The sequence below is a fragment of the Microbacterium sp. Z6_144 genome (genome assembly GCF_057197625.1).
This window is the reverse complement of sequence record NZ_JBXVPT010000001.1, coordinates 281,296-393,923: the sequence shown is the minus strand read 5'-3', so window position 1 is coordinate 393,923 and position 112,628 is coordinate 281,296. Positions and strand designations below refer to the sequence as shown.

At 68.7% G+C, this 112,628-nt stretch carries 105 protein-coding genes and 3 tRNA genes (2 of these 108 only partly in view); 49 read left to right on the top strand and 59 right to left on the bottom strand.

Annotated elements, in window-relative coordinates; all coding sequences use genetic code 11:
• The 9 genes in view from AC2DGY_RS01860 to AC2DGY_RS01820 are tightly spaced (at most 11 nt apart) and all read left to right on the top strand, a layout consistent with a single transcriptional unit that may run on beyond the window.
• A protein-coding gene (locus AC2DGY_RS01860) for a hypothetical protein (RefSeq protein WP_484507999.1) crosses the window boundary here: on the top strand, positions 1-1,110 show its 3' portion. 366 nt of this gene lie to the left of the window's left edge; 1,110 of the gene's 1,476 nt are visible here — the last part of the coding sequence; its start codon lies beyond the left edge, outside the window; the stop codon is at positions 1,108-1,110.
• Positions 1,107-2,606, top strand: coding sequence for an SCO6880 family protein (locus AC2DGY_RS01855; RefSeq protein ID WP_484507998.1), 1,500 nt, complete (start codon positions 1,107-1,109; stop codon positions 2,604-2,606). The genes AC2DGY_RS01860 and AC2DGY_RS01855 overlap by 4 nt, the downstream gene beginning before the upstream one ends.
• Complete coding sequence (locus AC2DGY_RS01850) at positions 2,606-4,204, top strand: hypothetical protein (RefSeq protein WP_484507997.1); 1,599 nt, start codon at positions 2,606-2,608, stop codon at positions 4,202-4,204. Before AC2DGY_RS01855 ends, AC2DGY_RS01850 begins: the two co-directional genes overlap by 1 nt.
• Positions 4,201-5,499 carry a MinD/ParA family ATP-binding protein gene (locus tag AC2DGY_RS01845; protein ID WP_484507996.1) on the top strand — a complete coding sequence of 433 codons (1,299 nt, stop codon included), beginning with the start codon at positions 4,201-4,203 and terminating at the stop codon, positions 5,497-5,499. Before AC2DGY_RS01850 ends, AC2DGY_RS01845 begins: the two co-directional genes overlap by 4 nt.
• Before the next feature lie 11 nt (positions 5,500-5,510).
• A complete protein-coding gene (locus AC2DGY_RS01840; protein ID WP_484507995.1) occupies positions 5,511-5,990 on the top strand; it encodes a hypothetical protein in 480 nt (159 codons plus the stop codon).
• Positions 5,990-7,777 carry a type IV secretory system conjugative DNA transfer family protein gene (locus tag AC2DGY_RS01835; RefSeq protein WP_484507994.1) on the top strand — a complete coding sequence of 596 codons (1,788 nt, stop codon included), beginning with the start codon at positions 5,990-5,992 and terminating at the stop codon, positions 7,775-7,777. Before AC2DGY_RS01840 ends, AC2DGY_RS01835 begins: the two co-directional genes overlap by 1 nt.
• A complete protein-coding gene (locus tag AC2DGY_RS01830) occupies positions 7,774-8,166 on the top strand; it encodes a hypothetical protein (protein WP_484507993.1) in 393 nt (130 codons plus the stop codon). The genes AC2DGY_RS01835 and AC2DGY_RS01830 overlap by 4 nt, the downstream gene beginning before the upstream one ends.
• Entirely contained in the window at positions 8,163-8,690 is a 528-nt protein-coding gene (locus AC2DGY_RS01825) for a hypothetical protein (RefSeq protein WP_484507992.1), read from the top strand. Before AC2DGY_RS01830 ends, AC2DGY_RS01825 begins: the two co-directional genes overlap by 4 nt.
• Complete coding sequence (locus AC2DGY_RS01820; RefSeq protein ID WP_484507991.1) at positions 8,687-9,130, top strand: single-stranded DNA-binding protein; 444 nt, start codon at positions 8,687-8,689, stop codon at positions 9,128-9,130. Before AC2DGY_RS01825 ends, AC2DGY_RS01820 begins: the two co-directional genes overlap by 4 nt.
• 245 nt (positions 9,131-9,375) lie before the next feature.
• Here AC2DGY_RS01820 and AC2DGY_RS01815 read toward each other — a convergent pair whose 3' ends face one another.
• On the bottom strand, positions 9,376-9,783 hold the full coding sequence (locus tag AC2DGY_RS01815) for a hypothetical protein (protein WP_484507990.1): 408 nt from the start codon (positions 9,781-9,783) through the stop codon (positions 9,376-9,378).
• A 271-nt stretch (positions 9,784-10,054) separates the two neighbouring features.
• Positions 10,055-10,249 (bottom strand): hypothetical protein, encoded by a 195-nt coding sequence (locus tag AC2DGY_RS01810; protein ID WP_484507989.1) that lies wholly within the window; start codon positions 10,247-10,249, stop codon positions 10,055-10,057.
• A gap of 431 nt (positions 10,250-10,680) precedes the next feature.
• On the opposite strand from AC2DGY_RS01810, the gene AC2DGY_RS01805 reads away from it, so the two are divergent.
• A complete protein-coding gene (locus AC2DGY_RS01805; protein WP_484507988.1) occupies positions 10,681-10,815 on the top strand; it encodes a hypothetical protein in 135 nt (44 codons plus the stop codon).
• A gap of 242 nt (positions 10,816-11,057) precedes the next feature.
• On the opposite strand, the gene AC2DGY_RS01800 is transcribed toward AC2DGY_RS01805, so the two are convergent.
• The 3 genes from AC2DGY_RS01800 to AC2DGY_RS01790 all read right to left on the bottom strand — a co-directional run bounded on the left by AC2DGY_RS01800 (position 11,058) and on the right by AC2DGY_RS01790 (position 15,104).
• Positions 11,058-13,961, bottom strand: a complete 2,904-nt coding sequence (locus tag AC2DGY_RS01800) for an AAA family ATPase (RefSeq protein WP_484509962.1) — start codon at positions 13,959-13,961, stop codon at positions 11,058-11,060.
• A 346-nt stretch (positions 13,962-14,307) separates the two neighbouring features.
• Complete coding sequence (locus AC2DGY_RS01795) at positions 14,308-14,700, bottom strand: DUF1761 family protein (RefSeq protein ID WP_484507987.1); 393 nt, start codon at positions 14,698-14,700, stop codon at positions 14,308-14,310.
• The gene (locus AC2DGY_RS01790) at positions 14,697-15,104 is read right to left on the bottom strand and encodes a DUF6157 family protein (protein WP_484507986.1); all 408 of its coding nucleotides are present in this window, start codon (positions 15,102-15,104) and stop codon (positions 14,697-14,699) included. Before AC2DGY_RS01790 ends, AC2DGY_RS01795 begins: the two co-directional genes overlap by 4 nt.
• On the opposite strand from AC2DGY_RS01790, the gene AC2DGY_RS01785 reads away from it, so the two are divergent.
• The gene (locus AC2DGY_RS01785; protein WP_484507985.1) at positions 15,103-15,975 is read left to right on the top strand and encodes a helix-turn-helix transcriptional regulator; all 873 of its coding nucleotides are present in this window, start codon (positions 15,103-15,105) and stop codon (positions 15,973-15,975) included. The two genes, AC2DGY_RS01790 and AC2DGY_RS01785, sit on opposite strands and share 2 nt — an antisense overlap.
• Before the next feature lie 363 nt (positions 15,976-16,338).
• On the opposite strand, the gene AC2DGY_RS01780 is transcribed toward AC2DGY_RS01785, so the two are convergent.
• Both AC2DGY_RS01780 and AC2DGY_RS01775 read right to left on the bottom strand, forming a co-directional pair.
• A tRNA-Leu gene (locus AC2DGY_RS01780) sits at positions 16,339-16,410 on the bottom strand.
• A 219-nt stretch (positions 16,411-16,629) separates the two neighbouring features.
• A complete protein-coding gene (locus AC2DGY_RS01775) occupies positions 16,630-17,076 on the bottom strand; it encodes an NUDIX domain-containing protein (RefSeq protein WP_484507984.1) in 447 nt (148 codons plus the stop codon).
• Between the two features lie 409 nt (positions 17,077-17,485).
• Between AC2DGY_RS01775 and AC2DGY_RS01770 the strand changes: the two genes are divergently transcribed.
• From AC2DGY_RS01770 to AC2DGY_RS01760, 3 genes are all read left to right on the top strand, one after another.
• Positions 17,486-17,758: a DUF1905 domain-containing protein gene (locus AC2DGY_RS01770; protein ID WP_484507983.1), complete on the top strand. Its 273-nt coding sequence runs from the start codon at positions 17,486-17,488 to the stop codon at positions 17,756-17,758.
• A 284-nt stretch (positions 17,759-18,042) separates the two neighbouring features.
• Complete coding sequence (locus AC2DGY_RS01765) at positions 18,043-19,389, top strand: hypothetical protein (protein ID WP_484507982.1); 1,347 nt, start codon at positions 18,043-18,045, stop codon at positions 19,387-19,389.
• Positions 19,390-19,782: 393 nt separating this feature from the next.
• Positions 19,783-21,819, top strand: a complete 2,037-nt coding sequence (locus tag AC2DGY_RS01760; RefSeq protein ID WP_484507981.1) for an ATP-dependent helicase — start codon at positions 19,783-19,785, stop codon at positions 21,817-21,819.
• Positions 21,820-22,092: 273 nt separating this feature from the next.
• Here the strand turns inward: AC2DGY_RS01760 and AC2DGY_RS01755 are convergent, their stop codons facing one another.
• Complete coding sequence (locus AC2DGY_RS01755; protein WP_484507980.1) at positions 22,093-23,247, bottom strand: DNA cytosine methyltransferase; 1,155 nt, start codon at positions 23,245-23,247, stop codon at positions 22,093-22,095.
• A gap of 32 nt (positions 23,248-23,279) precedes the next feature.
• Between AC2DGY_RS01755 and AC2DGY_RS01750 the strand changes: the two genes are divergently transcribed.
• Both AC2DGY_RS01750 and AC2DGY_RS01745 read left to right on the top strand, forming a co-directional pair.
• Complete coding sequence (locus AC2DGY_RS01750; RefSeq protein WP_484507979.1) at positions 23,280-24,599, top strand: hypothetical protein; 1,320 nt, start codon at positions 23,280-23,282, stop codon at positions 24,597-24,599.
• Between the two features lie 662 nt (positions 24,600-25,261).
• Positions 25,262-26,050: a hypothetical protein gene (locus AC2DGY_RS01745; RefSeq protein WP_484507978.1), complete on the top strand. Its 789-nt coding sequence runs from the start codon at positions 25,262-25,264 to the stop codon at positions 26,048-26,050.
• A gap of 63 nt (positions 26,051-26,113) precedes the next feature.
• Here the strand turns inward: AC2DGY_RS01745 and AC2DGY_RS01740 are convergent, their stop codons facing one another.
• From AC2DGY_RS01740 to AC2DGY_RS01720, 5 genes are read right to left on the bottom strand one after another with little or no spacing between them, the layout of a single operon-like run.
• Entirely contained in the window at positions 26,114-26,368 is a 255-nt protein-coding gene (locus AC2DGY_RS01740; RefSeq protein ID WP_484507977.1) for a hypothetical protein, read from the bottom strand.
• A gap of 43 nt (positions 26,369-26,411) precedes the next feature.
• The gene (locus AC2DGY_RS01735) at positions 26,412-27,377 is read right to left on the bottom strand and encodes a hypothetical protein (protein ID WP_484507976.1); all 966 of its coding nucleotides are present in this window, start codon (positions 27,375-27,377) and stop codon (positions 26,412-26,414) included.
• Positions 27,374-27,697, bottom strand: a complete 324-nt coding sequence (locus tag AC2DGY_RS01730; protein WP_484507975.1) for a glutaredoxin family protein — start codon at positions 27,695-27,697, stop codon at positions 27,374-27,376. The genes AC2DGY_RS01735 and AC2DGY_RS01730 overlap by 4 nt, the downstream gene beginning before the upstream one ends.
• The gene (locus tag AC2DGY_RS01725) at positions 27,694-28,158 is read right to left on the bottom strand and encodes a hypothetical protein (protein ID WP_484507974.1); all 465 of its coding nucleotides are present in this window, start codon (positions 28,156-28,158) and stop codon (positions 27,694-27,696) included. Before AC2DGY_RS01725 ends, AC2DGY_RS01730 begins: the two co-directional genes overlap by 4 nt.
• A gap of 6 nt (positions 28,159-28,164) precedes the next feature.
• A complete protein-coding gene (locus AC2DGY_RS01720; protein WP_484507973.1) occupies positions 28,165-28,839 on the bottom strand; it encodes an AAA family ATPase in 675 nt (224 codons plus the stop codon).
• A gap of 119 nt (positions 28,840-28,958) precedes the next feature.
• Here AC2DGY_RS01720 and AC2DGY_RS01715 point away from each other — a divergent pair, with 119 nt between their 5' ends.
• Both AC2DGY_RS01715 and AC2DGY_RS01710 read left to right on the top strand, forming a co-directional pair.
• The gene (locus tag AC2DGY_RS01715; protein ID WP_484507972.1) at positions 28,959-29,291 is read left to right on the top strand and encodes a hypothetical protein; all 333 of its coding nucleotides are present in this window, start codon (positions 28,959-28,961) and stop codon (positions 29,289-29,291) included.
• A complete protein-coding gene (locus tag AC2DGY_RS01710) occupies positions 29,288-30,418 on the top strand; it encodes a tyrosine-type recombinase/integrase (protein WP_484507971.1) in 1,131 nt (376 codons plus the stop codon). Before AC2DGY_RS01715 ends, AC2DGY_RS01710 begins: the two co-directional genes overlap by 4 nt.
• 44 nt (positions 30,419-30,462) lie before the next feature.
• Here AC2DGY_RS01710 and AC2DGY_RS01705 read toward each other — a convergent pair.
• The 7 genes from AC2DGY_RS01705 to serS form a co-directional block, all read right to left on the bottom strand.
• A tRNA-Ser gene (locus tag AC2DGY_RS01705) sits at positions 30,463-30,551 on the bottom strand.
• 79 nt (positions 30,552-30,630) lie between these two features.
• Entirely contained in the window at positions 30,631-31,923 is a 1,293-nt protein-coding gene (locus tag AC2DGY_RS01700) for an LCP family protein (protein WP_484507970.1), read from the bottom strand.
• Between the two features lie 105 nt (positions 31,924-32,028).
• Positions 32,029-32,445: a nitroreductase/quinone reductase family protein gene (locus tag AC2DGY_RS01695; protein ID WP_484507969.1), complete on the bottom strand. Its 417-nt coding sequence runs from the start codon at positions 32,443-32,445 to the stop codon at positions 32,029-32,031.
• A 9-nt stretch (positions 32,446-32,454) separates the two neighbouring features.
• Positions 32,455-33,054: a TetR/AcrR family transcriptional regulator gene (locus tag AC2DGY_RS01690; protein WP_484507968.1), complete on the bottom strand. Its 600-nt coding sequence runs from the start codon at positions 33,052-33,054 to the stop codon at positions 32,455-32,457.
• Between the two features lie 79 nt (positions 33,055-33,133).
• A tRNA-Ser gene (locus tag AC2DGY_RS01685) sits at positions 33,134-33,218 on the bottom strand.
• A 127-nt stretch (positions 33,219-33,345) separates the two neighbouring features.
• Entirely contained in the window at positions 33,346-34,290 is a 945-nt protein-coding gene (locus AC2DGY_RS01680; RefSeq protein ID WP_484507967.1) for an HAD hydrolase family protein, read from the bottom strand.
• On the bottom strand, positions 34,287-35,552 hold the full coding sequence (serS, locus tag AC2DGY_RS01675; RefSeq protein ID WP_484507966.1) for a serine--tRNA ligase: 1,266 nt from the start codon (positions 35,550-35,552) through the stop codon (positions 34,287-34,289). Before serS ends, AC2DGY_RS01680 begins: the two co-directional genes overlap by 4 nt.
• 82 nt (positions 35,553-35,634) lie before the next feature.
• Here serS and AC2DGY_RS01670 point away from each other — a divergent pair, with 82 nt between their 5' ends.
• The 3 genes from AC2DGY_RS01670 to AC2DGY_RS01660 all read left to right on the top strand — a co-directional run bounded on the left by AC2DGY_RS01670 (position 35,635) and on the right by AC2DGY_RS01660 (position 39,040).
• Positions 35,635-37,131: a diacylglycerol kinase family protein gene (locus AC2DGY_RS01670; RefSeq protein WP_484507965.1), complete on the top strand. Its 1,497-nt coding sequence runs from the start codon at positions 35,635-35,637 to the stop codon at positions 37,129-37,131.
• Between the two features lie 113 nt (positions 37,132-37,244).
• On the top strand, positions 37,245-38,612 hold the full coding sequence (locus AC2DGY_RS01665) for a cryptochrome/photolyase family protein (protein WP_484507964.1): 1,368 nt from the start codon (positions 37,245-37,247) through the stop codon (positions 38,610-38,612).
• A gap of 155 nt (positions 38,613-38,767) precedes the next feature.
• The gene (locus AC2DGY_RS01660; protein WP_484507963.1) at positions 38,768-39,040 is read left to right on the top strand and encodes a TM2 domain-containing protein; all 273 of its coding nucleotides are present in this window, start codon (positions 38,768-38,770) and stop codon (positions 39,038-39,040) included.
• A gap of 15 nt (positions 39,041-39,055) precedes the next feature.
• On the opposite strand, the gene AC2DGY_RS01655 is transcribed toward AC2DGY_RS01660, so the two are convergent.
• From AC2DGY_RS01655 to AC2DGY_RS01645, 3 genes are read right to left on the bottom strand one after another with little or no spacing between them, the layout of a single operon-like run.
• A complete protein-coding gene (locus tag AC2DGY_RS01655) occupies positions 39,056-40,378 on the bottom strand; it encodes a type 2 periplasmic-binding domain-containing protein (protein ID WP_484507962.1) in 1,323 nt (440 codons plus the stop codon).
• A 43-nt stretch (positions 40,379-40,421) separates the two neighbouring features.
• A complete protein-coding gene (locus AC2DGY_RS01650; protein ID WP_484507961.1) occupies positions 40,422-41,321 on the bottom strand; it encodes a carbohydrate ABC transporter permease in 900 nt (299 codons plus the stop codon).
• Positions 41,318-42,253, bottom strand: a complete 936-nt coding sequence (locus AC2DGY_RS01645; protein WP_484507960.1) for a carbohydrate ABC transporter permease — start codon at positions 42,251-42,253, stop codon at positions 41,318-41,320. The genes AC2DGY_RS01650 and AC2DGY_RS01645 overlap by 4 nt, the downstream gene beginning before the upstream one ends.
• 416 nt (positions 42,254-42,669) lie before the next feature.
• On the opposite strand from AC2DGY_RS01645, the gene AC2DGY_RS01640 reads away from it, so the two are divergent.
• Both AC2DGY_RS01640 and AC2DGY_RS01635 read left to right on the top strand, forming a co-directional pair.
• Positions 42,670-43,725, top strand: coding sequence for an LLM class flavin-dependent oxidoreductase (locus tag AC2DGY_RS01640; RefSeq protein WP_484507959.1), 1,056 nt, complete (start codon positions 42,670-42,672; stop codon positions 43,723-43,725).
• 201 nt (positions 43,726-43,926) lie between these two features.
• Positions 43,927-45,321, top strand: a complete 1,395-nt coding sequence (locus tag AC2DGY_RS01635) for an MFS transporter (protein WP_484507958.1) — start codon at positions 43,927-43,929, stop codon at positions 45,319-45,321.
• A 174-nt stretch (positions 45,322-45,495) separates the two neighbouring features.
• Here the strand turns inward: AC2DGY_RS01635 and AC2DGY_RS01630 are convergent, their stop codons facing one another.
• Positions 45,496-45,948, bottom strand: coding sequence for a MarR family winged helix-turn-helix transcriptional regulator (locus tag AC2DGY_RS01630; RefSeq protein ID WP_484507957.1), 453 nt, complete (start codon positions 45,946-45,948; stop codon positions 45,496-45,498).
• 66 nt (positions 45,949-46,014) lie between these two features.
• The gene (pheA, locus tag AC2DGY_RS01625) at positions 46,015-46,983 is read right to left on the bottom strand and encodes a prephenate dehydratase (RefSeq protein ID WP_484507956.1); all 969 of its coding nucleotides are present in this window, start codon (positions 46,981-46,983) and stop codon (positions 46,015-46,017) included.
• Positions 46,984-47,193: 210 nt separating this feature from the next.
• Between pheA and pgm the strand changes: the two genes are divergently transcribed.
• A complete protein-coding gene (gene pgm / locus AC2DGY_RS01620) occupies positions 47,194-48,840 on the top strand; it encodes a phosphoglucomutase (alpha-D-glucose-1,6-bisphosphate-dependent) (RefSeq protein ID WP_484507955.1) in 1,647 nt (548 codons plus the stop codon).
• 100 nt (positions 48,841-48,940) lie between these two features.
• Here pgm and AC2DGY_RS01615 read toward each other — a convergent pair whose 3' ends face one another.
• Positions 48,941-50,047 carry a glycerate kinase gene (locus AC2DGY_RS01615; RefSeq protein WP_484507954.1) on the bottom strand — a complete coding sequence of 369 codons (1,107 nt, stop codon included), beginning with the start codon at positions 50,045-50,047 and terminating at the stop codon, positions 48,941-48,943.
• 10 nt (positions 50,048-50,057) lie between these two features.
• Positions 50,058-51,068, bottom strand: a complete 1,011-nt coding sequence (locus tag AC2DGY_RS01610; RefSeq protein WP_484509961.1) for a LacI family DNA-binding transcriptional regulator — start codon at positions 51,066-51,068, stop codon at positions 50,058-50,060.
• 167 nt (positions 51,069-51,235) lie between these two features.
• On the opposite strand from AC2DGY_RS01610, the gene AC2DGY_RS01605 reads away from it, so the two are divergent.
• The 4 genes from AC2DGY_RS01605 (at position 51,236) to AC2DGY_RS01590 (ending at position 56,287) form a co-directional block, all read left to right on the top strand.
• The gene (locus AC2DGY_RS01605; protein ID WP_484507953.1) at positions 51,236-52,177 is read left to right on the top strand and encodes a carbohydrate ABC transporter permease; all 942 of its coding nucleotides are present in this window, start codon (positions 51,236-51,238) and stop codon (positions 52,175-52,177) included.
• Entirely contained in the window at positions 52,174-53,052 is an 879-nt protein-coding gene (locus tag AC2DGY_RS01600; RefSeq protein ID WP_484507952.1) for a carbohydrate ABC transporter permease, read from the top strand. Before AC2DGY_RS01605 ends, AC2DGY_RS01600 begins: the two co-directional genes overlap by 4 nt.
• A gap of 88 nt (positions 53,053-53,140) precedes the next feature.
• On the top strand, positions 53,141-54,481 hold the full coding sequence (locus AC2DGY_RS01595) for an ABC transporter substrate-binding protein (protein WP_484507951.1): 1,341 nt from the start codon (positions 53,141-53,143) through the stop codon (positions 54,479-54,481).
• 60 nt (positions 54,482-54,541) lie between these two features.
• The gene (locus tag AC2DGY_RS01590) at positions 54,542-56,287 is read left to right on the top strand and encodes a glycoside hydrolase family 35 protein (RefSeq protein WP_484507950.1); all 1,746 of its coding nucleotides are present in this window, start codon (positions 54,542-54,544) and stop codon (positions 56,285-56,287) included.
• A gap of 7 nt (positions 56,288-56,294) precedes the next feature.
• On the opposite strand, the gene AC2DGY_RS01585 is transcribed toward AC2DGY_RS01590, so the two are convergent.
• Entirely contained in the window at positions 56,295-57,266 is a 972-nt protein-coding gene (locus AC2DGY_RS01585; RefSeq protein WP_484507949.1) for a LacI family DNA-binding transcriptional regulator, read from the bottom strand.
• A 67-nt stretch (positions 57,267-57,333) separates the two neighbouring features.
• Between AC2DGY_RS01585 and galT the strand changes: the two genes are divergently transcribed.
• The 3 genes from galT (at position 57,334) to AC2DGY_RS01570 (ending at position 60,752) form a co-directional block, all read left to right on the top strand.
• Positions 57,334-58,509 (top strand): galactose-1-phosphate uridylyltransferase, encoded by a 1,176-nt coding sequence (galT, locus tag AC2DGY_RS01580; protein ID WP_484507948.1) that lies wholly within the window; start codon positions 57,334-57,336, stop codon positions 58,507-58,509.
• On the top strand, positions 58,506-59,660 hold the full coding sequence (galK, locus tag AC2DGY_RS01575) for a galactokinase (protein WP_484507947.1): 1,155 nt from the start codon (positions 58,506-58,508) through the stop codon (positions 59,658-59,660). The genes galT and galK overlap by 4 nt, the downstream gene beginning before the upstream one ends.
• A gap of 114 nt (positions 59,661-59,774) precedes the next feature.
• Entirely contained in the window at positions 59,775-60,752 is a 978-nt protein-coding gene (locus AC2DGY_RS01570; protein ID WP_484507946.1) for an aldo/keto reductase, read from the top strand.
• A gap of 18 nt (positions 60,753-60,770) precedes the next feature.
• Here the strand turns inward: AC2DGY_RS01570 and AC2DGY_RS01565 are convergent, their stop codons facing one another.
• From AC2DGY_RS01565 to AC2DGY_RS01555, 3 genes are read right to left on the bottom strand one after another with little or no spacing between them, the layout of a single operon-like run.
• Positions 60,771-61,868 carry a zinc-binding dehydrogenase gene (locus tag AC2DGY_RS01565; protein WP_484507945.1) on the bottom strand — a complete coding sequence of 366 codons (1,098 nt, stop codon included), beginning with the start codon at positions 61,866-61,868 and terminating at the stop codon, positions 60,771-60,773.
• A 25-nt stretch (positions 61,869-61,893) separates the two neighbouring features.
• A complete protein-coding gene (locus tag AC2DGY_RS01560) occupies positions 61,894-62,871 on the bottom strand; it encodes a DMT family transporter (RefSeq protein WP_484507944.1) in 978 nt (325 codons plus the stop codon).
• The gene (locus AC2DGY_RS01555) at positions 62,868-63,896 is read right to left on the bottom strand and encodes a ketopantoate reductase family protein (protein WP_484507943.1); all 1,029 of its coding nucleotides are present in this window, start codon (positions 63,894-63,896) and stop codon (positions 62,868-62,870) included. The genes AC2DGY_RS01560 and AC2DGY_RS01555 overlap by 4 nt, the downstream gene beginning before the upstream one ends.
• Before the next feature lie 94 nt (positions 63,897-63,990).
• On the opposite strand from AC2DGY_RS01555, the gene AC2DGY_RS01550 reads away from it, so the two are divergent.
• Both AC2DGY_RS01550 and AC2DGY_RS01545 read left to right on the top strand, forming a co-directional pair.
• Positions 63,991-64,350: a Dabb family protein gene (locus AC2DGY_RS01550; RefSeq protein WP_484507942.1), complete on the top strand. Its 360-nt coding sequence runs from the start codon at positions 63,991-63,993 to the stop codon at positions 64,348-64,350.
• Positions 64,347-65,411: a zinc-dependent alcohol dehydrogenase gene (locus AC2DGY_RS01545; RefSeq protein ID WP_484507941.1), complete on the top strand. Its 1,065-nt coding sequence runs from the start codon at positions 64,347-64,349 to the stop codon at positions 65,409-65,411. The genes AC2DGY_RS01550 and AC2DGY_RS01545 overlap by 4 nt, the downstream gene beginning before the upstream one ends.
• Position 65,412: 1 nt before the next feature.
• Here the strand turns inward: AC2DGY_RS01545 and AC2DGY_RS01540 are convergent, their stop codons facing one another.
• Complete coding sequence (locus AC2DGY_RS01540; protein WP_484507940.1) at positions 65,413-66,111, bottom strand: helix-turn-helix domain-containing protein; 699 nt, start codon at positions 66,109-66,111, stop codon at positions 65,413-65,415.
• Between the two features lie 212 nt (positions 66,112-66,323).
• Here AC2DGY_RS01540 and AC2DGY_RS01535 point away from each other — a divergent pair, with 212 nt between their 5' ends.
• A complete protein-coding gene (locus AC2DGY_RS01535; RefSeq protein ID WP_484507939.1) occupies positions 66,324-67,706 on the top strand; it encodes a M24 family metallopeptidase in 1,383 nt (460 codons plus the stop codon).
• Complete coding sequence (locus AC2DGY_RS01530; RefSeq protein WP_484507938.1) at positions 67,703-68,569, top strand: NAD(P)-dependent oxidoreductase; 867 nt, start codon at positions 67,703-67,705, stop codon at positions 68,567-68,569. The genes AC2DGY_RS01535 and AC2DGY_RS01530 overlap by 4 nt, the downstream gene beginning before the upstream one ends.
• A 257-nt stretch (positions 68,570-68,826) precedes the next feature.
• Here the strand turns inward: AC2DGY_RS01530 and AC2DGY_RS01525 are convergent, their stop codons facing one another.
• Genes AC2DGY_RS01525 through AC2DGY_RS01515 form a run of 3 tightly spaced genes read right to left on the bottom strand, consistent with a single transcriptional unit; the run spans position 68,827 to position 72,636 of the window.
• Positions 68,827-69,906 (bottom strand): ABC transporter permease, encoded by a 1,080-nt coding sequence (locus AC2DGY_RS01525; protein ID WP_484507937.1) that lies wholly within the window; start codon positions 69,904-69,906, stop codon positions 68,827-68,829.
• A complete protein-coding gene (locus tag AC2DGY_RS01520; RefSeq protein ID WP_484507936.1) occupies positions 69,903-71,438 on the bottom strand; it encodes a sugar ABC transporter ATP-binding protein in 1,536 nt (511 codons plus the stop codon). Before AC2DGY_RS01520 ends, AC2DGY_RS01525 begins: the two co-directional genes overlap by 4 nt.
• A 4-nt stretch (positions 71,439-71,442) precedes the next feature.
• Positions 71,443-72,636 (bottom strand): hypothetical protein, encoded by a 1,194-nt coding sequence (locus tag AC2DGY_RS01515; RefSeq protein ID WP_484507935.1) that lies wholly within the window; start codon positions 72,634-72,636, stop codon positions 71,443-71,445.
• A 268-nt stretch (positions 72,637-72,904) separates the two neighbouring features.
• Here AC2DGY_RS01515 and AC2DGY_RS01510 point away from each other — a divergent pair, with 268 nt between their 5' ends.
• Complete coding sequence (locus AC2DGY_RS01510) at positions 72,905-73,369, top strand: nuclear transport factor 2 family protein (protein WP_484507934.1); 465 nt, start codon at positions 72,905-72,907, stop codon at positions 73,367-73,369.
• Here the strand turns inward: AC2DGY_RS01510 and AC2DGY_RS01505 are convergent.
• The gene (locus tag AC2DGY_RS01505; protein WP_484507933.1) at positions 73,344-74,153 is read right to left on the bottom strand and encodes an SDR family oxidoreductase; all 810 of its coding nucleotides are present in this window, start codon (positions 74,151-74,153) and stop codon (positions 73,344-73,346) included. The two genes, AC2DGY_RS01510 and AC2DGY_RS01505, sit on opposite strands and share 26 nt — an antisense overlap.
• 148 nt (positions 74,154-74,301) lie before the next feature.
• Here AC2DGY_RS01505 and AC2DGY_RS01500 point away from each other — a divergent pair, with 148 nt between their 5' ends.
• On the top strand, positions 74,302-75,237 hold the full coding sequence (locus AC2DGY_RS01500; RefSeq protein ID WP_484507932.1) for a LysR substrate-binding domain-containing protein: 936 nt from the start codon (positions 74,302-74,304) through the stop codon (positions 75,235-75,237).
• Here the strand turns inward: AC2DGY_RS01500 and AC2DGY_RS01495 are convergent.
• From AC2DGY_RS01495 to AC2DGY_RS01460, 8 genes are all read right to left on the bottom strand, one after another.
• Positions 75,207-75,665 (bottom strand): nuclear transport factor 2 family protein, encoded by a 459-nt coding sequence (locus AC2DGY_RS01495; protein WP_484507931.1) that lies wholly within the window; start codon positions 75,663-75,665, stop codon positions 75,207-75,209. The genes AC2DGY_RS01500 and AC2DGY_RS01495 overlap by 31 nt on opposite strands.
• 2 nt (positions 75,666-75,667) lie before the next feature.
• A complete protein-coding gene (locus AC2DGY_RS01490; protein ID WP_484507930.1) occupies positions 75,668-76,939 on the bottom strand; it encodes an acyl-CoA dehydrogenase family protein in 1,272 nt (423 codons plus the stop codon).
• Between the two features lie 84 nt (positions 76,940-77,023).
• The gene (locus AC2DGY_RS01485; protein ID WP_484507929.1) at positions 77,024-78,103 is read right to left on the bottom strand and encodes a zinc-binding dehydrogenase; all 1,080 of its coding nucleotides are present in this window, start codon (positions 78,101-78,103) and stop codon (positions 77,024-77,026) included.
• 47 nt (positions 78,104-78,150) lie between these two features.
• On the bottom strand, positions 78,151-79,698 hold the full coding sequence (locus tag AC2DGY_RS01480) for an FAD-binding oxidoreductase (protein WP_484507928.1): 1,548 nt from the start codon (positions 79,696-79,698) through the stop codon (positions 78,151-78,153).
• 75 nt (positions 79,699-79,773) lie between these two features.
• A complete protein-coding gene (locus AC2DGY_RS01475) occupies positions 79,774-80,964 on the bottom strand; it encodes a sugar ABC transporter substrate-binding protein (protein WP_484507927.1) in 1,191 nt (396 codons plus the stop codon).
• A gap of 98 nt (positions 80,965-81,062) precedes the next feature.
• Positions 81,063-83,018: a hydantoinase B/oxoprolinase family protein gene (locus tag AC2DGY_RS01470; protein WP_484507926.1), complete on the bottom strand. Its 1,956-nt coding sequence runs from the start codon at positions 83,016-83,018 to the stop codon at positions 81,063-81,065.
• Complete coding sequence (locus AC2DGY_RS01465) at positions 83,015-85,051, bottom strand: hydantoinase/oxoprolinase family protein (RefSeq protein ID WP_484507925.1); 2,037 nt, start codon at positions 85,049-85,051, stop codon at positions 83,015-83,017. The genes AC2DGY_RS01470 and AC2DGY_RS01465 overlap by 4 nt, the downstream gene beginning before the upstream one ends.
• Positions 85,048-85,293, bottom strand: a complete 246-nt coding sequence (locus AC2DGY_RS01460) for a hypothetical protein (protein WP_484507924.1) — start codon at positions 85,291-85,293, stop codon at positions 85,048-85,050. The genes AC2DGY_RS01465 and AC2DGY_RS01460 overlap by 4 nt, the downstream gene beginning before the upstream one ends.
• A gap of 116 nt (positions 85,294-85,409) precedes the next feature.
• On the opposite strand from AC2DGY_RS01460, the gene AC2DGY_RS01455 reads away from it, so the two are divergent.
• Positions 85,410-86,216 (top strand): SDR family NAD(P)-dependent oxidoreductase, encoded by an 807-nt coding sequence (locus tag AC2DGY_RS01455; RefSeq protein ID WP_484507923.1) that lies wholly within the window; start codon positions 85,410-85,412, stop codon positions 86,214-86,216.
• A 146-nt stretch (positions 86,217-86,362) separates the two neighbouring features.
• Positions 86,363-87,259 (top strand): aldo/keto reductase, encoded by an 897-nt coding sequence (locus AC2DGY_RS01450; protein WP_484507922.1) that lies wholly within the window; start codon positions 86,363-86,365, stop codon positions 87,257-87,259.
• 152 nt (positions 87,260-87,411) lie between these two features.
• Here the strand turns inward: AC2DGY_RS01450 and AC2DGY_RS01445 are convergent, their stop codons facing one another.
• Positions 87,412-88,536 carry a flavin reductase gene (locus AC2DGY_RS01445; protein ID WP_484507921.1) on the bottom strand — a complete coding sequence of 375 codons (1,125 nt, stop codon included), beginning with the start codon at positions 88,534-88,536 and terminating at the stop codon, positions 87,412-87,414.
• A 147-nt stretch (positions 88,537-88,683) separates the two neighbouring features.
• Here AC2DGY_RS01445 and AC2DGY_RS01440 point away from each other — a divergent pair, with 147 nt between their 5' ends.
• The gene (locus AC2DGY_RS01440; protein WP_484507920.1) at positions 88,684-89,085 is read left to right on the top strand and encodes a cupin domain-containing protein; all 402 of its coding nucleotides are present in this window, start codon (positions 88,684-88,686) and stop codon (positions 89,083-89,085) included.
• The gene (locus tag AC2DGY_RS01435; protein WP_484507919.1) at positions 89,082-90,650 is read left to right on the top strand and encodes an FAD-binding oxidoreductase; all 1,569 of its coding nucleotides are present in this window, start codon (positions 89,082-89,084) and stop codon (positions 90,648-90,650) included. Before AC2DGY_RS01440 ends, AC2DGY_RS01435 begins: the two co-directional genes overlap by 4 nt.
• A gap of 315 nt (positions 90,651-90,965) precedes the next feature.
• Here the strand turns inward: AC2DGY_RS01435 and AC2DGY_RS01430 are convergent, their stop codons facing one another.
• The 11 genes from AC2DGY_RS01430 to AC2DGY_RS01380 form a co-directional block, all read right to left on the bottom strand.
• Complete coding sequence (locus tag AC2DGY_RS01430; RefSeq protein WP_484507918.1) at positions 90,966-92,069, bottom strand: zinc-binding dehydrogenase; 1,104 nt, start codon at positions 92,067-92,069, stop codon at positions 90,966-90,968.
• Complete coding sequence (locus AC2DGY_RS01425) at positions 92,069-92,878, bottom strand: SDR family NAD(P)-dependent oxidoreductase (RefSeq protein WP_484507917.1); 810 nt, start codon at positions 92,876-92,878, stop codon at positions 92,069-92,071. The genes AC2DGY_RS01430 and AC2DGY_RS01425 overlap by 1 nt, the downstream gene beginning before the upstream one ends.
• Position 92,879: 1 nt before the next feature.
• Positions 92,880-94,268, bottom strand: a complete 1,389-nt coding sequence (locus tag AC2DGY_RS01420; RefSeq protein WP_484507916.1) for an FAD-binding oxidoreductase — start codon at positions 94,266-94,268, stop codon at positions 92,880-92,882.
• Position 94,269: 1 nt separating this feature from the next.
• Positions 94,270-95,841: an FAD-binding oxidoreductase gene (locus AC2DGY_RS01415; protein ID WP_484507915.1), complete on the bottom strand. Its 1,572-nt coding sequence runs from the start codon at positions 95,839-95,841 to the stop codon at positions 94,270-94,272.
• Entirely contained in the window at positions 95,838-96,587 is a 750-nt protein-coding gene (locus AC2DGY_RS01410) for a carboxymuconolactone decarboxylase family protein (protein ID WP_484507914.1), read from the bottom strand. Before AC2DGY_RS01410 ends, AC2DGY_RS01415 begins: the two co-directional genes overlap by 4 nt.
• A complete protein-coding gene (locus AC2DGY_RS01405) occupies positions 96,584-97,489 on the bottom strand; it encodes an NAD(P)-dependent oxidoreductase (RefSeq protein ID WP_484507913.1) in 906 nt (301 codons plus the stop codon). Before AC2DGY_RS01405 ends, AC2DGY_RS01410 begins: the two co-directional genes overlap by 4 nt.
• Positions 97,486-97,896 carry a 4-carboxymuconolactone decarboxylase gene (gene pcaC / locus AC2DGY_RS01400; protein ID WP_484507912.1) on the bottom strand — a complete coding sequence of 137 codons (411 nt, stop codon included), beginning with the start codon at positions 97,894-97,896 and terminating at the stop codon, positions 97,486-97,488. The genes AC2DGY_RS01405 and pcaC overlap by 4 nt, the downstream gene beginning before the upstream one ends.
• A gap of 51 nt (positions 97,897-97,947) precedes the next feature.
• Complete coding sequence (locus tag AC2DGY_RS01395; RefSeq protein WP_484507911.1) at positions 97,948-98,841, bottom strand: NAD(P)-dependent oxidoreductase; 894 nt, start codon at positions 98,839-98,841, stop codon at positions 97,948-97,950.
• Complete coding sequence (locus tag AC2DGY_RS01390) at positions 98,838-99,659, bottom strand: N-acyl homoserine lactonase family protein (RefSeq protein ID WP_484507910.1); 822 nt, start codon at positions 99,657-99,659, stop codon at positions 98,838-98,840. The genes AC2DGY_RS01395 and AC2DGY_RS01390 overlap by 4 nt, the downstream gene beginning before the upstream one ends.
• Positions 99,656-100,588, bottom strand: a complete 933-nt coding sequence (locus AC2DGY_RS01385) for an NAD(P)H-binding protein (RefSeq protein ID WP_484507909.1) — start codon at positions 100,586-100,588, stop codon at positions 99,656-99,658. The genes AC2DGY_RS01390 and AC2DGY_RS01385 overlap by 4 nt, the downstream gene beginning before the upstream one ends.
• A gap of 84 nt (positions 100,589-100,672) precedes the next feature.
• Positions 100,673-101,512 (bottom strand): SDR family NAD(P)-dependent oxidoreductase, encoded by an 840-nt coding sequence (locus AC2DGY_RS01380; protein ID WP_484507908.1) that lies wholly within the window; start codon positions 101,510-101,512, stop codon positions 100,673-100,675.
• Positions 101,513-101,683: 171 nt separating this feature from the next.
• On the opposite strand from AC2DGY_RS01380, the gene AC2DGY_RS01375 reads away from it, so the two are divergent.
• From AC2DGY_RS01375 to AC2DGY_RS01350, 6 genes are all read left to right on the top strand, one after another.
• Entirely contained in the window at positions 101,684-102,394 is a 711-nt protein-coding gene (locus AC2DGY_RS01375) for a GntR family transcriptional regulator (RefSeq protein WP_484507907.1), read from the top strand.
• Between the two features lie 137 nt (positions 102,395-102,531).
• Positions 102,532-103,545, top strand: coding sequence for an ABC transporter substrate-binding protein (locus AC2DGY_RS01370; protein WP_484507906.1), 1,014 nt, complete (start codon positions 102,532-102,534; stop codon positions 103,543-103,545).
• Positions 103,546-103,610: 65 nt separating this feature from the next.
• Positions 103,611-104,465 carry an ABC transporter permease gene (locus AC2DGY_RS01365; protein WP_484507905.1) on the top strand — a complete coding sequence of 285 codons (855 nt, stop codon included), beginning with the start codon at positions 103,611-103,613 and terminating at the stop codon, positions 104,463-104,465.
• Entirely contained in the window at positions 104,462-105,319 is an 858-nt protein-coding gene (locus AC2DGY_RS01360) for an ABC transporter permease (RefSeq protein WP_484507904.1), read from the top strand. The genes AC2DGY_RS01365 and AC2DGY_RS01360 overlap by 4 nt, the downstream gene beginning before the upstream one ends.
• Before the next feature lie 12 nt (positions 105,320-105,331).
• A complete protein-coding gene (locus tag AC2DGY_RS01355) occupies positions 105,332-106,156 on the top strand; it encodes an ABC transporter ATP-binding protein (protein WP_484507903.1) in 825 nt (274 codons plus the stop codon).
• Position 106,157: 1 nt separating this feature from the next.
• A complete protein-coding gene (locus tag AC2DGY_RS01350) occupies positions 106,158-107,246 on the top strand; it encodes a zinc-binding dehydrogenase (RefSeq protein ID WP_484507902.1) in 1,089 nt (362 codons plus the stop codon).
• 6 nt (positions 107,247-107,252) lie between these two features.
• On the opposite strand, the gene AC2DGY_RS01345 is transcribed toward AC2DGY_RS01350, so the two are convergent.
• On the bottom strand, positions 107,253-107,720 hold the full coding sequence (locus AC2DGY_RS01345; protein ID WP_484507901.1) for a MarR family winged helix-turn-helix transcriptional regulator: 468 nt from the start codon (positions 107,718-107,720) through the stop codon (positions 107,253-107,255).
• Positions 107,721-107,837: 117 nt separating this feature from the next.
• On the opposite strand from AC2DGY_RS01345, the gene AC2DGY_RS01340 reads away from it, so the two are divergent.
• Positions 107,838-109,070 carry an acyl-CoA dehydrogenase family protein gene (locus AC2DGY_RS01340; RefSeq protein ID WP_484507900.1) on the top strand — a complete coding sequence of 411 codons (1,233 nt, stop codon included), beginning with the start codon at positions 107,838-107,840 and terminating at the stop codon, positions 109,068-109,070.
• A gap of 64 nt (positions 109,071-109,134) precedes the next feature.
• Here the strand turns inward: AC2DGY_RS01340 and AC2DGY_RS01335 are convergent, their stop codons facing one another.
• Complete coding sequence (locus AC2DGY_RS01335) at positions 109,135-110,130, bottom strand: alpha/beta fold hydrolase (RefSeq protein ID WP_484507899.1); 996 nt, start codon at positions 110,128-110,130, stop codon at positions 109,135-109,137.
• Position 110,131: 1 nt separating this feature from the next.
• Positions 110,132-111,364, bottom strand: a complete 1,233-nt coding sequence (locus tag AC2DGY_RS01330; protein ID WP_484507898.1) for an acyl-CoA dehydrogenase family protein — start codon at positions 111,362-111,364, stop codon at positions 110,132-110,134.
• 265 nt (positions 111,365-111,629) lie between these two features.
• Between AC2DGY_RS01330 and AC2DGY_RS01325 the strand changes: the two genes are divergently transcribed.
• Positions 111,630-112,628, top strand: partial view of an amidohydrolase family protein gene (locus AC2DGY_RS01325; RefSeq protein WP_484507897.1) — the 5' portion only. It continues 441 nt past the right edge of the window; only the first 999 of its 1,440 coding nucleotides appear in the window; it begins with the start codon at positions 111,630-111,632; the stop codon falls past the right edge of the window.

Sequence of the window (112,628 nt, the reverse complement as noted above, 5' to 3'; positions counted from 1 at the left end):
TGCATCTCGTTCGAGAACGCCGGACGCGGCGCCGCCATCGCGTCCACCACGGCCATGCACACCGTGCTCACCGCGATGAAGTTCGACACCAGCACCGCCCTGTGGTCCGCGGCCACCGGAGAATGGTCGTTCTGGGCCTGGGCGATCCTGATCGTGCTGCTCGGCGCGATGATCTGGGCGATCACCGCCGCCATCGTCGCCCGTGACCGCGACGCCCTGTTCGGCGCGATCATCCGCTCGTTCCTCGCCATCCCCGCCGTCCCGCTGGGGCTCTGGCTGACCGGCCTGCTCCTGAACGCGGTGGACGACCTGTCCTGGTACATCCTGAACCGCGACGGACCTGGGGGACTTTTCTCCGCACTGCAGGGGGTGATGTGGGCCGGCGGTCAAGCCAACTACTTCTTCGCGTTCGTCATCCACGGGCTCCTCATGGTCGCGATCTTCCTGCTCCTGGTCGTGTTCGCGTTCCGCAACCTCGCCCTCGCCGCGCTCATCGCCGTCTCGCCCATCGCCTGGATGATCTTTCCCGTCCGCACCCTCGGCCCCCAGTGGGTGGTCCGATACGTTTCCGCCGTCGTCGCGCTACTGCTCACCACACCGCTGACCATCGGGTTCTTCGCTCTCATCGTCAACGGCCTCGCCGGGATCAGCACCGTCTGGGACCCGCAGTCCTGGCCGCTGATCCTCGGCCTCTTGCTCGTGGCCTTCGCCCCCTTCGCCGTGTTCGGGTTGTTCTCCTTCGTCGGCGGCGCCGCAGTCGACTCCATCGGGTCCCGCATGGGCAGCACTGCCGCCCGCTCCACCACGAACGCCGGCCGCACCCTCGCCCGCATCCCCTCCCGCCTGCACAGCTCCCCCGCCGGAAACCGCCCCACCCCCACCACCCGCACCGCCGCCACCACCACCGCAACGACCACCCGCACCGCGACCACGGGCACGGCCCCACGACCCGCTGCGGCAGCGAATTCACGTCGCACCGAAAGTGCCGCCGCTCGCCCGACTGCGCAACCCGCCCCAACGGCGTCGCCGAGCTCGCCGCCTCGTACCGCCTCGCCGCCCGCAACTGCGGCCCCCTCGCCTGCCCCGGCTCCGACCCGGAGGTCCTCATGACCAGCACCAGCGCCACCGACCCGGCTCGCCCCGTCCGTCTGCCCCGCCGGTCACGTCAGGGCATCGTCCTGGGCATGGACGCCTGGCAGATCGCGTGCGTCACGATTGCCGCTGCCACCATGCTGATCGGCATCAACCGGTTCGGCCCCGCCGGGCTGCTGTTCGCCGCCCCCGTCTACCTGCCCTTCGGGATCCTCGCGCTGGTGCAACTGCAAGGAATGTCCGCACCCCGCCTGTTCGCGCTGTGGCTGTCGAAGCAGGCCCGTCATGCGGCCGGCGCAACGACGCAGCAGTATCGGCCAGAGCACCCGGTCAAGGAGGGCACCCTGAACCTCCCCGGGACGCGCGCGTCCGTGCAGATCTGGGATGTCGAAGGCATGGCCTCTGCCTACAGCCCGCACGAACGCACCGTGTCCATCACCGCCGAGCTCGAGGTGCAGGGCTTCCTGATGAAAGACATCCCCGAACGCCGCGACCTGGCCCAGCAGTGGGCGAACGTGCTCGCAGCGTTCACGCAGCGCCTAGGCGTGAAACGCGTCACACTGCAGGAGCGCACCACCCCCACCACCATCCGCGCCGCCCGCGCCCACCTGGACGACATCACCGCCCGCCTGAACGGCGCCCCCGCCACCGATGCGGCCGAGAACTACCGACGAGTGATGGACACCTCCGAGCGGTTCGCGGTCGCGCACCGCAACTTCCTCACCCTCACCCTCGACCTCCCGGCCCTCGCCGCCCAGCTGAAAGCCCTGGGAGGTGGCGCCGAAGCGGTGCAGCGGCTCGCCGCGATCGAGGCGCAGAACACCACCGACGCGCTGCGAACCGCGCGGATCACGGTGCGCCGCTGGCTCACCCCGCGGGATCTCGCCGCCCTGTCCCGGACGGCGTTCGACCCGGAGTTTCTGTCCACCGTGCAGAACCGCGACCCCGATCACGAAGGGGTGGCACTGTCGGCGATCGGGCCGATGTATCTGGAAGAGCCGCGCGGAAAGAACGGGATCGTGATCACCGACTCCGGCGTCCACACCACCATGTGGATCCACGAATGGCCCCGCTCCGACGCCCCTATTGGGTTCATCTCTCCGCTCGTGTTCGCCCGTCACCCCGTGACCGGCGAAGCCGTCACGCACATCTTTTCCATCGTGCTCACCCCGGTCCCGGTGGAGAAGGCGCTGCGGCGCATCCGGGAGGAGAAGAAGGTGTGGCGGGGAAACCAGAAGATGCGCGCCCGCCGCAACGCCGACGGCTCCGCCGCCGACGAAGCCGATTGGCTCGCCCTCGAACGCCAAGAAGAAGAGCTGGTGGCAGGTCACGGCGAGTTCCGGTACGGCGCCTACCTCACCATCACCGCCCCCGACGAGGAACAGCTCGAGCAGTCCATCGCAGGCGCCCGCAACGCCCTGTCCCAGGTCGGGATGGAAGCGCAGATCCTGTACTGCCAGCAAGCCGAAGCCCTCCTCGTCAACGCGCTGCCGCTGGGGATGGGGATGAAGTGATGACCCGCAAAGTCGTCCACATCACCCCCGCGCAGCAGACCCGCGCCGACCGTCGCGCCCGCGAGATAGAGATCCGCACCGCCCTGCGCAACGGCGCGACTCAGCAGAACACCAGGGACAAGCGGGGGCTGCCGGAGCCAGCGGTGCCGGGACCGTTCGGTCCCGGCCTAGGGAACGGCGGGTACTGGAACCTTGCACCGATGCGGGTGCCGGGCCATCAGGCGACGTCGCAGCACCTCGCCGGGATCTACCCGTTCGTGGCCGACACCGGGCTCGGACACCGGGGCCCGATCGTCGGGGTTGATCTGAACGCGGATGCGCTGTGGCACTTCTCCCCGTGGGAGACCTACGCCGACGCCAGCGAGCGGGGTGCGTTCTCCACCAACATCCTCGTGCTCGGCGCCTACCGCTCCGGCAAATCCGCCACCATCAAGACCCTCGTCGTCCGCTCCCTCGCGTTCGGCCACCAAGCGGTCGTCCCCTCCGACAGCAAGGGCGAATGGGTCGCGGTCGCCGACGCCGTCGGCGGCACCGTCATCCGGCTCGGCCACGACACTCACACCCGCCTCAACCCCCTCGCCCGCGGCCCCCGCCGCACCGGCACCAGCGACGAACAACACGAGCAGATGGTCCGTCAACGCCGCATCGCCACCCTGATCTCCCTCATCGAGATGGCCCTCGGCGGCAAAGCCCTCACCGCACCCGAGCACGCCTGCATCCACCTCGCCCTCGAACGCGCGATCACCGCCACTCACGACCACCCCACCCTCCGCGCCGTGTACGCCGAGGTGATCCGGATCGCCGGCGGCGACACCGACGACCCTGACCTGATTTCCGCCTCCTCCGGACCCCGCTACGTGCTGCGCCGCTTCGTGGACGGTGACCTCTCCGGCCTCTTCGAAGACGAATCCACCGTCGTGTTCGACGAGAACTCCCCCCTCGTCGTCGTCGACACCTCCGAACTGTTCGCGCGCGGCGAGCTCGTCGCCCAGCTCACCCAGGTGTGCGCGACCGCCTGGATCCAGGCCGTCATCTCGGACCGGGACGCGCACCGCACCCGTTACGTCATCCGCGAAGAAGGCTGGCGCGACATGAGCTCGCTGGCGGCGCTGCAGATGTACCAGCAGTGGTTGAAACTGTCCCGCCACTACGGAATCAGCAACATCGTCATCCTGCACAAGATGGGCGACCTCGACGCCGTCGGCGCCGCAGGCTCCCAGGAACGCCACCTCGCCTACTCGATGGTCGGCGACATCGAGAACAAGTTCATCTTCCGCGTCAACCACCAAGAACAAGCCGCCCTCCGCGACCGCCTCAACCTTCCCGCCGCCCACGTCGACATGGCCCGGCAACTCCGCAAGGGCGAGTTCATCGCGTACGTCGGCCAGTTCTCCTACCTCGTCGACTGCTTCTCCACGTCCACCGGCTACGAATACGACCTGTTCAAAACCGACGACGCCGTCCTCCCCCACACCGACATCGACCTCGACCCCGCCGTGGTGGAGCCGGTGCGGATCGACGAGTGGTGGCCAAACCCGACGGACGAACCGGAGTCGAGCCTGACCGGCTGGCTCACCGCAGAAAGGGAGATCGGATGACCCTGCTCAGCCCCCACCCCCAGGTGCACGCCACCGTGTATGGCAGCACCGCCACCCTGATCACCCCGCACGGCGACGAGGAGCTCCTCGACGCCGCCGCCGGGCAAGACGTCCGCGGCTGGGTCCTCACCCGCACCGCCACCATCGCATCCGAACTGCACGAAAGCGTCGAACTGCAAACCACGGGCGACCGCGGCGAACACCGCCTCCTCGTCAACCCCGACGGAACCATCACCCGCCCCGAGCACCCCGCCACCCGCCGCGAATCCCGAACCACCGAACCCGGGAATCACGACATCCCGGAACTCCCGCAGTCGCAGACTGCGGGAGGCATGGGCGACGAGACCAGCCAGGCGCCGGATGCGACGGCCGCGGATCCGGAGCGGCGCCCGTCGTTCATCAGCGGCCCTGAACGAGCACCGCAGGCACAGATGGGATGGCGCGGGGCGCTCGCTCGGGCCGGCTTCACCGTGAAGCCGTCGGCGCGTGACGTGGCACGGGATGCGGCGGTGCGGGCGGTGTCGCAGCACTGGGCGGGGTGCCGCACGATCGCCGTGGTCAACGGCAAAGGCGGTGTCGGCAAGACCATGACCACCGCCATGCTCGCCGCCGCGTTCGCCCGCTTCGGCGGGGGGTCCGTGCTGGCCTGGGACAACAACGACACCCGCGGCACCCTCGGCTGGCGCACGGAAACCGGCCCGCACGACGCCACCGTCCAAGACCTGCTCCCCGAAACCAGTCGCCTCCTGGAGCCCGCGGCCGGGATCGCGGAGATCGCCGGGTTCGTTCACCACCAGACCGCCGACCGATACGACGTCCTCCGCTCCAACCCCGAACTCCTCGCGGTGCGTCAGCGCATCGAAGCCGACGAGTTCGATCGACTGATGGCGATCGCCGCCCGCTACTACCGGCTCGTCATCTTCGACTCCGGCAACGACGAATCCGCCGACCGGTGGCTACGGATGATCGACTCCTCCTATCAACTCGTCATCCCCACCCTCGCCTCCCCCGAATCGGCCGAGTCCGCCGCCCTCCTCCTCGAGGCCCTCGCCGCCCGCGACGAACGCTCCGCCGCGCTCGCGACACACGCCGTGGTCATCGTCACCCAGCACGACCGGCACACCGCCGCAGACGCCAACAACATCATCGACGGGTTCACCGGCCGAGTCCGCGCCGTGCACCACATCCCCTTCGACCCCGCCCTCAAGAGCGGGCCGCTGCGATTTGACACGCTGCGGCCAGCGACCCGCGACGCGTGGATCGCCGCCGCCGCAGCCACCACCACCCACCTGTGACCGGGAGCGGCATGAACACCGCACTGACCGACACCCTCACCACAATCGACCGGTGGGCGCCCCTGATGGTGGCGGGGCTCGCCGGTCTCACGCTCGCCCTCGTCACCCACTGGGTCGGCAGCGTGCTGCGGCGACGGCGCGACACTGTGCTGCGCGACCTCGAGCTCGGCATCCCCGTCACGCGGCGACGGTTGCCGCTCTGGGCTCACGCCGTCGTTGGTGCCGTCGTCGGCGGAGTCCTGGGGGCGGCGGTGCTGTGGCCGTGGCTGCTTCTCGCCGCCGCGCAGCAGGGGCTTCCCGCCTCCGCGATCGTTCCCGGGCTTGTGGGCGACAGCATCCTTATCGCCCTCATCACCGCACCCGTGACCGCCGGCGTAGTGGCCGTACGTCGACGCTGGACGGAGCGGGCGGATGCGGCGCGAGAGGCGGGGCTCGCCTTCCGGATTCGGGCGTCGGCGCACCGGTATCAGCCGCAAGAGGAGGACTGGTGATGCCCGCCCGCCTCAGCTCCGCGCTGCTCCCTGCCGCCCTCACGGGCGTCATCCTGTTGGCGATGGCCTTCGCCGTCGTCGCCGACACGCTCATCGGCGCGGCCTGCGGGGCGCCTCCGGCCGCGAACAGCCCGATCAGCGGACTGTGGTTCGCCGTCACCGGTGACCCCGCCGCCTACACCGCCCCCGCCGGCTGCGCCCTTCCGACCCTTGGCATCCGCCTCATCGATGCCGGCCTCGTCGTCCTCGTCGCAGGCGCCGCACTGTTCTCCTGGATGGGGTACAACCGGTATCTGCAGTCGGACGCGCATTTCGTCGCCGACCTCCGCGGCCGTCCCGGGTTGGCGAGCGGCAGCGAGATCGCAGCGCATCTATCCAAGCGCGCCGTTCTCACTCGCGCCTCCCACCTTCGGCCCGACCTCCCCCACCCGAGCCCCACCGACGTGGGATGGCGGATCGGACGTTCCCGGGGGCGAGACGTGTACGTGTCCATCGAGGACTCCGTCGCCCTGGAAGGTCCACCCCGCTCCGGGAAGGGCTACCGTGTCCTCATCTCGGCGATCCTCGACTGGTCAGGGCCGCTGGTGACCACCTCCACCACGAACGACAACCTCACCGCCACTTTGCGCATGCGCGCGCAACGCGGCGACGTGCACGTGTTCGACCCTCAAGGCCTCACCGGCATCGCCCACCCGCTGCGCATCTCCCCCATCACCGGATGCGCCGACCCCTTGGTGGCCATACAACGCGGCGACGCCATCATCACCGGCACGGCACTGGGCGCCTCCGCCAGCAACGGGGAATGGGCGCAGGCATCCTCCGTCGTCCTCGGCCGGCTCCTGCACGCCGCAGCCGTCGGCGGGCGCAGCATCAGCGACCTGTACGACTGGGGATCCAGCCCCGCCCTCGCCCGCTCCGCCGTCGACATCCTCCGAACCGACGGCGCACCCGGCTGGGGCGACAGCCTGGAAGCCGTCATCGCCGGCGACGAGAAACTCGTCTCCTCCATCTGGTTCGGCGTGCAAGGCGCCGTCGCCCCCCTCGCCGTGCCCCAGATCCGCGCCTCGCTCAGCCCCACCCGCGCCAACCGTCCCTTCGACCCGGCGGAGTTCCTCACCGGCGAGAACACCCTGTACCTGATCGGGTCCGCGTCCGGCGCGTCAGCGATGGGCGGTTTCCTCGGCGCTCTCCTCGACGATGTCGTCGACGTCGCCCGCACGAAAGCGCTCGCCTCTCCCGGCTCGCGCCTCCGCCTGCCGCTCGGGCTGATCCTGGACGAGATCGCGAACATGTTCCGGTGGGCGAACCTCCCCCGCACGATGGCGGACGGCGGCGGACGCGGGATCTGCACCTTCGTCGTCCTCCAAGCCCTCTCTCAAGCGGAAACCTCCTGGTCCCGCGCCGAGGCCGACACCATCTGGGCCGCCGCAACCGCCAAAGTCCTCCTCGGCGGCGCCTCCCACGTCGCACACCTGCGCGACATCGAAGCGCTCCTCGGCAACCGCGAAACACGCCGCACCCAACAGTCCTGGTCCACCCGGCAAGCCGGCCGCAACACCAGCGAACACATCGAACGCCAACCCCTCATGACCGTCGACGAAATTCGCCGCATGCCACCCAGCACAGGACTCCTTGCGTACCGCAACCGGCGCGGCGTGCTCCTCGAGCTCGACGGGTGGGACGCCCGCTCCGACGCCGCCGCGATCCGCGCCGGAAAGAAGGACGCCGAACGGGAGCAAGTCGCCACCTTCGCCGCCCGCACCACGCCCACCGAGGAGGCGTCGTGACCAACGCCCGTCGCGGCACTGTCCGGAACAACTACCGCACCGGATACCTGCGCTCCGCCGCATGGTTCCGTCGCCGCGACCGCTGGTTCCGCACCGAAGAACGGCGCGGACCGGATACCTGCGCCTGCTGTGGTCGCCCTGGTACCCGCGGCACCCTGGAGTTGCACCACCTCTCTTACCGCGGCGTGTACGTCCGCGACGGCCGGTGGCTCGCCGCCGAACACCACGACGATCTGACCGCGCTGCACCCGTTCTGCCACGAACTCGTCCACCGCCTCATCGACCGCGACCGTGTCCTCGCCCGCAACCGTTCCCACCGCGACGCCTCCCTCCTCGCCATCCGCCGCGTCCGTGCCGCCCTCACCAGGCACGAGGAGACGGCACGGTGAGCACGCCCGAGTACGACCCCGAGGTCGAACAGCTCCTCCTCCAATCGCTCGGTCTCGACCCGGCCCGCCGCGACGGTGATTCGGGGTTGATCGGCGGCGGCACCATCAACTGGCGCACGCTCCGCGACCAGGACGCGGCCCAGGCCTGGGAGGCGCTGCGCGCGTGGGTGGAGTGGTTCACCACCCGTTACAACATCCCCCTCTCCACCGTCCCGCCCTGCTGGTGGCAACACGACGCGCTCGTCGAGGAACTCTCCGCCCTGCACATCGCGCACATCGCCGCGTTCGACCCCTCCGACACCGGCTTCGGTCCGCTCAGCTGGCACGAACGCCTCGCCATCGCCATCCCCCGCCTCACTCGCGCATACGGCGGCGGATGCGCCGCCGAACACCGCCCCACCAAACCCCGAGCGTGGGACGGCCTCACCGACGAGACCGCATGGACCGCGTGGACCACAACCGCCCACGCCCACCCGAGCACCCACCCGGGCGCTCCCCACCAGAAAGAGAGAACAACACCATGACCACCAGAATCCCGGTCACGCTCGAGGGCAACCTCACCGCGGACCCCGAACACGGCCGAGGCGAAAGCGGCAACGAGTACGCGCGCTTCACCGTCGCCGTCAACGACCGACGACTCAACCAATCCACCGGACTGTGGGAAGACGCCGGTACCCTCTTCCACCGCGTCGTCGTCTTCGACAAGCAAGCCGCCCACGTTGCCGGATCCCTCCACAAGGGCGACTCGGTTATCGTCGCCGGCGATCTCCGCTTCGGCACCTACGTCGACAACGAAGGACAGACCCGCGAGTCACGGGACGTCGTCGCGGACAACGTGGGCGCGTCGCTGAAGTTCGCCGACGTCGCCATCGAACGCAGCCCAAAAGCTGACGGCCCCGCAACACACGCTCCGGGGCCGTCCGCCGCACCGGCCTCGTACGCCGGCGCAGGAATCACACGCTAACCAACCATCACGTTAGAAGCGGGTGGGACGATAGTACTCCCACCCGCTTCCTCCGACCTCGACAACATTCGGCCGCCGAGTTTCAGTCACACTTTCCGTTGTACGAGCATGTGTGGGTCGAGTAGTTATTCTTCTCAGCCTCCACACACCAGGCGCACTTTGACGCCCCCGCCTTCTCACATGCGTGTGCCACGATTCACCTCCGCTCTCAACGACGGTTTGATTGGTTGAGCCGTAACGGAGCCTCAGGTCGACGGAAGGAAGTCGGAAGCGTCCAGCACCGTCCGGTTGTTGCCTAACGTTTGCCAGACTTCCGGGTTCACGTTCCCATAAATGCAGGGTTTCACGGATATCTGCGGCTGAAGCGCCAGCAGGGGCTCCCGGGTGTTCTCGTCGAACCAGTTGTAGTCCTCGGGCAGAAGGAAAATCGCCGCGCCCATGCTTGCATCGACACAGATGAAGCGCACCCTTGCCGACGGACTGACTGCGAATCCGTCGTACTCTGCCTCCGAGTCGCGCAGGGACGGCACGTTCTCAATTACTGCCTTCAGAAGGAAGGAGGGGTCATAGTGGCCGTAAACGATCCACGAGGTCATGGCGTCGTTCATGCCATTCGTGAGCGAGGCGACAAGGGTCTCCTGATCGATCGTCATCAATCCCCCTAGAGGTAGCTCTGCGCGCGGCGGATGAGACTCTGGACCTCGGGACCCTTGTCACCGCGCGGGTCACTAAGAGACTCCCGCCAAGGATGATCGCTGGCCGACCGGGAGGCGACCACCTCAACGCGACCGCTTCCATGATGTGTGACGTGAACGTGCGGGTACGAGGTCGTCGGTCGGTTCCCCTTGTCTACGAGGTATTCGATGCGCCCGCCAGCAGTCATGCGAGAGTAGAACTGTTCGAAGCCGTTCGCCCTTTCCAAGGTCATTCCCGGTTTGCCCGCGTGAACGTTTCGATCATCTGCCGCGCCTCGTCGATCTGGCTTTGACGGAAGCTCAGCACCTGCTGACGAACTGATGGAGCCGCATCGGCGAGCGCTAGTACCGCTTCACTGTGCTCCCGCTCGGCGTCTGCCAGCATCTTCTGTGCGTGGGCGATGTTGGCGTCGTATCTTCCCATGGCTCCCCCGAGCTTCCTGGGCGAGTTCCCCCGAACCCGTCTCTCCGTCAAACTATCGGCGAGGCACGGGAGCCGTCCAGACCAATTTTCTCGAGCCATGCCCTCTACCGCCCGACTGTCGAGTACTCGCGGTAGGCCATGAGGTCGTCCACCCGGCGTACCGACCGAGACGCCCCTGCACCCCTCCGCCGGATCCGCGCGGCACTCACCCGACAAGGGGAGACGAGATCACACAGGCTTCACCTCGCTCCGACAGTCGGCCAATCATGCGGGGCGGGGACGACGAAGTGCCCGAGTGGCGGTTGCTAAGCGGGGCTCGTAGCGCAGCGGAGAGCGAAGTCTGCAAAAAGCGAACGACAGGAACGGAGTCGTCAACGCCCCGCTAAACTCTCGCCGTCGGCAGAGGCGGAACATGCGTTCGAATGCGGCTAATGTCAGTGGTGGCCGGAGGGAGGCGGTCGTGGACGAACAAGCGTTCTGCGCAGCACTTCGACCGACTCATGGATGAGCGGATCGCGCAGCGCATGGCCGACACCGCCGGCCCGCTGCAGTCGCTGCTTCCATAAGAGTTGGAACTCAAGCGGGAGCCGTTCACTCGCGATCCTCGGCCGAAGCCAGTGCGTGCGTGGGTCGGTTTCGGCGATTCGCCGCTGCTCGTCGACGCGGAGGCATGCAGTTGGACAACTCACGCCGTCGCGATTTGCTTCAATATTACCGCCCAAGAGTTCAAGACATGGGTGTGGGCGTCCGCTGTGAGGGAGGTGTCAAACCGGCCGTCTCGCTAGACCGCCGGTGCAGATTAATCGGACTACAAAACGGTCCCGCGAGACGTCTGTTCCGGCACCCCACCGTCTGTGCCCACATCCACCTTCGACGCGTCGCTAAGCGTGCTCCCGAGCGAGCGCCGAGGTGGTCGGTTCTTGAGCGCACTGCGGATCCGGTCAACGACTCGGGAATGGACTCGCGCATCTGCGCCCGAAGCGTGCCCGCGAGCGTGGTGTGTGGCTGCGTCAGCCTGGAGTCGAAGGAGGAGACGCTCGACCCGACCTTCCCGCTCCTGTTCGCCGGGCGTCAACGGCCCGTCGGTGGAGGGGTCGTGAGCAGCTCGTTTCAGATCGTCGCGCGCCGCGCGGGCAGAGTCGGCCACGTCCGTTTCTGGCAACCCGCGCCGCATCGCCTCAGCAAGGCGGGCGCGGGCAGCGGTCTGGGTAGATGCGATGACCACTGCCTCGTTGTGCAGTCGGCCGCGCGTCATGCCGACGTAGAGCCCCGCCGCGTCGACATCGGGGCCCACGATGGACCCGTCCGTGGTCTCGCCTTGGACGCCGTGGACCGTGGAAGCGTACGCGAGTTGCAAGTGATCTCCGGCGTAGTCGAGTGTGATGGTTCGCGAATCCCGCGGGTCCGACAGCGACACAAGCTGAACGCTCTTGCGGCTAGCGTCTGCGACCCTCCAGAGGGCACGGTTCTCCACCCCGGCCGCGCGGTCGTTGCGTCGAGTCTGCACGATCTCACCGACGAGGATGCGTTGCCCACCCGCCCCTAGAATCCACGCGGCGGGATTGAGCTCGCCGTTCACGATGCGTCGTTGCTGGATGCTTTCGTTGAGGGCGTCGGCCTCTTCGTTCGTTCCTGTTACGAGAGCGACACGTTGGCCGTGCGCGGTGCGAGCGAAGTATCCGTGGAGCATGGCCGCTCTAGCCGCATCCTTGTCGTCAGCACGACGCAGGTGTCCGCCGTCGTCGAGGTCCCGCGCAACGGCGATGGCGTCCTCCTTCGTTGAGACGTTGCGAAGGCGGAGGGTGAGCTGTCCATACTCCGGATCGCGGAATCGGTGCACGCTGTCGAGCTCGACGACGCTCGTGGCGCGTCGAGTGAGCGCGGCCATTGCGCCGGCGTGACCGACAGGGGCAGCCTGAAGGTGGTCACCGACCATAGCGATACCGGCTCCGGTCTCGGCTGCGAGCGCGAGAAGCGCGTTCGCGCACTCAAGGTCGACCATTCCTGCCTCGTCGACCACGACCCGGTCGCCGGGGCGCATCGGGTGAAGTCGGGGACCCTTGCAGATGGAGCCGGTCTCGCGATCTATGTCGCCTGCGGCGAGACGGGTCCATACCTGCTGCCCGGCGTCGTCGGTTCGCCACCGCCACCCGTGATCAAAGAGCAGCGCATGCAGGCTCGATGCCGCGGCACCCGTCTCGCGGGACGCCACGCTTGCCGCCTTTTTCGTCGGAGCGACAACGATCAACCGTCGCTTCTGCGCCGCGAGCGCGAACTGCGCCACCCGCAGCATGGACGTCTTCCCCGACCCGGCCGGCCCAGTGACGCTCACGAGCCGGTCGGTACCCGCGATCGCGGTCGCAGCGTCCAGCTGCCGGTTCCCAAGCTGCGGTCCAGGACCGAGTGCGCGCTTCGCGACCAACGCCATCACCGATATCGACGGGCGCTGACCGGCGGTCGCCAGCGCGTCCAGTCGTTCCGCCACCTCTCTCTTGAGGTGGGCGGTCGATTGCGCCATCAGCGCTTTCACGTGTGCTGGGCGTTCCCCTGCTTCGGGAAGGAGATCTTCCGTGCGTAGGTGGGCCGCCGCTTCCACCGCGTCGATCAGCGATTGCAAGGCGTCGCGATCAGCCACGACGCCGGATGCTGCCACCGCGCGCAGCGCCCCGGCACGAAGGTCGAAGACGCTGATCCGTCCGCCGCTGGCGGGCGATCGTGCATCGGCGTCCGCTACTGCTCGTAGCGCTAGTAGCTCGATATCCACTTGCTCGACCGCCGTCGCGGGCGCGAGCACGGGGCCGTGGGGTGACAGGGCGCGCGGATCGATCTCCGCGATCTCCTCCCGCGTCAGGCGCTCCCAGTCGTCCTCCTCGAAGTGGCGCGGCTTGTTGGGTCTGCCGAGCGCCCACGCGCGCCGGTCGATGGACCGGCGCGCGTCGAGGGAGGGCTCGGCGTCGGCATGATCGGCGCGCCATCCAGCGAGGAGCATCGCCCGGTTCGCTTCGATCTGATTCGAACGGCGAGACATCGGCTTTACCAAGTGCTGCAACTGAAGGATCTCTCCGTCGGCGCAGATGGTGTACCCGTGCCGGGCGAGGGCGGACACCCACGCAGGATCAGTGCGCGCTGCTATCTCGCCCTCCGCGTTGACGACCGTATGGAACCGCATCGCCACGCGCGAGTCGACGTTGGACCACCTCCCGTCCCGACCCCGCACCTTCACGCTTAACCAGAGATGACGGTGGACGTGAGGGTCCAGCGCTCGGGAGCGCCGATGCTGCAACTCGACGACCTCGATGCGCGCCAAGCGTTCTCGGACGCGGCCACCAGCCCCTCGACGGGCGTTTAGCTCGGCGTGCCAGGCGCGGATGACACGATCGCGGAGACGGTCCTGGAGTCGCTCATATTCGGCGGCGAGCTCAGGATGCAGCAGCGCCGCGATGCTGAACGACTTCGGGGCATTGATCGTGCCGTCAAGCACCAGGTCCGCGTCCGCGGTGGCGAGCACCCGTCCGCGCTGTTCGCCGGTGGCTGGGTCGCGCCCATCGACCCAGGCCGACAGAGCATCTGCGGTGAGCTCATCCTCGACGAGCCCACCCTCATCAAGGGCGAAACGTGTCACCGTCCGGCCATCCGTTTCGGCGTAGTCGGACGCCGCGGACGCCCCACCGCTCAGGTGCGAGTCGCAGGTTCCCTCGAAGGCGTACGCCATCGCCTGTCGAACCCCGTGAGAGCCCACCCCACGCTTCCATCGCTCGAGTCCGCCGCGCATGGCGGGCACCCTACGCAACCCGCCGAACTCCGGCTACAAGCCCCGCACACTGAAAGTGCCTGCGTGCATCGTTGTTCGTCTTGATCGGCCCGACATGCGATCGCGACGCGCTTGCGGGCGATCAAGACGAAGTTGCCGCTCGCTCATCGGGCATTCGTGCGCGCGGGCCATACGTGCGCTGGCCATGCGGCGTTGAGGTCGATTGGCTCACCAGAGGGACCGCGCGTGCAAGGACCGTCTTGCGGACGGTGACGGACCGGCCGTCGAGACGAGGTGTTGGTGATCGCTAGCTGAGGAGGCCGATGGTCAATCCGGCGAGGGTCGCTCCTGTGAGGTGGTAGCCGGCGGTGATTGCGCCGAAGACGTAGGGGTGTGCAGTGTGGGGTGTGAGTGCGTTTGTGAAGGAGGCCGCCGCGGCCGCGATGCCGACACCTGCTCCGCTGACAAGTCCTGCACCGACGCCGCCGCCTGCCGGGTAGATGGCGGCGATGACGACGGTCGTGACTAGCGCACCCGCGAGCGGCAGCAGGTAGTAGCCGAGTGGAAAGCGGCCGGCGTTGCGGGATCGGTCGTACCCGATTGATCGATCCCACGTTCGGCCGAACAGGGGCGTGAACCAGGCTGCCCCAAGGAGGTAATAGAGCAGACCGCCAAGAGCGGCCGCCCACCAGATGCTCATCGCCGACGGGAGGAGCGCATCGCGGGCTTCTGGATGATGTCGGGTCGGTGGGCAAGCTCCTCGTAGAGATGAGTGCCGGCGGCGACGAGCGCGACCCGGCCGTGCTGATCGTGATGGATGCCCCACCCGTACCGCTTGGGGAGAGGCGATGCGCGAAGGCAGGCCTGGTCTCTCGCGAAGAACTTCTCGCGCTCTGAGTCTCGTTCCTCCTCGGGTGTTCCGGAACGCGTCACGTGGATTTCGAACAGCACATCGTCCGAAGTCAGTTCATACGGCCTCGTGCTGAGGAGCGCATATTGAAGCGACGCAACGGTCGGCGCCGCAGTCTGGGGCGGGATGACGGCGACGCTCGTCGGAGAATCGGGGGCGATCGTGATGAGGGTGGTGCGGTAGTTGGTGGTCATGGTCTTAGCCTCTGGGCAGAGCGGAGCCGAGTCTTGGAGAATGGCGTCAATGGTCACGGAACGAACACAGAACGTGAAACCGGTCGAGCGCTCGGGAGTGCTACACCCGGTGAACGCGGAGCGCTTCTCAGCGCGATGGATAGTTCCTGGGCCGGCAGCTCGGGACGTCATCGACACCTACTGGACCGCCGAGTGGCAGTTCGCGGAGAACGAGAAGATCGATCAGCGGATCATCGACCACCCTTCGATCACCCTGAGCATCGAGCGCGGCAACGTCCTCGCGCCATTCGTCGTGTCATCGGTCAGGGCGAAAGCATGGCGGCGGACTATCAGCGGCACCGGCGATGTCTTCGCCCTCCGGCTGCGACCCGCGGGCTTGGCGGTTCTCACAGATCTTGACCCAACCGCCCTGACCGGTGAGCGCGCCTTGACTCCTGCGGACCACCGAGCGCACAGCTTGCTGGTGGCCGTCGCTGAAATGCCCGACGCCTCTAGCCGCGCCCGGCGAGCAGACGAGCTGGCGCGTGAATACCTCCAGCAGCGACCCCTCACCGCCCAGCAACGGCTTGCCAACGCGGCAGTCGATCTCCTCACCGCCCAGCCCAACGTGCGCCCAGTGTCCGATGTCGCGTCTTCATTGCAGACCAGTCCTCGGACGCTCCAACGCGCGCTCGCGTCGACTCTCGGGCGCGGACCTGCCGAGATCGCACGCCGGGTCCGCCTCCAAGAGGTCGTCCGCCGGCTCTCAGCGGAGAACGCGAGTATCACCGATGTCGCGGCCGACCTCGGCTACACCGACCAAGCCCACCTCACCAACGAGTTCCGAATCGCCACCGGAATGACTCCCGGTGAATACCTCGCGCCCAAATGACTGGACAACCAACGTCGAGCGGCTGGCCACCTGCCCGGCAAGAGTTGTCAGTTCAGTCGGTCTTCGCGAAGGCGTCTCGAGCAGGGTACGAGACGCCTTCGCAGGTGATACCGCGATGCGGCTGACTTCGCGCCACTGAGGGACCGGCATCCGGTCGCTCCTGGAGTGAGAGGTCAGGAAGGTTCGAAGTCGGGGCGTACTTCGGCTGCGGGTGCTGATGAGAGTCGCCGGCGCGAGTCTCGCCAATCGACCCGTAGATCAGCACGCTAGAGGACCGGCTTTCGCGCACCCACCGCAACGCCGTGGAGTCGCAGATATAGAAAGTGGCGAGGCCCCCGAGCGCGAAAGCATCGGGGGCCTCTAAGTCCCTGACAGGATTCGAACCTGCGACCTCCGGCTTCTCATACCGGTGCTCTATCCACTGAGCTACAGAGAGTTTGTTGAACTGCTTCGCCCTCTAGCGCAGCGAGGGGTGACTACGAGAAATCCGCCCCGTGTGTCAAGCCTGGCTGGACCCTACGAACCCACCGTCGCCTTCTCGCTTCAGACGCTTTCGACTGAGCGGCGGATTCTCGTTCCCCTCACCTCCGCATCGGCACGCTAGACGACCGGCTTACGAGCGCGCAGCAACACGATCGTGCGGAGACGAAGCTGTCACCGGCAGTCCGTAATGACTCGGTCGATCCAGCCGCGCCGTGGGAGCTCGATGATCGCATCGCGGTCGAACCAGCCCAGCTCGAGAAGCTCGTCGAGATCAGGATGCGGATCGTCCAAGAGATGGCATTCATATGCCGTTGTGACATAGCTAACCTGGTCGCCGTTCGGGTATTCGACCGTCATCGGAGCGCCGCCGTACGCGCCGACGATTCCGTCGACCCGGATTCGAGCACCCGTCTCCTCAAGAACTTCCCGGGCTACGGCGTCGAAGGGCTCCTCGCCAGGTTCGACGGCACCACCGATCAGACTCCACAGCCCTGAGTGAGAATGCCGGGCTAGCAAGAACCGATCGGCATCACGAATCACGGCGGTGACCCCTGGAAGCAGAAGTAGATCGGTTCCGATTCGCGCACGGATCGATGCGACGTAATCAGACCTCGCCATCCGCCGAGCCTAGACGCCCTCAGATCTGACGCGCTGCACGACCCACTTGCGAACCCTCTATCCCTCAGTGAGTCTCGTCGAGTGATGGACGTGGTGATTCGCGATGGCACTCCGGGTGACGCCCCGAGGCTGGCCGTACTGAAGCTCGCATGGGCGAACCGTCATGACGCGACGGTTGAAGAAAGTCAATCATTCGCCGGCGCGGAATTCCGCGGATCACCGTCAGTGCGAACGATGCTGCGGCGCGACTCTACCTGGGGACAGGTTTCGAAGCATCGCCGCGGCTCCTCGAACGTCGACTCAACCAGGAACGCTGAGGGACCCTCAACGGGCGGCGCGACGGAGCTTTGTCGCGGCAACACTCAGGCTCATATCAACGCTGGCGTGGTCCGCACGTAGGCTGGCGCGCATGGGTGCAGAGGATCTGACGTTCACCACCTCGATTGGTGTTGAGGTCAAGGGCGAGACCTGGAGCTGCGTCGAGATTCCCGGTTCGGCGGACCGGTTCGGCACCGGCAAGACCGTCCGCGTTGACGCAAGGGTCGACGATGTCGTCCTCGAGAACGTCAGTGCCATGCCCACCGGCACCGGCGGCCACATGGTGTCTCTCAACGCCAAGATTCGCAATCAGCTCGCGAAGGACATCGGTGACGAGGTCGAGGTGACGATCACGAAGAGGTGACCGCACGGTAAGTGCGCTCGGCCGACATCGCGTGGACGGTTGCCGACCTGGATGCGCGGTCAGCGACCGGCAGGCGGGCGTCCCGCATCTTGCCACGAGTCCGCTGGCCGCGTGACTAGAACCTGTCGCCAACCCGGGCGGCTGCACCGAGGGAACTGCGCCCGTTCGACAACCAAATGCGCGCAGGGCTGGCCGATAGGATCGCGTCAACGCACGGCCTCATGTCCCGTGAAGGTACCAGCGCCCATTAGCAGCCATTCCCTGCTGATGACAGAGAGGCAGCGATGGCAGGTACTACCGCCAACCTGATCGACAACCGCGACGTGACTGTTGCCCTTCTGGCAAATCCGCTCGGCTGGCGCGTTCGCGTAGTCGAAGAAATCCAAGTCGACTCGGCGACATCCTGCACGCGTCGCCGGTCGCTCCAGTCGGCGCCGCTCCGCAGCTACCTCGGTAATCTCGTACCTCGGCGAGCAACCCATGCGCTACTGGCGTTGAACGTTGCGCCGATGCCGCGCGGACCCCTGATGGATTTCGATGTCCAGGGGCCCGACGGCGATGCTTGGCTCCTACCTCGCACCGAGATCGCTGCACGACAAGCGCAGTACTTGCAGGAGCTCGCCAGTCTGTCACGAGTGCAGCTCTCAGATGAGGTGATGGGCCTACTCACGGCGGTGCTCGGGTTCACCGGCGAGCTCCTCACGGCCGGCAAACCGACTGACTTTGGCGCGTACTTCCGCGATGGGCTCGGACGACCGGTAACGGACCAGTTTCTTTCGCGCTGGAACGACATCGAGCTTCGATGTCGCACCATTCTGCGTCCTCGCCTGGACGAGTTTCATGGGTACTCGGCGCCTGAGAATCCATCGCTCGTGCTCCCCCAACTGTTCGAAACAGGGTTGGTCACAACAGACGAAGAGGCAACAGAGCTCCTCGACTCTTATGCGGCAACTCTTGAGCGACTGGACGCACAGGCACGGGAGTTCAACACCGCGGGCACCGCAGAGGAGTTCCTAACCGCGCTCGCCGATTACTCAAACTCATACGACCTCATCGTTGCCATGAAGGTGCCGCTAGATGCGCCATTCCTCGTGAAGTACTCGGAGCGGCGAGACCTCACGCTGACGCTTGGAAACCGCGGGCACCAGGATCTGGTGATTGCCGACGCTCAATCGAATCACGTGACTTTCCGCGTACCGGACGCGAACGTTAGGATCACCGAGTTCCAGGCCGATCATCCCCATTCTTCGACTCCCGCGTACGGCGCGTTTCAGTCACGGACTGACGCACAAAGCCGCGCCTTCTACGCGCATGACCCGGACCGCGACTACCGAATTAGACTCAGCTTCCGTCTGGCGTCTCTGCGGCGACTTCAGGTCGTTCCGTATCTCGCCGCTCTCCTACTCTTTGCCCTCACCGTTGCCCTATGGATCGATCGACCGACTCAGTTGGGCGACCTCGCGCTCATAGTCGGGCCTAGTGCTTTGGCTGCTTCCGTTCTGCTGACTCGAGACCCGACAACCCTCGGATCACGTCTGCGGTTCTGGAGCTCAACGTGTCTGATCGTCGCGATGGTTGCTCTCCTTGGAACTGCCGCCATCTTGTACGTGTTGGGGGCCCAATGTCCCTGATCTCCACTACCATCCGAAGAAGGAGGGTCGCATGGCAAAGAACACAGGTCGCGGATCCCGGCAAGGCGCTGTAACGGGCAGATCGCAAGTCCGCACAGCATCAGGGACGTGGGTCAAGCGCGACACTTCCACGGGACGATTCGTTCAGGCCAAGAAGTCAGGTGGCAGCTTCAAGGGAGTCCGCAAGGAGTCCTGAGTACGATTTGTCGAGGGTCGTGAGCGGACTCCGACGTTCCATCGGCGCCCACCGCCCGGATACTGATCGGCTTCCGCGACGAATAGCGTCACGATGGGCAACCGCTCAGTGGGCGGAAACCCCGCCCCCGGCATACCGCTCCGGCCCGATCGGACGGCCCCGCTTGCGCATCTCCGCAGACTCGCCGTGATGCCTGAGTGTCCGGGGGTCTCGTTAGCGTCACCTCCGTGGCAGTTATTGATGCGCTCGTCGGGCTGGATCCGGCACAGCTGGAGGCCGTCGAGCACGGCGATAGGCCGCTTGTGGTCGCGGCGGGGGCCGGCACCGGGAAGACCCGGGTGCTCACCGCAAGGGTTGCGCGGCTGCTGGAGGCAGGGATTGTCCCTGAGCGGATCCTTCTGTTGACATTCACCAGGCGCGCAGCAGGGGCGATGCTTTCTCGGGCCGCGGCAATGTGCGGCGACGCGCAGGCTGCGCAGCGCATTGCGGGCGGCACGTTTCATGCCGTCGCGCACCGCATCGTCGCCGAGCACGCGCAGCATCTGGGGCTGGAGGACGTCACGGTCATCGATCCTGACGACGTCATCGACCTGATCGATCTGCTGCGCGCAGAGCACGGGCTCGACGGCACCGAGATGCGTCTGCCCACGACACGCACCATCGCCGACATCGCGTCCCGCGCGATCAACACCACGACGCCGGCCCGCGCCGTGATCGAAGAGAAGTTTCCCTGGGCGCTTCAGCACGCCAACCAGGTCGCCGGCCTGTTGAGGCATTACCGCGACCGCAAGCGCGAGCGCGGCCTGCTTGACCTGGATGATCTGCTCATCGCCTGGCGGGCGCTGGTTGCTGATCCCGATGTCGGAGCACGGCTGCGGGCTCGCTGGGACTGGGTGCTCGTCGACGAATACCAGGATGTCAACCAGCTTCAGGTCGACATCGTGCGCGGGCTCAGTCCCGACGGCCGCGGGCTCACGGTCGTCGGCGACGACGCACAGGCGATCTACGCGTTCCGGGGCGCGAACGCCGGGCACCTGCTCGAACTCGTCGACGAGCACCCCGACGCCACGCTCGTGCGCCTGGAACGCAACTTCCGTTCCACGCAACCGATCCTCGACCTCGCGAACCAGGTGCGCCCGGGCGAACTGAAACTGCGGCTTATCGCCGACCGTCCGCAGCCGGGCGCCCGACCGACGCTGGTCAGCTGCCGCAACGCCGACGACGAGGCCCGCACAGTCGCGGACCGCATCCTCGCCGCCCACGTCGATGGCACGCCACTGCGTTCGCAGGCCGTGCTGATGCGCACCGGATCCCACAGCGCGCAACTCGAGGTCGAGCTCAAAGTGCGAGGGATCCCGTTCCACAAGTTCGGCGGAATCGGCTACCTGGAGACGTCGCATGTGCGCGATCTGCTGGCGAGCTTCCGGGTCGTGCTCAATCCGGCGGACGAGGTGTCTTGGTACCGCTTGCTCACCCGGCACCGCGCGATCGGCAAAGCGAGTGCACGCGGGCTTGCCGGGATACTCGCGGACGGGGGCGTCGATCGCGCGGCCGACGCTGTCGCGGCGGCACCGGCGAAGGCGCGCACTGGGCTCGCGTCGACCCTGTCTTTGCTTGGCGCCGTCGACTCCACCACCGCCGTGCCAGAGTTGGTCGAGGCATGCCGAGCTGCGGTGGATCCGCTGCTGCGCGCGCATTACCCGGATTGGCACCGTCGGGTGACCGAAGTCGATGGCATCGCGCAGGCCGCCGCTGAGCAGAGTGATCTGCGCACTTTCGTGAGCGAGCAGGCGATCGACCCGGTGCACGTCGCCGGTGACTGGGCGAAGCAGCCGCATCTCGACGAGGACTGGCTGACCCTGTCGACGATCCACTCCGCGAAGGGCCTGGAATGGGACACGGTGCACCTCCTGCGCGCAAATGACGGCGCGATGCCCTCGGACATGGCGCTCACCTCGCCCGCCGGTCTCGCCGAGGAAGAGCGTCTCTTCTATGTCGCGATCACCCGCGCGCGCGACGCTCTCGACGTGTACGTGCCGTCGCGGCTGCCCACGCATCCCACCGCGTTCCTGGCCAAGCACGTCGCAGCCAAGCCCAGCAGGTTCCTGACCGAGCCCGCGAGCGCTCTCATGGAGTCGGTCAGCACCGCCGCCGTCACCTCCGAGCCTGCGATCAAGCGGACCGTCACGGCGCCTCGCGTGCGCACGGACGCGTTCGACGAACTGTTCACCTGATCCGCATCGGCCTTTCTCTCCGCGGGCGTACAGCCCAGCGGCAGCGGAGGGGCAGCGGAGGGGCTTCCCGAGAGCCGTGGTTGATCTGGACGGACGGCCATTAAGTCAAGCAAGTTTGCCTTGCGGACCGGAATCCGGCGCTCCTCGCGTACCCAACCGTCCCGCTTGCGCAGCGCCGGGATAGGGATGAAGATCGGGCGTGACCACCGAACTCGCACGCAGGTCGCAACGCTAGGGCTGCATCAGCTCACGTCCGCCCGTCGCCGATCGTCGTCATGCCGAGAGCGGTAACACGAGCTGTTCACGACCGGCAGTGACGTAGCCCAGCTGGGTGAAGAGGGCGCGCATGACGGCCTTGCCCAACTCGAGCGGCACGGCATTCCCGAGTTGACGCTGGACGTCGGCGCGCGTTGCAGGTGTCACGAAGTTGTCAGGGAATGACATCAGTCGGAGGAGTTCTCGAACACGCAGCCTTCGAGCTCGTGGGCCATCAGGCGTATCCATGTTTTCCCAGTGGAAGGGACCGACGTATGGCCCAGGTTGCGCTTGCAGTGTGGAGGAGGGTCGGTTCGGATCGAGCCTCAAGAGGAATGTCCAGTAGCGGCTGCGCCACTCGAAATGGTCTCGTCCGCCATATCGCTCCGTATGCCAGAGGTAGTTCTGGCCCCCTGGAATCTCCGCCGCGAGCTCCCCGTACGCCCCGCCGACGAACTCGTCCATCGCCGCGGTCGCAGGCAAGCCAGCGAATGCCTCCCTCGCTGTGACATGCGGCACCTTCGTCTTGTCGAAGACACGAGTGTGCTCGCTCCAGCCCGAGTGCGTCGGCACCGGAAATTCGAACTTTCCCCCGTCGCGTCGACCGACGACGAACACGCGCCGTCGAAGTTGCGGGACCCCGTAGTCCGCGGCGAGGAGCACCTTCCATTGCGGGTTGTAGCCGAGATCCGTCAGACCCCTGAGGAGCCGGTCGAACTGAGCCTTGTGAGTCTTATACGTAAGCCCCTGGACGTTCTCGAGCACGAACGCCTCTGGGCGGGTGTCCCGCACGACACGGACGTATTCGTCGAGAAGTGATGCGTTCGGATCTCGACTCTCGCGCTTCTGCTCGAGCCAGAAGCCAGACTTCGAGAACGGTGTGCACGGTGGTCCGCCGACCACGACGGTCGGCTCGCCGGAACGAAGTCCGGCTATCTCAAGAAGTTGATCTGACGCGAGGTTACGAATGTCCCCGTTAATAGACGTCGCGTGCGGAAAGTTGTTGGCGAGCGTTGCGAGGGCGGGAGCGTTGTAGTCCGTGGCGACGTGGACGCGAGCGATCCCGCTGCCTGGATCCTCTGCTACGAGCGGCTCAGCATCTGCCCGCTCAACGGCGAGATCCAGTCCGCCCGCGCCAGAGAAGAGGCTGATGACGGGGAGTGCTTCGCTCACGCTAACCTCAAGATCGGGAACCAATACGGGGTATGGCCAATTATCGTTTACGCCTATCCTGCGTGGAGGCTCCGACACCCGCTCAACAGGAGGTCGGGCTCGGCTGGAGGAATGGTTTGGCGAATCCGCCTGTCGAAGATCTAGCCGGTCGCATCTATGCCCGCGTGTACCCGGCGAGCAGACGACGTGACCTGCACGCTCTTCTCCGCAAGTCCATCGAGCGTAGCGGTGGTCGAGTCATCTGGCAGAGCAGTCATACACGCGCCCCGTTCTATTTTGGGGTGCAGAGCGATCGCGGGGACAGCCTCGGACTATTGATCTACCCGGTCAGGCTCACTAACGTGCCGACCAAGAACCGGCCGGAAGATGAGCACCACGCCCAGGTCAAATTCGGCGATGAATCTCAGTGGAGATCCGAGCTGCATCCCGTCGCGTTCGATGTCGCGGGCGTCGACACGACATTGTTCCTCGGCATCAACGCCTCCGAAGAGAAGTTCGTTGGGCTCGACCCTTCGCTGTGGAACCCGATGCCGCTAGGCGTCTCGTTTTACGCGTACAACCGAGACTTCGATCAGATGGGTGACGCCGGATGGCACGCGTGGGAAGTAGATACGCGAAGCGGCAACCGCAACAGCGCACGCACACCCGAGGGCTTTGAGTCGCGCGTGGCCTTCACTCCGGACCGACTATTGGACTTCGCCCGCTTCGAGCGGCGCGCCACAGAGCTCGGACTAGATACCGCCCTGAGGGTCAACCTCGCCGAGAAATTCCGGGACCCGAAGTTCGCCGGACAGGTAGCCCAGAGCACTCACCCTCTCGAAAAGCAGTTCGGGCTGTCAGCCCCCAAAATCCTCGACTTGATCTCAGAGCGACGGATGCTCACTACTGCGGTCAAGGGTGGCGTTGCCGAAGCGCACCTACAAGCGTTACTGGAGAATGACCCCGCCGTTGATACAGCCACCCGACGAACGGATGATCGCGGAGCCGACTTTGACGTGACCCTCACGTCGAAGTCCACGTACATCGTGGAATGCAAGAACGTCAGTCCGACCCGCCTCGCGGACGGAACCATCCAGGTTGAGACGCAGCGAACGCGCAATAGCAAAGACGATCCAACGGGGAGGCTTTACAGCTTCGACGCGTTCGACGTGGTCGCGGCGTGCATGTTCTCCGTGACCGGGAAATGGGAGTTCAAGTACGCCAAAACTGCGTGGCTGACACCTCACGCAAAGTTCCCGACATTCCTCGCGACGAAACAGGCCGTCGATGGCAGGTGGAAGGACAGCATCCACGACCTCGAGGTGTCGACCGAGGTTGCCCATAGGATTCCGCGAAAGGGCGCGCCCCGCTGAGGGATGCCTCACCGCGCACGGGAGTGGGGCTGATCGCGACGGCCTGTAGCCCACCGAGCGAAATGGTGCGGGTTGGGGTGGCGGTTGCCGTCGTCGTGGTCCTCGAGGTTGATGCAGCCCGCCGCGATCCCGCGCAGCGGTCACCGCGCCCGTCCGAGTCTCCGTGTTGAAAATCTGGCTCTACAGTCCTGGGCGGATCAGGTATGCGGTCGCGCGACTGTGATCGGCACTCCCTTCGAGCGGAGGACGCCAGCTCCGCTGCCGGCGGAGCGACTGCCACCTAGACTGACGGCGAGGTGATCCGTGGCGGACAATTCGAGGTTGGACTGGCGTGTAGGTGACGTTCTCGCCTTTGAGCAGATGCGACAGCTGTCCGACCTCGTCGTCGCTCGCATGGTTCTTTCCGACCGGTCTCGGGCGCTGGCGGAGCGTCGACGGACTCTGGCGACGAACGGTTATGACCGTGCCGCAGTGGACGCGCGAAGCCGGGAGTTGGCGGAGTTGCTACGGGAGGTGCTCGAATGACCGTCCCGCTGCCACCGGACTCGGCTGAGGCTCGGATCGCTACTGCACTCACGGGCGTGTTCGAAAGCGTCTCGCCCTCCCCGGCGCCGGATGCGGTGCTCTTGATAGGCGGCCCTGGGTCGGTACCCGCACGGGCAGTGGCGCAGATCGTTGCTGAGTCGTCAGAACCGATGGCGATCCTCCAGATCGAGGACCTTGCAGCGCTTCTCGGTGGTGCCGGCCGGAACGAAGCGGCCGAGACCTTCCGGACGGGGCTGCTTCACGCGCAGCGCGAGAAGCTGCCCCTTATCGTTGATGATCCACAGGTTGCCGGTTCGCCCAATGGGCCTCTGGAGGCGTTCAAGGCTGCCGGTTTTTCGACGCGAGTCGTTCTGGCGGTGGAACGCGACAGCACGAGCGCTCTGACGGCTTCGGCACGACAGCTACGTAGTGGCGCCCTCGGTGCGCACAGCACTCTCACTCAGAGCGTCGCCGAGCAGTGGGATCCGATCATGGAGACGCTGCGGGGCATCCCCACCACGACTCTGGACCGGGTGACGGTGCTCGACGGAGATGGGGCGCCAATGTACGACGGGCCCCCCTCGAGTAAGGCGTGGGCGGCGGTGCGGGACGCCCGCCATGCACCGTTGTCCGGCATGCAAGGAATCGCCTGGCTCAGCGAGCTGCGGCGCATTGGGGAGTACGTGAGGTCTGCCCGCCAGTCGATCAGTCGAGACGATGTCGCCCTGGTCGAGCAGCTGTACGCCGTGGCCCAGAAGCGAGTGCTCCCTGAACTGCCGATCCGACCCGACTCCACGGCCGCGACCGTGCAGCGCGATCGAATTCGGGTAGAACGGGCGCACCTCAAGCGACTGATCCTCGACCTCGACCGCGATCATGACGCGCCCGGCACGGCCCGCCCCAACGGTCCTGACGTTGCCCTCTAGCGGGAGCAGCGCCGAACTACGCGGAAAATGTCGGCGCAGCCCCCGTGCATTGCTTGCGGCGGGTTAGGTGCTCACTGCGGCGAGGCCGTTGGAGAGGCGTTCGCGGTTGGCGGTGGGGTCGGTAATGGTGCTGCTGACGAGCCACGTGAAGGTGGTCTCAGCGGCGGACGAGACCTCACCCTTGAGGGGTTCGAGGCACCAGCGGACATCGTCACGCAGGCTGTAGCCCGGTTGCGTGTCTTCCTTGCCGTCGTAGTACGAAAGCGCCGCGACGGCGACGCGGTAGGTGACGGCTTCAGTGATTGCGCGGTCGATCATTAGGTTTCCTTCGTGTTGGTTTGAGGGTAGAGCCGCTCGCCGTTCAGAGGCTGCGGGGTTGTGGAGAGCCGGACGGAGGATGCGGTGACTGGTGCGTCTGCGGCGCCTCTCGAGTGCGGGGCTGTGTGCGGAGTCGGTCGTTGATGACGCGGGCGATGGCGTCCATGCGGGCCTCCTCCGCCGCCTGTTTCGCGCGTAGGGCTTGTCGTTCCTTTTCGAGGCGCTCCTGGAGTTCCTTGTCCGCGTGGTGGCGATGCACAGCCCGGGCCCGTTCTGATTCCTGGTGCCATGCGTGGACGAGTTGCTCCGGGGTCGGCCCTCCGAATCCGAGGTGCGCAAGCTCCTCCGCCGTTCTGCGCCGGGAGAAGAACGCGTCAGCTGCGGCACGGTTTTGCAGCTTCTCCGTACCCGAGGCCTTGTGGAGGCGGGTGGGTGGGAGGCCGCTGGCTCGGCGGTGCCGTTCGCGCTGTTTCCACCGGCGGTTCGCGGCGAGGATCTTCTCCCGGTTCGCTTGGTAGTAGCCGCGCCGTTGCTGCCGCACGGCCTCCCGGTTCTTCTCGAGGTACGCACGAGAAGCCGCACGCATCCGCTCCGGGTCGCGCAGGTACCGCTCTCGCTTCTGCGCGTTGAGCTTCTCGCGGTTCTTTGCCCAGTAGGCGCGCGCTTGCTCCCTACGCCTATGACGGTAGCCCTCGGGATCAGCAGCCATCTGGCGTTCTATGTATCGAAGCTGGTGCTGGCGTGCGCGCTGCCGTTCATATTCAGGATCGGCTTGCACACGGCGGCGCCACGCCGCGTAGCGCTTCCTTCGATTGCGCTCACGCGGCTTCACGACCTTCTGGTAGTACTCGCGACGCTTCTCGCGGAGCTCCTCCCTGTGTTCCGCCTTATACGCACGGCTCTGCTCGGCGATCTTCTCCCGGTTCGCAGCCCGCCAGCGACGAGCCGCCTCCTTCTCCCGTTCCTGCGCCTCTACTCGGTCCTCTGCCGAGCTATCCGCCGGGGTCATCCCAGCCCCCTCGACCCGTCGGCTGCTCGACCCGGTGGCGCAGGCGATGTCCGTCCCGGACTGCCGGTGCGCTGCGCGAGTCTCTCGATCAGGTCCGGCCGGAATCCGCTCCAGTGGTTCTCGGGCTCGTCATCGACCACGACTACGGGGGCCTGGGAGTACCCGAGGTCCGAAGTCACGAACTCCCGGGCTGCGTCGCTTCCGGAGTCCGAGAGATCGATCACCGTTGTTTTCACACCGACGCGGTCCAGGGCGACGCAGGTCGCCCAGCACTGTTTGCACTGCGGGCCAGTCGAGTAGACCGTGACAGAGATCGTCATGATCGCTGCCCCTTCGCCAGTTGGGGACTCTCGGACTCCGAGAGGCCGGCACCCCCGTGATCGGGGACTGTCGGGGTCTTATCCGAGCTGCCCGATCTCGGCAGCGGCGTGGTGCTGCTGTGTCGTTCGCCGAGGCGGGCGACGTTCCTAAGGATGGAGTCGGCTAGTTCCTCTTCGGTGGAGCCGTCGAGGAGATCCTGGTTGTCGAGGAGCAGGTCGATGGCGATGCGCACGAGGGTGTTCTCTGTGATGCGCTCTGTCCGCACACGTCGTTGCCTCATCCTGTGCCGGGCCAGAGCAGCCAGACTCGTGAGCTGATCGGCACGAAGGAGGGTCTCCTTGCGCGTCAGGCGCCGGTACCTTGGGCCATCGGTGGTGTCCGCGCTCGTCGGGCTCGTCGGTTGCGTGGCGATCCGTGACCGCACGTCGGTGAACTGGGAGGCGAGGTCGATGCGAGCCATGACACGTCACCCCGCCATCCATGTCGAAGCAAGCCGGCCCACCAACTCGTAGGCGACGGCGGTGACATCCGAGATCGCCTTCGCGGTCCGACGCGTATCCGGAACCGCAGTGATCACTTCGCCGCTCAGGGATGCGTGCGCGTGCAGCAGATACTGACGGAAGTAGGCCGCGAATCGGGGCGACTCGAGACGTTCGTCAATAAGGCGCTCGAGGTCCGGCAGCTGGTGGGGCACGCGCGGGTCAATCCGATTCATCAGCACCGCGTATGGCACACCCCGAGGCCTGATCAGCCGATCGATGGTGCGGACCGTTGGGCCGACGGCGAGGGGTTCGGGCGGTAGTGGAACGATCACGAAGTCTGCGAGGTCAAGCACCGTCTCTAGGGTGCGCGTGTCTTCCAAGCTCCCCGGCGTGTCAACGATGACCACGTCAAACCGTGAACCGACTTCCCTCAGCCTGGAGATTTGATCGAAGGCGGGAATGGCTGCGTAGTCGAACGGGAGGTCGCCTCCCGCGTTCTCCGCCCACCAAGCCGCCGACTGCTGCGGGTCGACGTCCACGAGCAAGATCTGCAACCGTCGCGACAGTGAGGCCGCGAGCTGCACCGCGACCGTGGTCTTGCCAACGCCGCCCTTCTGATTGGCGACGGCGATCAGTCGCATATCTGTGTCGGTTCCCACTACGAACTCCTCACGCTGACTTAGGGGTTGACTTTGAGTGTGTACGTGAAGTATCCAGTTAGTCAAGAGTGGATAGCTAGTTTATTCACTATCCGAACGGTGAGAACGAGGAGAGGACAATGACCACGAAAGCGACGAACACCTCCAGCGCATGGCGGCCGCTGAAGGCCGACGCAAGCGGAGCGCGTGACATGACCGGCACCACGAGGACGGTGGCCGCCGCTGTCGACGCCGAAGACGCGCCAACACCGGCCGGCAAGCGCTCGCCAGCCGAGGACGAGTGTTTCTTCTACTCCGAAGCGGAGACGGCGGCGCACATCGGCATACACCGGACAACCCTGCGCATGCTTGCGCTTGCCGGGAAGGCACCTGTCGAAGCGATCCACGTGACGGAGCATCGACGGGTGTATCGCAAGCGCGACGTGCATCGCCTGGCCGGGCTTGAGACGTGATCGAGGAGCGGCGGACGAAAGAGGGGAAGAAGTACTACTTCGTCCGAGTGAAGTCTGGAAGGATCCAGGTCGCTACGCGCGCGTTCGACACCAAGCGGGCGGCCGAGGTGTGGGAGCGGGAGCAGAAACATCGCATCGCGACCGGCAAACCGCTCCCCGCCAAGCGATCCTTCACGCTGCAAGACCTCGTCGGCGAGTTCCTTGAAGCCCGCAAGAACGGCAACCCGCATACGTTTGATACCGACCGGGACAACGTCGCCGCGCTCCCCCCCGCCCTTCTCAGACGAGCCCTCGCGTCCGTTCATGCGGAGGACATTCGCGAACACCTCCTGTCCGAGCTTCGACGCGGGTTGAAGCCATCTACCGTGGCGCGGACACGCACGACCCTCAGTGCCCTCTTCACGTTCGCGGACTCACAAGGTTTGCTTCACCAGCCGCACCCGGTCAGAACCGCGCGAGCCATCCCGGAGCTGACTGCACCCGCTCTGCGCGCGGTGAGCCCCGCCGACGTGCCCGATCCGGCGCAACTTGCACGGGCGATCGAGGGCGTCCGGACCCGTCGAGGGGACATCGCCGACGTGTACGAGTTCATGTCAATCACTGGGCTTCGATGGGGCGAGACCCGCGCAGTCAGAGTGTTCTGGCTGCACGAGGAGCCCTTCCCGCAACTCGTCGCATATCGATCCCACTCCGATCGATACGAGGAGAAAGACCCCAAGTCGTGGCGCGGCACTCGACGTGCGATTCCCCTCTCCCCTCGAGCAGTCGCGATCTTCCGTCAGTACGCACAAGGGAAGCACCCCGACGACTATCTCTTCTCGAACAGGCTCGGCCAGCAACTGACGGTCTCGACGATCCGGAAGTATCCCCTCGGCTTTCGTCGCCACGCGCTTCGCCACTACGCGGCGTCCCGGTGGCTGCGGCTCGGCACTCCCGCACACGAGGTCGCTGAGTACCTGGGAGACGATCCGCGGACGGTGCTCGCTGTCTACGCGCACATCCTCGGAGAGGGCCAACGCCGCGCTCATCTTCAGCGTCTCACCGACGCAGAGGCGGCAGAATCGGCCGGGGGTCACCTGGGGGTCACCTGGGGCCTGCACGGCCCATCTGACGGGATCGACCGATAACACCGCCAAAACCAAAATCCCCCGGTTCACCGGGGGATTTTCTGCGGAGACGGAGGGATTCGAACCCTCGGTCCCCGTAAGGGGACTCCACCTTAGCAGGGTGGTGCACTAGGCCTGACTATGCGACGTCTCCAGGCATCCGGCGCCGAAACGGCGGACGCACGCACTAATACTAACGGGCGCGACGCGCCTCCTCGAACGGCCGGATGCGGCTAACGCAGGTTGCCGTTGGAGCAGGTGTCCTGCGCGGCCGTCTGGCCGGAGATGTTCGACGGCAGCGCGACGGGACTCTCCTCCGGGGCGGGGGGCGTCTCCGTGGCACCCTCGGTCGGCGCAGCACCCTCGGTCGGCTCGGTGGGTTCAACCGGCTCGACCGGGGCCTCCCCCTCCGGCGCGCCGGCCTCGATGACGCCGCCGCCGAGCTCGCCCGTCAGCTGCAGCGGCTGATTGGCTTCCAGGGCCGCCCACAGCGCGTCCGCGGCATCCATATCGGGCACCACACGGTTCTCGTCGGCGGGGTCAGGGTTCGTGGGGTACTGCACGAAGACGATCTCTTCGAACGGCACATTCTTCACGGCGAGGGCGATCTGCACGAGCGTCAGGGGGTTGGTGAGGGTCGTCGACGGGTCGACGTTCTCCAGCGCGGTAGACGCCAGCTTGTAGAGGGTGCCGGGGTTGGAGAGCACCTCCTCGCTGACGAGCTTGCGAGCGAGCTTGGACATGTACTGCTGCTGGTTGCTGATGCGCCCCAGGTCGCCGCCGTCACCCACGCCGTGCCGGGTGCGGAGGAACTGGAGGGCCTCGATGCCCTGGATGTTGCGGTTTCCGGCGGGCCAGTCGATGCCGGTGTACCGGTCGCGGATGCCGTTGGCGATGCAGACATCCACGCCGCCGACGGCGTCGGTGATGTTGATGACGCCGCCGAAACTCACCTTGGCCGCGAAGGGGATGTCCTGTCCGCTGAGCTCCGACACCGTGTTCACGACGCACGCCAGCCCGCCGGTCGTGAAGGCGTTGTTGATCTGCTCCTTGCGCATCGCCGCCGTCGGGCTGCCGTCTTCGCCCGTGCACGCGGGGATCGGGACCATCAGGTCACGGGGAAAGGACACCACCGTCACCCGACGCGGGTTGTCCGAGATGTGCACGAGCATGTTGACGTCATTGAGAGTGCCCTCGGCGTCGGGGCCCGTGCAGCGCGCCCCGAAGTATCCCGCGAACTCGGGCTCGCACTCATCCGTCCCGGCAATGAGCAGGTTGACGCCGCCCTCGATCTCGCCGATGTCAGGCGGCACCGGGCCTTGCCCCTCCAGCTCCACGGCGTCGGCGTTGAAGCTGGACGTCAGGTCGTACGCGACGTAGGCAGCCACACCCGCACCGGCCACCAGCACGACCGCGAGGCCGATCGCGAGGATGCGCATGATCTGGGCGAAAGGATGCGGCGACGTCAGGCGACCGTGGCGGGCCACCGTACGGCGACCGCGCTCAACGGGCTTGATGGAGCTCACTCGTGTCCTTCCGGCGTGCGGGCGGCGCTATCTTACGGTCGCCCACCTGAAAAGCCGGTGAGGACGGGCTGAAGAAGGCTGTGCTCGGCGATCAGCGCCCGGCTCTCACGCGTCGTCGAAGGTGACCTCCGCGAGCGGGCTGCCCGCCAACCAGTCTTCGACGTACTGCGGCTGCGGCACGTGACCCGGATTGCTCGGCTGGTTGAGATCATCGATGAAGACCTGGAAGATGCGCCGCCGCTCCTCGGGATCGGTGATCGGCGTGGCGACGGCGGGAAGGTCGGCGCGGATGCCGATCTTGAGATGGAAGATGAAGTGCGGGTTGGCCAGGAGATTGGCGTACCAATCCCGCTTCGCCGGGGTGGTGCTGAGGTAGATGCGCCCGTAGGCGCGATAGAACCAGACCTCGATGCGGTGCGGCTTTCCGCTGCGCCGGCCGTACGTGGTGATGTCCGCGAGCCGATCCTCCGTCGAGGAGGCGGGGGTGATCGCGAGGGCGCGCAGTACTTCGGGTGACAACATGCTTTCTCCTCAGGCGTGGGTTCCAGCGGGCGGATTCGTGGGCGCGTACGCCCGCGCCACGAGTGTCCGCAGGGCCTGCCGGCGTCGGTCGTGTGCGTTCTCGGGGTCGGTCGTGCTGGCTGTAAACGTGGTGCTGGCCGGCCCCCACGTGAGGGAGAGAGCGATCACGGTGGCGTGTACGTCGGCGGGGTCGAGATTCTCGTCGATGTAGCCCGCACGCTGGGCGGCGGCGAGGTCGGCCATCTTCTCCGGCTCGCTCGGCAGCGGCCCCGGGGTGAGAGTTCCCGTGGGTCGCCGCTCCAGCCGCGACCACGTCGCCAGCCGAACCAGCTCCGGGCGCTCGAGGTACTCGTCGTACAGGCGCACGGCGTAATCGGGAAGGTCGGTGGCGTCGAGAGCCACGGCGTTCACGATTGCGTTCAGTGCCCGGTCGAAGACGGTATCGAAGAGGGCCTCCTTGCTCCCGAAGTACGCGTACAACTGCGCCTTGTTCGCGCGGGCGTTCTCCGCGATCCGATCCACGCGCGCCCCGGCTATGCCGTACTGCGCGAATTCTGCGTGAGCCGCATCGAGGATACGGACACGCGTCGCTTCACCAGCTGCTCTCATGCGGCGACGGTAGCAAACAAACTGGTTGGTTGCAATCGGCCATGCGTCGTGACGCCCGAGTGCGCAGACCACGATTCGGCGGAGGGTGTGGGATTCGAACCCACGGGACATTGCTGCCCACTGGTTTTCAAGACCAGGTCCATCGGCCGCTCGGACAACCCTCCCGACGACGCCTCGCGGCATCCGTCGACCGCGCCGAGTCTAGCCGAGGGGGCGCGCCACTTCCGCCCGTGACAGCCTCCAGCGCCGACGCGCTCGCGCAGCATCGCGCGGTCGAGCGCATCCTCCGCGTCAGAGTTCCCGCAGGATCGCCGCGACGCCGCCCTCGGTGACGGTGAGACCGACCTCGCCGGCTGCGGAGAGCACCTCCTGCGGTCCTTGCCCCATCGCGATGGCGCGGCCACCGTTGCGCAGCGCCCAATCGAACATCTCGAGATCGTTGCGCCCGTCGCCCATCACCAGCACGTTCGCCGGGTCGATGCCGAGCCATCCGCGAACCAGCTCCAGACCGGTCGACTTGTTCACGCCCTGCGGCGCGATGTCGAGCCACGCCGTCCAGCCGATGGCATACGACACCTGGGTGAGCCCGATCTTCGATACGAGCTCGAGGAAGTCGGTGTCGGACTGGCCGGGCGAGACGACGACCACACGGCAGACGGGCTGGTGCGACAGCTCCTCGAACGACACGAGGTCAGCCCCGCGCAGGTTCCAGTCCTCCAGGTACTCGGTGTACAGCCGCGTGCCGTCGGGCAGCTCGACCAGATAGCGCGCATCCAAGAGGTGCTCGCGCAGGAGGGTGAGCACGTCGTGCGGATCGAAGGTCTCCACGTGCACGCGCTCGTACGCCGCGGCGGTGACCTTCGTCTCGGGGGGCGACGCGTCCTCGATGGCGCCCCCCCGAAGGTCACGGCGGCCCATCACGATGGCGCCGTTGGAGCACACCGCGTACTCGGGCCGTATCTCCAGCAGCTCCATGATGCGGTGCGTGCTGTCCCAGCTGCGACCGGTCGCGAGCATGACCTCGTGGCCGCGTTCCTGCGCGTGCGCGACGGCCTCCACCACGCCCGGACTGGGGCTCTCGTCCTCGAGGATGAGGGTGCCGTCCACGTCGAGCGCGATCAGAAGCCGCCCGACCGACCCGTCATCGGCGACCTCCTCGACGACGCCCGCGGCATCCTCCGACGAAGCGACCTCGACGTGTCCGGCGTCCGGCAGCGGCGTCTCGCCGCGGGTCACGCGGCGGGCTCCATGACTTCCAGCCCGCCCAGGTACGGGCGCAGCACCTCGGGAACCAGCACCGAGCCGTCCGCCCGCTGGTGCGTCTCGAGCAGCGCCACGATCCAGCGCGTGGTGGCCAGCGTGCCGTTCAGGGTCGCGACGGGCTGCGTCTTGCCGCCCTCGGACCGGCTCCGGATGTTCAGCCGCCGGGCCTGGTAGGTCGTGCAGTTGGAGGTGCTCGTGAGCTCGCGGTACGACTGCTGCGTGGGCACCCAGGCCTCCACGTCGTACTTGCGCGCGGCGCTGGATCCCAGATCTCCGGCGGCGACGTCGATGACGCGGTAGGCCAGGCCCAGATCTTGCAGCATCCCTTCCTGCAGCTCGACGAGGCGGAGGTGCTCGGTCTCGGCAGCGTCGGGCTCGGTGTAGACGAACATCTCCAGCTTGTTGAACTGGTGCACACGGATGATGCCGCGCGTGTCCTTGCCGTAGGACCCGGCCTCGCGCCGATAGCACGTGGACCAGCCGGCGTAGCGCTTGGGGCCGCGGTCGAAGTCGAGGATCTCGTCCATGTGGTAGCCGGCGAGGGGAACCTCGCTCGTGCCGACCAGATAGAGGTCGTCCTCGGCCAGGTGGTAGACCTCGTCGGCGTGCTCGCCGAGGAACCCGGTGCCGCGCATCACCTCTGGCCGCACGAGCGTCGGAGGGATCATGGGGGTGAACCCCGCGGCCATCGCCCGGTCGAGCCCCAGGCTCATGAGCGCCAGCTCGAGGCGGGCGCCGATGCCGGTGAGGAAGTAGAAGCGGCTGCCGGAGACCTTCGTGCCCCGCTCCATGTCGATCGCGCCGAGCTTCTCGCCGAGGGCGAGGTGGTCGAGCGGCTCGAAGTCGAAGGCGGGGACGTCGCCGTGCGTGCGGAGCGTGACGAAATTCTCCTCGCCGCCGGCGGGAACCCCGTCCACGACGATGTTCTCGATGCGGGCGAGGGCGGCATCGGCCGCCGCCTCCGCGTCGGTCACGGCGTGCTGGGCAGCCTTGACGCGCTCGCTGAGGTCTTTCGCCGCGGCGACCAGGGCCGCCTTCTCGTCCTTCGGCGCCTGCGCCACGCGCTTGCCGTGGGCGTTCTGCTCCGCGCGCAGCTCTTCGAACGCGGTGATCGCGGCGCGGCGGTCGCGATCGGCGGCGAGCGCCGCATCCACGGTGTCCGGCGCCACGCCCCGGGCGATCTGCGAGGCCTTGACCCGATCGGGATCTTCTCGCAGCAGGGTCAGATCGATCACCGTTCAATCTTAGGCCCGGGCTTTTCCGTCCTCGCCCGGATAGGAGGCCTTGCAGAGGTGACAGCGGCCCTAGGGTGGGAGCATGGCGGCCGAATCGGAAACGCGCGAGAGCGACGGCACGGCCGGCGCGTCACCGGAGCCTGACGAGGCGCAGCACGACGACGGGGAGAACGCCCCCGCCGGACCGCAGCCCGCCGACGCGTCGGGCGACGACGCGTCGTCCGACGGCGAGGCGGCCGGCGACGCGGCATCCGAAGACGCGGCGCCCGACGACCTGACCCCCGACAGCGAGGCGCCCGGAAGCGAGGGCTTGCCCGGCGCGGCCGAGCGCGCCGAGTTCCACGCCGACTCGCTGCGTGACGAGGCCGACCGCGAAGACAATGCGGGCGGTTCAGGAGCCGCGCCCGGTGGAGCTGAGGATGCTCCCGGTCCGCGGGGCGCGAACACCGATGCGCCGCCCGCGCACGAAGCGGCAGCACCGGATCACGTCATCCGCGAACCCGACGACGTGGAGCCGGACACGACCGACGGCGAGGTCGGCGAGGCCGTGCAGGTCACCGCAGACGGCGAGCGGACCACGATGGACGCTCCGCCCACCGACCGTAAGCGCGCCGCCCTCGTCTACAACCCGACCAAAGTCGACCCCGATCAGTTGCGCACGCTCGTGTCACGCCTGGCGGAAGAAGCCGAGTGGGCGGAGCCGCTGTTCTTCGAGACCACGGTGGACGACCTCGGCGACGACGCGGCGCGGGCAGCGCTCGAGGAAGGCGCCGACGCAATCCTCGTGGCCGGCGGCGACGGCACCGTGCGCGCGGTCTCCGAGGCGCTCACCGACACCGGCGTGCCGCTGACGATCGTTCCGAGCGGCACCGGCAACCTGCTCGCCCGGAACCTCAATCTTCCCCTGACCGATCCCGACGCCATGGTGCGCGCCACCTTCGAGGGCGATGTCATCGCCATCGACGCGGGCGTGGCGCGGCTCCGCCGCGAAGACGGCTCGACGGAGGAGCACGGATTCGTCGTCATGGCCGGGATGGGGCTGGATGCGGCGATGATCGCCAACACCAACCCGCAGCTGAAGAAGACGGTCGGGTGGGTCGCGTACGTCGACGGGGCGGCACGCTCCCTCGTGACCGCCAAGCCGTTCCGCATCGTGTACCAGCTGGATGACCAGCGCCTGCACTCCGCCCGGGTGCAGAGCATCCTGTTCGCCAACTGCGGGTCTCTGCCGGCCGGCATCGCCCTGATTCCGGAGGCCTCGATCGCCGACGGGCTGCTCGATGTTGCGGTCATCCAGCCCGCCGGCGCGTTCGGGTGGCTCGGGGTGTGGCGCAAGATCTGGTGGGACAATTCCTTCCTCCGCCGCTTCCGCGCGGGCCGTCGGGTGCTGGAGCGACGAGGTCGCGGTACGTCGGTGCACTTCCGCCGCGGCCACGGGATCGAGACGGCGACGAGCCCCGCGCAGCCGGTGGAGCTGGACGGCGACGAGTTCGGCGAGGCGACGCGGATCTTCTGCCGCATCGTGCCGGGCGGCCTGCAGATCGCCGTCCCGCGCGGGCACGACACCTCTTCTCTGTAACCACCTCTCGGTAACCGCCGCGGCGGCCACCCGCGCTCCGCGCGCGCCGGACGGGTCGGTGACCGGGGCGTCAACCCCGGGCGCCCGCGCGCGGTGCTGCGTACCGTGGCGGGATGCCGAGCCCGTCGATCGTGTGGTTCCGCGACGATCTGCGGCTGGCCGACAACCCCGCGCTCTCCGCGGCCATCGAGCGTGGAGAGAGCGTGATCGGGCTGTATGTGCTCGAGGAGTCGGACGGTATCCGCCCGCTCGGGGGCGCGGCCCGCTGGTGGCTGCACGGATCACTGGCCTCCCTCGCCGAGAGCCTCGGCGAGCGCGGATCCCGCCTCGTCCTCCGCCGCGGCGATGCCGCCGAGGCCGTCTCCGCGCTCGTGGGCGAGACCGGCGCCGGCGCCGTGTTCTGGAATCGCCGCTACGGGGGTGCCGAGCGCGATATCGACGCGCGGATCAAGACCGCGCTCCGCGACGCCGGCATCGAGGCGGCATCCTTCTCCGGCTCGCTGCTGTTCGAACCGTGGACCGTTCGCACCGGGTCGGGCACCCCGTACGCCGTGTTCACCCCGTTCTGGCGCGCGTGCCGGAACCTGCCGGCCCCGCGGCTGCCGATTCCGGAGCCCGGGTCGATCCCCGCCTCGGCGACCACCGCGCCCTCCGACGACCTCGACTCCTGGGCGCTCCTCCCGACAGACCCCGACTGGGCGGGGGGCCTGCGAGAGCGGTGGCGACCGGGCGAGCCCACGGCCCACGCACGGCTCCGCGACTTCCTCGCGCACGACCTCGGCGACTACGACCGCGCACGTGACGAGCCGGCCCGCGACGCGACCTCTCTCCTGTCGCCGAGGCTGCGGTGGGGGGAGGTGAGCCCGCACCAGGTGTGGCACGCGACCGTGCAGCACCGCGAGGCCGGCGCTCACCCCGAGGCCGCGTCCCGCTTCCTCTCCGAACTCGGATGGCGCGAATTCGCGTGGCACACGCTCTTCCACTTCCCCGGACTGGCGATGAAGAACTGGCGCGCCGAGTTCGACGCGTTCCCGTGGCCGCCGCTGGAGCGCGCCCACCGGTCGGCGTGGCAGCGGGGGCGCACCGGCGTCGCGCTCGTGGACGCCGGGATGCGGGAGCTGTGGCACACCGGACACATGCACAACCGCGTGCGCATGGTGACAGCATCCTTCCTCGTGAAGAACCTCCTCATCGACTGGCGGCGGGGCGAGGAGTGGTTCTGGGACACGCTCGTGGACGCGGATGCGGCCGCCAACGCCTTCAACTGGCAGTGGATCGCCGGTTCGGGAGCCGACGCCGCCCCGTACTTCCGCATCTTCAATCCCGAACGGCAGCGCGAGAAGTTCGACCCGCACGGCGAGTATGTGCGCCGGTGGGCGCCCGAGCATCTGGGGGACGACCCGCCGCAGCCGATCGTCGACCTCGCCGTCACCCGCCGACGGGCCCTCGACGCGTACGACACCGTCAGCCGTTCTCCCTAACCCCCACCCCCGCCAGTCGACTCGCCACATAACGCGCGGTTCGGGTGCGAAACACGACATGTTGTGGCGAGTCGACGGGAATCGGGGTAGCCCCCTGTCGATGCCGAGCCCCGGTCCGTACGCTCGGACACACACGGCCACCGGAGGAGAACGCCATGTCGCAGCCGCAGTACCCCGCCCCCCAGCCCTACGGCGTCGTCCCCGCGGGGTTGAGCCCGAAGTCGTGGCTGGCGACCCTCCTCCTGTCGATCTTCCTCGGCGAGTTCGGCATCGACCGTTTCTACCTCGGCAAGATCGGGACCGGCATCCTCAAGCTCATCACCGTCGGCGGCTTCGGCGTCTGGTGGCTCATCGACCTCATCCTCGTCATCGCCGGAGCCATGAAGGACAAGCAGGGCCTGCCCGTCAAGTACGTTCCCGGCCGGTGACGCCCGGCGCGACCGTCACTGCGCGACCGGGATCGCCTGCGCTTTCAGCGCAGCGATGGTTGCCTTCTGAGCGGAGCTGAGCGCCTCGCGCAAGGTGCCCCGTCCCGTGACGGCCCTCTGAAACCCGTCCGACACATCGGCGTAGGTCTGGGTCATGGTCGGGCCCCACAGGAAGTCGGGGTTCACCTGCCCTGCGGCCTCGGCGAACACGTCGTAGATCTTCTGGCCCCCGAAGAAATCCACGCCCTCTTGCAGGGAGGGCAGGCTCAGCCCGGCCGTCGTCGCGGGGTAGATGTTCGCCGACTCGTTCAGGGCGGTGAGCGCCTCTTCCGACGTATTCAGCCACAGCGCGAATTTGGTGGCCTCGTAGAGGTGCTCGGTTCCCTTGAACACGGCGACGGACGAACCGCCCCAGTTACCGGCGCTCTGGCCGCCCGCCTCCCACTGTGGCGCCGGCGCGACCGACCACAGACCGGCGGTGTCGGGGGCGCCGCTCGCGATGGAGTTCGCGCCCCACACGGCCGACGTCCAGCTCCAGACCTGGCCGGAGTTATACGCGTTGTTCCACTCCTCGGTCCACGCGGGATACGTGGCCACGAGATCCTCGTCGAGCAGCTCCTGCCAGTAATCCGCGACCTTGGTCGACTCCTCGCCGGTCAGATCGACCCGCCACTCATCCCCCTCGTCAGCGAACCAACTTCCGTTGGCCTGCCACACGAATCCCGCGAACTGGTTGATGTCGGCGGTGGAGAAGTTCGTGATGTACCCGCCGGCTTCCCGGATCTGAACGGCGGCTTCCTTGTACTCCGCCCACGTCGTGGGGACCTCGATGCCATGCTCCGCGAAGAGGTCGGAACGGTAGAAGAGCGCCATCGGCCCGGAGTCCTGCGGGACGCCGTACACCCCGTCGGTGGAACCGAGCGTGACCTGTCCCCATGTCCACGGGATGAAATCCGACTCCGCATCCACGACGTCTTCACACAGCGCAAGGTTCTCCAGGCCGTCCTGCACCCGGAAGCTCGACAGTGCGTCGTACTCGATCTGACCGAGGTCGGGAGTGTTTCCCGCCGCAATCTGACTGAAGAAGCTCTGGTAGGTGCCGGAGTTGCCGTTCGGCCCGGTCTGGACGTCGACCTGGATCTCCGGGTTCTGTTCGTTCCAGATCTCGACGACGTCTTTCACGCCGGGGATCCACGACGTGAAGTCGAGCGTGACATTCCCCTCGGAGGGGGTGCAGGATGCGGCGGCCCCTCCCTCGGCTCCACCCCCGCATCCGGCGAGTCCGATCGCGGCGAGCACTACGACTCCGGTGGCGACCGCCCTCTTCGTGTATTGCATGATCTTCCTCACTGGATGGCGCGGGTGACCGCGGGAGCATTGGTCATTTCACGGAGCCGGTGCCCAGACCGTTGCGCCAGAAGCGCTGGAGCAGGAGGAACGCGATGATGAGGGGCACGATCGACAGGAACGAACCGACGAGGACATAGGTGCGCAGCTCGGGGATCTGGTTGAGCTGCGTATTCCAGGAGTAGAGGCCGAACGTCACGGGGAACAGTTCCTCGCTGCGGAGCATGACCAGCGGCAGGAAGAAGTTGTTCCAGATCGAGACGAACTGGAAGAGGAACACCGTCACCAGCGCGGGCATCATCAGGCGCGACGACACGGTGAAGAACGCACGTACTTCGCCTGCGCCGTCGATGCGTGCGGCTTCGATGAGTTCGTCGGGCACCGACGAGGCGGCGTAGATGCGACTGAGGTACACCCCGAACGGGCTCACGATGCTCGGCAGCAGCACCGCCCAGTAGGTGTTCGTCAGGTTGACCTGGCTGAACAGCAGGAACAGGGGCAGGGCGAGAGCCGTCGCGGGCACCAGGACACCGCCGAGGACGATGTTGAAGAAGGCTTCGCGGCCCCGGAAGCGGTACTTCGCCAGGCCGTAACCGCACATCCCCGCGATGATCGTCGCCAAGAGGGCCCCGAGGCCTGCGTAGCCGAGGCTGTTGACGAGCCAGCGCAGGTAGACGCCGTCGCCGTAGGAGACGAGGTCACGGACGTTCTCGAAGAAGTTCCAGTCCGCGAACCACAGCGCCGGAGTGGTGAGCAGATCGCTGCGGTCCTTGGTGGAGGCGATGAAGAGCCACCAGATCGGCACCAGGAAGTACAGGGTGAAGACGGCCATGACGATCAGCGCCGCCGAGCGGGAGAGGATGCTCTCCCGGGGGCCGCGCGTGGGGGTCGGTTCGTCCGCGGTGGCGCCGCGGGTCCGGGCGAGGAGGCTCATGGGTTCGCCTTCCGCTGGGTGCCCCTGAGGAACGCGAACGAGAGCGCGAACGTCGCCAGGGCGAGCACCACCGAAAACGCCGCGGCGAGGTTGGTGTTGGGAATCGCGCTCGTGGCGTAGATGGTCATGTTCGGCGTGAAGGTCGACGACACGGCGGCGGTGAAGGATCGGAACACCTGCGGCTCGGCCAGCAGCTGAAGGGTGCCGATGATCGAGAACACGGCGGTGAGGATGATCGCGGGGGCGACCATCGGGATCTTCATCGACCACGCGATGCGAATCTGTCCGGCACCGTCCAGGCGTGCCGCTTCGTAGATCTCCGTGGGGATCGACAGCAGCGCGGAGTAGATGATGAGCATGTTGTAGCCGACGAAGACCCATGTCACGACGTTGGCGATCGACCACAGCACCAGCTCGGGAGAGAGGAAATCGATCACGCCCGTCACGTCGGTGAAGGGCGAGAGGTTGGGCGAATAGAGAAAGCCCCACATGATCGCCGCGATGACCCCGGGCACAGCATAGGGCGCGAAGAAGGCGAGCCGGAAGAACTTCTTCCCCTTCAGCACCGGAGAATCCAGCAGCAACGCGAACAGCAGCGCCAGCCCCAGCATCACGGGCACCTGGACGACGCCGAAGAGCAGCACCCGGCCGATGGACTCCCAGAATGGCCCGTTCTGGAACACCTGAATGTACTGGGCGAGGCCACCGAACACCTGCTGGGGAGCTCCGAATGTGCCCTCACGGTGCACGACGAAGAGGGACTGCCAGACCGCGTAGCCGATCGGGATCAGGTAGAAGAGCAGGAAGAGGATGCCGAAGGGTCCCGTGAAGATGGCGATCGCGCCCTTGTGCGGCGTCTTGCGGGAGCGCGGGGCGGGCGGTGGCTGGGAGCGCGTGCTGCTTCTCCTCGTGCGCTCCTGTGTGGCGGTCATCGGGCCGTCCCCTCTCTGATGCTTCGCGCGGAGCACCGCGCATGTCCACGTTCTGTGGACGTTTACAGACCCGGGCCCGATGTCAGCCGCATGCCTGCGAACGGCTGCACAGTACGAACGGGTCTGGTGGGTTGTCAACACCGGTGCGCAGGGGTCTGCTCTGTGCTGGGGCCCGCGAGCACGGGCCGCGTGAGGGGTCGTCGACGGGTCTTCGTGCACCCGCGTGGGGTGCCTGCGCTCCCACGAAAATCGAGGGGATCCCGCCGATCGAGGACCGGCTGCTGCATCCCGCTCCTCGATCTCCGGGATGTCCTCCAAAACCGCAGTGCCGCGCCGGGGCGGGCGGGGGGCGCGTGAGGCTCCCGCGCGCCACTCGAGGGGAATAGGAAGGGGACGGCGCCGGTTTGCAATCAGTAATGATCGCTCCCGTTCCCGCACTCTCCGTCCTCGACCTCGTCCCCGTCCAACACGGGCAGACGAGCGCGCAGGCCATCGCATCCTCCCTCGACACCGCCGCGCACGCCGACCGCCTCGGCTACCGTCGCTACTGGTTCGCCGAGCACCACAACATGCCCGCCGTCGCCTCGACGACCCCGCCGGTGCTGATCGCGGCGGCCGCGGCTCGCACCGAGCGCATCCGCGTGGGGTCGGGAGGGGTGATGCTGCCCAACCACTCGCCGCTGATCGTGGCCGAGCAGTTCGCCGCGCTCGAGGCGATCGCGCCCGGGCGCATCGACCTCGGCCTCGGACGCGCTCCCGGCTCCGACCCCGTCATCACGCGGCTGCTCCACCGCTCGGGCACCACCAGCGACGTCGATCGCTTCCCCGAGAACATCGCCGACATCATCGCGCTGACCTCCCCCGAGGGCGCGACCGTGCGCTTCACCTCCGGAGGCGAGTACACGGTGCATGCCACGCCCGCCTCGACCGATGCCCCCGAGGTGTGGCTCCTGGGCTCGAGCGACTACTCCGCGCAATTGGCCGCACGGTTGGGGCTCCCGTACGTCTTCGCGAACCACTTCTCCGGTGAGGGGCTCGAGCGGGCGCTCGACCTGTACCGCACGGGGTACCAGCCCAGCGCGCAGCAGCCCGAGCCGCGCACCTTCCTCACCGCCAACGCCGTCGTCGCGCCCACGGCCGACGAGGCCGAAGACCGCGCGCTGCCGCAGCTGCGCATGATGGCGCGGCTGCGCACCAACCGCCCCCTGGTGCCGCTGGAGACCGTGGAGCAGGCCAAGGCCGACCCGTGGGACGGCCTTGCACGGTCGTTCATGGATGCCGCGCGCGCGAAGTGGTTCGTCGGAACCGGCGAGCAAGTCACCGCGGAGCTGTCGGCCTTCGCCGACCGCCACGGCGTGGACGAGATCATGATCTCCCCCGTCGCCGGCGCATACGACGGTGAGCCGAAGAACATCGCACCCGGCCGCATCCAGACCCTCGAGCTCCTCGCCGTCCCGGCCCGCGTCGGCTGATTCCCTCGGCTGCGCTGCGCCACAGCGCCTCGCCGCCACGATTTTCGAGGGAATCACGGAAATCGAGGAGCCCCTCCCCTTTCTCGACCCTCCATCTGCGAGATCTCCTCGATTTCCGCGCCGCCGAAGCGCTCAATTTCCGGGGAAGTGGCCGCGCGCAAACCTGGGCATCGGGGACGGCGGTGGCGTAATCTTCCTCGCGTGAGCGAAGCGACTGAGCCGGCAACGACCGTGTCTTCTTCTGCGGCGGGACCCACGCGCGCCCCTGTCAGCACCGCGCGCGCTGTCCTGAACACGATCAAAGGTTCCGCCGGGAATCTCGTCGAGTGGTACGACGTCTACGTCTACACCGTGTTCGCGACCTACTTCGAGGCGCAGTTCTTCGCCGAGGATGACCGGAACTCGACGTTCTACATCTACGCGATCTTCGCCGTCACGTTCATCATGCGTCCGATCGGATCCTGGTTCTTCGGCCGTTTCGCCGACCGCCGGGGCCGCAAGGCCGCACTCACCGTCAGCATCACGGTGATGTCGGCGTGCTCGTTCTTCGTGTCGGTGATGCCGACGAGGGAGGCCATCGGAGCATGGGCGGCCATCATCCTCATCGTCGCCCGGCTGATCCAGGGCTTCGCGACCGGCGGCGAGTACGGCACGTCCGCCACGTACATGTCGGAGGCGGCCACCGCCCGCCGGCGCGGGTTCTTCTCCTCGTTCCAGTACGTGACGCTCGTCGGCGGTCACGTCCTGGCCCAGCTGACGCTGCTCATCGTGCTCTCGGTCATGCCGGTCGAGGCGGTCGAAGACTGGGGCTGGCGGATCGGATTCTTCGTGGGCGGGATCGCAGCCTTGGTGGTGCTGTGGATGCGGCGGACGATGGACGAGTCGCTGAGCCAGGAGCACCTCGAGGCCGTGCGCGCCGGCGCTGACCGCGACGCGGGTTCACTGAAGACCCTCCTCACGACGTACTGGCGGCCGCTGGTCTGGGTGTTCCTCGTCACCGCGGGAGGCACCATCGCGTTCTACACGTACAGCGTCAACGCTCCCGCCATGGTCAAGACGGCGTTCGGGGAGGACGGCGCGATGGCGGCGACCTGGACGAACCTGTTCGGCCTGATCTTCCTCATGCTGCTGCAGCCCCTCGGCGGGATGCTCAGCGACCGGGTCGGGCGGAAGCCGCTGCTGGTCTTCTTCGGCATCGGCGGTGTGCTCTACACGTGGGTGCTCATCACCTTCCTGCCGCAGACGCAGTCGCCGCTGGCCGCCTTCGCCCTCACGGCGGTCGGCTACATCATCCTCACCGGCTACACGTCCGTGAACGCGATCGTGAAGGCCGAGGTCTTCCCCGCGCAGGTGCGCGCACTGGGCGTCGGCCTCGGCTATGCGCTCGCCAACTCCGTCTTCGGCGGCACGGCCCCGGCGATCTACCAGGCGTTCCTCGCCGGCGGGAACGTGACCTGGTTCATCGTCTACGTCACGGCGGTGATCGCGGTGAGCCTCACGGTGTACATCTTCTTCATGCGCAACCGGGCGCCGACGGCGCTCGACCGCGAGCAGGGCAGCGCGTGGGCGGCCCCCGAGGCTGCCGCCCGGCGCTGACCTGTCCGCGCGCCCCCCGGCGTGACGCATCCGCGCGCCCCCGGCGTGACGCATCCGGGCGCCCCCGGCGTGACGCATCCGGGATCGAGGAGATCCACCGGATCGAGGACTGAAATGCCGTGCCGGCTCCTCGATACGCGAGACGTCCTCGATTTCCGCGGCAGGAGGTACGGGTTAGAGGGTCTCCTCGACCTCGCGGAGGAAGGTCTCCAGGTCGGTGAGCAGGGCGAGGAGCTGCTGCCGCTGGGACTCGTTCAGCGACCGGGCCGTCAGCGCCTCCAGCTCCGTCCACGCGGCTCCGACGTCTGCGCGCAGCGCCACGCTCGCATCCGTCGCCTCGACGACCGTGACCCGCCGGTCTGTGGGAGAGGGACCCCGCCGCACGAGGCCCGCCTTCTCCAGCCGCGCGATGCTGCGGGTCATCGACGGGGCGTCGGTGCCGAGCGTCTGGACGAGATCGGTCATGCGCTGAGGGCCGTGCTCCCACAGCGTCATGAGGACCAGCTCCTGCCCCGGCCGGAGTCCGCTCGGGCGCAGGAGCTTGGCCGCGAGGGACTTGTGGACACGGGCGACCCGGAAGATCGCCGAGCTCAGGGGTCCGGTGGACAGCCGCATCGGCTCAGGCATCCCCACAGCGTAGATCACGCGCGAGGAGCGGGTCGGAGAACCCTGACGGCGCCGCAGGGCCTCGGATCAGAGCTCGGGCTCGGGCTCGCCGCTGAGGAGGCCGCGCAGCCAGTCGCGGGCTTCGACGAAGACATCGTCGGAGTAGCGCTGCGGGTAGCGGATGATCGCGCGGTCGGCGCGGGCGTAGGAGCCGAGATAGATCACCTTCGGGCTGAAGCGCCGGAGCCCCAGGAGCGCGTCGGCCATCCGCTCGTCTTCGATGTGCCCGTCGGCGTCGATGACGAACCGGTACCGCCCGAGGGCGTCTCCGATCGGGCGCGAGGCGAGGAGGGAGAGGTTGATGCCCCGGGTGGCGAACTGCTCGAGCAGCTCCAGCAGGGCACCGGGGTGGTCTTCGGGCAGCTCGACGATGAGCGAGGTCTTGTCCGCCCCGGTCGGCGGCGCCGGCGCGACCGTGCGGCTGACCAGGACGAAGCGGGTGACGGCGTTGGGATTGTCGCCGATCTCCTCGGCCAGCACCTCGAGGTCGTGGTGGGCGACGATCCCGGGCGCGGCGACTGCGGCGTCAGCATCCGAGGTGCCCTCGAGAACCCCCAGGGCACTGGCGATATTGCTGGCGGCGGGGATGTGCGCGTGGGAGGGCAGCGTCCTGGTGAGCCACTGCAGGCACTGGGCGTAGGCGACCGGGTGGGCCGCGACGAGGGACACGTCCTCCAGGCGCTTCCCGGGCCGGCCGACCAGCACGAAGTTCACCGGCACGAGGTACTCCCCGACGATGCGCAGGCCCGGCATGGTGGCCAGAGCATCCTGCGCGGTGGAGACGCCGCCGTCGACGGAATTCTCGATCGCGATCATCGCCGCATCCGAGCGCCCCTCCACGACATCGGCGAGCGCTTCCCCGACGTTGCGCACCGAGCGCCAGACCTGGTCGCGGGCCTCGGGAACCTGCGCGAGCGCGGCCTCGGTGAAGGTGCCGGCGGGCCCGAGATAGCTGTACGTTCGGCGGGCGGGCGGATTCTCGTGCTCGGGCGTCACGGCGATCAGCCTAACCCCGCCCGCCCGTCCCACCCGCGCTCGTCCCACCTCCGCCCGCCGAGAAACGACGATCCGGACGGGAAACAGCGCGGGGCGGCATGTCTCGTCCGGATCGCCGTTTCTCGCTCAGCGTGTGCTGCGGCTGGCAGAACCGCGCGGATCGTGTCAAACCCGGTATCCCCGGTGCCGCGCGCGGGGCAGACTGGTTCCATGAGCAGTCGAGCAGGACTCCCCGCCGAAGCATCCGATCTCATCGACATCGACGAGCTGATCGCGGCGTACTACGACCGCAAGCCGGATGCGTCGGTGCCCGAGCAGCGTGTCGCCTTCGGCACGAGCGGGCACCGCGGCTCGTCCCTGTCCGCGAGCTTCAACGAAGACCACATCCTCGCCACCACTCAGGCGATCGTCGACTACCGCACGGCCCAGGGCATCAGCGGCCCGCTGTTCCTGGGGCGCGACACGCACGGCCTGTCGCTCCCGGCCGAGCGCACCGCCATCGAGGTGCTCGTGGCCAACGGCATCGACGTGCGCGTGGACGCGCGCGACTCGTGGGTGCCGACCCCGGCCCTCAGCCACGCGATCCTCACCTACAACCGCGGCCGTGCGCTGGATGACCCCGGCCGCTCGGACGGTATCGTCGTGACCCCGAGCCACAACCCGCCCCGGGACGGCGGGTTCAAGTACAACCCCCCGCACGGCGGACCCGCCGACACCGACGCCACGAGCTGGATCGCCGATCGCGCGAACCAGCTCATCACCGCCGGGCTGGAAGGGGTGCACCGCACGCGGTATGCCGACCTCGACGCCGGAACCCTCGCGGAGTACGACTTCCGCGACGCGTACGTCCGCGACCTGGCGACCATCATCGACATCGACGCCATCACGCGCGCCGGCGTGCGGATCGGCGCCGACCCGCTGGGCGGAGCATCCGTGGAGTACTGGGCGCTCATCGCCGAGGTGTACGGGCTCGACCTCACCGTCGTGAACCCCGATGTCGACCCCACGTGGCGCTTCATGACGTTGGACTGGGACGAGAAGATCCGCATGGACCCGTCGTCGCCGTCGGCGATGGCGGCCCTCGTCGCCCGCCGCGACGAGTACGACATCCTCACGGGCAACGACGCCGATGCCGACCGGCACGGGATCGTCACCCCCGACGCGGGGCTCATGAACCCCAACCACTACCTCGCGGTCGCGATCGACTACCTCTTCGCGCACCGGCCCGGCTGGCCGGCGGATGCTGCGGTGGGGAAGACCCTCGTGTCGTCGATGATCATCGACAAGGTCGCTGCCTCCCTGAACCGCCGCCTGCTCGAGGTGCCGGTCGGGTTCAAGTGGTTCGTGCCGGGGCTCCTCGACGGATCGGTCGCGTTCGGCGGCGAGGAGTCGGCCGGAGCGTCGTTCCTGCGCACCGACGGATCGGTGTGGACGACGGACAAGGACGGGATCCTCCTGTGCCTGCTGGCGGCGGAGATCCTGGCCGTCACCGGCAAGACCCCGTCGCAGCGTTATGCCGAGCTGGAGGCCGAGTTCGGGTCATCCGCCTACCAGCGCGTGGACGCCCCGGCCACCCCGGCGCAGAAGGCGCTGCTGGGGAAGCTCTCGCCGGATGCGGTGACAGCGACCGAGCTGGCCGGCGAGCCCATCACCGCCAAGCTCTCGCACGCACCGGGCAACGGCGCCGCCATCGGCGGCCTCAAGGTGCAGACCGCGGACGCGTGGTTCGCCGCGCGCCCCTCCGGCACCGAGGACGTCTACAAGCTCTACGCCGAGAGCCTCCGCGGCGAGGAGCACCTCCGCGAGGTGCAGGCCGAGGCGCGCGCCGTGGTGTCCGCCGCTCTCGGCGACGCGTAACCGCCCCGAACGAACGGCTTCGCGCCGAACGCACGGCCTTCCCGCGCGGATAGGCCGTGCGTTCGGGCGTATCCCGTGCGCTCGGGGACGCGAGCGACCGTCAGGGCGCGAGCGCAGACGCGAGGCGGGCGCCGGCATCGCGCAGCCACCGGAGCGGATCGGTCATCGCGGCGGCGGATGATCCAGCCAGCTCCGTGAGCGAGACCGACGCGGCGAACGCCGAGGTATCGGTCGCGATCCGCCCGGCGGCAAGACCCACGCGCGCGTGCGGGGCGAGGCCCGCGACGAACGCCGGCACCTTGCCCACGGCCGACTGCTCGTCGTAGGAGCCTTCACCCGTCACGACCACGTCGGCGGATGCGGCGGCGGCGGGCAGTCCGATGAGTGCCGCGACCTCCCGGGCGCCGGGCACCAGGCGTGCACGCCACGCCGCGAGGGCCCAGCCCGCCCCGCCGGCCGCGCCCGCACCCGCAAGCGCCGGGTCGATCGACGGCACGAGGGCGGCGAGCCGCGCGAGGCCCGCGTCGGCGCGCGCGACACCGGCCGGGTCGAGACCCTTCTGCGGACCGAACACGGCAGCGGCGCCCCTCTCGCCCAGGAGCGGGTTCGTCACGTCGGTGAGCACGACCACACCCGCGGGGGGCAGGGGGCGGAGGCCCGACAGGTCGGCTGCGGCCACGACGTCCAGACCTGCGAGCCCGAGCGGGATCGGATCGCCCGCCGCATCCGCGAACCGCGCTCCCAGGGCAACGAGCAGCCCCACGCCGCCGTCGGTGGAGGCGCTCGAGCCGATGCCGAGCACGAGGCGCGACACCCCCGCGTCCAGGGCTGCGGCCACGGCCTGCCCGAAGCCGAGGGTCGACGCCGATTCGGGGAGGCGCCGCGGGCCCAGCAGCTCGATCCCCGAGGTGGAAGCCAATTCGACGACGCCCGTTCCCGCCGGCGCGTCGCGGGTGGGTGGGAGGAGGAGCCAGGAGGCGACGACCGCCGATCCGTCGGGACCGGTGACGGTCAGCGGGATGCGCTCGGCACCGCGGACCGCGGTGGCGATCGCGTCGAGCGTGCCCTCTCCCCCGTCAGCCATCGGGCGCAGCACGAGGTCGTCGTCGGGCCGGACGCGCCGCCACCCCTCGGCCAGAGTCCGCGCGGCCGTCGCCGCCGGCACGGTGCCCTTGAAGCTGTCCGGTGCCAGGACGACGCGAGTCACGCGCTCGATGCTACCGGCGTCGTGCGACGCTTCCCCGGCCCGGCGCCGGGCCGGAACTGGCCCGGGCGATCAGGTCGGTGGGAACCAGCATCCGGGTCTCCTCCGGCCCTTCCCCGTCGATCTCTGCGAGGAGGGCACGGATCGCTCCCTCACCCACGCGATCGAAGTGCTGGCGCACCGTGGTCAACGGCGGCCAGTAATTCGCCGCCTCGGGCATGTCGTCGTAGCCGACCACGCTGACCTCTGCCGGAACGCCCCGACCGGCCTCATGGAGGGCGCGCACCACACCGAGGGCCATCTGGTCGTTCGCGGCGAAGACGGCGGTGACAGCGGGGTCCTCGACGAGGCTCCGGCCGATGCGGTGGCCCGAGTCGGCGGTCCAGTCCCCGACGGCCACGTCGGGCACGGGGCATTCGCGGGCCTCGAGAGTGTCGCGCCAGGCCTCGCGGCGACGCTCCGCCGCGAAGGATTCGAGCGGACCCGACACGTGCCACACCGTCGCGTGCCCGAGATCGAGGAGGTGTTCCGTGGCCAGCCGCGCGCCCTGAGCCTGGTCGTTGTCCACCACGGGGTAGGGGTAGGCGGCACTGGAGTCGACGACCACGACCGGAAGCCCGGTGGGTAGCGCCAGCTCCGTCTCGCCGAGCCGGTGCCGTTCGATGAGGATGACGACGCCGTCCACGGCATGTTCGCGCAGCCGGAGGAAAGCGCCCGACACATCGGACTGGGTGGCCGTGTCCACGGTGATCAGGGTGATCGAGTAACCGGCCGCGGCGGCCATCGAGGCGACGGCATCGAGGGTCCGGCTGTTGCCGTACGACGACAGCGAGAACATGATCACCCCGATGCTGCGGAACCGACCCGACCGCAGCGCGCGGGCGGCGCTGTTCGGGCGATACCCCAGCCGCGCCATCGCCTCGAGCACGCGGACGCGCGTCGCGGGATCGACGTTGGTGCGCTCGTTGGCGACCCGGGAAACGGTCTGGCCCGAGACTCCGGCGGCGGCGGCCACGTCGGCCATCGATACCTCACGGCGCCGACGGACGCCGCTGGCGGACATGGATGCAGCGGTGTCGCTCACGCGGTCCCCCCGGGATGTTGACGTTGACATGCTATCGGGCGACGACGTATGTTGACGTAAACATCTCCTTCCCGCCCGCGCGGATCACTCACAGAAGAGGCCGGACGATGACGACCACTGCGGCACCTCCACCGGTGATGCGCGCCCCCACCGCGAGCACGGCTCCCCGTCGCCGTAGTCGCGTGCGCGTGGACGACCGTGGCTGGATCTTCGTGGCCCCGTTCGCGATCGTGTTCGCTCTCGTGTTCCTCGCGCCGCTGGTCTACGCGCTGTATCTCAGCTTCTTCCGCGACCAGCTGATCGGCGGCAACGCCTTCGTCGGCTTCGACAACTACATCGCCGCGTTCTCGGATCCGAAGTTCTGGGACGGGTTCCTGCGCGTGGTCGGGTTCCTCATCATCCAGGTGCCCGTCATGCTCGCCCTCGCTCTCGCCGCGGCGCTCGCGATCGACAGCGCACGGCTGCACGCGTCCGGGTTCTACCGCATCGTGATCTTCCTGCCGTACGCGGTGCCGGCCGTGGTGGCGGTGCTCATGTGGGGGTACATCTACGGCGACCAGTTCGGTCTGACCGCCAACGTCAACCAGCTCCTCGGCGGAGACGTCCTGCGCCCCCTGTCCTCGTCGTGGGTCCTCGTCTCGATCGGCAACATCGTCACGTGGCAGTTCGTGGGCTACAACATGCTCATCTTCTACTCGTCTTTGAAGACCATTCCGACCGAGCTGTACGAGGCCGCCGCGATCGACGGGGCGGGGGCATGGCGCACGATCTTCTCCATCAAGATCCCGGCGCTTCGCGGAGCGATCGTCATCGCGACGATCTTCTCCATCATCGGCAGCTTCCAGCTCTTCAACGAGCCGAACATCCTCAAGCCCCTCGCCCCGAACGCGATCTCGACGTTCTTCACGCCGAACATGTACGCGTACAACCTGTCCTTCGCCGGCCAGCAGTACAACTACGCGGCCACGATCGCGATCATCATGGGCGTCATCACCGCGGTCATCGCCTACGTGGTGCAGCTGCGCGGCTCCCGCCAGGAGGTGCGATGACCGCCCCGACCCTCGCTCGCACGTCGCCTGTGCGCGGGCGCCGTTCGACCGTCCTCACCCTGGTGATGGCGCTGTACCTCCTGTACACCCTCGTGCCGCTCGTGTGGCTCGTCATCAACGCGACCAAGACGCAGGGCGATCTGTTCAGCACCTTCGGGCTGTGGTTCGGGAACGGCTTCGCGCTCTGGGACAACATCGGACAGACCCTCACCTACCGTGACGGGATCTTCGTCCGGTGGCTGGGGAACACCCTCCTCTACGTCGTGGTGGGCGCTGGCGGCGCGACGATCCTCGCGACCATGGCGGGCTACGGGATGGCGAAGTACAACTTCCGCGGCCGCAAGGCGGTGTTCGCCGTGATCCTCGGCGCCATCGCCGTTCCAGGGACCGCGCTCGCCGTGCCGACCTTCCTGATGTTCAGCCAGCTGGGGCTGACGAACACCGCGTGGGCCATCATCATCCCGTCGTTGATCAGCCCGTTCGGCCTGTACCTCATCTGGGTGTTCGCGAGCGACGCGATCCCGACCGAGTTGCTGGAGGCGGCCCGCGTCGACGGCGCAGGCGAGCTCCGGACGTTCTTCGCCATCTCGCTCCGACTGCTCGCACCGGGGATCGTGACCGTGCTGCTGTTCGCGGTCGTGGCGACGTGGAACAACTACTTCCTGCCGCTCATCATGCTCAGCGACCCGGCGTGGTACCCCCTCACCGTCGGGCTCAACCAGTGGAACGCGCAGGCCACGGGCGTGGCCGCGCAGCCCATCTACAACCTGGTGATCACCGGTTCTCTCCTCTCGATCATCCCGATCGTCGTCGCGTTCCTCCTTCTGCAGCGGTTCTGGCAGTCGGGGCTGAGCGCGGGAAGCGTCAAGCAGTGACGAGGGGGCTGCTGGGCGCCCCCTTCCCCTCGACCCCGGAGCGACCTGCCCCGGACCCACAACAAGCGAAGGACATCCCATGACATCCATGCGCAGGAACCCGGCGCTGCGGCGCGCCGCGTTCGTGGTGGCGGCGACCGCCATCGTCGGCGGCTCCTTGGCCGCGTGCTCGTCGGGCGGCTCTGCCTCCGGCGGAGGCAGCGGGAGCGCGGACGACCTCGAGGCGGCCTTGGAGGAGGGCGGCGAGATCACGTACTGGTCGTGGACACCGTCGGCCGAAGCGCAGGTGGCGGCGTTCGAGGAGGCCTACCCCAACGTCACCGTCAACCTGGTGAACGCCGGCACCAACACCGAGGAGTACACCAGGCTGCAGAACGCGATCATGGCAGGCTCGGGCGCCCCCGACGTCGTCCAGATCGAGTACTACGCCTTTCCGCAGTTCGCGCTGACCGATGCCCTGCTCGACCTGTCGCCCTACGGCTTCGGCGACCTCGAGGACGACTACACGCCATCCACGTGGGGCTCCGTCGAATTCGACGGAGCCGTCTACGGCCTGCCGCAGGACTCTGGCCCGATGGCGATGTTCTACAACCAGGCGGTGTTCGACCAGTTCGGCCTCACCGTTCCCACGACCTGGGACGAGTACATCGCCACTGCTCAGCAGCTGACCGCAGCCGATCCGACCAAGCACATCACGTCTGACACCGGCGATGCCGGCTTCACCACGAGCATGATCTGGCAGGCCGGCGGGCAGCCGTTCGAGGTCGACGGCACCGACGTGACCATCGACCTCGCCGACGAGGGCTCGCAGCTGTGGGCCGACACGTGGAACCAGCTTGTGCAGGACGGCCTGCTCTCGGAGACACCGGGCTGGACCGACGAGTGGTACCAGGGCCTGGGCGACGGCTCGATCGCGACACTGATCACCGGCGCGTGGATGCCGGGCGTCTTGGAGTCCTCGGTGCCGCAGGCCGCGGGCAATTGGCGTGTCGCGCCCATCCCGACCTACGACGGCACGGCGGTCACGGCCGAGAACGGCGGGGGTGGCCAGGCCGTGACCCAGCAGAGCGAGAACCCGGCACTGGCCGCGGCGTTCCTGGAGTGGCTGAACAACGACGAGGAGAGCCTGGAGATCTTCGCCGAGAGCGGCGGATTCCCCGCCACCGTCGCGCAGCTGGAATCCGAGGAGTTCCTCAACGTGGAGTCGGAGTACTTCGGGGGGCAGAGGATCAACGAGGTGCTCACCGCCGCCGCCGGCGAGGTGCGTGAGGGCTGGAGCTATCTGCCCTACCAGGTCTACGCGAACAGCGTCTACGGCGACACCGTCGGGCAGTCCTACGCCACCGCGGGCGACCTCAACGAGGGCATGTCCGCGTGGCAGGAGCAGCTCATCCAGTACGGCAACGACCAGGGATTCACCGTCGAGTGACCCCCGGTGCGGGGCGGCCCGGCAGCGGCCGGCCGTCCCGCACCCTGACCGAAGGACATCGTGAGCACCCTCACCCTCGGCCCGGACGAGTTCCTCCTCGACGGGTCCCCGCACCGCATCCTCTCCGGAGCGCTCCACTACTTCCGCATCCACCCTGACGCGTGGGCCGACCGCATCCACAAGGCGCGGCTGATGGGGCTCAACACCATCGAGACGTACGTGGCGTGGAACGCGCACGAGCCCGTACGCGGCCAATGGGACGCGACCGGCTGGAACGACCTCGGCCGCTTCCTCGATCTCGTCGCCGAGGAGGGGATGCACGCGATCGTGCGCCCCGGCCCATACATCTGCGCCGAGTGGCACAACGGCGGACTGCCCGTGTGGCTGACGGGCATGCCCGGCATCGGCCTGCGCCGCTCGGAACCGCGTTACCTCGACGAAGTCACGACGTACCTCCGGCGGGTGTACGACATCGTCGTGCCGCGGCAGATCGACCGGGGCGGCCCGGTGGCGCTCGTCCAGATCGAGAACGAGTACGGCGCGTACGGTAGCGACAAGGCGTACCTTCGAGCGCTCACCGATCTCACCCGCGCCAGCGGCATCACCGTGCCTTTGACGACGGTGGATCAGCCCGAACCCGGGATGCTCCGTGACGGAAGCCTGCCGGAGCTTCTGGCCACGGGATCGTTCGGCTCTCGCGCACTCGAGCGTCTGGCCGCGCTGCGGGCGCACCAGCACACAGGGCCGCTCATGTGCTCGGAGTTCTGGGACGGCTGGTTCGACTGGTGGGGCGGGGTGCATCACACCACGGATGCGGCGGCGTCGGCCGCCGAACTCGACGCGCTACTGGAGGCCGGGGCCTCCGTGAACGTGTACATGGTGCACGGGGGCACGAACTTCGGTACCACCAACGGCGCGAACGACAAGGGCCGCTACGCGCCGACGGTCACCTCCTACGATTACGACGCCCCGTTCGATGAGGCGGGATATCCGACGGAGAAGTTCTTCGCGTTCCGCGAGGTGATCGCGAAGTACGCGCCGGTTCCCGACGAGCTGCCGCCGTCGCGCCCGGCGGCGCCCGTTCTGGCGGTGGCGCTGGAAGGCTCCGGCGACTGGGTGCCCGCGGCGTCCGCGGCGCCCGCGCATGACGTCCCGGCCTCCTTCGAGAGCCTCGGACAGCTCGGCCCCGTCGTCCGCTACGACGTCACTCTGCCCGACGGGGCGTTCGCCGGAGACCGCGCGACCCTCGCCATCGGCGAGGTGCGCGACCTGGCATGGGTCGCCGTGGACGGAGTGCCCGTCGGGCGGCTTTCTCGCGCCCTGCAGGAGCGGACGCTCGTCATCCCGCGCGGCCGGGAGCTCACCGTCGTCGTGGAAGACCAGGGCCGGGTGAACTACGGCCCGCGGCTCGGCGAGGGGAAGGGTCTCCACGGGGCGGTGACGCTCGACGGCATGCCGGTGGCGGGCTGGCGTTCCGCCCCGGTGGATCTCGCCGCCGCGGTGGAGCAGGTCGTGCACGCCGCACCCGGCGGAGGGATGGGTCGAGCGGGATGGCGCGGCACATTCAGCCTGGACGCATCCGCCGACCTGTTCCTCGACCCGGCGGCGTGGGGCAAGGGCTTCGCGTTCGTCAACGGGTTCTTCCTCGGCCGGTACTGGCGAAGCGGCCCGCAGCAGACCTTGTACGTCCCCGCCGCGGTCACGAACGCCGGTACCAACGAGATCGTCGTGCTGGAGCTGGAGGGCGTCGCTGAACCGGTGGCGCGCTTCGTCGCCGAGCCCCACCTGGGTCACCGCGAGGAGTAGGCCCGCGTCAGCGGGGCCCCGAGCTGGCGCGCACCACCAGCCGCCCGGGCACCACCTGCGCGGCGGGCTCTGCGCCGTCTTCGATCATCGCGAGGAGCGCGGCGACGGCGCGCGCTCCGAGGGCGTCGAAGTCCTGGCGCACCGTCGACAGGGGCGGGCGGTACTGCGCCGCATCCACGACGTCGTCGAAGCCCACCACCGCGACGTCCTCCGGGATGCGGCGACCTGCGTCGGCGAAGGCGCGCAGCGCTCCGAGGGCCATCTGGTCGTTCGCCACGAACACGGCCGTCGCCTCGAGAAGCCCGGCTGCGGCGGCGTACCCCGACTGCGACGTCCAGTCACCGCGGACCACCGGCGGCACGCTCGCCCCGGCGGTCTCCAACGCCGCACGCCATCCGCGCTCACGCTCGGCGGCCGCGAAGGATGCGGCGGGGCCGCCGAGGTGATGCACGGTCGCGTGACCCCCGGCGAGGAGGTGGTCCACCGCGGCCTCGGCGCCGCCGGCGTGATCGGTCTGGACGATCGCGAACCGGTCGTCGGGCGGAGAGTCGACGACGACCAGGGAGAGGCCGACCGCGGGGTCGGATTCCCGGAGCAGCGTGGTGGCCTCGTTGAGCACGATCGCCCCGTCCGCGCCCTGATCGCGCAGCTGTGCGAACGCGTCGGCGACGCTGCGCGCGCCGGCGAGCGTCACGACGGTCAGGGCGTAGTCGCGCTGTGCCGCGACGTCGGCGATGGATTCCAGCATCCGCGAGTTGCCCACTGCGGCGAGGGATGCGGCGACGAGTCCGATCGTCCGGGTGCGACCGGTTCGCAGGGCGCGCGCCGCCCGGTGCATCCGGTACCCCAGTATCGCCATCGAGGCCTCGACGCGGGCGCGGGTGGCGGGATCGACGCGCGGGCTGTCGTTGACGACCCGCGACACGGTCTGGGCCGACACTCCCGCGTGCGCGGCCACGTCGGCCATGGAGATCGGCATCGCACCCCCTGTCACCTATCGACGATGGTATGTTGACGATAACACGCGCGGCGGCTACCGTGTTATCGTGAACACACCACCCCCGGGGGAGCCCGTGCTCGGCGCCGGCGTCGTCAAGCGCCCCACCCGCCTGGCCGACGGCCGCGAGCTGATCTACTACGATGACCCCGGTACCGCCCTCCCGCCGGAGCGGTCGGTGGATGCGCGCACGCTCGACCCGCGCCCGGCCACCGCGACGATGCGCCAGGACGTACTGACCGGAGACTGGATCTCCATCGCCTCCGCGCGCCAGAACCGCGCTTTCCTCCCCCCGGCGAACCTCGATCCGCTCGCCCCGCAGACGCCGACGAATCCCTCCGAGATCCCCGACCGGTACGACGTCGCGGTCTTCGAGAACAAGTCCCCGTCCTTCGGGCCCGCCCTGGCGCACGCGACCGACGACGCGCCCGCAGGCGACGCCGCCCCCGCCGGGCTCGACGACCTCGCGGCGCTGGGCCTCGGGCGCTCGCGCACCTCCGTCGGGCGGTGCGAGGTCGTGTGCTTCAGCCCGGAGCGCTCCGGCTCGTTCGGCACCCTGACCCGCACCCGCGCCCGCACGGTGATCGAGGCGTGGGCCGACCGCACGACCGCACTGTCCGCGCTTCCCGGGGTTGAGCAGGTCTTCCCGTTCGAGAACCGCGGCGAGGCGATCGGCGTCACGCTGCCGCATCCGCACGGCCAGATCTACGCGTACCCGTACATCACCCCGCGGACGCAGCGGATGCTGGATGCCGCGGCCCGCACGTCGACCGACCTGTTCGCCCGCATCCTCGAATCCGAACGCGACTCCGAGCGCGTCGTTCTGTCGGGCGAGCACTGGACCGCCTTCGTGCCGTTCGCCGCACGCTGGCCGATCGAGGTGCACCTCCTCCCCCACCGGCACGTGCCGGACTTCGCCGAGACGACCGAGGCCGAGCGCGACGAGCTCGCGCCCCTCTATCTGCGGCTGCTGCGCGGAATCGATGCGCTCTACGACTCCCCCACCCCGTACATCGCCGCGTGGCATCAAGCCCCGGTGCACACCGGCCGGGATGCGCTCCGCCTCCACCTGCAGCTGACCTCGCCGCGCCGCGCCGCGGACCGGCTCAAGTTCCTCGCCGGCTCGGAGTCGGCCATGGGCGCCTGGATCGCCGACGTGACCCCCGAGTCCCAGGCCGCGCGCCTGCGCGACGCGCTCGCCACCGTCCCGGAGAACATCGAATGACCGCCGCATCCGACCTGCTCGCCTCGATCACCGAACGCCCCCCGATCGGTGAGTGGTCAGCCCCCGGACGCGCCAATCTCATCGGCGAGCACACCGACTACAACGAGGGCTTCGTGCTGCCCTTCGCGATCGAGCACCGCACCTCCGCCGCCGTCGCCCTCCGCGACGACGACGTCGTGCGGGTGGTCAGCACGTTCGCCGACGGTGCCGTGGCGGTGTCGCTGGCCGAGCTTGACCGGACGATCGCCGACGGAGGCCTGGACTGGGCCGCGTACCCGCTCGGAGTGGCATGGGCGCTGCGCGCCGCGGCACCCGATGCCGCGCCACGCGGTGTCGACATCGCGATCGCCTCCGACGTTCCCGTCGGCGCGGGGCTGTCGTCATCCGCCGCCATCGAGGGCGCCGTGGCCGGAGCGCTCAACGACGTGTGGGGCGCGGGGCTGGATCGGGTGGCCCTGGCCCGCGTGGGCCGCACCGCCGAGAACGACGCCGTGGGGGCGCCGACAGGGATCATGGACCAGATCGCCTCGATGCTGGGCCACGCCGACGCCGCGACGTTCCTGGACTGCCGGAGCCTGGAGACGCGCTCGGTCGACCTGGGGTTCGCCCGGGCGGGGCTGGAGATCCTCGTGATCGACACGCTCGTCACCCACGCGCACTCCTCGGGCGGTTACCGCGAGCGCCGCGAGTCGTGCGAAGCCGGCGCGCGCCTCATGGGCGTTCCCGCCCTCCGCGACGTGACGGTGGCCGACCTGCCCCGCGCGCAGGAGCTCATGGACGACGTCACCTTCCGCCGGGTGCGGCACATCGTGACCGAGAACCAGCGGGTGCTCGACACGGTCGCGACGCTGGATGCTGCCGGCCCGCGGGCGATCGGCGACGTGCTCACCGCATCCCACGCCTCGATGCGCGACGACTTCGAGATCTCGGTCCCCGAACTCGATCTCGCCGTGGAGACGGCTCTGGCCGCCGGGGCCCTGGGCGCGCGCATGACCGGGGGCGGTTTCGGCGGCGCCGCGATCGCGCTGCTCGAGTCCGATCGTGTCGGCCCCGCCGCATCCGCCGTGTCCGACGCCTTCGCCACCGCCGGCTTCGCGTCTCCCCGCACCTTCACGGTGCGCCCCTCCGAGGGCGCGCGCCGCGACGCCTGAGTCGAGAAACGACGATCCGGACGAGACGGCAAGCCCCGCGCCCTTTCTCGTCCGGATCGTCGTTTCTCGCAGAGGGGCCACGCGCGGGATTGTCGGACGGGCATACTGGACGGCATGGATTACGTACGGCTGGGACGCAGCGGCCTGGAAGTGTCACCCCTCGCGGTCGGGTCGATGAGCTTCGGCGAGCCCGATCGTGGGACGCACCCGTGGACGCTTCCGGAGGAACGCAGCCGGGAACTCATCGCGTACGCACTCGAGCTCGGTCTGACCTTCTTCGACACCGCGAACGTGTACTCCGACGGCTCGGGCGAGGAGATCCTCGGGCGTGCCCTGCGCGACATGGCGAACCGCGACGAGATCGTGCTGGCGACGAAGGTGCACGGGGTGATGGGCACAGGCCCCAACCGCCGGGGGCTCTCGCGAAAGGCCATCGTGCAGGAGGTCGACGCGAGCCTGCGACGCCTCGGCACCGACCGGGTCGACCTGCTGCAGATCCACCGTTTCGACCCGGACGTGCCGCTGGAGGAGACGCTCATCGCGCTGGATGACATCGTCCGTGCGGGCAAGGCGCTGTACCTGGGCGCGTCGTCGATGCGCGCGTGGCAGTTCGTCGAGGCCCGCGAGCGGCAGCGCGAGCTCGGCCTCGCGCCGTTCATCTCGATGCAGAACCAGTACAGCCTGATCTACCGCGAGGATGAGCGCGACCTGCTCCACTACTGCGCACATGCCGGCGTCGGGGTCGTGCCGTGGAGCCCTCTCGGCCGCGGCACCCTGACGCGGCCCTGGGGCACCGAGACCCGGCGAACCGAGACCGATCTCGTTGCGCAGAAGAACTACCGGCAGGCGGTGGATTCCGACCACGCCGTCGTCGACGTGGTGCAGGAGATCGCCGCCGAACGCGAGGTTCCGATGGCGCACGTGGCGCTCGCCTGGTTGCGCCAGCAGCCGGCGGTCACGGCACCGATCGTGGGGGCCACCGACGAGCGGCACCTTCGCGACGCCGTCGCTGCGCTGGAACTCACCCTCGACGACAGCGAGATCGCGCGCCTGTCCGCGCCGTACCGCCCGCGGCTTCCCGAGCAGTTCTGAGGCCGGCTGCGCCGCGCCCTACGCCGTGACGATCGGCGTGAGCTCTCGCCGGTCTCGGGACGCGGCGAGGGTGCCGGCCATCTCGCTGAGGGGGCGGATGCCGCCCACCAGCGCCTGGGGGTCGACGAGGCCGCCCGCCATCCACGGCAGGAAGCGGGCCATGTCGCGCGCCATGTCGAGCCGTCCGCTCTGCGAACTGCGCACGTCACGACCGCGGAGAGCCAGGTCGAACAGCGGGAACTCGACGGACGTGTCGCGCGTGACGTACGACGTCAACGTCACCACGCCTCCCAGCCGCGAGAGGGCGAACGCGTCGCGCACCGACTCGACCGTGCCGCCCGCGTCGAGCCCGTGGTCGGCGCCGCGCCCGCCGGTCGCGTCGCGCACCCGCTCGACGACGTCCCCGTCTGCAGGATCGAGAACGACGGTCGCCCCCAGCTGCGCGGCCAGCGCGCGCCGCTCGGCGAGGGGGTCGACCGCGATGATCTCCCCCGCCCCCGCGGCGTGCGCGGCCTGCACCATCCATAGGCCGACCTGACCGCATCCGACCACGACCACCGACTCGCCCGGTGCGACGCGCGCGACGTTGATCACGGCCCCCATGCCCGACACGACGCCGCACCCGAACATCGCCAGCCACGCGTCGGGCAGGTCGCTGTCGGTCGGAAACACCTGGATGTCACGGATCACGGTGCGCTCGGCGTAGGTGGCGGATGCTCCCGGGCCGCGGACCGCGCGGCCGTCGGCGAGCGTACCGATCGTGGGCGCGGGTGCGAAGAGTTCGGCGCACTGGTCGATGCGCCCCTGCGTGCACCAGAAGCACCGGCCGCACTCCGGCGTGGCGGTGATGAGCACACGCGTCCCGGGTGTGGCCCGAGCATCCCGCCCCGCATCCACGACCGTTCCGACCGCGGCGTGCCCGAGGACGGCAGGGTAGAGGCCGCCCTCGCCCAGGCCCGTGTCACCCCGCAGGGCGATCCAGTCGCTGTAGCAGAAGGCGCTCGCCGCGATCTCGACGACGACATCCGCGGGGCCGGGGTCGCGCAGGTTCACCGTCTCCACGGTGAACTCCGTCGCACCCTCGTGCGCCACAGCGGCGATGGTGGAAATCGGCATGTCGGGCCTCCTTCGCGTCGGGCGGTCAGGGCAGGGGGTCGGGGGCGGGCGCCCGCAGCTGCGGGGCATCGGACCCCCGGGAACGGCGCGACAGCGACCCCATCCCCGCCATCCCCACCGCGGCGACGGCGAGGGCCGCAGCGATCACGGATGCCGGGGTGAGGCCCACAGCATCCACGGGGGCGATCAGGTCCACGACGATCGATCCGATGGCCTGTCCCGCGGCGATGCAGAGCATGAGGCTGAGCACCCCGATCGCGCGGACGGCGAGCGCGGAGACCACGCCGATGACGGCGCCCAAGCCTCCGCCGAGCGGCGCCCACCACGGAATCGCGCCGAAATCGAGCGGCTCGAACGTCATCGAGACGAGCAGCGCCGCGCCGACGAACAGAGCCGAGACACCGAAGTTGATGACGGACATGACGGAGAATTCGCCCGTCGCGACGATGAGCCACGCGTTGGCCGCCTGCTGGATGGCGATGATCGCACCGGCGAGAACGACCACGACGATGACGAGGAGGTTGCCGACCTCGAACCGCCCGAACGCCCCGACCATCACCGCGACCACCGCGACGCCGATCCCGGCGAGACGGAAGACGCCCAGGGAGCGTTTCCCGCCGGGGCCGAGGCTCCACGAGTCCGCCGCGACCGATCCGGCGAGCTGGCCGAGCGTCACCGCGACGCCCACCGCCACGACGCCGACATCGGGAGTGACCGCGATGATCGCCAGGACCGCGCCGAAGCCCATCACGCCCCCGAAGAACCACCACCACCGCAGCCGCGTGCGCCCCGCGCGGAGGTTGCGGACGGCCCGCGGGAAAGCGCCCAGGGCGAGCGCGACGATCAGCGCGAGCGCGAGGCCGCTGCCGTGGTTCACCGCGGTGGCCAGTACGGGCGAGCCCACGAGGACGCTGGTGTGCCCGTTGATCGAGGTCTGGACCGACACCGCGGCGCCGGCTCCGACTGCCGCCGCGGTGGCGAGGAGCGCCCCGCGGCGGGTCACTGTGCTGCGCCGAGCATCTCCGCGAGCAGGCTCGGATCCGGCTGCAGTCCCTCGCGCTCGATGCGGTGCGCCAGGCGCACGACCGCGTCGTTGACGGGTGTCGCGATGCCCAGCCGCGCCCCCTCGGCAGCGACGTGGCCATTGAGGTCGTCGACCTCCGAGTGGCGGCCCTTGGTCCAGTCCTGGAGGACCGTGGTGGTGGCACCGGGTACGACGAAGCCCGCGAAGAGCTTGTCGGTCATGATGTCGACGACCGTGGCGGGGTCGGCCACCTCGTCGGGAGTGAGCCCGAAGATGGGAAGAATCGGATGCCCGAGGGCCCGGCCCACGGCGAGGGCCTCGTTGCCGGCGGCGACCATCACGTCGCGATAGCCCGGGGTGTGGAGCGCGTCGAGCATCGGCAGGCCGAGGATGGCGGAGGTCACCAGAAGGGTCGAGTTGCTGACCAGCTTCATCCACTTGGCCGCCTCGATGTCCTCGACCATCGCCACCGTGCCGGCCGAGCGCAGCAGATCGGCGATCTCGCCGGCGCGGTCGGCGGGCCCGCCGGGGAGCGCACCGACGGCGAACCACGAACGCGAGACGGGGGTGTGGCGATGAACGATGCCGGGTTCGTTCATCGTCGCGGAGCACTCGATGACCGCACCCATCGTGCGATCGGCCCCGACCGCGTCTTCGACCGTGTGCGCCGTCATCCCGTTCTGCACACCCACCATCAGCCCGTCTGCGGCGAGGTAGGGCGCGAGCAGGCGTGCCGCCCACGGCGAGTCGTACGCCTTCACCAGCATCAGGACGACGTCGAACGGCTGGGTCAGCTCGGCCACTTCGCACAGGTGGATCACGTGAGGCCGGACGTGCAGGTCTCCGTCCGGAGACAGGACGTGCACGCCATCGGCCCGCATGGCTTCGACGTGTGCGGGCCACTGTTCGACGAGGGTCACGTCGTGCCCGGCGGTGATCAGATCCGCCCCGACCGACGCGCCATTGGCGCCGGCCCCGAGCACGGCGATCCGTGGACGACTCATGCCGACTCCTTCCGACGCTGGACAGCGCCACTTTACAGCAGCCGCGCAGACGATTCCCCGCTACGCTGGATTCTGCTCCCCGATGTGCCCGCGAATGTACATCGGCGCTGAACACCTCGACGAGGAGAAGGGACAGGACGCCATGATCCTGCACATCGCCGCCTTCCGGTGGAAAGAAGAAGTCACCGAGGCCGACGTGTCGGCGCTCACGGAGGCCCTGAGCGCGATGGCGGCGGGGATCCCCCAGCTCCGCTCCTACGTCGCAGAGCCGAACCTGCACCTGCGCCCCGCGGGGTCCGACTACGGCGTCGCCGCGATCCTGGACGACCAGGAAGGTCTCGACGCCTACCTCGATCACCCCGATCACCTCGCCGTGTACGACAAGTTCATCGGGTGGATGATGGCCGAGCGGGCCGCCGTGCAGCTCCCGATCTCCGAGGGCTCATTCCGATGACCGACATGCAGGCTGCGGTCCTCCACGGGGTCGGCGACCTGCGGGTCGAGTCCAAGCCAATCCCCGCACCGGGGCCCGGCGAGGTGCTCGTGCGCATCAGCGCGTGCGGGGTGTGCGGGAGCGACGCGACCGAGTTCGGCCGCCACCTCGTCCTGGCCGAGCCGCCGGTCGCACTCGGACACGAGTTCGTCGGCACGGTCGAGACGCTCGGCGAGGGGGTCGGCTCCCTCACCATCGGTGCCACCGTGGTGTGCGGCGCGGGTATCGCGTGCGGCGAGTGCAAGCCGTGCCGCGCCGGGCGGACCAACCTCTGCCGCTCCTACAAGACGCTCGGTTTCGCCTATGACGGCGGCCTCGCCGGCTACGTGGTCGCGCCCGCGGGCATCCTCCTCGACGTCAGCGACACCGGTCTCAGCACCGACACCCTCGCACTGGCCCAGCCGCTCGCCATCGCCGTGCACGCGGTGCGCCGCAGTGGACTCCGCGCCGGGCAGGATGCCGTCATCGTCGGGGCAGGCGGCATCGGCACGTTCATCACGGTCGCCGCGGCGGCCACCGGTGCACGCGTGCTGGTGGTCGACCTGAACCAGGAGCGCCTGGACCTCGCGCAGCGCCTCGGCGCGACGGCGGGGCTTCTGTCGGGATCGATGAGCCTTGACGACAAGCTCGACGAGCTCGGCATGGACGTGGACGTCTTCTTCGAGGTGAGCGGCTCGGCCCCCGGTCTCGCCTCGGTCCTCGAGACGGCCAAGCCCGGCTCGACCATCGTCCCCGTCGGCATTCAGCGGGGCGAGCCCGCCCTGCCGCTGGGATCGTGGACCCTGCGCGAGTACACGATCATCGGCACCGTCGCGCACGTGTTCGCCGACGACTTCCCCGAGGCGGTGCGCCTGCTCGGCACGCGCGAGGACTGGTCTGACATCGCCGGCGAGGTCATCCCCCTCTCCGACGTCGCCGACCAGGCCCTGACGCCGCTGCTGGAGGGTCGGTCGACGCAGATCAAGTCGCTCGTGGACCCGTGGGCCACCGAGGCACGTCCCGCCCGCCACGGACGGCGCTGACTCAGGTCAGTTCGTCCATCGCACGCAGTACGTCGACCGCCGACGCCGGAGTACCCGGCTCGGCGGTCGCGTCTGTCGTACGCCCCGGAGCATCCGGCAGCGACCGGTTCTGCTGACGGCGGCCGACGACGAACCACACTCCGCGGGCCACGGCGCCGGAGCGGTTGGTGTACAGGTGCGGACGCACCGAGTCGAACTGCAGCGAGTCTCCCGCCCGCAGGACGTACGTCTCGAAGTCCAGGTGCAGCGTCAGCTCGCCGTCGAGCAGGTAGGCGTATTCGATCCCCGCGTGGCGCATGAGCTTGCCTTCGACGGAGCTGCTCGCGCCGGGCTCGTAGGTCACCAGGAGCGCATCGGCCGGCCCGCCCGCGCCGGCGGCCAGCCGTTCCCACCGCACGCCGTTCTCCATCTCGATGACGGGGTTGTCCGCGGCCCGCTGCACATCGGGCAGCGGCGGACCGTCGTGCCCGAACATCTGCTGCGCCGGCGGCCGTGTCGACGGGATGCCGAGGAGGTCGTCGAGGGAGACCCCGAGGTGGCTCGCCAGCGCGTACAGCGTCGAGACGGATGGCTGCGTCTTCCCGATCTCCACCTGCGAGATGAGGCTGGCGGAGACGCCGAGCGACTGCGCCACGCTGCGCAGGCTCAACCCGCGTTCGGTGCGGGCCGCACGGATGCGTTGACCCAGGCTCTCCGGCATGGTGCCGCCTTCCGTCGTCGCGCGTCGCGCGCTGCCGACATTGTAGAGGCGCTCCTCCCGTCGCCCGTGTGAAGTGACAGCCGATGACCGGCGCCAGTGCAGCAGGCCACCGGCAGCGACACCATCCCTGGGCGCGAGGAGGGGCCGGTGTTAAGCTGGACTTCACGCGCGTACAGCGCCACCGCGATCATCCGCGACGAAGGAGCAACTCGATGAAGAGCACGGGGACCACCGGAACCAACGGCGTCGACTGGGAGCAGCGGGTCGATTTCGACCGCCTCCGGGATGAGCGTCTGGCACGCCTGAAGGCGCAGCTGGATGCGTCCTCCCTCGGCGCGGTGCTGGCCTTCGACTTCTCCAACATCCGCTACATGAGCGCCACCCACATCGGCACATGGGCGATGGACAAGCTCATCCGCTTCTCGCTCCTCACGCGCAACACCGACCCCATCGTGTGGGACTTCGGTTCGGCCGCCAAGCACCACAAGCTCTACAACCCGTGGCTCGACACCACCACCGCCGAGATGGACGCGAACCCCAGCGCCCCGCACGAGGGCGCGAAGCGCCCGCGCATGGAGTCGGGAGCGCGCGCCGGCATCTCGACCCTCCGCGGCGCCTTCCCGCCCGACGCGGGGATCGCCGAGGGCGTGGCGAAGAAGATCAAGCGCGAGCTGGAGAAGTTCGGCCTCGCCGACCAGCCCCTGGGCGTCGACGTGATCGAGCTCCCGATCCTGTTCGCCCTCCAGAAGGAGGGCATCCAGGTCGTGGATGGCCAGCAGATCTTCATGGAGGCCCGCCGCGTCAAGACGCACGACGAGATCCGCCTCCTCACGCAGGCCGCGTCCATGGTGGATGCCGCGTACGAGGAGCTGTACCGGTTCCTCCGCCCGGGCGTCCGCGAGAACGAGGCGGTCGGGCTCGTCGCCAAGACGCTCTACGACCTCGGCTCCGAGTATGTCGAGGGCGTCAACGCGATCTCCGGTGAGCGCTGCTCCCCGCATCCGCATGTCTTCTCCGACCGCCTCATCCGCCCCGGCGACCCGGCGTTCTTCGACATCCTGCACAGCTGGAACGGCTACCGCACGTGCTACTACCGCACGTTCGCGGTGGGTTCGGCAAGCTCCGCCCAGCGCGACGCGTACACCCGCGCGCGGGAGTACATGGACCGCGCGATCGCGCTGGTGAAGCCCGGTGCCACCACGGCCGACATCGTCAAGGTGTGGCCCACTGCGCAGGAGTTCGGCTTCGCCGACGAGGAGGCCGCCTTCGCCCTGCAGTACGGCCACGGCGTCGGACTGTCGATCTGGGAGAAGCCGATCTTCTCGCGCCTCACCTCCCTCGACCACCCCGAGGTGCTGCAGGAGGGCAACGTGTTCGCGCTGGAGACGTACTGGCCGTCCGCCGACGGCTGGGGTGCCGCGCGCATCGAGGAAGAGGTCGTCGTGACCGCCGACGGGTGCGAGGTCATCACCAAGTTCCCGGCCGAGGAGCTCATCGTCGCCGGTCGCCGGTACTACACGATCGACGGTCCGCTGAACCTCGAGCGCGACGCGCAGTCGCACAAGAACACGGTGTGGGGGCGCGGAGAAGCGTGACCACCGTCGGATTCCTCGGCCTCGGGTCGATGGGGCGCGGCATGGCCGCGCGGCTGGTGAACGCCGGGCACGACGTCGGCGTGTGGAACCGGTCCGAAGGCCCCGTCTCCGCCCTCGTCGAGCAGGGGGCTTCGGCAGCGAGCGTGGAGGAGGCTCTCGCCGCCGACGTGTCGTTCTCGATGCTCGCCAACGACGCGGCGGTGGAGAGCGTGCTGCATCCGGGAGCGCTGGCGGCAGCATCCGGCCGCACCCACGTCGTCATGGCCTCGATCTCGCCGTCGCTCGCCGACCGGCTGGAGCGCACCTTCGCCGACGCGGGCGTGGGCTACGTCGCAGCGCCCGTCCTCGGCCGCCCGGAGGTGGCCGCAGCCGGACAGCTCAACGTCCTGGCGGCCGGCGCTTCCGACGTGGTCGACTCGGTGATCCCGTACCTCGAGATCATGGGCAAGCGCGTGTGGCGGCTGGGCGAAACCCCCTCGGCGGCCAACGCCGTCAAGGCGGCGGTGAACTACAACATCATCCACGCGCTGCAGGCCATCGGCGAGACCGTCGCGATGACCGAGCGCGTGGGCGTGCCGCCCGAGGTCTTCACCGAGCTGCTGTCGAACACGCTGTTCGGCGGCATCGTCTACACCGGCTACGGCAAGATGATCGCGGACGAGAAGTACCACCCCGCCGGTTTCTCGATGAGCCTCGGCCGCAAGGACCTCGGACTGGCCGCGGAGGTGGCCGCGGCCGGCGGGGTCACGCCCGCGACCCTGCCCGCCCTCATCCAGGTGTTCGAGGCGGCCCTCGCCGATCCCGAGCTGAAGGATGCGGACTGGAGCGCCATCGCGGAGGTCTCCCGCCGCGACCTGCTCTGACCCTTTGCTGCACAGAAGCCCCTCGCCGTCCGCGGCGGGGGGCTTCTGCGTTGCGGCGCCGGAGCGTCAGGGTGCCGTGCCGCGCCCGCTCCACCCCGATGCGTTCAAAACTCAGGAGACACGCCGTGCGACCGTTGCCCGGTGGGCGCCGGAGGCCGGAATCTCCTGAGTTTTGAACGGAGAGAGGTGGCAGCCGCACGTCGCCCGCGGAAACGAGGACGCCCCCGCCGAAGCGGGGGCGTCCGAGGGATGCGGCGTCAGGCCCCGCGCTTGCGGAACGGCAGCGCGCGGCGGATGGCGCTGCCACGCTTGGCGGTGCGCTCCCACCGGGAGAGCCCGACGGCGGCGAGCAGCGCGACACCGTTGAACAGGTCGCTGACCCAGTTCTGCGCGCCCAGGAGCTGCAGCCCCTTGATGCCGACGGCGAGCACGTACACCGAGATGACCGTTCCCCACACGTTGAAACGGCCGCCCTTGAACTGCGTCGAGCCGAGGAACACCGCGGTCAGCGCGGGCAGGAGCAGGCCGGGCCCGACCGTGGGGTCACCGGCGTTGATCCGGGATGTCAGGAGCACACCGGCGAAGGCCGCGATGACGCCACCGGCGACGAGCGAGAGGATCTGCAGGCGCGACACGTTCACGCCCGACAGGCGCGCGCCGTCCGGGTTGTAACCGGCGGCGTACATGCGCCGACCGAAGGGCGTGCGCTCCAGGGCGTACCAGACGATCAGCGCGATGATCAGCATGATGAACACCGGGTTGGTGATCTTCAGGCTCGGGTTGTCGGGCGAGAGCGGCAGGCCGCCGGTGGCGAAGGCGCGGAAGCCCTCCTCCAGCCCGATGATCTGACGGCTCTCCGACATGAACGCCAGGCCCGCCAGCAGGATCGAGCTCATACCCAGGGTGGCGATGAAGCTGTCGATCTTGCCCTTGGTGATGATGAGGCCGGAGATCAGTCCGATGAGCGCTCCGGCCGCGATCGTCAGCGGGATCGCCATGCCCCACGGCACGCCGAACTTCACCTGGAGGACCGCGACGAGGATGACCGCGAAGCCGACCTCCGCGCCGATGGCCAGGTTGAAGACGCCGTTGACGAGCGGGATGAGTACGGCGATGGCCGCGAGCACCGTGATCGACTGCGCGTCCAGGAGTACGAGCCACGTGCCGGGAGTGAGGAACGTCCGCGGGGTGATGATCGCGAAGATCGCGAACAGCACGATGAAGATGTACAGCGCGCTGATGTTGCGGAAGGAGAGCATCCGCCACCAGCCTCCGCGCGTGACGGTGGCGTTCGACCCGGTGGCCTCGGCCACGGGAATCGTCTCGGTCTTGTTCACTTCTCTCCCTTGCCCACGAGCCCGTAGCCCTCCATGATCAGCGCCGTCTCGGTCAGCTGATCACCTGCCAATTCCGCCGCGACCTTGCCGCCGCGCAGCACCAGCACGCGGTTGCACAGCCGGACGAGCTCCTTGGCCTCGGAGGAGCAGACCAGAACGGCCGCTCCGCCCTCAGCCGCGGCGTCGATGGCGTCGTAGATCGCCTGCTTCGCGCCGATGTCCACGCCCTGCGTCGGCTCCTCCAGGAGCAGCACGACCGGGTTGTTGCGGAGCCATTTGGCGAACACGATCTTCTGCTGATTTCCGCCGCTGAACTGCGCAAAGATCTGCTCGCCGCGCGGCGGCTTCACGTCGTACTTCGCCATGAGCTCGGTCGTGTGTGCCCGCTCGCGGGCGCCGCTGATCGCTCCGAGCGGACCGGTGAGCGATTTGAGTTCGGGGAGCGTCACGTTCTCCCGCGCGGTCATGGGGCGCACCGACCCGAAGCGCGCCCGGTCGCCCGGCACGAAGCCCATCCCCCGCCGGATGCTCTCCTGCGGGTTGCGGTGCGGGTAGTTCTTGCCCTGCACGGCGAAGGTCTCGGCATCCGAGTCGATCGAACCGAACAGCATGGCCGGGAGCGCTTCGCGGCCGGAGCCGAGCACGCCGGCGACGCCGACGACCTCGCCGGCGTGGATCGTGATGTCGACCCCGTCCAGCGCCGCGCCGGTGAGGCCCCTCACGTCCAGCGCAACAGCGCCCAGGTCGCCACGGAACGGCTCACCCGTCTCGGCCTCGCCCACCGGCACGCCGGTGACGAAGGAGACGAGCCGGTCGTGGTCCATCGTGACCCGCGACTCATCGGCGACCTTCACCCCGTCGCGCAGGATGACCACGCGATCGGCGATCTCCAGCACCTCGTCGAGGCGGTGGGAGATGAAGATGACCCCGGCGCCGGCGGCAGCCAGCGACTTCACGGCCTCGAAGAGCACCTTCACTTCGCTCGCGTGCAGGGCCTCGGTGGGCTCGTCGAGGATGAGGATGTTGCGGGGGTGGGTCCAGCCGTCGAGCGCGCGAGCGATCCCGATGATCGAGCGCTGCGCCGGAGCGAGGCTGCCGATGGGCACATCGAGGTCGAACGGCTCACCGAAGCGGCCGATCAGCTCGCGGGCGTGCGCACGTTCGCGCTTGCTGCGGAACGGAGCGAGCGCCGAAATGCCCTTGTCCTTGGTGATCCCCAGGTTCTCCAGCCCCGTCAGTTCCTTCGCGAGACCGAGGTCCTGGTGGATGACGTAGAGGTTGGTCTGCTGTCCGTCCACCTCGGCCAGCTCGACGGTGCCGCCGTCGGAGGTGTACACGCCGTCGAGGATCTTCACGAGGGTCGATTTGCCCGAGCCGTTGTGACCGACGACGGCGACGATCTCGCCGCTGGCGACGTCGAGGGAAACCTCATCCAGCGCCCGGTTGCCCGGGAAGTCCTTGATGATGCCGTCGATACGGAGGAGCCGCGGGGCGGCCGAAGCCGCCCCGCGTCCGGATGAAACATCGGTCATCGAATTACTTTCCCCACAGGGTTTTGAACTCGTCCTCCATACCCGGGTACGCCACGTACCCGGTGCCGAGGGAGTCCTCGGCGTTGCGAATGGTCACGAAGTGGGAGAGCGTCTGGGCGGTGTTCACCCAGTCGCCGAGGTAGGGCACATCCATGCCCTGCATCCGGCGCAGGCCCTCATCGACCTGCAGCCACATGAACAGGCCGAAGTCCACCGCGTAGCCGGCGACCTGCTGGCCGTCGGCGATCTGCTGGAAGTTCGGCGGCAGCGAGGACTGGCCGAGTCCGTAGGCGTTCTCGATGCCGGCGAGGGCCGCCTTATCCTGCAGCCCGATCTGGAACTGGTCGCCCATGCTGATGAAGAACTGCGTCTCGGGGTGCGCCTGCAGGTCCGACACGATCTTGTCGGCCGGGCTCGGGTCGGCGATGGAGATGTCGACGATACGCAGGGTGCACTCGGCGCAGAGCTCCTCGAGCTTCTCCGCGATGCGCACGTTCTGCAGCGCCGAGGAGGGGAGCTCCGGGATGCTGTAGGCCACGAACTCGGTCGCGGTGCCGCAGGTGAGCGTGACGGCTCCGGCCGCGAGCACGTCGCTGTTCACCGTGACACTGCCCAGCCCGCCCAGAGAATCGACGAGCCCGAACTCCTCGGCGTTGAGCTGACCGCCGTAAACCACCACGGCGCCCTGATCCTGCAGCTGCTTCAGCTGGTCCTGGAAGAAGATTGCGTCGACCGACTGATCGAAGACGATGTCCGGCTGCATCTCCACGACCGAGTTCATGGCCGAGTTGATGCTCTGAGCGTCCGAGCCGGTGTCGACGTTGACGAACGTGATCCCGGCCGCCGCGGACGCAGCCGCAAGGCTTTCCTGGAAGATCGCCGCCACCGGCGTGCCGTTGTTGAGGTAGACGGCCGTCGTGTCGGGTGACACCGGCTCCTCCAGCGGCTCGGTCGCGAGGATCGACGTCGCGGGCTCCTCGAACGGCGCGATGAATTCCTGCGCTGACTCGAAGTCGATGCCCTCGATGGGATCGGTCGCGCAGGTTCCGTCGTCGGCCATGTAGGTGAGTTCGACCTCGGACTCGCCTCCTCCGCCGCCGCCCCCGGCGTCGCCGCCACCCCCGGAGCAGCCGGCGGCGAGAAGCGCCACCGTCACCAGGCTCGTGAATCCCAGGACGTTCTTGATGCGTCTTTGCATGGTGTTCGCTTTCTCTCCCCGACGGCCGCGTCTGCGCGGCTCGTTTTCAACGACCTCATCGTCCGAAGAAGGATTGTCCGACAATGAGCCAAGCATACAGAAAAGTTGCAAGATGTATATCTATATCAGGCAGGCTCACGCCGACTTCCGCTCGCTTCTTGCGGTGATTGCCCGGAAAAGGCGGTTTGACCACCACCCGCGCACGTGCGTACGGTCTGGCGACGGCGGCCCGATGGAGATCGCCGGAGAGTCCCGAGGAGCGCACGCCATGACATCCACCCGCCCGCCCGGTCCGACCGCAGACGTCCGGTTCGCGATCGACGACCTCTACGTGGACTACCTGTGGGCACTCGACACGCAGGACCTCGAGCGTTATCTGGGCACGTTCTGGGATGACGCCGTTCTCGAGGAGACGCAGCTGGACGGGTCCATCGATGCGCGGCGCGGGGTCGGCTCGATCCGGGAGTTCGCCGCCAGCCATTTCGGGGGCTACGCCGGGCACCAGCACCGCGAATCCAACCGGATGTATCTCCCCGACCCGGCGGGGTCACCCGACCGGTGGATCCTGCGCTCGTACTGGTTCACGAGCCACCGCGAGAACGGCGAGGTGTCGTTCCACTCCACCGGCCACTCGAAAGACATCGTGGAGCGGCGCGACGGGGAGTGGCGGTTCGTCTACCGGTGGCTGCAGCGGTGGCCCGGGGCGGTCACGCATCCCCTTTCCGAGCGCTGAGCGCTCCGTCGAACGCCTGCTCGATCGCGCGGTGCCGCGACGTGACGATGTCGCGCCACTCGATATGGGTGAGCGCATAGAGGCTGTTCGCCTCGATCGCACGGATGGCGACCTCGGCGACCTCGTCGGGGTCCAGCCAGGGCAGGTCCACGCCGTCCTCGACGGTGAGGTCCTTGTCCCGAAGCGCGCCCCGGGAGTCGGCGGGGCGATTGCGGGAGCTCGAGCCCAGCCGGGTGCGCACCGGCCCCGGTGCCAGGAGCGTGACCCCCACGCCGTCGTCGGCGAGCTCGCGTGCCAGTACCTCGGTGTAGGCGGTCAGCGCCGACTTGGTCACGCCGTAACCGCCGGATCCCGTGTCTGCAGCCAGACCGGCCATCGATCCGGTGTTCAGCACGTGCCCCCGTTCGGCGCGGAGATCGGGCAGGAACGCCGCCACGCCGTGGATCGGGCCGAGGAGGTTCACTCCCAGCATCCACGCCCAGTCGGCGTCGGTCATCTCCGCCAACGGCGCGGTCGATGCCACACCGGCGTTGTTCACGAGGATGCCGGCGGTACCGAGATCCCGTCGGACATCCGCCGCCAGAGCGGCCACGCTGCCGGGGTCGCTCACGTCCACGACATACCCCCTGCCACCGATCTCGCCCGCCACGCGCTCCGCCTGCTCCGCGTCGATGTCGGCCACCGCCACGGCGGCGCCACCCGCGGCGAGGCGATGCGCGATCGACCGCCCGATGCCGGAACCCGCCCCCGTCACGACGGCGACCCTTCCCTGGATACGCGTCATCTGTGCCCTCCTCCGGCGGATCCGCTGTCGAGCCGCCGTCACCACGTCATCACATGCCCGCGGCGAATACCATGCATCAGACCACCGATAAAGCGAGGAAGCACGACGGCTGCGCCGCGATGTGCCCCGCGGACCGACCGGGAGCATCGTGCCCAGCAACATCACGCTCAGACAGCTCGAGTACTTCCTCGCGATCGCCGATTCCCGCTCGATGTCGGAGGCTGCCGCCCTGCTGCACGCCTCACCCTCGGCCGTGGCGGGCGCGCTGACGACGCTGGAGCGCTCCCTCGGCGTGCGGCTGTGCGTGCGGCGCCGGGCGTACGGCGTCTCCCTCACCACGAGCGGCCGTGAGCTGCGTGACCGTGCCCGCGCCCTCGTGGCCGAGGCGGCGCTGCTCGAGCAGGACTTCACCGGCTCTGCGGCTCCCGTCTCCGGCGCCGTGCTGATCGGGGGGTCGGACGAGATGGCACCGACGATCCTGCCGCCCATCATCGATGCTCTCTCCCGGAAGCACCCCGGTCTCGTCCTCACCGCGGAGCTCGGGCTCGAGGAGTCGTTCTGGCCGCGCGTGAGCTCCGGGGAGGTCGACGTGGCCATCGCCCTCGACCATCGGCTGCCAGTCGACCTGGACTTCATCCGACTGCGCCCCATGCCCGTTCAGGTGGTACTTCCCGCCGGTCATCCCCTCACCGAGCGCGAGCGGGTCGAGCTGGCCGACCTGGTCGATGAGAGCTGGATCATGCTGGATACCGAGCCGGGGGCCACTCACGCGGCATCGATGTTCCACACCGCCGGCCTGTCGCCGAAAGTGGCGTTCCGCTCCCCGAGCTCCGAGCTGGCGCGCTCGCTCGTCGGCCGCGGGCTCGGTTACACCATCCACATCCACCGCCCGTACGGAGACGTCAGCCACGAGGGCCGCGCCCTCGCCGTGCGCCCGCTGGAGACCGGACTCCCCGTCGAGCACGTGGCGCTGGCGTGGTCACGTCGGATGCGGCCGTCTCCGGCCACACGCGCCGTGATCGCCGCGGCCCGCGAGGTGTGGAAGACGGCGGATCAGCAGCAGACGGCGCCCGAGAGCGGGTGAGTCATCCCGTCGCGCCAGATGGTCACGTGATGGTGCCGGATCACCCAGGTGCCCTCCTCCTCTTCGAGGCGGTCGCAGATCCACCCGCTGGCGGCGAGATCCACCTCGCCCGTCTGCGGCGAGCGCACGCTGGTGGACCAGTACGACCACACGGTGCAGGACCCATCGGCTCCCGGCACGAACAGGCTGTTCGTCACCCGGTGCTGCGAGCCGCCCGCGGACGAGGCGAGACGGGCGCGGAAGTCGGCGACCATCCCGTCTCGTCCTTCGATCCGGTGACGATCGTCGTCCGACTCGACCACGAAGTCGGCGTCCGGGGAGAAGACGCCCGCGAAGCGCTCGACGTCGCCGGTGTCCAGCGCCCAGTTGAGGTCGATGAGAAGATCCTGCACCGCGTGACGGGCCTCCACAGAAAGCGTTCCGGCCATCGTCATCGTCCTTCTGTCGCGGTCGGAACCTTCGGCAGGTCGAAGGCCGACTCCTGCACACCGAGGACGGTGGCACCGATCCCCTGCATCCACGCGCCGTACTGCGCGGCCGCGTGCGTGCGGTACATCTGCACGTCCCGCGAGTAGCGCTCCATCCGGCGACCCGGACGCGCCTCGGAAGACCCCGCCGACTGGACGAGCATCTCGGCCGCGTCAGCCGCCAGTCGCCCGGCCTCCAGACTCAGCCCGTTCAGGCGTGTGTCCATGCCGCGCGTGAGCGGCGCGGTACCTGCGGCGAAGTCTGCCGACCAGCGCTCGATCGTCTCCGCCACCTGGAGGAGCATCGCTTCGGCCGCATCCGCCTTGACCGTGGCTTCGCCGAGGATCCGCTGACTCGCCGGGTCGTGATCGCGGGGGACGAACGGCGGGAGGGGACTCATCCGCGTGCGGGACAGCTCGGTCCACTCGTCGATCGCGGCACGGGCGGTGCCCACCATGACGGCGGCAAGCTCGGCGCCGAGGAACGTCTGCACGCTGCCGATGTACATCGGGTTGCCGTGCACGCCGGCTCCGGTCTCCTCCGGCGGGGTCTGACCCGCCCACGTGGGCGGCACCATCCGGTCGGCGGGAACGAACACGTCGTCGAACGCGACGGAGTTCGACCCGCTCGCCCGCATCCCCAGGACTCGGCCGCCACCCCAATCGTCGAGCAGCCGGAACTGCTCCGCCGGGATGATGGCCTGCAGGGCCTGCGGAGCCACCTCTGCCCCCTCGGATGCCGGGTCCGCCACCCGCACCAGCACGATCGCATGTGTCGAGTACGGGGAGCCGGACTGGTACCGGGAGACACCCGTGAGCCGGTACCCGCCCTCGACGGGGACGGCGACGCCGGCCGGCGCGAGACTGTGGGACGCACGGAAGTAGCCCGCCGCGGTGCCGAAGAGGTCATCCTGGACGCGCTGGCCGAAGAGGGATGCGGCCTGGATGTTGTGCGAGTGCCCGAGGCAATAGCACCACCCGGTGCCCGGGTCTCCGGACGAGATCTCCACGACCGTGCGCAGCCAGGTCTTCAGCGACACCTCATATCCGCCATAACGCCGCGGAGTCAGCAGGTGGTAGAGACCGAGCTCGATCATGCGCTCGTGGACCGCTTCGGTGTAGTGGCCGCGCTCCTCCGCTGCATCCTGCTGATCGCGGATGAGTTCCTTCAGCGATCGCGCCCGCGCGACGACCTCGTCCGCGCTCAGAACCGCTTCGCGTGTCGTCGTCGACATCGTTCTCCTTTTCTGCTGCTTCTCACGTCACCACATCGCGGTCCCGCACCGCCACGTCCGCCACCACGCATTACCCGCGGAACCTCAGTGGGTCGCACGTCCTTGACCGCCGCCGCGCATCGTCAGCACACCGGTCAGGTGGGCGGGGAGGGCGACCAGGTCGTAGACCTCGGCGGCGTCCTCCAGGCTGCGCTCGGCCGTGAGGATCGACCGGGCATCGAGGATCCCGTCCTCGAGCATCCGCTCCAGCCGCGGCACGAGGGACAATACGTCGCCGCCCCCGCACTGCGCGCCGGTGATGGTGCGCGAGCCGAGGGAGTACTGCAGGTTGTTGAGACTCACCCGGGCGACCTCGCTCTCGAGGCCCGTGGGCACCACGCGTCCGCCGTATCGGGTCATCTCGAAGGACTGCTCCATCGCTGCGGTGGTGCCGGCCGCCTCGAGTCCGACGTCCACGCCACGGCCTTCCGTCAGGGCCCGCACGTGCTGAACCACGGCGTCACCGGGGTCGAGCACGTGAGTTGCTCCCATCCCGAGGGCGATGTCGCGGCGCGCGGGATCGGGGTCGATGGCGATGATGGTGCCGGCTCCGGCGGCTCGGGCCGCCTGGATCATCCACAGGCCGACGTGCCCGCATCCGGAGACCGCCACGGATTCTCCGGAGCGCACCTTCGCGACCTCGCTCACGGCACCCGCGCCCGAGGGGATGCCGCAGCCCAGCATCGCGAGGTGGCGCGGGTCGGCACCGCCGCGGATGGGCACCACGTTGGATTCGGGGAAGACCATGCGCTCGGCATGCGTGCCGATCCCGCCGTCGGAGAAGATCTCCTCGCCGTCCGCAGCGGTGCCGATCTCGCGGGTCATGTACTGGAAGATCTCGTCGCACGCCCCCGGTGCGCCATGCGTGCAGAAGAAGCATCGACCGCACTGGCGCGTGCCGGTGACGATCACGGGCTGTCCCGGACGCACCCGCTCCACGTCGCCGCCGACCGCGGACACGACGCCCACGGCAGCGTGCCCGAGGATCGTGGGCGGGCCGGGGGCTGCGTCCGGATCGGCGCCCCGGCGATCGATCGTGAGCAGCTCGGTGCGGCATACCGCCGCGGCGATGATCTCGACCAGCACCTCCCGCTCCCCGGGCTCTTGCAGGTCGACGTCGATCACGCGCGGACGGGATCCGTCGCCCCGGGCGACGAGGGCCCGCGTGCGGATCACGGGCGGGCCGCCGGGCCGCTGCGGGGCCAGATGCCCTGCTTGCCCGGCGCGAGGATGCCGCGAGGGTCCACGGCATCCTTCAGCGTCCGGGTGAACTCCCGCAGCGCGCTGTCGTTCCACGAGAACTGGTCGGCGACGAGGTCCATGAACTCCAGATGCGCGCGGTACTCGCCGTAGCCGTGCTCTGCGAGCATCGGGACGAGTTCGGCGAAGGCCTGCGCCACCTTTCGCGACTCCTCGACGTCGGCGGCGTCGAAGAAGATCATGAGCACGTTGACGGCATGGCGCTCGGTGGCAAGCCATCCGCCGATGTAGTCGAATCCGGCGGCCTCGATGTGCTGGCGCATGATGCGGGAGACCGCGGCCACGTGCGCTCCTGTCAGCGGCGACACGGGGCAGAGCCCGATGTGCGCGCCGGTGGGGCCGTTCGCCCGCCACCGGACTCCGTCGGCCAGGATCATGCCGGGGATGCCGGCGGCGAAGTGATCCAGCGGCGGGATGTCAGCGGCGGGGGTGTCACCCGCGTAGCGGTTCACCACGACGCTGCCGCCGGGAATGTCCTCGATGGCGGCACGCATCCGCGCCAACTTGAGATCGAGCATCGCCGGGGTCCCGTACACGGCGCACTTGATGTTCCAGCGGCCGAGCCCGAGGTCGCCCGCGATCACGTCCACGACGTCGTCGGGGACGATCCCGTCGCCGTCGTACCACCGCTCGCGCGGAGCCATCCCGGCGGCCACCCCGACCGCGTTGGCGGCATTGACGACGCCGTCGATGGTTCCGTCGAGCTTGAGCTCGCGGATGACATCCACGAGCTGCGGAAGCTGCTCCTCGCGCTCGATCGCGAGCCGGCACGCGGCGAACTCCTCCGGGCGCGGCATCAGCCACACGCCCATCTTCGTCACGATTCCGAGGTTGGACTGCAGGAACAGGCCCTCCAGGCCCGGGCCGAAGCCTCCGCGGTACAGCCCCCACGCCTCGGACCCCGGGAGGGCGCCCATACCCGTGCGGATGACCTCGCCGGTCGGCAGCACGACCTCCATGCCGCAGATGAACTGCTGGTGGTCACCGTGCGCCGTGTAGCCGTAGCCGCGCTCCAGGGCGTTGCCCACGACGCTCCCCCATCCGAGGTCGGGAACCGAGGCCCACAGCCGCGAGCCGCGCTCGCGGAGCGCGTCGTAGAGGTCGAAGAACCGCACACCGGGTTCGACGATCGCGTACGCGGTCTCGTCATCGACGTGCAGCACACGATTCATGCGGGAGAGGTCGACCGTGACGCTGCCGGAGACGCGCGGCGCGGGCCCGCCGTACCCGAAGTTCTTGCCGCGGCCGAACGGCCAGAGCGCGACGCCGAGGTCATTCGCCTCGCGGACGATCGCCTGCACGTCCTCGGTGCTGGCCGGGCGCACCGCCCCCGCCGGAGCGAACTTCCCGGGGTCTCCCAGGGCATAGGTGTCCAGGTAGTCGTCCAGGTCGTCGCCGCGCGAGACGTGCTCGTTTCCGAGCAGCTGCGCCGCGAAGTCCAGGAGCGTTCCTGCTGGCATGTCCGGCATGCTCATGCCTTTCTCACAAATGAGCGAGGGGGCGCCGCGGGATCCGCGACGCCCCCTCGGATCGGGTTACTTGGTCACGCCCCACAGGGTCGTGAATTCCTCTTCCATACCCGGGAAGGCGACGAAGCCCTGCAGGTAGTCCTCCGCGTTCGCCGGGGTGATCACGCGCGAGACGGATCGGCCGACGGCCTCCCAGTCCTCGTACTCGGTGAACACGCCCTGCATCTTGCGGAAGCCTTCATCCAGCAGCATCCACATGAAGATGTTCAGGTCGACGCCGAACCCGGCGGTCTGCAGCCCGTCCGCGATCTGCTGCATGTTCGGCGGCAGCGAAGACTGTCCGATGCCATACGCGTTCTCCAGGCCCGCGAGCCCGGCCTTCTCCGCGAGCCCGACCTGGAACTGGTCGGCGGGCGTGACGAAGAACTGCGTCTCCGGGTGCGTCTGCAGGTCGCTGACGATCTTGTCCGCCGGGCTCGGGTCGGCGATCGAGATGTCGACGACGCGCAGGTTGCAGTCGGGGCAGATCGTCGCGAGTTCTTCCTGGGCCGCCTCGAGCTGGATCTGGGAGAAGCCCAGCTCGGGGATGTTGTAGAAGACGAACTCACTGCCCGTGCCGCATGTGAAGGCGACCGCCGCGTCGGCGAGAACCTTGCCGTTGACCAGGGAGACGTTGTAACCGCCGAGGCTGTCGTTCAGACCGAACTCCTCCGCGTTCGGCTGCGAGGCGTAGACGATGGCGACGTCGTTGTCCATCAGGGCCTGGAGCTGGTCCTGCCAGAAGACGGCGTCGTTGGCGACGGCGATGACGACGTCGGGGTTCATCTCCACGACGGAGTTGAGGGCGGAGTTGATGCTCTGCGCGTCGGTGCCGGTGCTGACGTTGATGAGCTCGACACCCGCACCCGCGGCCGCCTGCTCCATGAACGAGTACATGATTCCGGCGACGGCGGTGTCATTGTTGAGGAACGCGACCGTGGTGTCGGGGCTCACCGGCTCGGGCAGCGGTTCGGTGAAGAGCAGCTCTTCCACCGGCTCGCCGAACGACGCGATGTACTCCTGAGCGGCCTCGAACTCGACGCCGTCCGCGGGGCCGGCGGCACAGTTCCCTTCCTCGTCCATGTAGGTGAGCTCGACGTCGCCGGATCCCTCGGAAACGCCCGGCTCGGTCTCTCCGCCGCCACCCGCGCACCCCGCGAGCGCGACGATGGATAAGACCGTGCCGATTCCCAGAGCGCTCTTGATTCCTCTGCGCATGTGACTGTCTCCCTGACTTCGTTGTCATGGTCCGACCGCATTGTCGGACAGTGGGGCAATCTTACACAGGAGGTTTCAACGGGTATATATAAATTCGGTCACGATCGGGTTGCTGCCCGCATGCGCGCCCGGAGGGCGGCCGTGGCCGGCTCGTCGACCGCGACGCCCTCGGGATCCTCGGCCGGGTCTCCCGTCACCACGACGCCGTAGAGGCGCGCAGCACCCTCGATGGTGACGTACTCGTCGCGGACGTCGACGCGCACCCGGTCGGGGTCGCGCCCGAGCGGGTCGCCCCACCCACCGGCGCCATTGGTGATGTAGCGGAGCACCGAGTTCGGGGTGCTGACGTTCGCCGACGAGAACGGGTAGTGATATCGGCCGTCGCGTGATGGCGCGTGCGTGTCCGGGTCCAGCACACCCGCCCACGGCGTGCCGTTGCGGAAGGAGTCGGGCCCGGTGGCCGGAGCGTCGCGCGCCCCGTCGCTCGTCGGCGGATAGATCCACACCCCACCGTTCACCCCGCTGCCGCCGCCGTAGACCCCGAAGCCCGTGACCGACTTGTGCCGCAGTTCGATGATGGAGTGCGCCGCATCGGTCAGCCACAGCGTGTCGCGGAGCATCGCGTTGCCGCCCCGGTGGAACCCCGGCCCCGCGGTGTCGGGGACGGGCTCGTGACGGAGCATCACGACCGGACTGTCCTTCTCCACGGCTTCGACCGACGGGGCCACGCCGTTGGCCAGGTACGACATGCACTGCGTGTCGGCGTCGCCGTGGCGGTTCGCGCCGAACGGTCCGATCTCGCCGCCGCACTGCATGGCCGACACCCACGGGGTGCCGTTCGGCCACGCACCGAACGCCGTGTGCAGGTTCGTGCCGGCGCGGTCACCGGCGATCGCCCGGTCGCCCATCGCCTTCTCCAGCGCCATGAGCGCGGTCGCAAGAATGACCTGGCTCTGCTCGAAGTAGAGGAACACCGCCCCATCCGGCGGCAGCGCCGAGACGACGCTGCCCTCCGGGATAACGATGTCGATGTTGCGGAACAGGCCGGAGTTGAAGCGGCCGCGCGGGTCGAAGTTGTACTTCAGGGCGACCCCGATGGCGGTCTTGACCTCCCACACGGTGGCGTTGATCGACGTGCGCGCCTGGCGGTGCGTGCCCGACAGGTCGACCTCGATGCGGTCGCCGCGCTTGCGGATGGCCACGTGCACGGGGTACGACTCGGTGTCGTCGATGCCATCGCAGTCCACCCCGTGCTCGGCCTCCCAGTCGCCGTCGGGAAGCTCCGCCATCCCCACGGCCATCCGCTCGGCGGCGACGTCGGTCGCGTACCGCATGGCGCCGTGGAACGCCGGCAGTCCGTAGCGGTCGATGGACTCGTTCACGAGCGTCTCGCCGAGCTCCAGGCTCGAGCACACCGTCAGCATGTCGGGGTAGAGCACCTCGGCCATGCGCACGTTGTCGAAGATGACGCTCCAGTTCTCGGGCACGTTGACGCCCTCGCTCACCAGCAGCCGAGGCGACAGGACGAGACCGTTCTCGAAGACGTTCTGTTTGGTCGCGCTGAACCCGCCGGGGACGGTGCCGCCCATGTCGAGCTGGTGCGCATTGAGCGTCACGAACGCGACGATGCGGCCCTCGCGGAACACGGGGCGGGTGAACACGAGGTCGTTGTTGTGGTTACCCGTGCGGTACGGGTCGTTGCCGATGAGCACGTCGCCCGGCCGCAGCCGGCCGACACCGAACTCTCCGACCATGTTCGGCACGGCGTCGATCGTCGTGCCGGCCATCAGCACGATGCCGTTGCTGGCGGCGGGGACCGGATAGTCGAGCTCGGGCGGGCCGGCGATCGTGCACGCGAGGTCGTAGAAGTCGCGCAGCACCGGCGAGAAGGCGCCGGTCAGCAGGCGCGCACTCATGTGCTCCACGAGGTAGTCGAAGCGGTTGCCGAGCACCGTGGCGGTGTAGCGGTCGCAGTCGTAGCGGTCGCGGAACGCCGCGACGTCGAGGTCGCGGAGGAGCGTGCGCCTCTGCGGTGCGGTGTCGATGGTGCTCACGCGGTCCTCCCCGAGGTGATGACGATTTCTCCGCAGCGGCCGATGACCGCCGTCTGGCCCGGCATGAGGAACGTGGTGCTGAGCTCCTCTCGGATGACGGCGGGTCCGGTGACGGTCGCCCCCACCTCGAGAGCTTCGCGTCGGTACCACTCCGCCTGGATGGGCTGCTCGGTGAGGTACTCGAGGGTCACCGTGCCCTCGGGTGTCGCCGGGAACGACTCGCGTGCGGCAGCGGGCGTGTACTCGACCTTCTCGGCCGGCACGACGATCTCCACGCGGTAGGTCACCCCCTCCACGGGGAATCCGTCGAAGCGGTTGCCGTTGCGGGATTCGTACGTGTCGTGGAAGCCGGCGACCACGTCGAGGATCGACTCCGCGCTGATCGGCCCGTCGGGGATGCCCACGAACGGGGTCTCCCAGCTCTGCCCGACCAGGCGCCCGTCGAAGCTCCGGCGCACGGGCAGACCCTCGGCCGCGTCGCCGAGGCGGCCGCGCAGCCGGGCCTCCATCGCGTCGTACACGGCGGCGATCTGATCGGCCGAGTCGGGCGAGAAGACGACGTACGCGCTCTCGGATTCGTGGAACACCTGGTCGGTGGAGAGGAGCCCGAGGGCGGAGAACAGCCCCGGATGCGGCGGAATCACGATTTCGCGGAGCGGAAGGAGGTCCAGCGCCGCGGGCAGCAGCATCCCACCGGCGGCGCCGTACGCCATGAGCGAGAAGTCGCGCACGTCCACGCCGTGGCGGACCGCGACGTTGAGGATCTCCTCGGCCATGTGTGCCACGGCGAGCCGGTAGGCCGTGCTGACGCGCTCGGCGAAGGGGATCGGGGTTTCCAGCGCATCGAAAGCGCGGCGGGCGGCGGCGAAGTCGAGTGTGAGCTCGCCCCCCGCGAACCCGTCGGGGTCGAGGATGCCGATGAGCAACGCGGCGTCCGTCACCGTCGGTTGCGCGCCGCCGCGGCCGTAGCAGGCGGGTCCGGGCTCGGCGCCCGCACTGCCCGGACCGACAAGGATGCCGCCGGCCGACGACACGGTGACCAGGCTTCCCCCGCCCGCGCCGACGCTGGAGACCTCGGTCGACAGCGCGTTGATGATGAGGTCATGCTCGATCTCGAAGGTGTTCTGCACGAACGGCTTGTCGTCGATGATGATCGACACGTCGGTGGACGTGCCGCCGACGTCGGCGCACAGGATGTTCGAGCGGCCGATCGCCCGGCCGAGATGCCCGCTGGAGACCGTGCCCGCTGCCGGGCCGGCGAAGAGGATGCGGAAGGGCCGCTGCAGCGCCTCCTCCCACGGCAGGAGGTTGGCCGCGCAGTCGGCGAAGTTCAGCTGGCCACCGAATCCGAGGCCGGAGAGGTCGTCGTTCAGTCGCGTGGCGTAGTCGCCGAACAGCAGCTTCATGATGACGTCCACCACGGTGGTGGAGGATCGCTCGTACTCCTTGGCGAGCGGCGAGGTGGCCGAGGAGATCGACACCTCGATGTCGTCGCCGAGCACCTCGCGGGTGAGTTCGCGTAGTCGCTGCTCGTGCGCGGGGTTCACGTACGCGTTGATCAGGCAGATCGCGACGCCCTCGACGTGGCATTTCGCGAGGATCTCCAGCTCGTGCCGGGCCTGCGCCTCGTCGAGCTCGAAGAGCACCTCACCCTGCGCGGTCATCCGCTCGCGCACACCACGGCGGAGGTAGCGCGGGATGAGCGGCCGCGCCGCGTCACCGAACGTGCGGCGCCACGACGGGTCGGTCTGCGCATCCAGCGGCCGGTGCACGGAGCCGCGGTCGAGGAGGTCCCGGAAGCCGTCGGTCGTCAGGAGCCCCACCTTCGGCAGGCGGCGCTCGAGCACCGCGTTCAGGCCCATCGTGCTGGCGTGGTTGAACACCGCGCTCCGATCGACCCCCAGTCGCCGGGCGCCTTCGATGACCGATCCGGCCGGGTCGGTACGTCCGCTCGGAACCTTGGTCACCTCCACCCGGCCGTCGCGGATGGACACCACGTCGGTGAAGGTGCCGCCGACGTCGACCCCGATCATCGGGTTCCTCCCGACAGGCCCTCGACGGTCGTCCCCAGCGGCACGAAGCTGCCGAGCGCCGGCGCCTTGGTGCGCTCGACGGAGTGGAGGCAGTCCTGGCACTTCACCGCATCCCACCAGCCGCCCTCGCTCAGCACCCGGTAGCGGCGCAGATCGCCGCTCCCGCACGCGGGGCATTCACCGGCTATGGCGACGCGCTCGACGGAAAGCGTCGCCGTCTGAGGACGGCGGAAAGTGTGCATTCGAATTCTCCCTCGAAGTCGAACGGAGCGCCCGCGCTCGGGATTTCGGCCGGGTGCGCTCACCAAGTGGGATTATCGTACGACAATCAGACATCGACGCAAGGGGGAGTTCGAGGATGAACGACGAGACGGTCGCAGACCGCGCGGAATGGCCGGGCGCGCGACGATTCGAGGGGCGTGTGGCCGCCGTCACGGGCGCGGCTCAGGGCATCGGGCACGCCGTCGCTGATCGCCTGCGCGCCGAGGGCGCGGTGGTGTACGCCCTGGATCGCTCGGCCGACACCCTCGAACGTGCCTGGGGCGGGGCATCCGGAGTCATCCCCCTCGCCACGGACGTCGGCGACAGCGGGGCGGTGAATGCCGCCTTCGCCCGCATCGAGGCCGACCACGGGCGGCTCGACGCGCTCGTGACCGCCGCCGGCATCGCGGATGCCCCGTGGCGGCTGACGGAGCGCGGCGGCGACCCCGATCCGTCCACGATCGACGACGAGGCGTGGGACCTCGTCATCCGCGTCAATCTCACCGGCACGTTCTACTGCGTGCGCGCGGCACTGCCGCTGATCCGCCGGGCCGGGGAGCGGGGCGGTGCGATCGTCACGATCTCCAGCGTCGGCGCGCTCGCGCCCTACCCCCTCCAAGCCGCGTACCCGGCGTCGAAGGCAGGGGTGCTGGGGATGACGCGGGCCATCGCCGCGCTCGTGGGACGCGAGAACATCCGCGTCAACGCGGTGGCCCCCGCAGCCACCCGCACCGCGATGCTGCCGCAGGACGAAGAGCTGCTGGACTCGCTCGTACAGCTGCAGCCCATCCCGCGGGTCGTGCCCCCGTCGGAGATGGCAGCCACCATCGTCTACCTGTGCTCGGACGAGGCGCAGTTCATCACGGGTCAGACCATCAACGTCAACGGCGGCATGGTGATGTGACGTACGCCGCCGCGCGGGCGGCCGGACACGTCAGGATGCGGCGGCGGCGCGGCTGCTGTTGCGGTTTACACCCTGGTGCACTTTCGTGCGTGCTAGCGTTTCTCGCGCCGGAGGCCCTCCGGTATCCCCCCCCCCCCCCCGGGTCTGTGAGGTTCTTCGTGTCTGAATCTGTATCTCTTCCTGTCACCGACGGCCGCCTAGGGAGCCGCAGCGTTGCCCGCATCGGGTACGGCAGCATGCGACTGGAAGCTTTCCGCGGCCGCCCGGCCGCAGGTGCTGCCGTTCTCCGGCGGGTGCTCGAGCTCGGGGTCGATCACATCGACACGGCTTACTTCTATGGCGAGGGGTTCGTCAACAACCTGATCCGCGAGGAAGTGGTGCCGCAAGAGCGGGCCGTGATCGCGACGAAGGTCGGAGCTGTACCCGACCCTCAGGCGGCGCCGATCCCGTTGCGTCCGGCACAGAAGCCAGCCGAACTGCGCCAGGGCGTTGAGGACAATCTTCGGAGCCTGGGAGTGGATCGGCTGGACCTCGTCAACCTCCGCCGGCTCGACGTCGCACCCGGTATCACCGCAGCGGGAGACCAGGTGGTGGACCTGGACGACCAGCTGGCCGTACTGACAGAGATGAGAGACGAGGGGAAGATCGATGGCATCGGGCTCAGCGGGGTGACCGCGGAAACGGTCCGGCGCGCTTTGCCCGTCGGGATCGCCTGCGTCCAGAACTCCTACAGCGTCGTCAATCGTCAGTTCGAAGACGTCCTTCAGGTCTGCCTCGAGAACGAAATCGCGTGGGTGCCGTTCTTCCCTCTTGGCGGCGGCTTGCCGGGAGCCGGAAACGTGGTGCACCACCCGGCCGTCCTCGCCGCCGCTGAGCACCTTGGCGCCACCCCCGGTCAGGTTGGCCTGGCATGGCTGCTGCACCATGCGCCGAACACGCTCCTCATCCCCGGCACGACCACAGTCGGTCACCTGGAAGAGAACGTCGCCGCCGGCGACCTCATCATCCCGCCGGCGACCATGGTTGAACTCGACGCCATCTGACGGGGCAGCTGCAGCGGGCTGCCCCCTCAGCCCAGCCGCGGCCGGATTCAGGAAGATGCCCGGATCAGGCGGGATTCTGCTGGAACGGGCCTGATCCGGGCACTTGTCCTGACGTCAGCGCGGGCGCTGCGTCAGGACGCGCGGGGGCTGCGTCAGGATGCGGCGGCTGCGCGGCTCTCCTGCGGGCGGCGGGCGTGGGCGGCAAGGGTCTCGAGGACCTTCGCGACGTCGCCGGACTCGTAGCCCGCCACGATCGCGGAGTGATCGTCGAGGAGCTTGGACGTGGCTTTCGTCGACTGGCGGATGGTGCGCAGCTCGAGCGACGGGAGGCGGAGGCCCTTGTAGGTCTCGGTCAGGATGACGCTGCCGGCGAGCGTCACGATGTACTCGTGGAAGGCCGCGTTGGAGCGGATCCAGCCTTCGGGGTCGGTGAACTCGTCGTCGTTCACGTACTCGAGCGTGGCCTCCATGAGACGGCGCAGCTCGGCGAGTTGGTCCTCCGCGAGCCGCCCGACCGTCTGCGAGGCGGCGCCGACCTCGATCGCCAGCTTGGCGGCGTAGTAGTCGAAGATCACCTGGTCGGGCACGGGCTCGACCTCGAAGCTCGCTCCCGAGCGGCGGACGAGGCCCTCGTCCACGAGGGCGACCAGCGCGCGGAACGCCCGCCCGATCTCGATCTCGAGCGTCTCGGCGATGACCTCAGCATCCAGCGGGACCGACTCGTCGGTGACGGTGTTGACCACGTAGTCGCGCACGGCGCGCAGCGCCGCGGAGTCGGGCGCGGTCTCCATCGTCCCGAACGACCCGCGGAAGTATGCCAGCGGGTTGCCGGGGTGGGACGTGACCCGCACGACACGGGCGAGGAAGACCAGGTGCGTTCCGCCGCGGACGGAGTCCTCGACGACGCACTCGAACTGCGCGATCGAGCCCGCCAGCAGCGGGGCGCCGCCGTGACCGCGCTCGAAGGCCACCGACTGGAACTTGTCGTCGCCCTTGCTCGCGAACCTCTGCGCGATGGGGGCGGAGTCTTCGGCGAGGACGTTCACGGCGAAGGTTCCCGTGCGGGTGATGGCCTGGGCGGTGGAGGAGGTGACGTTCAGGCAGATGAGGATCATCGGCGGTTCGTCGGAGAGGGAGCTGACGGCGCTGGCGGCGGCACCGAAATCGACGTCGTCCTCGCGCGTGGTGATGACCGTCACGCCACTGGCGAACCGGCCCATGACGTCGCGGAACTCCCACTTCGACGGCGGCTCGATCAGGGTGTCGGGGGTGTTCATCGTCACGCTCCTTCGCGTCTTCGATCGCGACCGCATGGCCACGTTAGCGATGATAGCTATTGGTTACACCACATACAACTATCTTGCCCTGACGGTATAGTACTGTCTGACAATTTGGACGAAGAGGTTCGAAGAAAGGGCACTCCGATGCGACTCATCCCCGGCAGATCAGGATCGGCCTCCGGCCGCGCGAGCGGCACATTCACCGGCGAGGTGTGGATGGACGGCGTCATCACCGACCAGCCCGAGGTGAAGATCAACAACGTGATCTTCACTCCCTGCGCGCGCACCTACTGGCACCACCACTCGCAGGGCCAGATCCTGCAGGTGTTCCGCGGCAAGGGCCTCGTGTGCGGAGCCGACGGCCAGCCGCGCGTGATCACCGAGGGCGACACCGTGTGGATCGAGCCCGGCGAACGCCACTGGCACGGCGGCACGGCCGACTCCCTCATGGGGCACACCGCCATCACGCTCGGCGACACCGTGTGGCTCGAAGAAGTGTCCGAGGCCGACTACGACGCGGCACAGCAGGTGGAAGGAACGCGATGACGGATCGGTTCGCGCCCGCCGCCCCGGAGCTTTCCGGCGAGGCGCGGGACGAACTCATCGCGGTCGTCGGAGCGGAGAATACCCTCTTCACCGAGGAGGAGCGCGACACCTACCGCGACCCGTACTGGTTCCAGGAGGACCGCACGTACGACTCGTGCGGCGCGGTCTTCCCCGCGAACGTCGACGAGCTGCAGGAGATCGTCCGCATCGCCGGGCGCCACGGCATCCCGGTGTGGACGTCGTCCCAGGGCCGCAACAACGGCTACGGCGGTCCGTCGCCCCGGGTGAGCGGGTCGCTCCTCATCGGACTGCGCCGGATGAACCGCATCCTGCATATCGACACCGAACTCGCCTACGCCGTCGTGGAGCCGGGCGTCCGCTGGCTCGACCTGCACGCGGCGCTGCACGAGCTCGGCGACGAGCTCATGCTCTCCGTGCCGGATATCGGGTGGGGGTCGATCATCGGCAACTCGCTCGACAACGGCATGACCTACCTGCCGCTCGGGAGCGACTACCAGGCGCCCACCGGCATGGAGGTCGTGCTCGCCGACGGGTCGCTGATGCGCACCGGGATGGGCGCGATCCCCGACAGCAAGTCGTGGCACCTGTTCAAGCGCGGCCTCGGGCCGACGCTGGACCCCCTGTTCACGCAGTCCAACTACGGCATCGTCACGCGCATGGGCGTGTGGCTGCAGCGGCGCCCGCGGTACTACATGCCGCTGTACCTGTCGGTGCCGCGCGACGGTCAGCTGGGCCAGGTGGTCGACATCATCCGTGAGCTGCGCCTGGACGGCGTCATCCGGGGTGTGCCGAACCTGCAGAACCTCATCACGATGGGTACGCAGTTCCCCGAGCACATGGGCATGTTCCCCGGTGCCGATCCGACCTGGTCCGAGGAGCGCCTGGACGAACTCGCGGATGCCACCGGCATCGGCCGCTGGGGCGTGCGCACCGCGCTGTGGGGCGACGAGCCGGTGGTCGAGCACCACCTCTCCCGCATCCGCGAGGCCTGGTCGGCCGTCGAGGGCGCGCGGGTCGACGTGCTCGGCCGGTTCACTCCGGCGAACTGGGGCGAGATCTCCACGTTCATGCAGCGGATCTCCGCCGGCATCCCCTCGATGGACATGATGGAGCAGATGCCCGACTGGGTCGGTCACGTCGGTTTCTCGCCCGTCGTGCCGCTGCAGGGCGACGAGGTCGTGCGTGTGATCGACCGGATCAAGGAGCGCGTCGTGGCGCGGACGGGCGCGAACTTCGTGTGCGCGATCTTCCCCACCAACGACCGCAGCGCCATGATCGTCAGCGCCATGAGCTTCGATCGCCGGGATGAGGCGCAGGTGCGGGCGACCTTCGACACCGTTCGCGATCTCATCGCCGAAATCGGCGAGATGGGCTACGGGGAGTACCGCGCGCATCTGGACTTCATGGACGCCGCCAGCGAGCAGTACTCGTTCGGCGACCACGCCTACCGCCGGTTCGCCGAGGCGATCAAGGACGCCGTCGACCCCCAGGGGATCCTCTCCCCCGGCCGGCACGGCATCTGGCCCGCTCAGTATCGCGCCTGACCCGGAGGCGCGTCGGCCGTCGGCTCGTCGGCGTCGGCGGCTGCCGCCGGTCAAAACTCAGGAGATTCGGCACTCCCGGCGCCGCAGAACGCCCTCCGCCCGGCGTGTCTCCTGAGTTTTGAACCACACGTCGCGCGCCCGGCTGGGTCGCAGCCCACCGCCCGTCGCGACCCCGGCCGGCGGCCCCGCCACGCCGGCACCCCCGGCGGCGGGCGCCCCCCGACACCGTTCAAAACTCAGGAGATTCGGCACTCCCGGCGCCGCAGAGCGCCCTCCGCCCGGCGTGTCTCCTGAGTTTTGAACGGCAGAAGCGGGTCAGTGGTCGAAGACGATGACTCCGCAGACGTCCTCGAGCGACCCGGACCGGTCGCGCGCCGAGTCGAGCTCGGACAGCGGGTAGGTGCGGGTGAGGATGGGCGCGGGGTCCAGCCGCCCGCGCTCGAGGAGGCCGGCGTAGCGCTGCAGGTCGCTGCGCATGTGCAGCTGCCCGTTCTGCGAACTCAGGATGCGGCGGCTCTGCAGCGCGGTCTCCACCTGCGGGAGGGTGAGCTGCGCGCCGCCGAGCTCGAATCCGGTGAGCACGGTGCGTCCACCCCGGCGGGTCGCCTCGACGGCGAGACGCTGGGATGCGGTCGGCCCGGCCGCCTCGAGTCCCACATCAACACCCCGGCCGCCCGTGAGATCGCGGATAGCGGCCACGGCGTCGACGTCCAACGGGTCGATGACGTGGTCGGCGCCCATGTCGGCCGCGAGCAGACGCCGACCCTCATGCGGCTCGACGACGACGACCGTTCCGGCTCCGGCGAGGCGTGCAGCCTGCAGCATCCAAAGGCCCAGGTGCCCGGCGCCGACGATCGCGACGGACTCGCCGGGGGCCAGCTGCGCCACGTTCTCGACCGAGCCGACGCCCGTGCTGACGCCGCATCCGAGGAGCGAGAGAACCTCGGAGGACAGGTCGGACTCGACGGGGAAGACCTGGTTGCCGGAGATCGACATGTACTCGGCGTAGCCGCCGACGCATCCCGCGCAGGAGATGAGCGCGCCGTCGGCGCCGCGGGCGATGTCGGGGTAGATGCCGCCGAGGTCGAACAGCTCGGAGCACTGCCACGGCTCCCCGATGGAGCAGTAGTAGCAGCGGCCGCACTCCGGGGTACCCGGCACGACGACGCGCTGGCCGACGGAGACACCACGCACGTCGGCGCCCACCTCCACGACCTCGCCGATGGAGGCGTGACCGAGGATGGTCGGCGGGATCTTGTAGAGCTGACCCTTCCAGTTCTTGACATCCGTCGAGCAGAACGGGCTCGCGTGGGTCTTCACGAGGACTCGGGTGGGATCCAGCGGCAGCATCTCCACCTGCTCGATCGAGAACGGCTCGCTGATCTGCCGCAGGACTCCGGCCGCACCGAAAACGCTCATCACTCCTCCACGGGGTACTTCTCGAACGCCGCACGGATCGCCTGCTGGCGCCCGTCGACGATGTGCCACCAGTCGGGGTGGGTCACGGCGTACAGGTCGTCGTTGCGGATGGCGCGGGTCACGATCCGACCGGCATCGATCGGGTCGATCCACCGCAGGTCGCCGGCCGGCCCCTCGGAGATGTCGACGTCGGCGAGCGCCCCGCCCTGGCCGCCGGGGCGGTTGCGCAGGCTCGCCTTGATGTTGGTGCGCACCGTGCCGGGCGCGAGAAGCGTGACGTGCACGTTCGCGTCGTCCTCGGCGAGCTCGAGGGCGAGAGCCTCGGTGAGCGCGGCGACCCCGTACTTGGTCACGGCGTAGGCGCCGGCCCGCGACATCGGGGAGAACGACGCCATCGATCCCGTGTTGACGATGTGCCCGCCATCCGGATTCGCCAGCAGCCGCGGCAGGAACGTCGAGACGCCGTGGATGACACCCCACAGGTTCACGTCGACGAGGAAACGCCAGTCGTCCAGCGTCATCTCGGCCATGCGCGCGAGGGGTCCGACGCCGGCGTTGTTCACGACGATCCCCACCGAACCGAACCGCTCGACCACCTCGTCGGCCAGCGCCTCCACGCTGGCGGGGTCGCTGACGTCGGCGCGGATGCCGGTGGCCCCGATCTCCGCGGCCGTCGTCTCCAGCGCGCCGCGCTCGACGTCGGCGATCACCACCGTCGCGCCTTCGGCGATCAACTGCTCGGCGATTCCCCGGCCGATGCCCGAGGCGCCGCCGGTGACGACGGCGACGCGACCCTGGATGCTGGTCATCTCAGTTCCCGTGTTCGAAGATGCCGACCGGGTCGTGCTCGCGGCGGATGTCGCGCAGCCGCAGGGCGTTCTCCTTCGACCACAACCGGTTCTGGAAGATCTCGGCGGTGGGATGCCCCGCCCAGTTGTAGTTCACTTCGGCGCCGCTGTACGTGGTCAGGCGGTCGCGGATGGCGTAGCCGGCGGCCTCGACGACCTCCCACGGTGCGATGCCGTCGATGGGCACGCCCAGGACGAGCAGCGTGAACGGCTCCTTGCGGCCGCCGATGGCGCTCGGATACTCGGGGTCACGCGCGAGTGCGCCACCGTGGTAGCGCACCTCGACCGTGGCCAGCGGGGAGGCGACGCCGCCGCCGGCGTTCTCCACCAGCACGTCGAGCAGCGCGTGGTCGACCTTTCCGAGGAAGTCGCCCCACTCCCACAGCGGCAGCGGGTCGGTGGGCTCGGAGTGGATCTCGGCGATCCGGTCGCTGGGGAGGATGCCGACGGTGTCGACGACGCCGGGCCCCGCGATCTCGCGCCACGAGGCGAAGATGGCCTCGCCCCGCTCGGCGAGCTCGTCGTTCGTGGCGCCCACCTCGACGTACGCGAAGCGAACGTGGAAGACCGTCGCGCCGCCCAGCGGTGCGGGCAGGGTCGGCGGAAGCCGCAGGATCGCGAACGACGTGTTGGCCGAGTCCGGGAGACCCGGCACCCAGTCCAGCCACGCGTGGGCGAGGCGCTCGATGTCCTCCTCGGCGTAGAAGATCCCGCCGCCGTACACGAACGGCATCCGCGGGGCTTCGACGGTCATCTCGGTGACGACGCCGAGTCCGACCTTGCCGCCGCGGAGCGCCCAGAACAGGTCGTCGTTCTCGGTGGGGGTGGCCACGAGCACGTCGCCGTTGCCGTCGACTACGCGGAAGCCGCGCACCCAGTCGCCCGCCATGCCCAGCGTCCGCCCGAGCGGGCCGATGCCGCCTCCGAGAACAAGGCCGACGGCGCCGACGGTCTTCGCCGAGCCCGTCACCGCGCCGAGGCCTGCGGCGTGAAGGTGCGGGACGATGTCCTGCCACGTCAGGCCGGCACCGAGGGTGAACCGTGCATTCTCGGCGTCGACGACGAGGCTGTCCAGGCGGCTGGTCTTCAGCATCACCCCGGAGTCGAGCTGGCGGTACGCGCCGTGCCCCGTGGCCTGAGGATGAACGGTCGTGCCCTGCGCGCGCGCCCACCGCACGACGGTCTGGACCTCTGCCTCGTCGGCGGGGGTCACCACCAGGTCGGGGTTGTTGGGTGAGAGCAGGTTGAATCCGCCGATCTCGACGGCGAATCCCTCTTCGCCGCGGAGGTAGACCGTGCCGGAGATCGCGGCGCGGAGTTCGTCGACGGCGCTGTCGAGTGGGGCTCCCATGTCAGTCCTTTCGTCTGTTCGCCGGCCAGATGCCGTGCCGGCCCGGTGAGAGGATGCCGCGCGGGTCGACGGCGTCCTTGATGCGCTCCACGAACCGTCGGTACGCGAAGTCGTTGAATGAGTACTGCTCGGCGGCGAGGTCCATGAAGTCCAGGTGCGCGCGGTACTCGCCGTAGCCGAGCTTCCCGGCCTCCCGCACCATGGTCTTCACCGTCGAGTAGGCGGTGCGGGACTGCTCTTCATCGGATGCATCGAAGGCCAGGCCGCTCACCACGATCGCGCTGCGCTCGCTGGACACGCAGATGCCGACGACGAAGTTCACGCCCGCCTCGCGCACGACGATGTCTTCGAGGAGATCGACGACCTTGCGGATGGCGGCGCCCTGCAGCGGTACGGCCGGGGAGAACCCCACGTGCCCGACGTTGTCGGGCATCGCCTCGAGCATGTCCAGGCTCGGGATGCCGCCCTGCACCTTGTCGACGAAGTGCTCGATCTGGTCCCACTCGTCGTGGCGGTAGGTGCGGGCGTGGTCCACCCGCGAGCCTTCGATTGCCGACCACGCCTGTTCGATCATCTCGACATGGCGGGCCACGACCGCCGCATCCCCCCACACCGCCGTGCGCATGCCCCACCGGCCGACTCCGGTGAGATCGGCGATCTCATCGAGCTTGTCGGAGCTGAGGGTCTTGTCCGCGCCCTGCATCTTGCCCAGGAGCTCGGGGAAGTGCGAGGCGAGGGTCACGGTGTTCTGCATGACCGGAACGCCCCGGATGACCCCGGCCAGCCGCAGCTCGCGGAGGATGTCGATGGCCTGCTCCAGCTGCGAATCCCGCGGCACGGTCAGGAAGAGGGGCGCGTACGCGTCGGGCTTGCGCATGAGCCAGTAGCCCATGCGGGTGACGATGCCGAAGTTGGACTGCACGAACAGGGGGTCCAGCACCGGGCCGAGCCCTCGCTTGTACACGTGCCACGCCGGGGAGTCGGGGATGGCGCCCATGCCGGTGCGCAGGAGCGACCCGTCGGCGAGCACCACCTCCATGCCGGTGGGCGCCTGCCAGTCCATGCCGAGCGGCAGGTAGGTGACGCCGCTGTCCATGGTGTTGCCGATGACCGATCCCCACCCGAGGTCGGGCACGGAGACGAGCAGGTCGTACCCGGCCTCCTCGATGGCGGCGTGCAGCTCGATCCACGTCACGCCGGGCTCGACCACCGCGTAGGCGAGTTCGTCGTTGATCTCGAGCACGCGGTTCATGCGGCGAAGGCTCACGAGAACCGAGCCCCGCACACGCGGCGACGGTCCGCCGTAGCCGTTGTTGCGCCCCTGCGACGACGTCCACAGCGGCACGCCGAGGTCGTTCGCGATGCGGACGACGGCCTGCACCTCCTCCGTGGAGGACGGATACAGCACGGCGGAGGAGTCGTACGTGCGATCTTCGGCCAGCCAGTACGGATCGCGGTACTCGTCGCGGCCCGCTTCATCGACCACGACGGCGTCGTCGCCGAGCGCGTCGCGGAAACGCTGCTCGGCTTCGGCGCTCAGGGTGTAGCCGTCTTCGCGGGCCGCGATGCTCATCGCCCGGCTTCCTCGGCGAGGATGGGGGCGGCCTCCAGCAGGCCGTGGATGCCGAGGGTCGCGGCGATCTCCATGACCTCGATGAGCTCCTGTGCCGTCGCGCCATAGCCCACCGCGTTCTGCAGGTGGAGCTTCAGCCCCGACGTGTACAGGTGCGTCGCGGCGGTGTCGAAGGCGATGTAGATGAACTCCTTGACCTTCGGCTCGAGCGGGCCACTCACCCACGGCACGGAGGAGAACTCGGTGTACGCGTCGAAGAACTCCGGCGCGAGCTCGAGGATCTCGTTCCAGAAGTCGTGCCAGTAGCCGCGCTTCTCGGTGAAGTCGGCCTTGAGCTTCTCCTGGTACTCCGTCAGCGGGGCCGACTCGGTACGGATGCCGGCCTCCTCGAGCACCTCGACGAGGATGGGCACGCCGATGTTCATGGCGTGGATGCCCAGCGTCGCGCAGCATTCGAGCACCTCCATGATCTCGGCCGGCGTCGCGCCGGCCTCGAGCGCGCGGCGGATGTGGCCGCGCACCGGCGGGAGGTAGAGGTGGGTGGAGTTGGCCGCGACGGCCAGGCGGATGAAGTGACGCACCTTCTCGGGGAGCGCCCCGGTGCGGTCGGGGACGGAAGCCAGGCGGCCGTAGGCGGAGAGGAACTCCGCGTCGAGGTCGAGCACGGCCTGCAGCCGCCCGTCCCATCCGCCGAGGGTCTCTTCGACCTCGCTGCGGATCTGCTGGCGGCGTTCGGCGTCGGTCATTCCTGAACTCCTTCGTCCGTCGGGGAGGCCTTCGCGGCGCGCAGCCAGCGGGCGACCTCGGTGTGGTCGGCACGGGGGCCGAGATCTTCGGATGCGGTGGCCCAGTGCGCCACGGCCGCATCGCTCAGTTCGTGCGGCACGCCCAGACGCTCGGCGAGCCCCGTGGCGATCTTCATGTCTTTGAGCATCAGGCTGAGACCGAACCCGGAGTTGTAGCCCTCCCCCACGATGAAGTTCGGCCACTTGTGCTCGGTGGACCCGCTCCGCCCGCTCGAGCGGTTGATCGCCTCGAGCATGACGTTCGGGTCGAGGCCGAACGCCATTCCCGTGAGCATCGCCTCGCTCGTCACCCACAGGTGGGCGGCGGACATGAGGTTGTTGATGGCCTTGAGCGCGTGACCCGCGCCGATGGCGCCGACGTGCGCGGGCCGGCCGAGCACGTCGAACACGGGCGTGGCCTCGGCGACGTCGGTGGCGTCCCCGCCGACCATGATCGTGAGCGTGCCCTTCTCGGCGCCGCCGACACCCCCCGACACGGGGGCGTCGATGAGACGGGCACCGCCGGCGGCCACGGCCTCGGCGAGGGCGCGCGTGCGCAGCGGCTCCGACGAACTCATGTCGACGAAGAGGGTGCCGGCGGGGGCGGCGGCGAGGAGTCCGTCCGGGCCGAGCACCGCGGCATCCACGATGTCGGAATTGGGCAGCATCAGGATGACGATCTGGGCGTCGCGGACGACGTCGGTCGCCTGCTCCACGGCCTCGCCGCCCGCGGCGGAGAAGCGTTCGCGTGCTGACTCGGCGATGTCGAAGCCGACCACGCGGTGCCCGGCCTCGACCAGCCGACGGGCCATGGGCGTTCCCATGTTCCCGAGGCCGACGAAACCGACCGTGGAGGCGCTCACAGTTCGCCCGCCGCCTTCATCTCCTCGAGCTTCGCCTCCGCGATGCGGAAGGACTCCAGCGACGCCGGCACGCCGACGTAGATGGCGACCTGCATGAGCGCTTCCTGGATCTCCTCGGGGGTGACGCCGTTGCGGATCGCGCCGCGGACGTGCACGCCGAGCTCGTGACCCCGGTTGAGCGCCGACAGCATCGCGAGGTTCAGCAGGCTCCGCGTTCGGCGGTCCAGCCCCGGGCGGGTCCACACCGCGCCCCAGCAGTACTCGGTGACGAGCTCCTGGATGGGGCGGGAGAACTCCGTGACCTGACCCAGCGAACGGTCCACGTGCGCGGTGCCGAGCACCTCGCGACGCACCTGGAGGCCCGCCTCGTAGGTCTCGCGTCGGGTGGGGTCTTCGTTATCGGTCATGTCGCTGATATTTCCTGTTCTGGAGGGAGTCGAGGTGGGGAGCGGGAGCTCTCACGCGGGGTCGGTCAGGCGGACGCGTCCCGAGACGTCGCCGATCGCGTCGACGACGCGGTTGCTGATCTCGTCGGCGTAGCCCAGCGCGTTGGCCAGGCCGAAGGCGGCGAGAGGGGCGGCGGAGTTGAGCGAAGCAACGCCGAGCTCGTGGAGGTGATCCACGTACAGCACCACGTCCTTGGTCATGAGCGCGTTGGTGAGCCCGCCCTTGAGGTAGTCGCCGTGGATGATCTTGGGGAAGCGGTTGAGGGTGGCGAAGTTCACTCCTGAGCTGGAGTTGAGCACTTCGAGCACGGTCTCCAGGTCCAGCCCGGCCTTCTTGGCGGCGACCATGACCTCGGCCGTGGCCGACAGGCTGATCGCGTTGAGGAAGTTGTTCAGCAGCTTCATGCTGTGACCGGTTCCCGACGCGCCCATGTGGTGGATGCCGGTGGCGAAGTGCGCCAGGACGGGACGTGCCCGTTCGAGCGCCTCGGCCGACCCGCCGACCATCAGGGTGAGCGTGCCCTTCTCCGCGGCGGCGGCACCGCCGGAGATCCCCGCATCGACGTAGGCGACGCCACGCTCCTCCAGCTGCTCGGAGATGCGGATGGTGGAGCTCGGGGCGGCGGTGCTGAGGTCGACGACCACGGTGCCCTCGCGAAGGGCCGGGATGAACGACTCGTCACCCAGGATGACCCGCTCGACGACCTTGCTGTCGGGGAGGGACAGGAAGACGATGTCGGATGCGGCGGCGACCTCGACCGCGCTTCCGGCCGGTTCGGCACCGGCCGCGGTCACGGCGTCGCGCACCATATCGAAGCCGAGAACGGGGACACCGCCGTCCACGATCCGGCGCGTCATACGGCCTCCCATGTTGCCCAGGCCGATGAATCCGACGCGATCGGTCATGCTGTTCCCTTTCGTGATCCGGCGCTGCCGATGGTCGCTGCGACCCCGGCGAGCGGTCCCGACTCCACCGTGCGGAATCGGTTCAGTGTGTCGGGGTCGTGACCCGACACGAGGTGCTGAACGCCGTCACTCATCAGCGAGCGCACCCGGTCGAAACCGGCGTACATCCGTGGCAGGTCGGCGACGAAGGCGAACGGCAGGTCGTCCTCGTACTCCTCGTAGTAGTGGACGGCGTCCGACGCGAGCAGCGCGTCACCCTCCGACGTGCGCACCCGCACGGCGGACTGGCCGGGAGTGTGCCCCCCGAGCTCGAGCAGTTCCACGCCGGGGGCGATTTCCAGTCGGTCGCGGAACGTGCGCACGCGACCATCCGCGTGGGCAGCGCGCAGCGCGTCGATCTCGGCGTCCTCCGTCGAGTAGCGGAACTGGGTGCGGCGACCCATGGCGCCCGTCCAGAAGTCGTACTCCGACTCCGCGATGACGATCTGGGCACGGGGGAACAGGCCGAGGTTGCCGATGTGGTCGTAGTGGGCGTGGGTGACCACGATCGTCTGCTCGGCCTCGGTGTCGATCCCGAGCGCCGCGTAGATCTCCGGCAGTTCGCGGACGAAGGTGCGGTTGCGGTTGCGCCCGCCCTCCTCGGAGAATCCCGTGTCGACCAGGATGGTGCGCTCCTCGTTGCGCAGCACCCACACGAAGTAGTCCATGCCGATCGGGCCGTCGTCCTGACCGTAGATGTGGTAGTTCAGGAAGACCTCGGATCGGTGCCCGCGTCGCGTGCCGTACTGGACGATGACGACCTCGTACTCGTCGCTCATCCGGACACCCCCTGAGGTGCCGTCGGCCAGCTCGACCGGCGCTCGATCATGAGGTCGCGGAGGTTCCTCGGCGTGCGGCCCGTGAAGCGCTCGACGACGTCGGTGACCTTCGCCATGCTGCCCATGCGCACCATCTGCCCGAACGACACCATGCCGTCGCTGCACCACGGCACGGGAGAGTTCGAGAAGTCGCCGGTGGCCTCGCGCGGGACGCCGAGCGCATCCCACATGGCGTACATCTCGTCGTCGGTGAGGTCGACGATGCGGATGTCGGCACCGCTGAGTTCGGTGATCATCTCGCCGACCTCGCGGTACGTGAACATCTCGGGGCCGGTGACGTCGTACCCCGTGTTCGGCTCGCCGGCGCCCTTGAGGACCTCGGCGGCCACGGCGGCCACATCGTCGCGGGCCACGAAGGCGACCTGGCCGTCGGCGGTGTTGCCGATGCTCTGGCCGCTGGTGATGGCGATGACGGCCTGGTTCTCGGCCATGGCGTCGGCGTACTGGTTGTTGCGCAGCATGTTCCAGGTCATGCCGCTGTCCCTGATGAGCTTCTCGGTGAATTTGTGATCGGCCACCTCGTGCGACATCACATCCGGGCGCTCGGTGCCGATGAACGACGTGTAGACGATGTGCTGGATGCCTGCGGCCTGCGCCGCCTCGACGGCGTTACGGTGCTGGCGCTGACGGTTGGGGCCGGCCTCCATCGCCGAGACCATGAACAGGCGCTCACCCCCGGCGAAGGCCTCGCGCAGGGCGTCGGCGTCTTCGTAGTCGGCCCGGCGCGCGGACACACCACGCTCGGCCCAGCTCGCGAGCACCTCCGGATTGCGGCTCGTCACGATGACCTGGTCCGGGGGCACGGTCGCGAGGAGGTTCTCCGCGACGGCGTTGCCCACGTACCCGCTGACCCCGGTGATCACGTACATGGCGGCTTCTCCCTTGAAACAGCGCGGATGAGTCGTCCCTCATCCTGTCCAACACTTTGTCTGATGTAAATACCGTATGACAATCTACGGGCGGTCGCCGAAAAGGGCGTGCAGGTCCGCGTCGACCGGCGCGGTGTCCCACAGCCCGGCGCCGCCCCCGTAGCGGTTGGTGTTCTGCACGCTCGCGCCGCCGTCCACGGACAGGACCGCGCCGGTGATGTAGGAGCTGTCCTCGCTGAGGAGGAAGGCCACCGCGGCAGCCACCTCGTCGGGCGTGCCGGCGCGACGCAGGGGCGAGGTGGCCGCGCGGCGGTTCATGTCCTCGATGCCGGCCGCGCCGAAGATCGGCGTCGGGACGATGCCCGGCGCCACGGCGTTGATGCGCACGCCGGCCGGACCGGCGTAGACCGCGGCGCCGTGCACGAGCCCGATGACGCCGTGCTTGGAGGTCGTGTAAGCGAGGAGGTCGGCGGCACCGCGCAGGCTCGCGATCGACGCGGTGACGACGATCGACCCGGTGGTGCCGGTGGTGGCGTAGTGGCGGAGAGCCTCGCGGATGCCGAGGTAGGGGCCGCGCAGGTTCACACCCATCACCGCATCCCACTCCGACACGGTGGTGTCGGGCACCTGGAGCCCCGGCGTCCCGGCGATGCCCGCGTTGAGGTGGTGGAGGTCGGCGGAGCCGAACTCGTCCAGTGCCGCCTGCAGGTACGTGCGCACGCCCTCCTCGGTCGACACGTCGGCACCCACGCCGATCGCCTCACCCTCGACCGCGTCGGCGGCCGCCTTCGCGCGCTGGGCGTCGATGTCGACGACGACGAGCCTGGCGCCCGCCTCGGACAGGCGCGTCACAACCGCAGCGCCGATGCCGCCTGCGCCTCCGGTGACGATGGCCACCTTTCCCTGCAGACCCGCGTACGTCATCGTCCCGCCTCTCCGCGCCGCCGTCGGCGCCTGCCATCCCCCGGGCGATCCCAGCGGATTGTCTGACGATAATATAGGGCACGACTGCCGCCCGCTTTGCATGATGGACGGACGATGCGCACCCCCCGGCGGTATGATCGGCCTCACCGCCCGCGAGTGAGGATCACCCCCATGTCGACAACCAACACCGTCCCCGCGTGGTCGGGATCGCCTGTCGACCGGGTCGCCGCGCCGCTTCGCGAACAGGTCATCTCGGCCTTGCGCGCAGCCATCCTGGACTTCCAGCTGCGGCCGGGGCAGCGCCTCGTCGAACGCGAACTCATCGAGCAGCTCGGGGTCTCGCGCACCACCGTACGCGAGGCGCTTCGTGAACTCACCAGCGAAGGCCTCGTCACCGTGGTGCCCCAGCGCGGCGCCGTCGTGAGCGCCCCCTCCCTGGCCGAGGCCGAGGACATGTACGACATCCGCGCCGTGCTGGAATCGGTCCTCGTGGAGCGCTTCGTCGAACGCGCCACGGACGCCCAGCTGGACCGGCTGGATCAGAGCGTCGAAGACTTCGCCCGCCACACGGCGGGAACCGACGACATCCGCATCGTGCTGGATGCGAAGGACAAGATCTACGAGGTGCTGGTCGAGGGCGCCGGCAGCGCGTCGCTGCAGAGCATCATCGAAGGGCTTCAGGCGCGCGTGCGACTGCTGCGCGCCACGTCGATGAGCGAACCCGGCCGCGCCGAGGTAGCCGCGGAGGAGCTCCGCGCGGTGGTGGTGGCCGCCCGCAAGCGCGACGCCAAGGGGGCGGCGGAGCTGTGCGCGACCCACGTGCGCAACGCCGCGAAGACGGCCCTCAAGCACCTGCGCGCCACCGAGAACGCCGACCAGTAGCGCGACCACCCCCGTGGCGTATCCTCGACAGGCCCGGTTGGTTATAACTGTTATATTGACCTGACGCGCTAGTCGCAATATTGTCAGACAAAAGGCGGCGTGCCAGAGTGCGCCGTTTCTCAATGGAGAGGAATCGCATGTCTTCCACGCGCACACAGCGCCGATCCCGGCTGTTCACGGCCGCCGGCGTCCTGCTTGCGGGCGTGCTCGCCCTCACAGCCTGCACCTCGGACTCGGGCACCACGGACTCCGCTCCCGATGTCACCGGTGACCCGACGACGCCCGAGGTCACCGATGTGACGCTCACCGGCATCCGCGGACCCGGCACCATCCCGCTGCAGCTGGCCGCCGACGAGCACGGCACCGAGTACGGCCTGACCATCACCCCGTCGTTCGTCGACAACAGCGGCATCGCCGTCACCTCGGTCATCTCCGGAGACGCCGCCTCTGCCAACACGAGCTACTTCGGCGTGATCGACGCGATCAACCAGGGCCTGCCGCTCGTGGTCATCGCCGAAGGCTGGGCCAGCACGCCCGACACCGGCTCGCTGGAGACGCTTCCGGATTCGGGCATCGAAGGCCTCGAAGACCTCGCCGGCAAGACCGTCAACGTCATCTCCCTCACCAGCAGCCACGCCATCAAGCTCCGCGACGCGATGCTCCAGGCCGACCTCGACCCCGACGAGGTCAACTGGGTCGAGCTGCCCTATGGCGAAGTCGCCGCGGCCCTCGAGCAGGGCACGGTCGATGCATCCAGCGCCGTCGGCCCGACCCTCGCAGCGGTACGCGGCATGGGAAGCGTCACGGTGTTCGACTACGGCGCGGGCGAGTACGAGGGCATGGCCGAGTCGGGCTGGGTCGCCTCCCGCGAGTTCGTCGAGGAGAACCCCAACACCGTCGCCGCGATCCAGTGCGCGATCTTCCAGGCGCAGGGCGCACTGGTGGATGACCGCGCGCTCTTCGAGGAGCAGTTCTCCGCCTTCCTGGGCGCACCCGCCGAGGTCGCTGCCAACGAGGTGATGCTCACCTACCAGACGGAGAACCGTCTCGAGGAGATCCAGCGCAACGCGGACATCTACTTCGCCAGCGGTCGCCTCACCGAGGAGTTCGACTTCTCCTCGCACGTCCTCCCGGCCCCGTCCAACTGCTGACCGACCGTGCGGCGGAGCGGGCACGTCCCGCTCCGCCGCACGACCCCGACAGAAGGAAACGCTCCGTGACCAGTCCGACCACCACGGCGGCACCCCCCGGTGTCGCCCGCTCCGTGGGCGCGCGCGCGGCCTCGCGCCGGCGCACGATCGCCATCCTGCGGGGGGTCGCGGGCGTGGCGGGCCTCGCCGTGCTGCTGGAGATCATCTCCCGTTCGGGATTGGTCAGCACGACTTATCTGCCGCCCTTCTCCCAGGTCGTCGTCGAAGCGATCACCCTGTGGGGTGACCCCGTCTTCCGGGCCGATGTCGGCTCCACTCTCCTCACCTACGTCCTCGGGATGCTGATCGCCTGCGTGATCGCGATCCCGGTGGGCGTCGCCTTCGGCATCTACCAGCCCGCCTACCGTGGCGCGCGCGCCATCGTCGAGCTCATGCGACCCATTCCGCCGGTCGCGCTGGTGCCCCTGGCACTCCTCGTCCTGGGCGCGGGGCTGGAGATGAAGCTGTTCATCGTGGTCTTCGCCGCCATCTGGCCCATCATCTTCAACACCCTCTACGGGGTGCACGACGTCGACCCGTATGCCAAGGACATGGCACGCACCTTCGGCATCGGCCGCTGGGGAATCGTCCGGCGCATCGTCGTCCCCTCCGCAGCTCCCTTCGTGATGACCGGCATCCGCATCGCGTCCTCCATCGCACTGATCGTCGTGATCACCGTGGAGCTCATCGCGGGCGGCGCCGAGGGCATCGGAGCCTTCATCTCCCGCGAGCGTGCCTATGGCGACGCCGGCGCGTACCTCGCCGTTCTCGCCGCGACGGTGACCGCCGGCGTGCTCGGCCTCATCATCAACCTCGCGATCGGCTGGGTGGAGCGCCGCTTCTTCGGCTGGGAAGCAACGACCCGGGCGGAGGGGCGATGACCCAGATCCAGGCAGCGCCGCATTCGCTGCTCACCCACGGCATCCCCACGACGCGCCGGCCCCGCCGCGGTCGCCGGTTCCTCGTGGGCCTCGCCTACTTCCTCGTGCCGCTGATCGCGGTCGTCGCCGTGTGGCAGCTGGCGACCACCCTCGCCCCGTCACCGTTCTTCCCGCCTCCCCTGGCCATCGCCGCGAACCTGTGGAAGCTGCTGTTCGGGGGCCCGGCGCTGTTCACACCGGTCTTCTTCGGCGACTTCCTCACCACCGTCGGGCGCATGCTGATCGGCTTCGCCATCGGCGCGGTCTGGGGCATCGTCGTCGGGACGGCGATGGGTCTCAACCGGGCGGCGCGGGAGACGGTCACCCCGATCGTGGAGTTCCTGCGCTCGATCCCGGCCACCGCGACGCTTCCGCTCTTCATCATCCTGCTCGGCGGCGGCGACGACATGCGCATCGCGTTCATCGCCTACGGCGTCTCGTGGTTCGTCCTGATCAACACCGCCTCCGGGGTCGGATCGATCGCCAGCACGATGCTCGACATGGGCCGGGTCTTCAAGATCTCTCCCGCGCGGCGCCTGTTCTCGATCATCCTCCCCGGCGCGATGCCCAAGATCTTCGCGGGCCTGCGCATCGCCAGCACGGCTGCGCTGCTGCTGGCCATCGTCTCGGAGTTCATGCTCGCCACCAACGGCGTGGGCTTCCTCCTCATCCAGGCCCAGGGGCGGTTCCAGCTCCTGGACATGTGGTCGTGGATGCTGGCCCTGGCCATCCTCGGACTGATCATCAACTCCCTGCTCGACGCCGTGGAGCGCCGCACCCTCGCGTGGCACCGGCTCTCCCGCTCGCGAACCTGAAAGACGACAGCCATGACTGACACCACCCCCCGCACCTCCGGTTCCTCTCCCGCCGAATCCGACGCGATGGTCGTGGTCGACTCCGTGTCGCACGTCTACGGCTCGGGCCCGACCGCCCACCACGCCATCCAGGGCCTCGCCTTCTCGGTGCGCCCCCGCGAGTTCGTCTCGATCGTGGGACCCTCCGGAGCAGGCAAGACCACACTCCTGCGGACCCTCGCGGGGCTGCTGACTCCCACCGAAGGCGCGGTGTGGGTGGGGGGCAAGAAGAACACGGGCGTCCCCGCCGGCATGGCGATGGTCTTCCAGGACTACAGCCGCTCGCTCCTGCCCTGGCTCACGATCGAGAAGAACGTCGCATTCCCCCTGCACGGGTCGGCCATGTCCAAGACCGAGCGCGCGGCACTGGTCACCGATTCGCTGGATGCGGTGGGCCTGACGGGGATGTCCAAGCGATACCCGTGGCAGCTGTCGGGAGGCATGCAGCAGCGCGTCGCGATCGCGCGGGCCCTGGCATACCGGCCGAAGCTCCTGCTCATGGACGAGCCGTTCGCGTCGGTGGACGCGCAGACCCGTGAGGGCCTGGAAGACCTCGTGCTGCAGATCCGCGACCGGTACGACATGACGATCCTCTTCGTCACGCACGACATCGACGAGAGCGTGTACCTCGCCAACCGCGTGCTGGTGCTCTCCCGCCCGCCGGCGCACATCGTCGAGGACATCCGGGTCGACCTCCCGGAACCGCGCAATCAGATCACCACGCGCGAGAACCCCGACTTCATCCACCTCCGCGGACACGTCGCCCGCCTCATCCACGGCGACGACCGCGCGCACTGACATGCGTGCCCGCGCAGCCGTGCTGACGGCGTTCGCCTCGCCGTTCGAGGTCCGCTCGATCGAGCTGCGCGAACCGGGCCCGCAGCAGGTCGTCGTCCGCACCACGGCCGCCCCGTTCTGCTCGACCGACTGGATGGGGTGGCGGGCGATGCGCCGCAAGCAGCCTCCCGTCATCCTCGGTCACACCGCGGTCGGTGTCGTCGAGACGGTGGGTTCCGAGGTCGCCGACCTGCGGAGAGGCCAGCGCGTGATCGTGGCCGCCACGCCGCACTGCGGCGTGTGCTTCTACTGCGTGGCGGGCCGCCCCGATCAGTGCTCGGTGCTGATGGACGGTTCCGACCCCGTGGTCGCCGACCTCCCCGACGGGCGCGAGGTGCGTGCCGCCGGCCGCGTAGGCGCGTATGCCGAGCTCGTGCGCGCCGACCGCATCCAGGTGCATCCGCTCTCGGACGCCCTCCCGGACGAGGTGGCCTGCCTGCTGGGATGCGGGGTCAGCACGGCGCTGGGCTCCGTGTTCACGATCGCGCAGGTGCAGCCCGGTCAGTCCGTCGCGGTCGTGGGCCTCGGACACGTCGGGCTGTGGGCCGTACAGGGAGCACGAGCAGCCGGCGCCGAACGGATCATCGCCCTCGATCCCGACCCGCGCCGCCGTGCGGTGGCCCGGCGGTTGGGCGCGACGGACGAGGTCGATTCCGCGAGCACCGACCCGGTGGCCGCTGTTCGGGCCCTCACCGAGGGACGCGGCGCCGACGCCGTCATCGAGGCCGCCGGTCCTGCCCGGGCCACCCGCCAGGCCGTGCTGATGGCCCGCCGCGCGGGCACGGTCGTCCTCACCGGGGTCGACCACGCCGATACGGACGTCGTTCTGCCGCAACTGGATCTGACGGTCTACGGCAAGAAGGTGATCGGCTGTCAGAACGGCCAGATCGTTCCCGGGACGGACCTCGCGCGCTGGGCCGGGATGCTGGAACGGGGAGAGCTCGACGCCGGGCCGATCGTGACGCGCACCTACGGACTCCAGGACATGGACCTCGTGGTGCGCAACTCCCTGACGGCGGACGACATCACCGGCGTGCTGGTCGGATTCTGAGCGCTCTCAGCGCTCGGACGGACGTCGCCCACGGCGCTCGAGACCGTCGGCGATCTCGGCGATGACCTCTGCCGCCACCGCCAGGCGCTCGTCGTCCTCGGGGGCGACCGGCTCGAGGTGCTCGGCCCAGACGGAGCGGTACTTCAGGAGGTTCTCGCGCGCGAGGTCGGTCGCGAAGACGCGGACCTCTCGCCCGTCCGCCTCCGCCGACGCCTTCCGGGCCAGCCCTTTCTCCACGAGAGCGGCCACCCGCGTGCTCGTGTTGCTCTTGTGCTGGCCGAAGGCGCGCGCGATCTCGGTCACCGTCGTCCCCGGGGACTCCATGAGGATGCGCATGATGTCGGCTTCGGAGCGGGTCACGTGGATGAGACCCTCGCGGGGCACGGTCACCTGGCCTTGCAGGGCCCGGAAGACCTCGATGATGCGGTCGCCCAACTCGCCGAGCAGCTCGTCGCGCGTAGGGGGTTGCGGCATGCCCCGAGTTTATCGACCGCGGGGCGAATCCCTTGCGTCCCCCTCCGCACCTCGGTATTGTTATAGTGCTTATACACATTGCGCACCGCTGCGCAATGGAGCGAACGGAGATCCCACATGACGATGGTCGAGGAACGCGACGCGACCGAGCAGCCGACGGCGGACGAACTCATCGCCCGCGCCCGCGCGCTGCGCGAACGCCTGCGCGAGCTGCAGCCGGAGCACGCGCAGCTCGGGACCTACTCGCCGGAGATCCACGAGGCCTTCCGCGACGCCCGGCTGTACGACCTGCTCCGTCCGCGACGCTACGGCGGCTTCGAGACCGACCTCGAGACGTTCTTCCGCGTCGCGATCGAGATCTCGCGCGGCGACCCCGGCGTGGGCTGGTCGTGGGAGCTCGGCGCCAGCCACGCCTACCAGTTCGCCTCCCACTTCCCCGCGCAGTCTCAGGACGAGGTGTTCGGATCGGCGCATCCCTTCATCTCCCCCTCCCGTGCCTTCCCGCAGCGCGCCGTGGTCACCGCCGTGGACGGCGGCTACCGCCTGACCGGCCGGTGGGACTACAACTCGGGATGCACGTACGGCACGCATTTCATGCCGGTCGCCCCGATCACGCAGGAGGACGGCAGCAAGGCGCTGTACATGTTCATCCTGCCGCGCGAGGACTTCACCATCCTGGACGACTGGGGCTTCGGGAAGACCATCGGACTTCACGCGTCCAGCTCCAACTCGATCGAGATCGACGACGCGTTCGTCCCCTCCTACAACGTCGTGCCGTTCAACTTCAAAGACATCGTGTGGGGCGAGAAAGGCACGCCCGGCTACCAGCTGCACGGGAACCCGCTGTACCTCGGTCGCACGTCGGCGTTCTTCATCGCCGGCCTCACCCAGACCCAGGTGGGCGCGGCGCTGGCCTGCATGGACGAATACGAGACTCTGATGCAGCGCGGCTCGAGCTTCCCGCCCCGCGTCCCACGCTCGCAGTCGCCGGAGTACCAGCTCTGGTACGGCAAGGTCACCTCCCTCGCGGAGGCCTCGCAGACGCTGCTGCTGGGCGCCATCCGCGAGTTCGAGCAGCTCAATCGCGCGTGGAGCGAAGGCGGTGCGGAGTTCACCACCGCTGACGACGTCCGCATCCGCGGCCAGATCGTGCAGGCGGCGCGCCTCGCACAGGAGGCCATCGAGGTCGCCTTCACCACCGCCGGCAGCACGTCGGCGGGGCTCGCGGGCACCCGGATGGGCAAGTACTACCAGGATGCGGCGATGTACCGCACCCACATCGGCGCGCAGCACGACGTGCTGCTCGCCTCACAAGGCCGCGTGATGCTGGGTCAGCCTCTCACGATGTAACAGGGCGCATGAATGAGGGGGTGGGGCGCTCGTGCGCCCCACCCCCTCCTCTTATACAGAGGTGTCAGTCGATGCGGGCGATCCAGTCCAGGATCGGGCCGATGGAGGCGTCGGAGTTGGCCTCGAGCATCATGGCGTGACCGTTTCCGGGAACGCCGGCTTCGCCCAGGTTCAGGAACTCGGCGTCGGAGCCGGCTGCCCGCAGGAACTCGACGACCTGCGGCTCCCAGTCGGTGAACGGCGAGGTCCCTCCCACCACCACGACGACGGGGATGCCGTCGAGGAACGGCAGACGGTACGTTCCCGGTTCCGCAGCCTCGAGCTCTGCGGGATCGCTCACCGCCGGTTCCCATGACACCGGCGACGCGGTGAGGCCCCAGTCCAGGCGAGAGCCCGGACCGAACTCGAAGAACGGCGGGCCCATCGGCTCGATGGCCACGATCGCCCGCACGGCGTCCGGACGCGCGTCGGCGGCGAGCCATCCGCTCGGTCCGCCCGCGGAGTGCGTCACGACGATCGCCGGCCCGGTGCGATCCAGCAGCCGCGCGATGCGGTCCTGGTCCATGCGGTGCGACTCGGCCAGATCGGCCGGCAGGAACCCCATCCCGGCGATCAGCTGGTCCAGCATCGGGTCGCCGATGCCTCCGCTCCACGTCGACTGGTCGTGCCCGGGGATCGGGGTGTCGAACAGCCCCATCGCCATCTCGTAGCTGAACTGCGCCCCCGGCTCGCCGAGCACATCGGGGTGCGCCCACGAGCGGCCATGACCGGGACGATCCACGCGGTACACGAGGTACCCCGCATCCACGAACAGGTCCGACCAGCCCGGCCGCCCGTCGGGGGTCCCCGTCCAGTCGGTGATCTGTCCGCCGCCGCCGTGCACGAGGATCAGCGGGTACGGCCGCGTGATCTCCGCCGGCGCCTCCCACTCGACGAACATCGGGGCGCGCTGAACGGTGCCGCGCTCGCTCTGGACCCGCTCGCCGGGAATCCAGAAGTGCCCGCGGCGGACGGTTCGCAGGGGGTACTCGGCGAACGCCTCGGGAAGCTGCGCGGGCACGTCAGGCCCCCTTCAGGGCGTCGAGGGCGACCATCTTGAACGCGACGTCGCGCAGCTGCGGGTTGCGGTGACCGGCAGCCTGCGCCATATCGCGGAAGATCTGCTCGAACCTCTCGCCCTTCTTCGAGGCGGAGGCACCGATGGTGCGGTACATGTCCTTCTCCACGACCTCCCACGCCTGCAGCATCACCTCGCGGCCGATGCCGCCCAGGAGGTTGTCGAGGCTCCCGGTGAACTGCTCGACCCCGGCGACGTTGTCGCTGGCGGCCTTCTCCCACCGCTCGAGGGCGTGGAAGACTGCCGCCTCTGCGGTGGCCAGCTTGATGATCGCGCCACCGTAGTAGCGCTGGAAGTCCTGGTCCTCGGCGCGCAGGTGGAAGGGCGGAATCGTGATCTTGCGCGAGGTCATCAGCGCGGCATACTCGTCCAGCGCTCCCAGGGCGCCTCCCACGCACAGCACGCCCAGCGCGAGGGCGAACGAGCTGCCGTGACGCGCCGAGTACATGCTGTTGCCGTAGGCCGCCGAGCCCGGGCTGTCGCCGTTGAAGGCGTAGTCCATGAGGTCGGCGTCCTCGACCATGAAGCGGGCGGGCAGGAACGCCTTGTCGAAGCGGATGCTGTTGGAGCCCGACGAGTTCAGGCCCATCATGTTGCCCCAGTCATCCAGGATCTCGTAGGAGCCGGCCGGGGCGATGTACAGACCCACGCGCGGCGTGCCGTCCTCACCCTTGGGGAGCCGCGCCTGGCCGAGGAAGAACGTGCTCCACGGGATGCCCGAGCAGTAATTGACGACGCCGTCGATCTCGTAGCCGCCGTCGACCGGTGTGGCCGTCACGGTCGGGGCGTACATCGATGCGGCGCGGAAGTTGCCACCGTCGTAGACCTCCGCGTGGATCTGCTCCGGGAACCAGTTGGCGAGCATCAGCGCGTGGTTGGACGAGAGGCAGAAGCACCACGCGATCCCCATATCCGCGCGGGCGATCTCCATCACGACCCGGAAGAACGTCGTGGGCGTCACCTCGAGGCCGCCGTGCGCCTTCGGGATGTACATGCGGTAGAAGCCCACCTCCTCGAAGCGGCGGTGCAGCCCCTCGGGGATATGAGTGGCGTCCTGGGCCTCGGCGGAGTAGGAGATGATCTCCTCTCGCATCGCGCGGGCCGCCTGCACGAGCGCCTCCTCCGGATCCAGCGCGGCATCGACCTCGGAGACAGCGTTCACGGAGATGTCGGTCATCGACGATTCCTTTCATCATTGGAAGGCGCGACCGGTGCCGGGTGACAATCCTGTGCGTCTAGCGTCGGTTCATCATACAATCTGGTTATAGACTCCACAACGAGTCTCTGACCGGGTAGCCACCCCACCAAGCGACACTGGACAACCCTGTTCAGCAATGCTTAATTTGACTCAAGTCGACCCGCACGACGCAAGTCAAGCGACGGCGCGCCGTCGCGCCGCCCGGGCGGGGCCACCCGACGGCAATCAAGGAGGATGAACGTCTATGACCGGTACCCCGGCACCGCAACCAGGCCAGCCCATCGTGATCCGCAACGCCATCGTGCTCACGATGGATGATGCACACACCGTGATCCCCGAAGGCGACGTCCTCGTCGTCGACGGCAAGATCGCCGAGGTCGGCGTCGACCTCGCCGCCCCCGAAGGCGCTTTCGAGATCGACGGCAAGGGCGGCATCCTGCTCCCCGGCATGATCGACACCCACCGCCACATGTGGCAGACGGCCATGCGCGCGTACGGCGGCGACTGGACGCTGACGCAGTACTTCGTCTGGTACTACCTCGAGCACGGCATGAAGTTCCGCCCGCAGGACATCGCCTCCGGCAACCTGCTGTCGGCGCTCGACGCGGTCGAGTCCGGCGTGACGACGAGCGTGGACTGGTCGCACGGCCTGCGCACGCCCGATCACGGCGAGGCCGCGCTCGAAGCCCTCGCCTCCTCTCCGGGTCGCTACGTCCTCGCCTATGGCAACATCCACGCCGCTCCGTGGGAGTGGGCGCAGGATCCGGCGGTTCGCCGCGTGATCGAGCGCGCCCGCGACGACTCGCGCATGTTCGGCGCCCAGATGGCCTTCGACGTTCCCGGCGACGAGAACTTCCCCGAGGCGGCAGCATTCAAGGCCGCTCGCGACCTCGGCGTCTCCATCACGACCCACGCGGGCGTGTGGGGTGCGACCAACGACAACGGCATCCGCCTCATGTACGAAAACAACGTCATGCTGCCGGGCCAGGTGTACGTGCACGCGGCCACGCTCAGCGACGACTCGTACATGAAGATCGCCGCCACCGGCGGCACCGTGTCGCTGTCGACCGAGAGCGAGCAGACGTGCGGTCAGGGCTACCCGCCCGCCCACGCCCTGCGTCGTCACGGCATCGAAGCGTCGCTGTCGGTCGACACGAGCGTGTGGTTCAGCGCCGACATGTTCTCCGCCATGCGCACGACGATCGGCGCCGACCGTTCGCTCGAGCACTACATCGCCCACCAG

Bases quoted from the DNA above. Each gene is read 5' to 3' on its own strand.
- AC2DGY_RS01630 (WP_484507957.1), bottom strand. From the start codon at position 45,948: ATGCCTGAGCCGATGCGGCTGTCCACCGGACCCCTGAGCTCGGCGATC.
- AC2DGY_RS01425 (WP_484507917.1), bottom strand. From the start codon at position 92,878: ATGACCAGCATCCAGGGTCGCGTCGCCGTCGTCACCGGCGGCGCCTCG.
- AC2DGY_RS01435 (WP_484507919.1), top strand. From the start codon at position 89,082: ATGACGGATCGGTTCGCGCCCGCCGCCCCGGAGCTTTCCGGCGAGGCG.
- AC2DGY_RS01550 (WP_484507942.1), top strand. From the start codon at position 63,991: ATGTACATCGGCGCTGAACACCTCGACGAGGAGAAGGGACAGGACGCC.
- AC2DGY_RS01645 (WP_484507960.1), bottom strand. From the start codon at position 42,253: ATGACCGCCACACAGGAGCGCACGAGGAGAAGCAGCACGCGCTCCCAG.
- AC2DGY_RS01370 (WP_484507906.1), top strand. From the start codon at position 102,532: ATGTCTTCCACGCGCACACAGCGCCGATCCCGGCTGTTCACGGCCGCC.
- AC2DGY_RS01785 (WP_484507985.1), top strand. From the start codon at position 15,103: ATGGTCTTAGCCTCTGGGCAGAGCGGAGCCGAGTCTTGGAGAATGGCG.
- AC2DGY_RS01775 (WP_484507984.1), bottom strand. From the start codon at position 17,076: ATGGCGAGGTCTGATTACGTCGCATCGATCCGTGCGCGAATCGGAACC.
- AC2DGY_RS01515 (WP_484507935.1), bottom strand. From the start codon at position 72,636: ATGCAAAGACGCATCAAGAACGTCCTGGGATTCACGAGCCTGGTGACG.
- AC2DGY_RS01640 (WP_484507959.1), top strand. From the start codon at position 42,670: ATGATCGCTCCCGTTCCCGCACTCTCCGTCCTCGACCTCGTCCCCGTC.
- AC2DGY_RS01605 (WP_484507953.1), top strand. From the start codon at position 51,236: ATGACGACCACTGCGGCACCTCCACCGGTGATGCGCGCCCCCACCGCG.
- AC2DGY_RS01505 (WP_484507933.1), bottom strand. From the start codon at position 74,153: ATGACGCGTATCCAGGGAAGGGTCGCCGTCGTGACGGGGGCGGGTTCC.
- AC2DGY_RS01340 (WP_484507900.1), top strand. From the start codon at position 107,838: ATGACGATGGTCGAGGAACGCGACGCGACCGAGCAGCCGACGGCGGAC.
- AC2DGY_RS01390 (WP_484507910.1), bottom strand. From the start codon at position 99,659: ATGAGCGACGAGTACGAGGTCGTCATCGTCCAGTACGGCACGCGACGC.
- AC2DGY_RS01440 (WP_484507920.1), top strand. From the start codon at position 88,684: ATGCGACTCATCCCCGGCAGATCAGGATCGGCCTCCGGCCGCGCGAGC.
- pcaC (WP_484507912.1), bottom strand. From the start codon at position 97,896: ATGACCGATAACGAAGACCCCACCCGACGCGAGACCTACGAGGCGGGC.
- AC2DGY_RS01595 (WP_484507951.1), top strand. From the start codon at position 53,141: ATGCGCAGGAACCCGGCGCTGCGGCGCGCCGCGTTCGTGGTGGCGGCG.
- AC2DGY_RS01730 (WP_484507975.1), bottom strand. From the start codon at position 27,697: ATGACGATCTCTGTCACGGTCTACTCGACTGGCCCGCAGTGCAAACAG.
- pgm (WP_484507955.1), top strand. From the start codon at position 47,194: ATGAGCAGTCGAGCAGGACTCCCCGCCGAAGCATCCGATCTCATCGAC.
- AC2DGY_RS01535 (WP_484507939.1), top strand. From the start codon at position 66,324: ATGAAGAGCACGGGGACCACCGGAACCAACGGCGTCGACTGGGAGCAG.
- AC2DGY_RS01480 (WP_484507928.1), bottom strand. From the start codon at position 79,698: ATGCCAGCAGGAACGCTCCTGGACTTCGCGGCGCAGCTGCTCGGAAAC.
- AC2DGY_RS01475 (WP_484507927.1), bottom strand. From the start codon at position 80,964: ATGCGCAGAGGAATCAAGAGCGCTCTGGGAATCGGCACGGTCTTATCC.
- AC2DGY_RS01510 (WP_484507934.1), top strand. From the start codon at position 72,905: ATGACATCCACCCGCCCGCCCGGTCCGACCGCAGACGTCCGGTTCGCG.
- AC2DGY_RS01670 (WP_484507965.1), top strand. From the start codon at position 35,635: ATGGCGGCCGAATCGGAAACGCGCGAGAGCGACGGCACGGCCGGCGCG.
- AC2DGY_RS01815 (WP_484507990.1), bottom strand. From the start codon at position 9,783: ATGACGATCGATCAGGAGACCCTTGTCGCCTCGCTCACGAATGGCATG.
- AC2DGY_RS01420 (WP_484507916.1), bottom strand. From the start codon at position 94,268: ATGGGAGCCCCACTCGACAGCGCCGTCGACGAACTCCGCGCCGCGATC.
- AC2DGY_RS01735 (WP_484507976.1), bottom strand. From the start codon at position 27,377: ATGACCCCGGCGGATAGCTCGGCAGAGGACCGAGTAGAGGCGCAGGAA.
- AC2DGY_RS01345 (WP_484507901.1), bottom strand. From the start codon at position 107,720: ATGCCGCAACCCCCTACGCGCGACGAGCTGCTCGGCGAGTTGGGCGAC.
- AC2DGY_RS01495 (WP_484507931.1), bottom strand. From the start codon at position 75,665: ATGGCCGGAACGCTTTCTGTGGAGGCCCGTCACGCGGTGCAGGATCTT.
- AC2DGY_RS01765 (WP_484507982.1), top strand. From the start codon at position 18,043: ATGGCAGGTACTACCGCCAACCTGATCGACAACCGCGACGTGACTGTT.
- AC2DGY_RS01740 (WP_484507977.1), bottom strand. From the start codon at position 26,368: ATGATCGACCGCGCAATCACTGAAGCCGTCACCTACCGCGTCGCCGTC.
- AC2DGY_RS01490 (WP_484507930.1), bottom strand. From the start codon at position 76,939: ATGTCGACGACGACACGCGAAGCGGTTCTGAGCGCGGACGAGGTCGTC.
- AC2DGY_RS01460 (WP_484507924.1), bottom strand. From the start codon at position 85,293: ATGCACACTTTCCGCCGTCCTCAGACGGCGACGCTTTCCGTCGAGCGC.
- AC2DGY_RS01820 (WP_484507991.1), top strand. From the start codon at position 8,687: ATGACCACCAGAATCCCGGTCACGCTCGAGGGCAACCTCACCGCGGAC.
- AC2DGY_RS01385 (WP_484507909.1), bottom strand. From the start codon at position 100,588: ATGTACGTGATCACCGGGGTCAGCGGGTACGTGGGCAACGCCGTCGCG.
- AC2DGY_RS01410 (WP_484507914.1), bottom strand. From the start codon at position 96,587: ATGACCGACGCCGAACGCCGCCAGCAGATCCGCAGCGAGGTCGAAGAG.
- AC2DGY_RS01790 (WP_484507986.1), bottom strand. From the start codon at position 15,104: ATGACCACCAACTACCGCACCACCCTCATCACGATCGCCCCCGATTCT.
- AC2DGY_RS01350 (WP_484507902.1), top strand. From the start codon at position 106,158: ATGCGTGCCCGCGCAGCCGTGCTGACGGCGTTCGCCTCGCCGTTCGAG.
- AC2DGY_RS01585 (WP_484507949.1), bottom strand. From the start codon at position 57,266: ATGCCGATCTCCATGGCCGACGTGGCCGCGCACGCGGGAGTGTCGGCC.
- AC2DGY_RS01845 (WP_484507996.1), top strand. From the start codon at position 4,201: ATGACCCTGCTCAGCCCCCACCCCCAGGTGCACGCCACCGTGTATGGC.
- AC2DGY_RS01610 (WP_484509961.1), bottom strand. From the start codon at position 51,068: ATGGCCGACGTGGCCGCCGCCGCCGGAGTCTCGGGCCAGACCGTTTCC.
- AC2DGY_RS01850 (WP_484507997.1), top strand. From the start codon at position 2,606: ATGACCCGCAAAGTCGTCCACATCACCCCCGCGCAGCAGACCCGCGCC.
- AC2DGY_RS01840 (WP_484507995.1), top strand. From the start codon at position 5,511: ATGAACACCGCACTGACCGACACCCTCACCACAATCGACCGGTGGGCG.
- AC2DGY_RS01395 (WP_484507911.1), bottom strand. From the start codon at position 98,841: ATGACCGATCGCGTCGGATTCATCGGCCTGGGCAACATGGGAGGCCGT.
- AC2DGY_RS01795 (WP_484507987.1), bottom strand. From the start codon at position 14,700: ATGAGCATCTGGTGGGCGGCCGCTCTTGGCGGTCTGCTCTATTACCTC.
- AC2DGY_RS01565 (WP_484507945.1), bottom strand. From the start codon at position 61,868: ATGCCGATTTCCACCATCGCCGCTGTGGCGCACGAGGGTGCGACGGAG.
- AC2DGY_RS01330 (WP_484507898.1), bottom strand. From the start codon at position 111,364: ATGACCGACATCTCCGTGAACGCTGTCTCCGAGGTCGATGCCGCGCTG.
- AC2DGY_RS01805 (WP_484507988.1), top strand. From the start codon at position 10,681: ATGTCAGTGGTGGCCGGAGGGAGGCGGTCGTGGACGAACAAGCGTTCT.
- AC2DGY_RS01465 (WP_484507925.1), bottom strand. From the start codon at position 85,051: ATGATCGGGGTCGACGTCGGCGGCACCTTCACCGACGTGGTGTCCATC.
- AC2DGY_RS01540 (WP_484507940.1), bottom strand. From the start codon at position 66,111: ATGCCGGAGAGCCTGGGTCAACGCATCCGTGCGGCCCGCACCGAACGC.
- AC2DGY_RS01690 (WP_484507968.1), bottom strand. From the start codon at position 33,054: ATGAGAGCAGCTGGTGAAGCGACGCGTGTCCGTATCCTCGATGCGGCT.
- AC2DGY_RS01375 (WP_484507907.1), top strand. From the start codon at position 101,684: ATGTCGACAACCAACACCGTCCCCGCGTGGTCGGGATCGCCTGTCGAC.
- AC2DGY_RS01725 (WP_484507974.1), bottom strand. From the start codon at position 28,158: ATGGCTCGCATCGACCTCGCCTCCCAGTTCACCGACGTGCGGTCACGG.
- AC2DGY_RS01360 (WP_484507904.1), top strand. From the start codon at position 104,462: ATGACCCAGATCCAGGCAGCGCCGCATTCGCTGCTCACCCACGGCATC.
- galK (WP_484507947.1), top strand. From the start codon at position 58,506: ATGACCGCCGCATCCGACCTGCTCGCCTCGATCACCGAACGCCCCCCG.
- AC2DGY_RS01750 (WP_484507979.1), top strand. From the start codon at position 23,280: ATGGCCAATTATCGTTTACGCCTATCCTGCGTGGAGGCTCCGACACCC.
- AC2DGY_RS01715 (WP_484507972.1), top strand. From the start codon at position 28,959: ATGACCACGAAAGCGACGAACACCTCCAGCGCATGGCGGCCGCTGAAG.
- AC2DGY_RS01355 (WP_484507903.1), top strand. From the start codon at position 105,332: ATGACTGACACCACCCCCCGCACCTCCGGTTCCTCTCCCGCCGAATCC.
- AC2DGY_RS01660 (WP_484507963.1), top strand. From the start codon at position 38,768: ATGTCGCAGCCGCAGTACCCCGCCCCCCAGCCCTACGGCGTCGTCCCC.
- AC2DGY_RS01415 (WP_484507915.1), bottom strand. From the start codon at position 95,841: ATGAGCATCGCGGCCCGCGAAGACGGCTACACCCTGAGCGCCGAAGCC.
- AC2DGY_RS01380 (WP_484507908.1), bottom strand. From the start codon at position 101,512: ATGACGTACGCGGGTCTGCAGGGAAAGGTGGCCATCGTCACCGGAGGC.
- AC2DGY_RS01600 (WP_484507952.1), top strand. From the start codon at position 52,174: ATGACCGCCCCGACCCTCGCTCGCACGTCGCCTGTGCGCGGGCGCCGT.
- AC2DGY_RS01695 (WP_484507969.1), bottom strand. From the start codon at position 32,445: ATGTTGTCACCCGAAGTACTGCGCGCCCTCGCGATCACCCCCGCCTCC.
- AC2DGY_RS01800 (WP_484509962.1), bottom strand. From the start codon at position 13,961: ATGGCGTACGCCTTCGAGGGAACCTGCGACTCGCACCTGAGCGGTGGG.
- AC2DGY_RS01545 (WP_484507941.1), top strand. From the start codon at position 64,347: ATGACCGACATGCAGGCTGCGGTCCTCCACGGGGTCGGCGACCTGCGG.
- AC2DGY_RS01655 (WP_484507962.1), bottom strand. From the start codon at position 40,378: ATGCAATACACGAAGAGGGCGGTCGCCACCGGAGTCGTAGTGCTCGCC.
- AC2DGY_RS01520 (WP_484507936.1), bottom strand. From the start codon at position 71,438: ATGACCGATGTTTCATCCGGACGCGGGGCGGCTTCGGCCGCCCCGCGG.
- AC2DGY_RS01555 (WP_484507943.1), bottom strand. From the start codon at position 63,896: ATGAGTCGTCCACGGATCGCCGTGCTCGGGGCCGGCGCCAATGGCGCG.
- AC2DGY_RS01445 (WP_484507921.1), bottom strand. From the start codon at position 88,536: ATGAACACCCCCGACACCCTGATCGAGCCGCCGTCGAAGTGGGAGTTC.
- AC2DGY_RS01855 (WP_484507998.1), top strand. From the start codon at position 1,107: ATGACCAGCACCAGCGCCACCGACCCGGCTCGCCCCGTCCGTCTGCCC.
- AC2DGY_RS01570 (WP_484507946.1), top strand. From the start codon at position 59,775: ATGGATTACGTACGGCTGGGACGCAGCGGCCTGGAAGTGTCACCCCTC.
- AC2DGY_RS01650 (WP_484507961.1), bottom strand. From the start codon at position 41,321: ATGAGCCTCCTCGCCCGGACCCGCGGCGCCACCGCGGACGAACCGACC.
- AC2DGY_RS01770 (WP_484507983.1), top strand. From the start codon at position 17,486: ATGGGTGCAGAGGATCTGACGTTCACCACCTCGATTGGTGTTGAGGTC.
- AC2DGY_RS01430 (WP_484507918.1), bottom strand. From the start codon at position 92,069: ATGAGCGTTTTCGGTGCGGCCGGAGTCCTGCGGCAGATCAGCGAGCCG.
- AC2DGY_RS01835 (WP_484507994.1), top strand. From the start codon at position 5,990: ATGCCCGCCCGCCTCAGCTCCGCGCTGCTCCCTGCCGCCCTCACGGGC.
- AC2DGY_RS01665 (WP_484507964.1), top strand. From the start codon at position 37,245: ATGCCGAGCCCGTCGATCGTGTGGTTCCGCGACGATCTGCGGCTGGCC.
- AC2DGY_RS01455 (WP_484507923.1), top strand. From the start codon at position 85,410: ATGAACGACGAGACGGTCGCAGACCGCGCGGAATGGCCGGGCGCGCGA.
- AC2DGY_RS01810 (WP_484507989.1), bottom strand. From the start codon at position 10,249: ATGGGAAGATACGACGCCAACATCGCCCACGCACAGAAGATGCTGGCA.